This is a genomic window from Kitasatospora sp. NPDC033851 (genome assembly GCF_055576085.1).
On sequence record NZ_JBVIRL010000002.1, the window covers coordinates 223,101 to 337,547 of the forward strand.

General features: G+C 68.8%; 105 protein-coding genes, 3 tRNA genes and 3 pseudogenes (1 of these 111 cut by a window edge). 17 read left to right on the top strand and 94 right to left on the bottom strand.

From position 1 onward, the window contains the following. A pseudogene (locus ACZ51D_RS04160) lies at positions 1-2,400 on the top strand (hypothetical protein); the annotation flags it as partial. Between the two features lie 107 nt (positions 2,401-2,507). Continuing rightward, positions 2,508-3,437, top strand: coding sequence for a coiled-coil domain-containing protein (locus tag ACZ51D_RS04165; protein WP_189915750.1), 930 nt, complete (start codon positions 2,508-2,510; stop codon positions 3,435-3,437). A gap of 116 nt (positions 3,438-3,553) precedes the next feature. Here ACZ51D_RS04165 and ACZ51D_RS04170 read toward each other — a convergent pair whose 3' ends face one another. Next, on the bottom strand, positions 3,554-3,874 hold the full coding sequence (locus tag ACZ51D_RS04170) for a hypothetical protein (protein WP_360498659.1): 321 nt from the start codon (positions 3,872-3,874) through the stop codon (positions 3,554-3,556). After that, a complete protein-coding gene (locus ACZ51D_RS04175) occupies positions 3,871-4,668 on the bottom strand; it encodes an alpha/beta fold hydrolase (RefSeq protein WP_465617652.1) in 798 nt (265 codons plus the stop codon). Before ACZ51D_RS04175 ends, ACZ51D_RS04170 begins: the two co-directional genes overlap by 4 nt. A gap of 92 nt (positions 4,669-4,760) precedes the next feature. On the opposite strand from ACZ51D_RS04175, the gene ACZ51D_RS04180 reads away from it, so the two are divergent. After that, positions 4,761-5,765 carry an ABC transporter ATP-binding protein gene (locus ACZ51D_RS04180; protein ID WP_465617651.1) on the top strand — a complete coding sequence of 335 codons (1,005 nt, stop codon included), beginning with the start codon at positions 4,761-4,763 and terminating at the stop codon, positions 5,763-5,765. A gap of 1 nt (position 5,766) precedes the next feature. Then, on the top strand, positions 5,767-6,534 hold the full coding sequence (locus ACZ51D_RS04185; RefSeq protein ID WP_465661129.1) for an ABC transporter permease: 768 nt from the start codon (positions 5,767-5,769) through the stop codon (positions 6,532-6,534). 35 nt (positions 6,535-6,569) lie between these two features. On the opposite strand, the gene ACZ51D_RS04190 is transcribed toward ACZ51D_RS04185, so the two are convergent. Continuing rightward, the gene (locus ACZ51D_RS04190) at positions 6,570-6,911 is read right to left on the bottom strand and encodes an ATP/GTP-binding protein (RefSeq protein WP_360498651.1); all 342 of its coding nucleotides are present in this window, start codon (positions 6,909-6,911) and stop codon (positions 6,570-6,572) included. A 391-nt stretch (positions 6,912-7,302) separates the two neighbouring features. Between ACZ51D_RS04190 and ACZ51D_RS04195 the strand changes: the two genes are divergently transcribed. Beyond that, positions 7,303-8,451 carry an LLM class flavin-dependent oxidoreductase gene (locus ACZ51D_RS04195; protein ID WP_465617783.1) on the top strand — a complete coding sequence of 383 codons (1,149 nt, stop codon included), beginning with the start codon at positions 7,303-7,305 and terminating at the stop codon, positions 8,449-8,451. A 147-nt stretch (positions 8,452-8,598) separates the two neighbouring features. Here the strand turns inward: ACZ51D_RS04195 and ACZ51D_RS04200 are convergent, their stop codons facing one another. After that, positions 8,599-8,991 (bottom strand): SCO5389 family protein, encoded by a 393-nt coding sequence (locus ACZ51D_RS04200; protein ID WP_360498649.1) that lies wholly within the window; start codon positions 8,989-8,991, stop codon positions 8,599-8,601. 481 nt (positions 8,992-9,472) lie between these two features. On the opposite strand from ACZ51D_RS04200, the gene nucS reads away from it, so the two are divergent. After that, entirely contained in the window at positions 9,473-10,132 is a 660-nt protein-coding gene (nucS, locus tag ACZ51D_RS04205) for an endonuclease NucS (RefSeq protein ID WP_360498647.1), read from the top strand. Between the two features lie 4 nt (positions 10,133-10,136). On the opposite strand, the gene ACZ51D_RS04210 is transcribed toward nucS, so the two are convergent. From ACZ51D_RS04210 to ACZ51D_RS04230, 5 genes are all read right to left on the bottom strand, one after another. Next, positions 10,137-12,386 (bottom strand): ATP-binding protein, encoded by a 2,250-nt coding sequence (locus ACZ51D_RS04210; RefSeq protein WP_465661131.1) that lies wholly within the window; start codon positions 12,384-12,386, stop codon positions 10,137-10,139. A 205-nt stretch (positions 12,387-12,591) separates the two neighbouring features. After that, positions 12,592-12,915, bottom strand: coding sequence for an STAS domain-containing protein (locus tag ACZ51D_RS04215; RefSeq protein WP_360498643.1), 324 nt, complete (start codon positions 12,913-12,915; stop codon positions 12,592-12,594). 354 nt (positions 12,916-13,269) lie between these two features. Beyond that, on the bottom strand, positions 13,270-14,139 hold the full coding sequence (locus ACZ51D_RS04220) for a 3-hydroxyacyl-CoA dehydrogenase family protein (protein WP_360498641.1): 870 nt from the start codon (positions 14,137-14,139) through the stop codon (positions 13,270-13,272). A 229-nt stretch (positions 14,140-14,368) separates the two neighbouring features. Further along, on the bottom strand, positions 14,369-15,019 hold the full coding sequence (locus tag ACZ51D_RS04225) for a response regulator transcription factor (protein ID WP_360498639.1): 651 nt from the start codon (positions 15,017-15,019) through the stop codon (positions 14,369-14,371). Next, positions 15,016-16,218 (bottom strand): sensor histidine kinase, encoded by a 1,203-nt coding sequence (locus ACZ51D_RS04230; RefSeq protein WP_360498637.1) that lies wholly within the window; start codon positions 16,216-16,218, stop codon positions 15,016-15,018. Before ACZ51D_RS04230 ends, ACZ51D_RS04225 begins: the two co-directional genes overlap by 4 nt. Before the next feature lie 156 nt (positions 16,219-16,374). On the opposite strand from ACZ51D_RS04230, the gene ACZ51D_RS04235 reads away from it, so the two are divergent. Further along, positions 16,375-17,013: a hypothetical protein gene (locus ACZ51D_RS04235; protein ID WP_465617640.1), complete on the top strand. Its 639-nt coding sequence runs from the start codon at positions 16,375-16,377 to the stop codon at positions 17,011-17,013. On the opposite strand, the gene ACZ51D_RS04240 is transcribed toward ACZ51D_RS04235, so the two are convergent. From ACZ51D_RS04240 to ACZ51D_RS04365, 26 genes are all read right to left on the bottom strand, one after another. Then, positions 17,010-17,582: a cob(I)yrinic acid a,c-diamide adenosyltransferase gene (locus tag ACZ51D_RS04240; RefSeq protein WP_121174231.1), complete on the bottom strand. Its 573-nt coding sequence runs from the start codon at positions 17,580-17,582 to the stop codon at positions 17,010-17,012. The genes ACZ51D_RS04235 and ACZ51D_RS04240 overlap by 4 nt on opposite strands. Before the next feature lie 50 nt (positions 17,583-17,632). Further along, positions 17,633-18,133 carry a DUF2550 domain-containing protein gene (locus ACZ51D_RS04245; protein ID WP_360498633.1) on the bottom strand — a complete coding sequence of 167 codons (501 nt, stop codon included), beginning with the start codon at positions 18,131-18,133 and terminating at the stop codon, positions 17,633-17,635. 148 nt (positions 18,134-18,281) lie between these two features. Further along, the gene (locus ACZ51D_RS04250) at positions 18,282-18,665 is read right to left on the bottom strand and encodes a F0F1 ATP synthase subunit epsilon (protein WP_360498631.1); all 384 of its coding nucleotides are present in this window, start codon (positions 18,663-18,665) and stop codon (positions 18,282-18,284) included. Positions 18,666-18,849: 184 nt separating this feature from the next. Next, a complete protein-coding gene (gene atpD / locus ACZ51D_RS04255) occupies positions 18,850-20,295 on the bottom strand; it encodes a F0F1 ATP synthase subunit beta (RefSeq protein WP_360498629.1) in 1,446 nt (481 codons plus the stop codon). A gap of 2 nt (positions 20,296-20,297) precedes the next feature. Next, positions 20,298-21,212, bottom strand: a complete 915-nt coding sequence (locus tag ACZ51D_RS04260) for a F0F1 ATP synthase subunit gamma (RefSeq protein ID WP_360498627.1) — start codon at positions 21,210-21,212, stop codon at positions 20,298-20,300. A 32-nt stretch (positions 21,213-21,244) separates the two neighbouring features. Further along, positions 21,245-22,819, bottom strand: coding sequence for a F0F1 ATP synthase subunit alpha (atpA, locus tag ACZ51D_RS04265; RefSeq protein WP_030235796.1), 1,575 nt, complete (start codon positions 22,817-22,819; stop codon positions 21,245-21,247). Between the two features lie 156 nt (positions 22,820-22,975). Beyond that, positions 22,976-23,791, bottom strand: coding sequence for a F0F1 ATP synthase subunit delta (locus ACZ51D_RS04270; protein ID WP_360498625.1), 816 nt, complete (start codon positions 23,789-23,791; stop codon positions 22,976-22,978). Continuing rightward, complete coding sequence (locus tag ACZ51D_RS04275) at positions 23,788-24,345, bottom strand: F0F1 ATP synthase subunit B (protein ID WP_360498623.1); 558 nt, start codon at positions 24,343-24,345, stop codon at positions 23,788-23,790. The genes ACZ51D_RS04270 and ACZ51D_RS04275 overlap by 4 nt, the downstream gene beginning before the upstream one ends. Positions 24,346-24,379: 34 nt before the next feature. Then, entirely contained in the window at positions 24,380-24,616 is a 237-nt protein-coding gene (gene atpE, locus ACZ51D_RS04280; RefSeq protein ID WP_030282059.1) for an ATP synthase F0 subunit C, read from the bottom strand. A gap of 90 nt (positions 24,617-24,706) precedes the next feature. Continuing rightward, positions 24,707-25,522, bottom strand: coding sequence for a F0F1 ATP synthase subunit A (gene atpB, locus ACZ51D_RS04285; RefSeq protein WP_360498621.1), 816 nt, complete (start codon positions 25,520-25,522; stop codon positions 24,707-24,709). A gap of 285 nt (positions 25,523-25,807) precedes the next feature. Then, complete coding sequence (locus ACZ51D_RS04290) at positions 25,808-26,251, bottom strand: hypothetical protein (protein WP_360498619.1); 444 nt, start codon at positions 26,249-26,251, stop codon at positions 25,808-25,810. Positions 26,252-26,549: 298 nt separating this feature from the next. Further along, a complete protein-coding gene (locus ACZ51D_RS04295) occupies positions 26,550-27,827 on the bottom strand; it encodes an MraY family glycosyltransferase (RefSeq protein WP_360498617.1) in 1,278 nt (425 codons plus the stop codon). Positions 27,828-28,000: 173 nt separating this feature from the next. Then, positions 28,001-29,281 (bottom strand): serine hydroxymethyltransferase, encoded by a 1,281-nt coding sequence (locus ACZ51D_RS04300; protein ID WP_465661134.1) that lies wholly within the window; start codon positions 29,279-29,281, stop codon positions 28,001-28,003. Positions 29,282-29,551: 270 nt separating this feature from the next. Further along, positions 29,552-30,193: an arsenate reductase/protein-tyrosine-phosphatase family protein gene (locus tag ACZ51D_RS04305; RefSeq protein ID WP_360498809.1), complete on the bottom strand. Its 642-nt coding sequence runs from the start codon at positions 30,191-30,193 to the stop codon at positions 29,552-29,554. A 32-nt stretch (positions 30,194-30,225) separates the two neighbouring features. Beyond that, positions 30,226-30,873 (bottom strand): L-threonylcarbamoyladenylate synthase, encoded by a 648-nt coding sequence (locus tag ACZ51D_RS04310; protein ID WP_360498613.1) that lies wholly within the window; start codon positions 30,871-30,873, stop codon positions 30,226-30,228. Positions 30,874-31,030: 157 nt separating this feature from the next. Further along, positions 31,031-31,897 (bottom strand): peptide chain release factor N(5)-glutamine methyltransferase, encoded by an 867-nt coding sequence (gene prmC / locus ACZ51D_RS04315; protein WP_360498611.1) that lies wholly within the window; start codon positions 31,895-31,897, stop codon positions 31,031-31,033. Between the two features lie 64 nt (positions 31,898-31,961). Next, positions 31,962-33,038, bottom strand: a complete 1,077-nt coding sequence (prfA, locus tag ACZ51D_RS04320; protein ID WP_360498609.1) for a peptide chain release factor 1 — start codon at positions 33,036-33,038, stop codon at positions 31,962-31,964. A gap of 156 nt (positions 33,039-33,194) precedes the next feature. Next, entirely contained in the window at positions 33,195-33,416 is a 222-nt protein-coding gene (gene rpmE, locus ACZ51D_RS04325) for a 50S ribosomal protein L31 (protein ID WP_030057539.1), read from the bottom strand. Between the two features lie 137 nt (positions 33,417-33,553). Next, positions 33,554-34,690, bottom strand: a complete 1,137-nt coding sequence (locus ACZ51D_RS04330) for an LCP family protein (protein WP_465617630.1) — start codon at positions 34,688-34,690, stop codon at positions 33,554-33,556. Positions 34,691-34,830: 140 nt separating this feature from the next. After that, on the bottom strand, positions 34,831-36,939 hold the full coding sequence (gene rho, locus ACZ51D_RS04335; protein WP_465617628.1) for a transcription termination factor Rho: 2,109 nt from the start codon (positions 36,937-36,939) through the stop codon (positions 34,831-34,833). A gap of 599 nt (positions 36,940-37,538) precedes the next feature. After that, the gene (thrB, locus tag ACZ51D_RS04340; protein WP_465617626.1) at positions 37,539-38,477 is read right to left on the bottom strand and encodes a homoserine kinase; all 939 of its coding nucleotides are present in this window, start codon (positions 38,475-38,477) and stop codon (positions 37,539-37,541) included. A gap of 366 nt (positions 38,478-38,843) precedes the next feature. Continuing rightward, a complete protein-coding gene (thrC, locus tag ACZ51D_RS04345; protein WP_465617624.1) occupies positions 38,844-39,944 on the bottom strand; it encodes a threonine synthase in 1,101 nt (366 codons plus the stop codon). 9 nt (positions 39,945-39,953) lie between these two features. Next, positions 39,954-41,246, bottom strand: coding sequence for a homoserine dehydrogenase (locus ACZ51D_RS04350; protein ID WP_360498600.1), 1,293 nt, complete (start codon positions 41,244-41,246; stop codon positions 39,954-39,956). Positions 41,247-41,383: 137 nt separating this feature from the next. Beyond that, on the bottom strand, positions 41,384-42,775 hold the full coding sequence (gene lysA / locus ACZ51D_RS04355; RefSeq protein WP_465661136.1) for a diaminopimelate decarboxylase: 1,392 nt from the start codon (positions 42,773-42,775) through the stop codon (positions 41,384-41,386). 88 nt (positions 42,776-42,863) lie between these two features. Continuing rightward, positions 42,864-44,519 (bottom strand): arginine--tRNA ligase, encoded by a 1,656-nt coding sequence (argS, locus tag ACZ51D_RS04360; RefSeq protein WP_360498596.1) that lies wholly within the window; start codon positions 44,517-44,519, stop codon positions 42,864-42,866. 94 nt (positions 44,520-44,613) lie between these two features. Beyond that, positions 44,614-45,033 carry a response regulator gene (locus ACZ51D_RS04365; RefSeq protein WP_360498807.1) on the bottom strand — a complete coding sequence of 140 codons (420 nt, stop codon included), beginning with the start codon at positions 45,031-45,033 and terminating at the stop codon, positions 44,614-44,616. A 180-nt stretch (positions 45,034-45,213) separates the two neighbouring features. Between ACZ51D_RS04365 and ACZ51D_RS04370 the strand changes: the two genes are divergently transcribed. Next, positions 45,214-45,285: transfer RNA gene (locus ACZ51D_RS04370), tRNA-Arg, on the top strand. Positions 45,286-45,399: 114 nt separating this feature from the next. Here the strand turns inward: ACZ51D_RS04370 and ACZ51D_RS04375 are convergent. From ACZ51D_RS04375 to ACZ51D_RS04390, 4 genes are all read right to left on the bottom strand, one after another. Continuing rightward, positions 45,400-46,407 carry a trypsin-like serine peptidase gene (locus tag ACZ51D_RS04375; protein ID WP_465661138.1) on the bottom strand — a complete coding sequence of 336 codons (1,008 nt, stop codon included), beginning with the start codon at positions 46,405-46,407 and terminating at the stop codon, positions 45,400-45,402. Between the two features lie 104 nt (positions 46,408-46,511). Beyond that, a complete protein-coding gene (locus ACZ51D_RS04380; protein WP_465661140.1) occupies positions 46,512-47,426 on the bottom strand; it encodes a carbohydrate kinase family protein in 915 nt (304 codons plus the stop codon). A 171-nt stretch (positions 47,427-47,597) separates the two neighbouring features. Beyond that, positions 47,598-49,268, bottom strand: a complete 1,671-nt coding sequence (locus tag ACZ51D_RS04385; protein WP_465617616.1) for an MFS transporter — start codon at positions 49,266-49,268, stop codon at positions 47,598-47,600. A gap of 185 nt (positions 49,269-49,453) precedes the next feature. Next, positions 49,454-51,160, bottom strand: coding sequence for a DUF885 domain-containing protein (locus ACZ51D_RS04390; protein ID WP_465617615.1), 1,707 nt, complete (start codon positions 51,158-51,160; stop codon positions 49,454-49,456). Between the two features lie 241 nt (positions 51,161-51,401). Between ACZ51D_RS04390 and ACZ51D_RS04395 the strand changes: the two genes are divergently transcribed. Further along, on the top strand, positions 51,402-52,157 hold the full coding sequence (locus tag ACZ51D_RS04395; protein WP_465617613.1) for a TetR/AcrR family transcriptional regulator: 756 nt from the start codon (positions 51,402-51,404) through the stop codon (positions 52,155-52,157). A gap of 38 nt (positions 52,158-52,195) precedes the next feature. Here the strand turns inward: ACZ51D_RS04395 and ACZ51D_RS04400 are convergent, their stop codons facing one another. Further along, positions 52,196-53,047, bottom strand: coding sequence for a fumarylacetoacetate hydrolase family protein (locus ACZ51D_RS04400; protein ID WP_465661142.1), 852 nt, complete (start codon positions 53,045-53,047; stop codon positions 52,196-52,198). A gap of 313 nt (positions 53,048-53,360) precedes the next feature. Here ACZ51D_RS04400 and ACZ51D_RS04405 point away from each other — a divergent pair, with 313 nt between their 5' ends. Beyond that, the gene (locus ACZ51D_RS04405; RefSeq protein ID WP_465617609.1) at positions 53,361-54,059 is read left to right on the top strand and encodes an MBL fold metallo-hydrolase; all 699 of its coding nucleotides are present in this window, start codon (positions 53,361-53,363) and stop codon (positions 54,057-54,059) included. Here the strand turns inward: ACZ51D_RS04405 and ACZ51D_RS04410 are convergent. Then, positions 54,015-55,226, bottom strand: coding sequence for a serine/threonine-protein kinase (locus tag ACZ51D_RS04410; protein ID WP_465661144.1), 1,212 nt, complete (start codon positions 55,224-55,226; stop codon positions 54,015-54,017). The genes ACZ51D_RS04405 and ACZ51D_RS04410 overlap by 45 nt on opposite strands. 283 nt (positions 55,227-55,509) lie before the next feature. Further along, positions 55,510-57,435, bottom strand: coding sequence for a serine/threonine-protein kinase (locus tag ACZ51D_RS04415; protein WP_465661146.1), 1,926 nt, complete (start codon positions 57,433-57,435; stop codon positions 55,510-55,512). A 160-nt stretch (positions 57,436-57,595) separates the two neighbouring features. Between ACZ51D_RS04415 and ACZ51D_RS04420 the strand changes: the two genes are divergently transcribed. Continuing rightward, positions 57,596-59,875: an FdhF/YdeP family oxidoreductase gene (locus ACZ51D_RS04420; protein ID WP_465661148.1), complete on the top strand. Its 2,280-nt coding sequence runs from the start codon at positions 57,596-57,598 to the stop codon at positions 59,873-59,875. Positions 59,876-59,963: 88 nt separating this feature from the next. On the opposite strand, the gene ACZ51D_RS04425 is transcribed toward ACZ51D_RS04420, so the two are convergent. Then, positions 59,964-61,499, bottom strand: a complete 1,536-nt coding sequence (locus ACZ51D_RS04425) for a C40 family peptidase (RefSeq protein ID WP_465661149.1) — start codon at positions 61,497-61,499, stop codon at positions 59,964-59,966. 334 nt (positions 61,500-61,833) lie between these two features. Between ACZ51D_RS04425 and ACZ51D_RS04430 the strand changes: the two genes are divergently transcribed. Next, complete coding sequence (locus ACZ51D_RS04430) at positions 61,834-63,006, top strand: inorganic phosphate transporter (protein ID WP_360498574.1); 1,173 nt, start codon at positions 61,834-61,836, stop codon at positions 63,004-63,006. A 26-nt stretch (positions 63,007-63,032) separates the two neighbouring features. Then, positions 63,033-63,281, top strand: a complete 249-nt coding sequence (locus tag ACZ51D_RS04435; protein WP_360498572.1) for a hypothetical protein — start codon at positions 63,033-63,035, stop codon at positions 63,279-63,281. A 110-nt stretch (positions 63,282-63,391) separates the two neighbouring features. On the opposite strand, the gene ACZ51D_RS04440 is transcribed toward ACZ51D_RS04435, so the two are convergent. Both ACZ51D_RS04440 and ACZ51D_RS04445 read right to left on the bottom strand, forming a co-directional pair. Beyond that, positions 63,392-64,888 carry an MDR family MFS transporter gene (locus ACZ51D_RS04440; protein WP_465617780.1) on the bottom strand — a complete coding sequence of 499 codons (1,497 nt, stop codon included), beginning with the start codon at positions 64,886-64,888 and terminating at the stop codon, positions 63,392-63,394. 245 nt (positions 64,889-65,133) lie between these two features. After that, on the bottom strand, positions 65,134-65,583 hold the full coding sequence (locus ACZ51D_RS04445; protein ID WP_465617599.1) for a MarR family winged helix-turn-helix transcriptional regulator: 450 nt from the start codon (positions 65,581-65,583) through the stop codon (positions 65,134-65,136). A gap of 126 nt (positions 65,584-65,709) precedes the next feature. On the opposite strand from ACZ51D_RS04445, the gene ACZ51D_RS04450 reads away from it, so the two are divergent. Beyond that, the gene (locus ACZ51D_RS04450) at positions 65,710-66,750 is read left to right on the top strand and encodes an ABC transporter permease (protein WP_465617598.1); all 1,041 of its coding nucleotides are present in this window, start codon (positions 65,710-65,712) and stop codon (positions 66,748-66,750) included. Between the two features lie 155 nt (positions 66,751-66,905). On the opposite strand, the gene ACZ51D_RS04455 is transcribed toward ACZ51D_RS04450, so the two are convergent. The 22 genes and pseudogenes from ACZ51D_RS04455 to ACZ51D_RS04560 form a co-directional block, all read right to left on the bottom strand. Continuing rightward, positions 66,906-68,120 carry an ROK family protein gene (locus tag ACZ51D_RS04455; protein WP_465661151.1) on the bottom strand — a complete coding sequence of 405 codons (1,215 nt, stop codon included), beginning with the start codon at positions 68,118-68,120 and terminating at the stop codon, positions 66,906-66,908. A gap of 17 nt (positions 68,121-68,137) precedes the next feature. Further along, positions 68,138-68,716, bottom strand: a complete 579-nt coding sequence (locus ACZ51D_RS04460; RefSeq protein WP_465617594.1) for a GtrA family protein — start codon at positions 68,714-68,716, stop codon at positions 68,138-68,140. Between the two features lie 56 nt (positions 68,717-68,772). Then, positions 68,773-70,059: pseudogene (locus ACZ51D_RS04465) on the bottom strand (S16 family serine protease); the annotation flags it as partial. A 65-nt stretch (positions 70,060-70,124) separates the two neighbouring features. Further along, complete coding sequence (locus ACZ51D_RS04470; RefSeq protein WP_465661153.1) at positions 70,125-70,451, bottom strand: hypothetical protein; 327 nt, start codon at positions 70,449-70,451, stop codon at positions 70,125-70,127. A gap of 81 nt (positions 70,452-70,532) precedes the next feature. Beyond that, positions 70,533-70,784 (bottom strand): hypothetical protein, encoded by a 252-nt coding sequence (locus ACZ51D_RS04475; RefSeq protein WP_465661155.1) that lies wholly within the window; start codon positions 70,782-70,784, stop codon positions 70,533-70,535. Positions 70,785-71,234: 450 nt separating this feature from the next. Continuing rightward, positions 71,235-71,360: a hypothetical protein gene (locus ACZ51D_RS04480; RefSeq protein ID WP_465661157.1), complete on the bottom strand. Its 126-nt coding sequence runs from the start codon at positions 71,358-71,360 to the stop codon at positions 71,235-71,237. A gap of 1,175 nt (positions 71,361-72,535) precedes the next feature. Continuing rightward, on the bottom strand, positions 72,536-73,018 hold the full coding sequence (locus ACZ51D_RS04485) for a hypothetical protein (protein WP_465661158.1): 483 nt from the start codon (positions 73,016-73,018) through the stop codon (positions 72,536-72,538). 45 nt (positions 73,019-73,063) lie between these two features. After that, positions 73,064-73,417 carry a hypothetical protein gene (locus ACZ51D_RS04490; protein ID WP_465661160.1) on the bottom strand — a complete coding sequence of 118 codons (354 nt, stop codon included), beginning with the start codon at positions 73,415-73,417 and terminating at the stop codon, positions 73,064-73,066. Between the two features lie 143 nt (positions 73,418-73,560). Continuing rightward, on the bottom strand, positions 73,561-73,800 hold the full coding sequence (locus tag ACZ51D_RS04495) for a hypothetical protein (RefSeq protein WP_465661162.1): 240 nt from the start codon (positions 73,798-73,800) through the stop codon (positions 73,561-73,563). Positions 73,801-73,915: 115 nt separating this feature from the next. Next, a complete protein-coding gene (locus ACZ51D_RS04500; protein WP_465661164.1) occupies positions 73,916-74,110 on the bottom strand; it encodes a hypothetical protein in 195 nt (64 codons plus the stop codon). A 36-nt stretch (positions 74,111-74,146) separates the two neighbouring features. Further along, positions 74,147-74,974 (bottom strand): sigma-70 family RNA polymerase sigma factor, encoded by an 828-nt coding sequence (locus ACZ51D_RS04505; RefSeq protein WP_465661165.1) that lies wholly within the window; start codon positions 74,972-74,974, stop codon positions 74,147-74,149. Positions 74,975-75,451: 477 nt separating this feature from the next. Further along, positions 75,452-77,305, bottom strand: coding sequence for a DNA polymerase (locus tag ACZ51D_RS04510; RefSeq protein ID WP_465661167.1), 1,854 nt, complete (start codon positions 77,303-77,305; stop codon positions 75,452-75,454). 61 nt (positions 77,306-77,366) lie between these two features. Then, positions 77,367-79,796, bottom strand: coding sequence for a phage/plasmid primase, P4 family (locus ACZ51D_RS04515; RefSeq protein ID WP_465661168.1), 2,430 nt, complete (start codon positions 79,794-79,796; stop codon positions 77,367-77,369). 293 nt (positions 79,797-80,089) lie between these two features. Next, positions 80,090-80,551, bottom strand: a complete 462-nt coding sequence (locus ACZ51D_RS04520) for an HNH endonuclease (RefSeq protein ID WP_465661170.1) — start codon at positions 80,549-80,551, stop codon at positions 80,090-80,092. A gap of 110 nt (positions 80,552-80,661) precedes the next feature. Next, a complete protein-coding gene (locus ACZ51D_RS04525) occupies positions 80,662-80,943 on the bottom strand; it encodes a hypothetical protein (protein WP_465661172.1) in 282 nt (93 codons plus the stop codon). Further along, positions 80,936-81,268 carry a hypothetical protein gene (locus ACZ51D_RS04530; RefSeq protein WP_465661173.1) on the bottom strand — a complete coding sequence of 111 codons (333 nt, stop codon included), beginning with the start codon at positions 81,266-81,268 and terminating at the stop codon, positions 80,936-80,938. Before ACZ51D_RS04530 ends, ACZ51D_RS04525 begins: the two co-directional genes overlap by 8 nt. A 114-nt stretch (positions 81,269-81,382) precedes the next feature. Continuing rightward, positions 81,383-81,613 (bottom strand): hypothetical protein, encoded by a 231-nt coding sequence (locus ACZ51D_RS04535; protein WP_465661174.1) that lies wholly within the window; start codon positions 81,611-81,613, stop codon positions 81,383-81,385. A gap of 29 nt (positions 81,614-81,642) precedes the next feature. After that, positions 81,643-82,323, bottom strand: a complete 681-nt coding sequence (locus ACZ51D_RS04540; protein ID WP_465661409.1) for a recombination directionality factor — start codon at positions 82,321-82,323, stop codon at positions 81,643-81,645. A gap of 165 nt (positions 82,324-82,488) precedes the next feature. After that, complete coding sequence (locus ACZ51D_RS04545) at positions 82,489-82,878, bottom strand: hypothetical protein (protein WP_465661175.1); 390 nt, start codon at positions 82,876-82,878, stop codon at positions 82,489-82,491. Positions 82,879-83,033: 155 nt separating this feature from the next. Further along, entirely contained in the window at positions 83,034-83,615 is a 582-nt protein-coding gene (locus ACZ51D_RS04550) for an RNA ligase family protein (protein WP_465661177.1), read from the bottom strand. After that, positions 83,612-84,046, bottom strand: a complete 435-nt coding sequence (locus tag ACZ51D_RS04555) for a DUF7448 domain-containing protein (RefSeq protein WP_465661178.1) — start codon at positions 84,044-84,046, stop codon at positions 83,612-83,614. The genes ACZ51D_RS04550 and ACZ51D_RS04555 overlap by 4 nt, the downstream gene beginning before the upstream one ends. Beyond that, a complete protein-coding gene (locus ACZ51D_RS04560) occupies positions 84,043-84,192 on the bottom strand; it encodes a hypothetical protein (protein ID WP_465661179.1) in 150 nt (49 codons plus the stop codon). The genes ACZ51D_RS04555 and ACZ51D_RS04560 overlap by 4 nt, the downstream gene beginning before the upstream one ends. Positions 84,193-84,456: 264 nt before the next feature. Between ACZ51D_RS04560 and ACZ51D_RS04565 the strand changes: the two genes are divergently transcribed. Continuing rightward, positions 84,457-84,948, top strand: coding sequence for a hypothetical protein (locus ACZ51D_RS04565; protein WP_465661181.1), 492 nt, complete (start codon positions 84,457-84,459; stop codon positions 84,946-84,948). A gap of 681 nt (positions 84,949-85,629) precedes the next feature. On the opposite strand, the gene ACZ51D_RS04570 is transcribed toward ACZ51D_RS04565, so the two are convergent. The 27 genes and pseudogenes from ACZ51D_RS04570 to ACZ51D_RS04700 all read right to left on the bottom strand — a co-directional run bounded on the left by ACZ51D_RS04570 (position 85,630) and on the right by ACZ51D_RS04700 (position 112,416). Beyond that, entirely contained in the window at positions 85,630-86,316 is a 687-nt protein-coding gene (locus ACZ51D_RS04570) for a hypothetical protein (protein ID WP_465661182.1), read from the bottom strand. 101 nt (positions 86,317-86,417) lie between these two features. Beyond that, the gene (locus tag ACZ51D_RS04575) at positions 86,418-86,621 is read right to left on the bottom strand and encodes a hypothetical protein (protein WP_465661184.1); all 204 of its coding nucleotides are present in this window, start codon (positions 86,619-86,621) and stop codon (positions 86,418-86,420) included. Between the two features lie 65 nt (positions 86,622-86,686). Next, positions 86,687-87,739: a hypothetical protein gene (locus ACZ51D_RS04580; protein ID WP_465661186.1), complete on the bottom strand. Its 1,053-nt coding sequence runs from the start codon at positions 87,737-87,739 to the stop codon at positions 86,687-86,689. A gap of 395 nt (positions 87,740-88,134) precedes the next feature. Further along, entirely contained in the window at positions 88,135-88,713 is a 579-nt protein-coding gene (locus ACZ51D_RS04585) for a deoxynucleotide monophosphate kinase family protein (protein WP_465661187.1), read from the bottom strand. A 45-nt stretch (positions 88,714-88,758) separates the two neighbouring features. Beyond that, the gene (locus ACZ51D_RS04590) at positions 88,759-89,076 is read right to left on the bottom strand and encodes a hypothetical protein (protein ID WP_465661189.1); all 318 of its coding nucleotides are present in this window, start codon (positions 89,074-89,076) and stop codon (positions 88,759-88,761) included. A 167-nt stretch (positions 89,077-89,243) separates the two neighbouring features. Beyond that, entirely contained in the window at positions 89,244-89,471 is a 228-nt protein-coding gene (locus ACZ51D_RS04595; protein ID WP_465661190.1) for a hypothetical protein, read from the bottom strand. Next, complete coding sequence (locus ACZ51D_RS04600; protein ID WP_465661192.1) at positions 89,471-90,616, bottom strand: peptidoglycan-binding protein; 1,146 nt, start codon at positions 90,614-90,616, stop codon at positions 89,471-89,473. The genes ACZ51D_RS04595 and ACZ51D_RS04600 overlap by 1 nt, the downstream gene beginning before the upstream one ends. A 16-nt stretch (positions 90,617-90,632) precedes the next feature. Continuing rightward, a complete protein-coding gene (locus ACZ51D_RS04605) occupies positions 90,633-91,160 on the bottom strand; it encodes a hypothetical protein (protein WP_465661194.1) in 528 nt (175 codons plus the stop codon). Between the two features lie 54 nt (positions 91,161-91,214). Beyond that, positions 91,215-93,953, bottom strand: a complete 2,739-nt coding sequence (locus ACZ51D_RS04610; RefSeq protein WP_465661196.1) for a hypothetical protein — start codon at positions 93,951-93,953, stop codon at positions 91,215-91,217. 169 nt (positions 93,954-94,122) lie between these two features. Further along, positions 94,123-97,020 carry a phage tail tape measure protein gene (locus ACZ51D_RS04615; protein ID WP_465661198.1) on the bottom strand — a complete coding sequence of 966 codons (2,898 nt, stop codon included), beginning with the start codon at positions 97,018-97,020 and terminating at the stop codon, positions 94,123-94,125. A gap of 44 nt (positions 97,021-97,064) precedes the next feature. After that, a complete protein-coding gene (locus ACZ51D_RS04620; RefSeq protein WP_465661200.1) occupies positions 97,065-97,544 on the bottom strand; it encodes a hypothetical protein in 480 nt (159 codons plus the stop codon). Positions 97,545-97,742: 198 nt separating this feature from the next. Then, positions 97,743-98,129, bottom strand: a complete 387-nt coding sequence (locus ACZ51D_RS04625; RefSeq protein WP_465661202.1) for a hypothetical protein — start codon at positions 98,127-98,129, stop codon at positions 97,743-97,745. Positions 98,130-98,182: 53 nt separating this feature from the next. Continuing rightward, positions 98,183-99,151 carry a phage tail tube protein gene (locus tag ACZ51D_RS04630; protein ID WP_465661203.1) on the bottom strand — a complete coding sequence of 323 codons (969 nt, stop codon included), beginning with the start codon at positions 99,149-99,151 and terminating at the stop codon, positions 98,183-98,185. Between the two features lie 211 nt (positions 99,152-99,362). Then, positions 99,363-99,830 (bottom strand): hypothetical protein, encoded by a 468-nt coding sequence (locus ACZ51D_RS04635; RefSeq protein ID WP_465661205.1) that lies wholly within the window; start codon positions 99,828-99,830, stop codon positions 99,363-99,365. Beyond that, positions 99,830-100,720 carry a hypothetical protein gene (locus ACZ51D_RS04640; RefSeq protein WP_465661207.1) on the bottom strand — a complete coding sequence of 297 codons (891 nt, stop codon included), beginning with the start codon at positions 100,718-100,720 and terminating at the stop codon, positions 99,830-99,832. The genes ACZ51D_RS04635 and ACZ51D_RS04640 overlap by 1 nt, the downstream gene beginning before the upstream one ends. Before the next feature lie 66 nt (positions 100,721-100,786). After that, the gene (locus ACZ51D_RS04645; protein ID WP_465661209.1) at positions 100,787-102,130 is read right to left on the bottom strand and encodes a phage major capsid protein; all 1,344 of its coding nucleotides are present in this window, start codon (positions 102,128-102,130) and stop codon (positions 100,787-100,789) included. Positions 102,131-102,271: 141 nt separating this feature from the next. Further along, entirely contained in the window at positions 102,272-102,967 is a 696-nt protein-coding gene (locus ACZ51D_RS04650) for an HK97 family phage prohead protease (protein WP_465661210.1), read from the bottom strand. Further along, positions 102,964-104,112 carry a phage portal protein gene (locus ACZ51D_RS04655; protein WP_465661212.1) on the bottom strand — a complete coding sequence of 383 codons (1,149 nt, stop codon included), beginning with the start codon at positions 104,110-104,112 and terminating at the stop codon, positions 102,964-102,966. Before ACZ51D_RS04655 ends, ACZ51D_RS04650 begins: the two co-directional genes overlap by 4 nt. Before the next feature lie 299 nt (positions 104,113-104,411). Then, entirely contained in the window at positions 104,412-105,923 is a 1,512-nt protein-coding gene (locus ACZ51D_RS04660; protein WP_465661213.1) for a terminase TerL endonuclease subunit, read from the bottom strand. Continuing rightward, on the bottom strand, positions 105,923-106,396 hold the full coding sequence (locus ACZ51D_RS04665; RefSeq protein ID WP_465661215.1) for a P27 family phage terminase small subunit: 474 nt from the start codon (positions 106,394-106,396) through the stop codon (positions 105,923-105,925). The genes ACZ51D_RS04660 and ACZ51D_RS04665 overlap by 1 nt, the downstream gene beginning before the upstream one ends. Before the next feature lie 177 nt (positions 106,397-106,573). Beyond that, a complete protein-coding gene (locus ACZ51D_RS04670) occupies positions 106,574-106,906 on the bottom strand; it encodes an HNH endonuclease (protein WP_465661216.1) in 333 nt (110 codons plus the stop codon). A gap of 370 nt (positions 106,907-107,276) precedes the next feature. After that, positions 107,277-107,600, bottom strand: a complete 324-nt coding sequence (locus ACZ51D_RS04675; protein ID WP_465661218.1) for an HNH endonuclease signature motif containing protein — start codon at positions 107,598-107,600, stop codon at positions 107,277-107,279. Between the two features lie 165 nt (positions 107,601-107,765). After that, positions 107,766-107,839 (bottom strand) — tRNA-Leu (locus ACZ51D_RS04680). Between the two features lie 128 nt (positions 107,840-107,967). Then, a tRNA-Val gene (locus ACZ51D_RS04685) sits at positions 107,968-108,040 on the bottom strand. 382 nt (positions 108,041-108,422) lie between these two features. Next, positions 108,423-110,162: a recombinase family protein gene (locus ACZ51D_RS04690; RefSeq protein WP_465661219.1), complete on the bottom strand. Its 1,740-nt coding sequence runs from the start codon at positions 110,160-110,162 to the stop codon at positions 108,423-108,425. 49 nt (positions 110,163-110,211) lie between these two features. Beyond that, positions 110,212-111,345: pseudogene (locus ACZ51D_RS04695) on the bottom strand (LON peptidase substrate-binding domain-containing protein); the annotation flags it as partial. A 285-nt stretch (positions 111,346-111,630) separates the two neighbouring features. Continuing rightward, positions 111,631-112,416: a rhomboid-like protein gene (locus ACZ51D_RS04700; RefSeq protein WP_465617590.1), complete on the bottom strand. Its 786-nt coding sequence runs from the start codon at positions 112,414-112,416 to the stop codon at positions 111,631-111,633. Between the two features lie 563 nt (positions 112,417-112,979). Between ACZ51D_RS04700 and ACZ51D_RS04705 the strand changes: the two genes are divergently transcribed. Together ACZ51D_RS04705 and ACZ51D_RS04710 are read left to right on the top strand one after the other, a co-directional pair. Next, entirely contained in the window at positions 112,980-113,714 is a 735-nt protein-coding gene (locus tag ACZ51D_RS04705; RefSeq protein ID WP_360498557.1) for a response regulator transcription factor, read from the top strand. A 93-nt stretch (positions 113,715-113,807) separates the two neighbouring features. After that, positions 113,808-114,447: the 5' portion of a sensor histidine kinase gene (locus ACZ51D_RS04710; protein ID WP_360498556.1), read on the top strand. It continues 548 nt past the right edge of the window; 640 of the gene's 1,188 nt are visible here — the first part of the coding sequence; the start codon lies at positions 113,808-113,810; the stop codon falls past the right edge of the window.

Genomic DNA, 114,447 nt, shown 5'->3' on the forward strand with positions numbered 1-114,447 from the left:
CACGAGACCACCCAGCAGCGCGAGAGCGCCGAGGCCTACGCCGACCGCGTCCGCACCGAGGCCGAACAGCACGCCACCGACCTCACCGAACGCACCGCCACCGAGACCGCCGAGATCCGCACGGCCGCCGACACCTACGCCGCGCAGGTGCGGGCGGAGGCCGAGCAGGCCGCCGGCGAACTGCGCGCCCTCGCCCGGCACGAGACCACCCAGCAGCGCGAGAGCGCCGAGGCCTACGCCGACCGCGTCCGCACCGAGGCCGAACAGCACGCCACCGACCTCACCGAACGCACCACCGCCGAGACCGCCGAGATCCGCACGGCCGCCGAGGCGTACGCCACCGACGTCCGCGAGGCCGCCGACGAGCTGCTGGCGCGCGCCGAGGCCACCGCCGAGCAGCGCCGGGCGGATGCCGCCAAGGACGCCAAGGCCGTCCGCGAGAAGGCCGCCGCCGAACTGGCGCTGGCCAACGAGCAGGCCGGGACCGTCCGGGCCGAGGCCGGCCGCGAGCTGTCCGAGGCCCGCGCCACCGCCGACGGCATCCGCGCCGAGGCCTCGGCCGAGCTGGAGCAGGCCAAGGCCGACCGTGCGGAGCTGATCGCCGCCGCGAAGGCCGAGGGCGCCGAACTGGTCGCCGTCGCCGAGGAGGAGGCCGCCGAGGTCCGCCAGTCGGTGGCCGGCATGCACGAGGCCGCCGCCGAGCAGATCGCCGCGCTCAAGGCCGCCGCCGGGCAGGAGGCCGCCGAGGTCCGCGAGGCCGCCGAGCAGTACGCCACCGAGCTGCGCGAGACCGCCGAGCGCGAAACCGCCGAGCAGCGCGAACTGGCCGACCGGGAGACCGCCGAGCAGCGCGCGGACGCCGAGCAGTACGCCACCGAGGTCCGCGAGCTCGCCGAGCGCGAGACCGCCGAGCAGCGCGAGCTCGCCGACCGGGAGACCAGCGAGCAGCGCGCGGACGCCGAGCAGTACGCCACCGCGCTGCGCGAGCGGACCGAGCTGGAGCTGGCCGCCGAACGCGAGGCCGTCGAGGCCGAGCTCGGCCGGCAGCGCGCCGAGGCCCAGGCCTACGACGAGCACCTGCGCGCGGACGCCGAGGCCGAGCTGCGCGCCGCCCGGGAGGCCGCCGAGCAGCTGCGCGCCGACGCCGAGGCGCAGGCCGCCCGGACCGTGGCCGAGGCCGAGGCCCAGGGCGCCCGGACGGTCGCCGACGCCGAGGAGCTGGCAGCCGGGCTGCGCGCCGAGGCCGAGGAGTACGCCCTCGCCACCCGCACGCTGGCCGACGAGTACGACAGCGCCGCCCACGCCCGGGCCGACGCGTACGACGCGGAGACCCGGGAGGCCGCCGAGCAGTTCGACAAGGCCACCCGCGAGCACGCCAAGTCGGTCCTGGAGAAGGCCTTCGCCGACGCCGAGGCGCTCGGCGAGGACGCCCAGACCACCGCGCTGGCCACCACCGCCGCCGCCGAGGAGCAGGCGGACGCGATGGTCGCCGCCGCCCGCAAGGAGGCCGACCGGCTGGTCCTCGCCGGCGAGGCGGCCGGCCAGGCCGAGGTCGAGAAGGGCCGCTCCGACGCGGACACGCTGCTCGCCGAGGCCCGCCGGGACGCCACCGCGATCCGCGAGCGCGCCGAGGAGCTGCGCGAGCGAACCGACGCCGAGGTGGAGGCGCTGCACGAGCGTGCCCGCAAGGAGAACGCGGCGGCCATGAAGTCGGCCGGCGAGCGGGTGGACGCGCTGGTGACGGCCGCGCAGGAGCAGCTGACCGAGGCCGAGGAGCAGGCGGTGGCCACCGTCGCCGAGGCCGAGGACCGCGCCGCGGCGCTGGTCGCGGCCGCCGAGGACCGCGCGGGCGAGCTCACCTCGGAGGCCTCTGCCGAGGCCAGCAAGGTCCGTCTGTCGGCGGTCCGCAAGGCCGAGGGCCTGCTCAAGGAGGCGGAGACCAAGCTCGCCAACTCCACCGACCGCGCCGAGGCGCTCATCGAGAAGGCGGAGGCGAAGCTGCGGTCGGCCGAGGCCGAGGCCGAGGAGCAGCTGGACCGGGCGGCGGCCGAGGCGGAGAAGCGTCTGCGGGAGGCCGACGAGGCCGCGGACGAGCAGGTCGAGCTGGCGAGGGCGGAGGCGGAGCGGATGCTCGCCGAGGCGAAGGCGGAGGCGAAGCGGGTCACCGACGAGGGCCGGCGCGAGCTGGACGAGCTGGTGCGCCGCCGCAAGGACATCAACACCGAGATCTCCAGGGTGCAGGACGTGCTGTCCGCGCTGGAGGCTTTCGAGGCACCGTCACCGGTCGCCCAGGCCAACGGGGGAAGCAACACCAAGAAGGACGGGGGTGCCAAGGCCGGTGCCGGAGTCGGCTCCCCCCGTTCGGGTGGCAATCGTTCCAAGAACGCGCCACCCGATTGAGCGGACATTGTCCGCGAGAGAACGGCATTTCGCCGTCGACACTCCGGTACCGTGTCAGGATTCCCTCAACCACCTCAGCGGTTTGACGACAGGAAGCCCAGAACCCCATGAGCGACAGTCACTCCCCTCACGGCTTCGACCTGGTGCGCCGTGGGTACGAGCGTGCCCAGGTCGACGAGCGGATCACCAAGCTGGTGGCCGACCGTGACAGTGCCTTGACCCGGATCAGTGCGCTGGAGAAGCGCATCGAGGAGCTCCACCTGGAGACGCAGACCGCCCAGGCGGCGGTCGTCGAGCAGGAGCCCTCGTACGCCGGTCTCGGCGCCCGCGTCGAGAAGATCCTGCGGCTCGCCGAGGAGGAGGCCAAGGACCTGCGCGACGAGGCGCACCGCGCCGCCGAGCAGCACCGCGAGCTCGCCGAGGCCGCCGCCCAGCAGGTCCGCACCGAGGCCGAGAACTACGCCAAGGACCGCAAGGCCAAGGCCGAGGACGAGGGTCTGCGGATCGTCGACAAGGCCAAGAGCGACTCCGCCCAGCTGCGCGCCGAGGCCAACAAGGACGCCCAGAACAAGCGCGAGGAGGCGGACGCCCTCTTCGAGGAGACCCGCACCAAGGCCGCCCAGGCCGCGCTGGAGTTCGAGACCAACCTGGCCAAGCGCCGCGAGCAGTCCGAGCGCGACCTGGCCGCCCGTCAGGCCAAGGCCGAGAAGCGTCTGGCCGAGATCGAGCACCGGGCCGAGCAGCTGCGCCTGGAGGCCGAGAAGCTGCGCACCGACGCCGAGCGCCGGGCCCGCCAGACCGTCGAGACGGCCCAGCGCCAGTCCGAGGACATCGTGGCGGACGCCAACGCCAAGGCCGACCGCATCCGCAGCGAATCCGAGCGCGAGCTGGCGGCGCTCACCAACCGCCGCGACAGCATCAACGCCCAGCTGACCAACGTCCGCGAGATGCTGGCGACGCTGACCGGCGCGGCCGTGGCCGCCGCCTCGCTGCCGAACGACGACACCATGGGCGTGCCCGCCCAGCAGTCGCGCTGACGCCGGCTCCCCCGCCGCACCCCGCCGCACCCCGCCGTACCCCGCCGTACCGCAGGCCCTCACCCGCCCGGGTGAGGGCCTGTCGGCTGTCGCCCCGTCATCATCTCGGGGGTCTTCTACCGGGGGTAGGCGCCGTCCGGCCGCTGGTACCCGCTGCTGAGCTGGTTGCCCTCGTCGTCGGAGACGGTGCCGAACCAGGAGGTGCACCAGACCGACACCGAGTCGGGCCAGTACTGCACCTCGAAGGGGTGGCCGGACCCGTAGTCGCCGTAGGAGGTGACGATGAAGGTCTCCCCCGGGCGCATCCAGTAGTCCTCGCCGAGCGGTTCCAGGGTCAGCTCGACCAGCCCCTCGCTCCGGTTGGTCACGGGCATCCGACCGCTGACCTCCAGCGCCGAGAAGTCCCAGGCCGCCGCGTCCCGGCTCTCCTGGCTCATCCGGCGGCCACCCGGGCGAGCAGGGCGCGGACGGCGGTGTCGAAGGCGTCGGGCGCCTCCAGGGCGCTCAGGTGGCCCACCCCGGGGATGACGGTCAGCTCGGCGTCCGGGCGGGCCCGGACCATCAGTTCGGCCTCCTCCGGCGCCACCAGGGGGTCCTGGGCGCCCGCCACGACCGCCACCGGCACCCGCAGCCCGGCCAGCACGTCCCGGGCGTCCGTACGGGCCGCCATGGCCCGCTGGGCCCAGGCCACGGCGGCCGGCGAGGCGGCGGCGACCATCGTCTCCACCCGCTCCACGAGGTGCTGCGAGTCGGGCCCGAGCTGCCCGGCCGCGACCTGCTCGTCCAGCAGCAGCCGCACGCTGTCCCGCGCGGTGACGGCGGCGGCGATCCGCTCCCGGTTGGCCCGTACCGCGTCGGTGTCGGCGGTGGCGCGGGTGTTGGCCAGCAGCAGGCCGGACAGCCGCCCGGGGTGGCGGCGGGCGAAGGCCAGCGCCACGTAGCCGCCCATGGAGAGCCCGCCGACCACCGCGCGCTCGATCCCGGCGGCGTCCAGCAGCAGTGCGAGGTCGTCCGCGACCCGGTCCAGCGAGGGCTCGTCGACGCCCAGCTCGGTGCCGCCGAACCCTCTCTGGTCGGGGGCGAGCACCCGGGCTCCGTCCCCGGTCAGGCCGGGCAGCGCGTCCAGCTGGGACGACCACATCGAGGCGTTCAACGGAAAGGCGTGCAGCAGCACGAGGGGTGTTCCGGTACCGCTCTCGCGGACGGACACTGCGGAGGGGAGCTCGGTCATGGGCCCACCGTATTCCGGTGCGCCCGGCGGGCCCACTCAGCGGGCCGCGATATCCGCTTTGTCCTAGCCTGACAGAGAGTAAGGGAGCGCGAATGATCGAGTTGCACGACCTGACGAAACGTTACGGCAAGACGCTCGCGGTGGACCGGCTCAGCTTCACGGTCCCCCAGGGCGTGGTGACCGGCTTCCTCGGCCCGAACGGCGCGGGCAAGTCCACCACCATGCGCATGATCCTCGACCTCGACCGCCCGACCGGCGGCCGGGTCACCATCGACGGCAAGCGCTACGGACAGCTCAGCGAGCCGCTCAAGTACATCGGCGCACTGCTGGAGGCCAAGGCCGTCCACCCCGGCCGCACCGCCCGCGACCACCTGCTCTGGCTCGCCCAGAGCAACCGGATCCCGGAGCGACGGGTGGACGAGGTGCTCGCCCTGGTCGGCCTCACCCCGGTCGCCCGCAAGCGGGCCCGCGGCTTCTCCCTCGGCATGGGCCAGCGCCTGGGCATCGCCTCCGCGCTGCTCGGCGACCCGGAGATCGTCATGTTCGACGAGCCGGTCAACGGCCTGGACCCGGAGGGCATCCTCTGGATCCGCAACCTGATGAAGCGCCTCGCCACCGAGGGCCGGACGGTCTTCGTCTCCTCCCACCTGATGAGCGAGATGGCCGTCACCGCCGACCACCTGGTGGTCATCGGCAAGGGCCGGCTGCTCGCCGACATGCCGATGCCGGAGTTCATCCGGCACAACTCCCGCTCCGCCGTACGGCTGCGCAGCCCCGAACCCGAGCGGCTGCTCGACGTGCTGGCCGACGCCGGCCTGCGGCACGAACCGGGCCCGGACGGCTCCTACGAGGTGGTCGACGGCGACCTCGCCCGGCTCGGCGAACTGGCCGCGGCACACGGCGTCGTGCTGCACGAACTCAGCCCGCAGCAGGCCTCGTTGGAGGAGGCGTTCATGCAGATGACGGCCGACTCGGTGGAGTACCACGCGGGCGACGGACCGGGCCGGGACGCGGCCGGCGCACCCGGCGCCTGGGGCGCCGGCTGGAAGGCGGACGGCGCCCGGCAGACCGCCGCGGCACGGCAGGAGGAGAACTGAGATGACGTCCTTCCCGGCGATCCTGCGCTCCGAGTGGACGAAGATCCGCAGCGTCCGCTCGACGGTCTGGACGCTCGCGCTGGCCTTCGTCGTCACCGTCGGCATCGGCGCGCTGCTGTCCCTGCTCACCAACAACAACTTCACCGAGTTCCGCCGCAACGAGCAGTCCCCGTTCGACGCCACCGGGACGGCCTTCGCCGGCATCATGCTCGGCGAGCTGGCCATCATCGTCTTCGGCGTGCTGGCGATCGGCAACGAGTACAGCAGCGGCATGATCCGGGTCACCCTGGCCGCCGTCCCGCAGCGCGCCACCCTGCTCGGCGGCAAGGCGGCGGTGCTCGGCGCGCTCGCCCTGGCGGTCTCCCTGGTGACGGCCTTCGTCACTTTCTTCGTCGGCCAGGCACTGCTCGGCTCGCACTCCACCACGCTCGGCGAACCGCACGTGCTGCGCGCGGTGTTCGGCGCCGCGCTGTACCTGACGATGCTCTGCCTGTTCTCGGCGGGCGTCACCACGATGCTGCACAACCAGACGCTCGCACTGGGCGTGCTGGTCCCGTTCTTCTTCCTGCTCTCGCCGATCCTCTCGGCAGTGCCGAAGGTCAAGACCCTGGCCCACTACTTCCCCGACTACGCGGGCTCGCGGATGCTGCTGGTGTACGAGCAGCACGGCCAGCCGTACGGGCCGTGGGCCGGCTTCGCCATCTGCCTCGCCTGGACCGCCGCGGCCCTGGTCGGCGGCATGCTGGTGCTCAAGAAGCGCGACGCGTAAGGCGGTTCGGCCCGCCCGGCCCCCGCGAAGGACCCTCAGTACCGCGGAGCGCCGCGGCCTCGCAGGATGTTGGAGGCCCGGCGCTCCCGCGCTCCCCAGCACGCGCGGTGCCAGTGCCGCCGGTCGTCCACCCCGGCGCCGTGCATCGGCCAGGCCACCACGTGGCCCACCCCCGCCGGGATCTCCTGGTCGCAGCCCGGGCAGCGGTAGGGCCGCCCCGCCGTGCCCGCGACCGTCTGGACCACCCAGTCGTCGCCCTGGTAGCTCTCGGTACGGCGCAGCGATCCACCGAGCGGGGCGGTCGGCCCGGCACTCTCGCGCGGGGCGGCGCTCTCGCGGGGGGCGGCGCTCTTGATCCGGTTGCGGCGCGGCGACACGGTGGACTGCCTCTCTTCCGGGGGCTCTGGGCCGTTCAAGCCTACGGCCGGCCGACCTTCTGAACGGCCTCTATCACGGGCCCGCCCGACGCTCCGGTGTTTTTGCCGAGATCCACCCGATCATCGGGGAAATTCGGGGTTCAGCGTGCCATTGGCACATGACATCGGATACCCACAAGGGGAACAGGCGGGGCCCGCAGACCCTGCGCGCACCCGAGGAGGCCCAAGGATGACCAAGACCGATGCCCGTGCCGAGACCCGCCGACCCGTCGGGGCCCGGCCGCCCGCCCCCAGCCCGACGCTGACCGCCGTCCCCCCGGTGACGGCCGTCGCGGGCGAGCCGCTGCCCACCGCGCAGCGCGCGGGGGCGCTGCCGGCGAACACCGCGCCGGTGCGGGTCGGGCTGTTCATGCTGTCCGCGCAGTTCCCCGGGCAGAGCCACGGCGAGGCGCTGGAGCGCACCGTCCGGTCCGCCGTCGAGGCCGAGCGGGCGGGCCTGGACAGCGTCTGGCTGGCCGAGCACCACTTCGTCCCGTACGGGGTCTGCCCGGACGCCGCGACGCTGGCCGCCCTACTGCTCGGCCGCACCCGCCGGATCGGCGTCGGCACGGCGGTCAGCGTGCTGTCCACCCGCCACCCGGTGGCGCTCGGCGAGCAGACCGCGCTGCTGCACCTCACCTCCGGCGGGCGCTTCACGCTCGGGGTCGGCCGCGGCGGGCCGTGGATCGACCTGGACATCTTCGGCGACGGCGTGGGCGCCTTCGAGAACGGCTTCCCGGAGCGGCTGGACCTGCTGCTGCGCTGGCTGCGCGGCTCCCGGGTGGGCGCGGACGGCCCGCAGTTCGCCTTCCCGGAGGTGGCGGTGGTGCCGCGGGCCACCGAACCGCTGCGGCGGCCCGGTCTGAGCAGCTGGCTCGGCTTCGACGAGCAGTCCGGCCCGGTGCGCTTCCCGCGCCAGCGCCAGGACGCCGAGGGCCTCGGCGAGGAACTCACCGCCACCGGGCGGCCGGTGGCCGGACCGCCGGTGGTGGTCGCCTGCACCTCGCCGGGCGGGGTGAAGCTGGCCGCCGAGCGCGGCCTGCCGATGCTGCTCGGCATGCACTCCGGGGACGACGACAAGCTGCGGATGCTGGAGCTGTACCGCACCGCCTGGCTGGCCGCCGGGCGCAGCGAGGAGCAGCTGCGCCGGGTCGGCCGCGCGCACGTGGCGGCCGGGGTGGCCCAGGTCGACGACCGCGCCGCGGCGGCCCGGTCCACCCTGCTGGGCTCGATGCCCGGCTGGTTCGAGTACGGGCTCGGCGCCCACCGCACGGTGGACGGCCGCGAGCGCAAGATGCGCGACCCGCGCGAGTACACCGAACTCCTCTGCGACCTGCACGCGGTGGGCACCCCGCGGCAGTGCGCCGACCGGCTGCTGGCCACCGCCGAGCGGACCGGCATCCGCCGGTTCGCCCTGCTCGCCGAGGGCAGCGGCGACCACGAGGCGACCCTGCACAACATCGCCCGGCTCGGCTCCGAGGTGCTGCCGCAGCTGGGCTGAGGACCCGCCGAAAGCGGGCCCGCCGAAAAGGGGCCCGTCGAAAAGGGGCCCGTCACCGACCGGCCCCGCGCCGCCGCGGCGCCGACCGCCTCCGCCCTCCGATGCGGAGGACGGGGGCGGCCGGCGCCGCGGCGGCGGTACCGCCACTCAGCAGTCCCGCAGTTCCTCGGACTGGTTGAGCAGCTGCTCCCGGACGGAGGTGAAGCGCGTGAACCGCGCCTCGTTGGCATCCGAGGGCAGGAACACGGCCACCCGGTGACAGTTCTGGAAGCCCAGCCGTACACCGAAGTGGCGCTGCAGGGCGCCCCGGATGGCGTCGCTGGCCAAGGCGCGCAGCAGCTGGCCACGGGCCTGCTCGCTGGGCGGCGGTACGTGGTTGTCGGCGAAGTCGGTGCCGTCGACCTTCGCCTGGGCGACCAGCGAGCTGATCAGGTCCCAGGCGTACGGCAGGGAGACGCGGACGCAGTCGACGAATTCCCGCTCGTCGACCTCGCCCCGCTCGGCCTTCTCCAGCAGGGCCGGTGAGACGTCGAGCGACATGGATTCTCCTCTCGCGGTCCACCCGCGCGGCGCCCGGGTGGTCGTGCGTAGTCCAAGCTCAGGTGAGGGTGAGCGAAATCGCGTGTGGTGTCCGGAACACCGTGGGACGGGGGTTGCCGGCACCTTCGCGACCAGCGGTGGCGGCACGGGACGTGACGCCCCGAACACCGACCGCGCTCAGAACAGCGTGGCAGTCAACGACGGGGCAGGCCGGTCATTCCTGCGGATTGCTTCGGAAATACGCTGCGGTGCACCAGATTGGCCGGATCCTGTCGGATCGTTCATCTGAAGTCTCCATCCCCGTTGACAGCGATCCCGCGAGCGTGCCGTCACACACCGTAGCGACCAGATGGGATGGGCGCCAGACCGCGACGAGCGGGAGCGGAATTGCCGAACCTCAATGTTCGCGGGGTTCGCGCTTTCTTCACCCCGTCGTCGCGGAATCGCATCAACTGGCCCCGGTGGGCTAGCGTGGTCGACCGTGCGTCTCGTAATTGCCCGCTGCTCAGTCGACTATGCCGGTCGGCTCTCCGCCCATCTGCCCTCCGCCACCAGGCTCATCCTGGTCAAGGCCGACGGCAGCGTCAGCATCCACGCCGACGACCGCGCCTACAAGCCGCTCAACTGGATGTCCCCGCCGTGCGCCCTCAAGGAGGCCGACGGGGTCTGGACGGTGGAGAACAAGGCCGGCGAGAAGCTCATCATCACGCTGGAGGAGGTGCTGCACGACTCGTCCCACGAGCTGGGGGTGGACCCCGGCCTGATCAAGGACGGCGTCGAAGCACACCTCCAGGAGCTGCTCGCGGACCGGATGGAGGTGCTCGGTGCCGGCTGGTCGCTGATCCGCCGCGAGTACCCGACCGCGATCGGCCCGGTCGACATCCTCTGCCGCGACGCCGACGGCGCCACGGTGGCCGTCGAGATCAAGCGCCGCGGCGAGATCGACGGCGTCGAGCAACTCACCCGCTACCTCGAACTCCTCAACCGGGACCCGCTGTTGTCCCCGGTCAAGGGCGTCTTCGCCGCGCAGGAGATCAAGCCGCAGGCCCGCGTGCTGGCCACCGACCGCGGCATCGGCTGCGTGGTGCTGGACTACGACGAACTGCGCGGCATCGACGACGACAAGCTCAAGCTGTTCTGACCGGTCAGCCCGACGACGTCGAAGCCGACGGGCTGGGCACCCCGGTGGGGGTGGCCGTCGCGGTCGGCGTGGCGCTCGGGGTCGGCGTGGGCGTGCTGCCGGTCGGCTTGGGCGACGTCGGCTGAGGCGTGGGCGGCTGGGGCTGCGGCGTCGGCGGCTGCGGCTGTCCCGGTACGGGCGGCTGCGGCGGCTGCGGGGCCTGCGACCCGGTCGCCCCCGGCGAGGAGCTCGGCTTCTTCGTCGGCGAGGCGCTCGCCGAGCGCGAGGCGCTGCCGCTCGCCGTCGGCTCCGGGCTGCCGCTCTGCGTCGCCGGGCCGCCCGGCGCGGTTGCGACCGCACTCGGGGAGGCGCTGCCGGAGGGCTGCGGGAACGGCGCGTCCTGGGCGCCGCCGCCCTCGTCCAGCCGACCGCTGTGCGGGTCCTTCGACGTGTGCTCGTCCGGCCCGGTGAGGCTCATCGCCACCGCCGTCCCGAGCACTCCCAGGGTCAGCACGACCGTGGTGACCACGGCCACCCGCCGCCGCTTGCTGGACTTCAACCGGGCCGGCACCCGGGCGGCGATCTTGCGGATGACCGGCGCGCGACCGGGCCCCGTGGGCGTGGCGGCCGGCAGCTGCCGCCCGTCGGCGCGCAGCAGGTCGAGCATCCGGCGCGCGGAGGCCACCCCGCGCTGCTCCCCCGCGGACACCCGCAGGGTGAGCGCGGTCTCCAGCTCCGCTACGGCCCGGGACGGCTGCTGGACGCAGATCGCGTGCACACCCGACTCGTGGTGGAACCAGGCCTGGTCGCTCGCCGAGCCGGCCCGGCGGGCCGCCTCCAGGCCGAGCTGCAGCACCCGTTCCCAGGCCCCCCAGCGCAGCGCCAGCGCCAGCGCGGGCGCCGCCGCCCGGGCGAGCCGGACCACCGCGTCGTGGCGTCCGGCGGCCCGGTCGGCGAGCAGGACGCCGATCAGCACCTCGGCCTCGGCGGCGATCTGGTCCAGCGTCACCGAGCTGTGCCCGACCCACCAGGCGAAGTGCTGGGCGGCGCCGTCCACGCAGCCGAGCGCCGGCCAGTGCGGGAGGAGCAGGTCGAGCGCGCCGGCGGTCAGTCGGTGGTGCCCGCCGATGGACACCGCCAATCCGGCGTCGGCGAGTTCGGCGAGGGCGGCCTCGCCCAGGCCGACGTCGATCAGCGCGGGCAGGTGCGGCGCGGTGGGGCATTCCCCGCCGAGGGCGACGGCGAGCCGCAGCACGGCCTGCGCGGGCTCGCTCAGCCCCTCGGCGAGCCGGACGGCGGGCGAGGCGGTCTCGGCGACCGAGGGCAGCGGGACGGTGCGGCGCAGGGCGTTCTCGCGGATCGCCGGGTCGGGGTCGCGGACGGGCCCCTCGACGGCGCCGAAGACGTCCATCCGGTCGTCCTCGGCGGCGACCAGCGCGTCCACCGAGACGTCCCGCTGGCGCAGCAGCGCGGCGGCCTGGACGAAGCGCAGCGGCAGGCCCTCGGACTCGAACCAGAGGTCCACCGCCCAGGCCTTCTCGGCGACGTCCAGCGGCCGCCCGGCGAGCCGGGCGGTGAGGGCGAGGCAGGCGGCGCGGGAGAGCCCGGCGACGAGGTGGTCCTGCATCCGGGAGCCGGCCGACAGCGGCGGGCTGTCCGGGGCGACCGAGACCAGGAAGGCGCAGCCGGGGGCGACGGCGAGCAGGTGCTCCAGCTCGTCGCCGGAGAGCTCGGCGGTGTCGATCACCACGACGGCGCCGACCTCGGCGAGGTGGGCGGCCAGCCCGCCGGGATCGGGCCGGTAGCCGGGGGCCTGGTGGGTGGCCGCGAAGAGGTCCTGGAGCAGGTCGGCGACGGTACGGCGGTGGCCGCAGAGCTGGACGACACCGCCGGGGGCGAGGTCGGCGGCGGCCTCGGCGACGGCCGACAGCAGTGCGCTGCGACCGGAGCCGGCCTGGCCGACCAGGCGTATCGAGCGGCCCTCGGCGAGCAGGCCGAGCAGCTCGGCGATGTCCGCCTCGCGGTCCAGCAGCGGCAGGTCGGCGGGTCCGGCGCCGAGTGCGAGCGGGCCGACCGCGCGGCCGACGCCGCCGACCGGGCCGCGGGCGGGCTCGCTGCGCTCGATCCGGCGCGGGCGGGGCCGCCACTCCTCGGGGCAGGGCCGGGCCTCGGAGCCGTCCGGGGCGCCGACTCCCACCAGCAGGGCGCCGGAGACCAGTTCGCCGCCGCGGGTGCGGGCGGCCTCCTGCCGGATCTCCCCGGATGGCTGTGCCACGTTCTGCTCCGCATCGTGCTCGGCCGCCGGCGCCCCGCGCCGACCGGCTGACGTCCCGGTCGCGGCCGCGGGCGGTCTGGGGGCAGCCCCGGCGGCCGTCTTCTGACGGGCAGACTCTCGCACATCCGGGCCCGCCCGTGCAGGGCGGTCCGGGGCCGGGGGCCGTCCCGGAGCGCTGACCAGGCGTGTTGGCTGACCGGGCGCGTTACAGGACGATGCCGTGCGCCTCGGCGATGCCGCCGTCGACGGCCAGGATGCGGTGCAGCTTGGTGGCCACCAGGAGCCGCTGGAGCTGGGCCGGGACGGAACGCAGCACCAGGCGGCGGCCGATCCGGCCGGCCCGTCGGTGGGTGCCCATGATCACGCCGAGGCCGGTGGCGTCCCAGAACTCCAGTCGGGCGAGGTCGAGCACGAGGTCGCCGTAGCCGCCGTCCACGGCATGGTGCAGCCGGGCCCGCGCGTCGGCGGCGGTGCGCACGTCGAGGCGGCCTTCGATGGCCAGCGCCGTGTGGTCGCCGGTGATGCGCACGCTCTCCTCCTTCGCCTGGACGGCCTGGTGCGGGGTGGGGCCGCCCCGGGCGTACCGGGTGCGGGAGCGGGGTGTGCGTCCGGGCGGGCCGCAGCCCCACGCCCGGACCCGGTCGGACTGCCGGGTTCCCTCATCTGACGGCGTAGCTGCTCCGCAGGTTGCTGCTTCCGGCCGGATCTGAAGCAACTTCACTCGTCCGAGGGAATATACGCAGGAAGTCTCCACACCTACGCTCGATTACCGCCCAAATCACCCGTCTGCGGCACCCGGCGTGAGGAAACTCACCAGACCCGGCGGAGCGGGCCGTACGATGCTCCGATCGCACGGCCCGCGGGGTCGTTCAGCCCGGTCGGCTCACTTGCCTTCGTACGGGTAGAAGCCGCGGCCGCTCTTGCGGCCCAGGTCGCCGGCGGTGACCATGCGGGCCATGATCTCCGGGGCGGCGAACTTCTCGTCCTGGGTCTCGGTGTAGATGTTGCGGGCGGCGTGCAGCAGGATGTCCACGCCGGTCAGGTCGGCGGTCTGCAGCGGGCCCATCGCGTGGCCGAAGCCGAGGCGGCAGGCGGTGTCGATGTCCTCGGCGGTGGCGACGCCCGACTCGTACAGCCTGGCGGCCTCGACGACCAGCGCGGTGATCAGTCGGGTGGTGACGAAGCCGGCCACGTCGCGGTTGACCACCACGACCTCCTTGCCGACGCCCTCGGCGTAGGCGCGGGCGGTGGCCAGCGCCTCGTCGCTGGTCTTGTAGCCGCGGACCAGCTCGACCAGCTTCATCATCGGGACCGGCGAGAAGAAGTGGACGCCGACGACCGACTCCGGGCGCTGGGTGGCGGCGGCGATCCGGGTGATCGGGATGGCGGAGGTGTTGGAGGCCAGCACGGCGCCGTCCTTGGCGAGCTTGTCCAACTCGCGGAAGACGGCCTCCTTGACCTCCAGCTTCTCGAACACGGCCTCGACCACGATGTCGGCCTCGGCGACCGCGCCCAGGTCGGTGGTGGTGGTGATCCGGCCCAGCGCGGCCTCGGCGTCCTCGGCGCTCAGCTTGCCCTTGGCGACGAACTTCTCGTACGAGGCGCGGATGCCCGCGAGGCCGCGCTGCAGCGCCTCCTCGGTGACGTCCCGCAGCACCACCGGGTGGCCGGCCTGCGCGGACACCTGGGCGATGCCGGCGCCCATCAGGCCGGCACCGATGACGGCGATCTGCTTGCTGGACGCGTTGCTCATGGCTGGGTCTCCCGATGCCGTCGCCGCCCCGCGGGCGGGCCCTGAAGGCGGCTCAGGGCAGGGGTGACCGCCGTGTGGAGCCGCATCGCTCGTTTCCGGGACTCTAGTGCCCAAATCGCTCACGCAGTAGCAATCGAGAGTGTGATCTGCAACCGACCCGGTCAGCTGCCCAAGCAGCTCGTCAGACGGTCAGCCGGGCCGACGCTCAGATGGTCAGACGCTCGGATGGTCAGACGGTCAGACCGAGGTCCTGGGCCAGGATCGCCGCCTGCACCCGGCTGCGCAGCCGCAGCTTCGCCAGGATCCGGCTGACGTGCGTCTTCGTGGTCGCCTCCGCCATCGTCAGCCGGGCCGCGATCTCCCCGTTCGACAGCCCCGCCCCGATGCAGGCCAGCACCTCCCGCTCACGGACGGTCAGCCCGGCCACCGCCTCCCGGGCCTCGGGCAGGACCAGCCGGTCCGGGCGGGCGAACGCGCCGATCAGCCGCCTGGTCACCGAGGGTGCCAGCATGCCGTCCCCGCGCGCCACCGTCCGGATGCCCTCGATCAGGGTGTCCGCCTCCAGGTCCTTGAGCAGGAACCCGGCCGCGCCGGCCCGCAGCGCGCCGTAGACGTACTCGTCCAGGTCGAAGGTGGTCAGCACGAGCACCTGGGCGGCCCCGGCGGCGACCACCTCGCGGGTCGCCGAGACGCCGTCCAGCCGGGGCATCTGCACGTCCATCAGCACCACGTCCGGCCGCAGTTCCAGCGCCAGCCGGACCGCCTCCTCACCGTCGGCGGCCTGCCCCACCACCGTGAACTCCGGCTCGGCGCGCAGGATCATCACCAGCGCCGCCCGTACCGCCGCCTGGTCCTCCGCCACCAGAACCCGGATCGTCATGCCCGCCCCTCACTCCCCTGGGCGCGCGGCAGCACCGCGCGCACGCTCCAGCTTCCGTCCTTCGGCCCGGCCTGGAAGCTGCCGCCGAGCAGTCCGGCCCGCTCCGCCATGCCCACCAGCCCGGCCCGGGCGCCGGGCAGTCCGCGGCCCGCCTCACCCCGGTAGGGGCTGTCGACCGCGATCCGAAGGTCCTCCGCCCCGAACTCCAGCCGCAGCCGGACCAGTCCGGGCCCGGCGTGCTTGAGCGCGTTGGTCAGCGACTCCTGGACGATCCGGTACGCGGCCAGCCCGACCGGCACCGGCACCTCCCCGCGCTCGCCGTGCTCGGCCAGCTCGAAGTCCAGCCCGACGTCCTGGCCGGCCGCCCGGGCCTTGGCCACCAGGGCGTCCACCGCGGCCAGGTCGGGCGCCGCGTACGACTCGTCGACCTCTCCGCCGCCGCTGTCCCGGAGCAGTCCGATCATGCGACGCATTTCGGCCAATCCCTGGACGCTGTTCTCCCGGATCACCGCCAGCACCTCCACCAGCGGGTCGTCCGCGGGCAGGCTCCGGCGCTTGGCGACGGACTGCGCACCGGTGGCGTGGATCGCGATCGCCGACAGGTGGTTGGCCACCACGTCGTGCAACTCCCGTGCCATCCGGGCCCGTTCGGCACCGACCGCCTCGCGCCGGTCCATCTCCGAGAGCAGCGCGGTCTGTTCGGCCCGCAGCCGCTCGGTCTCCGCCTCCCGCCGGTGTTTGCGCACCACGTCGCCGGTCCACACCGGGGCCAGGAAGACCAGCGCGCTGATCACCGCGATCAGCAGCCCGGCCGGGGTGCCGCCGGCGTACCAGGCCAGGCTGGAGAGCACCAGCACGGTGGCCCCACCGGCCAGGTGCAGCACCCGCGACATCTGGCGGCTGCCGTAGGTCACCGCCGCGTACAGCAGATCGGTGTACATGATCAGGGTCGCCAGCAGGCTGCCGGTGAACAGGCTGGCCGCGAAGGCCAGCCCGCCGAGCGACACCGCGAGCACCGGTCTGGTGCGTCGGCACAACTCCAGCCCGGCCATCACCAGCATCGGCAGCACCACGGCCCACAGCGGCACGCGGTCGACGTTCTCGTACACCCGGAAGACGATGAGCACGGTGCCGCCGAGCAGCCCGCACAGGGCGATCAGCCGGTCGAGCCGGCGCGGGGAGAGGGACGGAACGGGCACACCCCCATCTCACCATCCCCGGCGGCCCGTCCGGCTCCGGTCCGCGGAGGAGCCCGCTACATCGAAAGATGCAGACCCGGACGGCACCGCGCGACGACGACACCGGCGCACCCCCGCGCCAGGCTGGACACACCGCCGAATGTCCGGGAGCAGAACGTGATCGTCACCCTCATCGTCGCGGCCGAGATCTCCTGGTGGATCGTGCTCGGCCTGGCCCTCTCCGCCCGCTACCTGCTGCGTTGGCGCCGCACCAGCACCGTGCTGCTGCTCGGCCTCCCGGCCGTCGACCTCGCCCTGTACGCGCTCACCGTGCTCGACCTGCGCGGCGGCACCGAGGCGAGCTGGACGCACGCGCTCGCCGCGAGCTACGCCGGATTCTCCGTCGGGTACGGCCCCTCGCTGGTCGGCTGGGCCGACCGGCACTTCCAGCACCGCTTCGCCGGCGGCCCCAAGCCGCTGCCCTCGCCGAAGTACGGCCCGGAGCGGACCAGGTACGAGTGGCAGATCGCCGGGCGCACCACCGTCTCGGCGGCGATCACGCTCACCCTGATCACCCTGCTCGTCCCGCTCTCCGGGGGCTCCGCCCACTACGGCACCTTCGCCCAGTGGTACTGGCGGCTGGGCATCACGGCCGTCGTGAACGTCATCGTGGCCGGCTGCTTCTCGCGCTGGCCCAAGGAGCCGCCGGCCGGTGTCCGGGTCGAGAACGGCCGCGTGGTGAAGGAGCAGACCCCGGCCGAGCACGCCCCGGCCGGACACGCCCCGACTGGGGACGCCCCGGCCAAGCAGCTCTAGCGGTTCTCGCCCGGCACCCAGAGCACGTCGCCGCGTTCCTTGTTGGCCACCCGGGCCAGGATGAACAGCAGGTCGGAGAGCCGGTTGAGGTACTTCGCGGTCAGCGGGTTGACGGTGTCCCCGTGCTCCGCGATCGCCGCCCAGGTGGAGCGCTCGGCCCGCCGCACCACCGTGCAGGCCAGGTGCAGGTGGGCCGCGCCGGCCGTGCCGCCGGGCAGGATGAAGCTGCGCAGCTTCTCCACCTGCTCCAGGTAGTGGTCGCAGTCGCCCTCCAGCCGGTCGACGTAGGACTGCAGCACCCGCAGCGGCGGGTACTTCGGGTCCTCGACCACCGGGGTGGACAGGTCGGCGCCGACGTCGAACAGATCGTTCTGGACCCGGACGAGCACCGCCGCCACGTCCTCGGGCAGCGCCCCGACCGCGAGCGCCACCCCGATCGCCGCGTTCGCCTCGTTGGCGTCCGCGTACGCGATCAGCCGCGGGTCGGTCTTGGTGGTGCGGCTCATGTCGCCGAGCGCGGTGGTGCCGTCATCGCCGGTACGGGTGTAGATGCGCGTCAGATTGACCATGCGGCCACCCTAGCCGGGCAGGTTAGGCCGCGTTAACCCCGGAAACGACCCTAGGCGACGTTGACCCTCTGCCCGGGCGGGGCCGCTTCCAGCCAGGCCAGGAAGCCGGTCAGCGCGTCGTCGCTCATCGCCAGCTCCAGCGGCGCCCCGTTGTGCAGACAGCGCAGCACCACCGAGCCGGAGAGCAGTGCCAGTTCCTCCTGGCCCTCCGGGTAGCGCCGGCCGAGGACCTCGATCTCCCGGCGCGGCAGCACCTTGCGCGGACGCGGGGCGTAGGAGAAGACCCGGAACCACTCGATCGAGTCGCCGCTGTACCGGCCGATACCAAAAACCCACCCCTTGCCGTCGGTCGGGGGGACCGGGGCGGAGGTGGGTTTGCCGTTCTCGTCGAGGTCGGGCTGCGTCGAGGCGTCGGCGGGCATTTTGAGCCGGTAACTGCAGTCGAACGTACCGCCTACCCGCTGGATCAAGCGGCGGCGGACGGCGAAGGCCATCAGGCCGATCACACCCAGCGCCACGACCGCCGCACACACCACAAGCGCGAGGACCATGCTCACCTACCTCCTCGCTACCCGCGTTCCCCGTAGCGGTCGTATCAAGCGACCGCGCTGACCTACCAACTACGACGACAGTCCCGGGGTCACGCTCGCGCGTCCCCGGGACCGTCGGTCGACCCCGCCAAGCCGGGGTCCGGCACACTCAGGCGTGGACCTTGAGGCCGCGCGCCGCGAACAGACGGACCTCCGCACGCCGCTCGGCGTGCTCGTCCAGGTCCGACTGGGCCTTCTCCAGTGCGCGCTCGGCACGCGCGACGTCGATCTCGTCCGCCAGCTCGGCGATCTCCGCGAGCAGAGACAGCTTGTTGTCGGCGAAGGAGATGAAGCCGCCGTGCACCGCGGCGATCACGGTGCCGCCGTCCACCGTGCGGATGGTGACCGGGCCGGTCTCCAGCACGCTCAGCACCGGGGTGTGACCCGGCATGATGCCGGTGTCACCGGAGGCCGTACGGGCGACGACGATGGTGGCCGCACCGGACCACACCTTGCGGTCGGCTGCGACCAGCTCGACGTGCAGCTCAGCCAACGTGGGCTCCTAGGCTCATGCAACGCCCGATTACTCGGGAGTTTCGGTAAGAATAACGGCCCCGTGCCTCCGGCATGAAACCGGCGGCACGGATTTGACCGGAATCACAGCCGATGCGACGCGAGGGGTGGCTCCCAGGCTCGGGGGCCACCCCTCACGGTCACTCAGCTGCTACCGGCCGCGATTACTTCTTCGCCAGCTCGGCGGCGTTCTTCTCGAGGTCCTCGATGCCACCGCACATGAAGAAGGCCTGCTCCGGGACGGAGTCGTACTTGCCGTCCGCGATCGCGTTGAAGGCCTCGATGGTCTCCGACAGCGGCACGGTCGAACCCTCGACACCGGTGAACTGCTTCGCCACGTAGGTGTTCTGCGAGAGGAAGCGCTCGATGCGACGGGCACGGTGCACCGTGATCTTGTCCTCTTCGGACAGCTCGTCGATACCGAGGATCGCGATGATGTCCTGGAGGTCCTTGTACTTCTGCAGGATCCCCTTGATACGGAGGGCCGTGTCGTAGTGGGTCTGCGCGATGTACCGCGGGTCGAGGATGCGGGACGTGGAGTCCAGCGGGTCGACGGCCGGGTAGATGCCCTTCTCCGAGATCGGACGCGACAGAACGGTCGTCGCGTCCAGGTGGGCGAAGGTGGTGGCCGGCGCCGGGTCGGTCAGGTCGTCCGCGGGGACGTAGATCGCCTGCATCGAGGTGATCGAGTGACCGCGGGTCGAGGTGATGCGCTCCTGCAGGAGGCCCATCTCGTCGGCCAGGTTCGGCTGGTAGCCCACCGCGGAGGGCATGCGGCCGAGCAGGGTCGACACCTCGGAACCGGCCTGGGTGAACCGGAAGATGTTGTCGATGAAGAGGAGCACGTCCTGCTTCTCGACGTCACGGAAGTACTCCGCCATGGTCAGCGCGGAGAGCGCGACGCGCAGACGGGTGCCCGGCGGCTCGTCCATCTGGCCGAAGACCAGCGCGGTCTTGTCCAGAACGCCCGAGTCGACCATCTCGTCGATGAGGTCGTTGCCCTCACGGGTGCGCTCGCCGACGCCGGCGAACACCGACACACCACCGAAGTTCTCGGCGACGCGGTAGATCATCTCCTGGATCAGAACGGTCTTGCCGACACCGGCACCACCGAACAGACCGATCTTGCCACCCGTGACGTACGGGGTGAGCAGGTCGATGACCTTGATGCCGGTCTCGAACATCTCGGTCTTGGACTCGAGGTCCTTGAACTCGGGCGCCTTGCGGTGGATCGGCCAGCGGACCTCGACCTGCTGGTCGAACTCCTCCTGGTCGACGTTCAGCACGTCACCGAGGGCGTTGAAGACCTTGCCCTTGGTGATCTGGCCGACGGGCACCGAGATGGCCGAGCCGGTGTCGGTGACCTGCGCGCCACGGACCAGGCCGTCGGTCGGCTGCATCGAGATGCCGCGGACCATGCCGTCGCCGAGGTGCTGGGCAACCTCGAGGGTAAGGATCTTCTTGCCCGAACCGTCGGGGTTCTCCACCTCGACGTGCAGGGCGTTGAACATCTCCGGAATCGCGTCGACGGGGAACTCCACGTCGACGACCGGGCCGATGACCCGCGCGACGCGGCCCGTCGCCGTGGTCGGCTCAACAGTGGTGGTCATACTCATTCGCTCCCGCGGCTAGCGTCGGCCAGCGCGTTGGCGCCACCGACGATCTCGCTGATTTCCTGGGTGATCTCGGCCTGACGGGCCGAGTTGGCAAGCCGCGTGAGCGACTTGATGAGCTCGCCGGCGTTGTCCGTCGCGCTCTTCATCGCGCGACGACGAGCGGCGTGCTCGGAGGCAGCCGACTGCAGCATCGCGTTGTAGATCCGGCTCTCGACGTACCGCGGCAGCAGCGCGTCCAGGACGCCCTCCGCCGACGGCTCGAAGTCGTACAGCGGGAAGATCTCCGACTTGGCCGGCGTCTGGTCGCTGAGCTGGACCTCGTCCAGCTTCAGCGGCAGCAGCCGGGCTTCCACCGCGTTCTGCGTCAGCATCGACACGAACTCGGTCGAGACCAGGTGGAGCTCGTCCACGCCGCCCGTCTCGGCCGTGAAGGCCTCGATCAGGTCGGCGGCCACGGTCTTCGCGTCACCGTAGGTCGGCTTGTCGGAGAATCCCGTCCACGAGCCCGTGATCGCGAGACCGCGGAACGTGTAGTACGAGACGCCCTTGCGGCCGACGATGTACGTCACCACGTCCTTGCCCTCGGCCTTCAGGCGCTCGGTGAGCACCTGGGCGGCCTTGATGGCGTTGGTCGAGTAGCCGCCCGCCAGACCGCGGTCCGCCGTGATCATCAGCACGGCGGCGCGCGAGGCGCTCGGGTTCTCGGTGGTGAGCGGGTGCTTGGCGTTGGACCGGGTGGCCACCGCCGTCACCGCCCGGGTGAGCTCATCGGCGTACGGAGTGGAGGCGGCCACCGCGCGCTGCGCCTTGACGATGCGCGACGCGGAGATCATCTCCATCGCCTTGGTGATCTTCTTCGTCGCGGTGACAGAGCGGATCCGGCGCTTGTAGACCCGAAGCTGTGCTCCCATGGGTCGTTACGTCCTTTCCCTCGCTACCGGACTCAGGCCTGCTCGGAGAGCAGCTTGCCGTCAGCGGTCTGGTAGCCCTGCTTGAACGCGTCGATCGCCGTGGTCAGCGCGTCGACGGTGCCGTCGGCGAGCAGACCGGTCTCGACGATGCCGGCGAGCAGGTCCTTGTGCTGCAGGCGGACGTGGTCCAGGAACTCACGCTCGAAGCGGCGGATCTCGGCGACCGGGACGTCGTCCAGCTTGCCGGTGGTGCCGGCCCAGATGGAGACGACCTGCTCCTCGACCGGGAACGGCTGGTACTGGCCCTGCTTCAGCAGCTCGACCATGCGCGCACCGCGCTCCAGCTGGGCCTTGGAGGCCGCGTCCAGGTCGGAACCGAAGGCGGCGAAGGCCTCCAGCTCGCGGTACTGGGCGAGGTCCAGACGCAGACGGCCGGCGACCGAGCGCATGGCCTTGATCTGGGCGGAGCCACCGACGCGGGAGACCGAGATACCGACGTTCACGGCCGGGCGGATGCCGGCGTTGAACAGGTCGGACTCCAGGAAGCACTGGCCGTCGGTGATGGAGATGACGTTGGTCGGGATGTACGCCGAGACGTCGTTGGCCTTGGTCTCGATGATCGGCAGACCGGTCATCGAGCCGCCGCCCAGGGCGTCGTTCAGCTTGGCGCAGCGCTCCAGCAGGCGGGAGTGCAGGTAGAACACGTCACCCGGGTAGGCCTCGCGGCCCGGCGGGCGGCGCAGCAGCAGGGAGACGGAGCGGTAGGCCTCGGCCTGCTTCGACAGGTCGTCGAAGATGATCAGGACGTGCTTGCCGTCGTACATCCACTCCTGGCCGATGGCCGAACCGGTGTACGGGGCGAGGTACTTGAAGCCGGCCGGGTCGGAGGCGGGAGCAGCCACGATGGTGGTGTACTCCAGCGCGCCGGCCTCCTCCAGGGCGCCGCGGACGGACGCGATGGTGGAGCCCTTCTGGCCCACGGCGACGTAGATGCAGCGGACCTGCTTCTCCGGGTCGCCCGAGCGCCAGTTGTCACGCTGGTTGATGATCGTGTCGACGGCCACCGCGGTCTTGCCGGTCTGGCGGTCACCGATGATCAGCTGACGCTGGCCACGGCCGATCGGGGTCATCGCGTCGATGGCCTTGATGCCGGTCTGCAGCGGCTGCTTGACCGACTTGCGGGCCATGACGCCGGGGGCCTGCAGCTCCAGGGCACGACGGCCGGTGGAGGCGATGTCGCCCAGGCCGTCGATCGGGTTGCCCAGCGGGTCCACGACGCGGCCGAGGTAGCCGTCGCCGACCGGAACCGAGAGGACCTCGCCGGTGCGGCGCACGGTCTGGCCCTCTTCGATGCCGCCGAACTCACCGAGGACGACGACACCGATCTCGCGGGTGTCGAGGTTCAGCGCGAGGCCGAGCGTGCCGTCCTCGAACTTCAGCAGCTCGTTCGCCATGACCGAGGGCAGGCCCTCGACATGCGCGATGCCGTCCGCTGCGTCAGTGACCGTACCGACCTCTTCCACAGAAGCGGCGTCCGGCTGGTACGACTGGACAAAGTCGGCCAGCGCGTCCCGGATCTCCTCCGGACGGATCGTAAGCTCCGCCATCAGGCTTCCCTGCTCTCCTAGTTTGCGATCCTCGGCCCGCCATTGAGGGCCGCAAGTATTCGACTCTCGGCCGGGTCTTTCGAACCGGCCGTACGATGTGCCGGCTCCTTGGGGAGCCGGTTTCCCGACCGAGGGTCGGATGTGCTGCTTCGGTGCTCAGCCTTCGAGCGACTGGCGAGCGCCCTCAAGGCGGCTCGACACGGTGCCGTTGATGATCTCGTCGCCGATCTGCACCCGGACACCGCCGACGACCTCGGGGTCGACGTCGATGTTCAGGTGGACCTGGCGGCCGTACATCCGGCCCAGAGCGCCGGACAGGCGCTCCTTCTGGGTGTCCGACAGCGGCACCGCGGTGGTGACCAGGGCCACCATGCGGTCGCGGCGTGCGGCGGCGAGCTTGGAGTAGGACTCCAGGCCCTGCTCCAGGCTACGGCCACGCGGCGCGTTGACGACGGCGGTGACCAGCCGGACGGTGCCGGCGTTGGCGCGGCCGCCGAGCAGCTTCTTGATCAGCTCGGCCTTCGCGACGGCACCGGCCTTCGGCTCGGTCAGCGCGGCGCGCAGCTCGTGCGAGCCGCTCACCACCCGACCGAAGCGGAACAGCTCGTCCTCGACGTCGTCCAGGGCGCCGGCCCTGTCCGCGGCGATGATCTCGGCGTACGCGGCGAGCTCCTCGGTCGCGTCCACCAGGTCGCGCGAGCCCGACCAGCGGGAGCGGACCAGACCGGAGACCAGGTCGACGGCCTCGCCGGAGACCTGGCCGGTCAGCAGCGAGCTGACCAGCTGGGCCTTGTCCTGGCCCGACCGCGAGGGGTCGGTCAGGACTCGGCGCAGCGACACCTCGCGGTCCAGCACGGCCGTGACGGCGGTGAGCTCCTCGGCGAGCTTGGCCGCGTCCACCGAGGTGGAGTCGGTCAGGCTCTCCAGGTTCCGCCGGCCGGCGACGAGGGCCTCACGACTGGCGCCGATCACTTGGCCGCGCCCTGAGCAACGGCGGCCTTGGCCTCCAGCTCGTCCAGGAAACGGTCGATGACGCCGCTCTGCCGGGTGTGGTCCTCGAGGGACTCACCCACGATGCGGGACGCCAGCTGGGTGGCCAGCGAGCCCACGTCCTGGCGCAGGGCGGTGGTCGCCTGCTTCTTGTCCGCCTCGATCTGGGCGTGACCGGCCGCGACGATGGCCTCGCGCTGACGCTGGCCCTCCTCGCGCATCTCGGCGAGCTGGGCAGCGCCCTGCTCACGAGCCTGCTCGACGATGCGGGCAGCCTCGTGACGTGCCTCGGCAAGCTCGGCGCGGTACTGCTCGAGCACGACCTGGGCCTCGGCCTGAGCGGCCTCGGCGCGCTCCATGCCGCCCTCGATGGCGTCCCGGCGCTCCGACAGCACCTTCTCGATGCTGGGAAGAAGCTTCTTGCCGAGCAGACCGAAGACGATGAAGAAGCAGAGCAGGCCGATGATGATCTCGGGCCAGTTGGGGAGGAGAGGGTTCATCTTCTCCTCGGCCGCGAGCTGAGCCAACATGCTCATATCTGGACCTTCCTCGAAAGGGTCTGCGGCAGGATTACTTGTTGCCGAAGACGAACGGCATGACGATGCCGATGAGGGCCAGCGCCTCGGTCAGCGCGAAGCCGATGAACATGTTGGAACGGATGAGACCGGCAGCCTCGGGCTGACGGGCCATCGCCTGGACACCGTTGCCGAAGATCAGACCGACGCCGATGCCGGGGCCGATGGCGGCGAGGCCGTAGCCGATGGAGGCGACGGAACCGTAGACAGTGCCCTCAGCGAGGATGCTCATTGACGTTGTCCTTTGCAGGGTGGTGAACCGGTGGTGATTGGCCACCGGGCGATCCGGGAGGTGGTTCTGGGGAGGGGCTGAGCCCCTGGCTCAGTGCGACTCTTCGAGGGCACCGGCGATGTAGCTGCTGGCCAGCATCACGAAGATGTAGGCCTGCAGGAACTGGACCAGCAGCTCGAAGGCGGTCAGCGCGACGGCGACGACGAACGAGGCCGAGCCGTACAGCGCGCCCAGGGTCGGGCTGAGCAGGTACCAGGAGGCGATGGAGAACATCACGATCAGCAGGTGGCCGGCGAACATGTTCGCGAAGGCTCGGACCGCGAGCGTGAACGGGCGCACGAAGATGTTCGAGAAGAACTCGATCGGCACCAGGATGAACATGACCCAGCCGGGGATGCCCGAGGGCCAGCAGAGGTTCTTGAAACCGCCGACGAAGCCGTGCTTCTTGAAGGTCAGCGTCATGTAGGTGACCCACACGACCGCCGCGAGGCCGGCCGGGAACGCGATCGCCGCCGTCACCGGGAACTGTGCGAACGGGATGACCGACATGATGTTCATCAGCCAGATGAAGAAGAACATCGAGACCAGCATCGGGACGTACTTCTCGCCCTTTTTGCCGATCGTCTCGAGCACGATGGAGCGCTTGACGAAGTCGTAGCCGATCTCGGCGACCAGCTGCAGCTTGCCGGGGACCAGGCGCGGCTTGGCGAAGGCGGCCCAGAAGAAGACGACCACCAACACTGCGACGATCATCGACAGCAGCATCGGCTTGTTGAAGTAAAAGCTGCCGATGGTGAAGATCGGCTTGAAGTCGAATTCGTTCAGACCCGGGGCCGGGAAGCCGCAGCCAGCGTCCCCGAAGTGGCAACTGCCTGAGGCGAGGGACGACGTGAGTTCAGCACTCACCACGGACTCCTTCGTCGTGACGCATGGATACGGCAACCTCGGTGTGTCGGCGTGGCCTACGGCCACGGAGCGGCACTGGAACTTGATGGGTTTCTCGCCGACCCCGCTCGACGGCGCGCTGCGCGACTGCGGGATCATCGAAGACTGCGCGGGTCCGGGGGGCGATCAGTCCGCTGTCCGGACAGACCAGGCCTCTTCCCGTACTCCGTTGTTGCGACGGACGATAGCAGGCCGTCAGTGCGGCATAAACACCGCCCCCCTCGTTGGGGGGACAGCCGGGCCTCGTCACTGTTGACGTCCGGAGTCGGAGGGCTTGTCGCCCTTCTTTTCCGAGGCGTCGGGGTCGACGTAGAAGGTCTTGGCCTTGAGTGCGCCGCGCACCTGGAAGCCCGTCCAGATCAGCGCGCAGCCGAGCAGGGTGAAGGCGAAGGCCTGCCGGTTGAACAGCGTGGTGTCCTTGAAGACGGCCAGGACGATGCCGACCAGCAGGATCTGCGTGGTGTACACCAGGAGCGCCGCGGCCATCATGATCTGCGGGTTCGACCGGGTCAGCCGGTCGAGCGCGACCTGGCCGAAGCTGAAGAAGGCCATCACGAGCAGAGCGCCGAAGAGGGCGCCGAGCAGGCCCTTCCCGCCGGCGACGGCGAACGAGATCGCCATGGCGATGATCCCGGCGACCGCAGTGGGAATCGCGGCGCCTCGGAGGATCCGGGCGTCGGTGGACGGCATGTCGGCAGCTCCGGCGGCATGTCGATGTGGCGGGGGACGGGCACAGACGGTGGTGAAGTGACACCGACCGAGGCATCGCCGTCGGGCCGCCCGCTGGAACGGCGGGCCCGTCAAGGGAGACCGACAGGGACGGAAGTCATCCACCTGTCAGGACTTTCGGCGTGTTCTCGGTACTCGTGAACGGTATCACAAACTATTTGATGAGAGCTTTACCATGATTGTGTGGCACCTGTCACACCAACGGCTCAGCGAATCCGCCGTATGGGTGAAGCCATTTGACGGATCGCCAACTCCCTTGTCAGTGACGGCCGCTGGCCGGTCCGTGGTCGGCCCGCTCGGACGAGTCCCGGCTGGCTTCACCCAGAAGTTGCTTGTCCTTCGCCGACAGTTCGGCCATCGGACCCGAGGACTGCCGGCGGTACCGCGGCGGGACGAAGGACTGCACCGCCCGCGGGGCGCGCGGCCGGAACCGCGGGGTGAGCAGCACCACCAGGCCGAGCAGGCAGAGCCCGGCGAGTGTCAGGACCACGGTGCGGCCGGTGTTGCTGACCGAGAAGGCCACCGTGCCGAAGGCGATCAGCGCGGCCCAGAAGTACATGATCAGCACGGCCCGGCTGTGCGAGTGACCGACCTGCAGCAGGCGGTGGTGCAGGTGGCGCTTGTCCGCGGCGAACGGCGACTGGCCGGCCCAGGTGCGACGCACCACCGCGAGCAGCAGGTCGGCCAGCGGCAGCGCGATGACCGTCAGCGGCAGCAGCAGCGGGATGTAGATCGGCACCAACGCGTGCACGGTGGCGGTCTGCGAACCGGTCTCGTTGTTGATCAGGTCGGGGTCGACCCGGCCGGTGATGGAGATCGCGGCGACGGCCAGCATCAGGCCCAGCATCATCGAGCCGGAGTCGCCCATGAAGATCCGCGCGGGGTGCATGTTGTGCGCCAGGAAGCCCAGGCACATGCCGATCAGCAGCACGCTGAACAGCACCGCGGGGGCCGCGTCGGTGATCGCGTAGCCGTACCAGAGCCGGTAGCTGTACAGGAAGAACGCCATCGCGGCGATGCAGACCATGCCGCCGGCCAGGCCGTCCAGACCGTCGATGAAGTTCACCGCGTTGACCATGACGACGACCAGGGTGACCGAGATGACCATGCCCTGGGTCGGGCTCACCGCGACCGCGCCGACACCGGGCACCGGGAGGGTGATGACCGTGACACCCTGCCAGACCATCACACCGGCGGCGATCATCTGGCCGCCGAGTTTCACCAGCGCGTCCACGCCCCACTTGTCGTCGAGCACGCCGAGCAGCCACATGATCCCGGCGCCGGACAGCAGCGCGCGGATGTCGGTGCCCTGGGTGAACACCTTGCTCAGGTTGTCGAGTTGCGAGGCGACGAGGATGCCCGCGCACAGCCCGCCGAACATCGCGATGCCGCCGAGCCGCGGCGTGGGCTCGCGGTGGACGTCACGGGCGCGCACCGGCGGCATGGCGCCGGCCGCAATGGCGAACTTCCGGACCGGGCCGGTCAGCAGGTAGGTGACGGCGGCGGTGCAGAACAGCACCAGCAGATACTCACGCACCACTGGCCTCCTGCATCACTGTCGAACGGGGAAGTACCGAAGGTACTCCCCTGCCTTCCCGGGGTTCGAGGTGCGTCGCCACGGCACCCACCTTATTGAGTCGGACGCCCGGGACGTGCATCGCGGTTCGCTCTCCCGGGTAGGAGATCCGGATGCCCGTGGACGGACCGCCGTCAGGACCGGTCGGCGAACGCCAGCGCGAGCTCCCGGACCCGCACCGCGGCCGGGGCGACGGCTCCCCCGGCGAGCACCCGCACGATCAGCCCGGCGATCTCGGACAGCTCCGCCCCGCCCATCCCCTGGCTGGTCACGGTGCCCGTCCCCAGCCGGATCCCGGAGGCCTCGGCGGGCGGCGCCTGGTCGAACGGCAGTGCGCACTTGCCGAGCAGCAGCCCGGCGGCCGCGCAGCGCCGCTCGGCCTCCGCGCCGGTCACGCCGAGCGGGCTCACGTCCGCCGTCACCAGATGGGTGTCGGTCCCGCCCGTCAGAGGGCGCGCTCCGGCCTCCGCGAGCCCCTCGGCCAGCACCCGCGCCCCGGACACCGTCCGCTCCGCGTACGCCCGGTAGGCGGGCGTCGAGGCCTCCGCGAGGGCGACCGCCTTGCCGGCCACCTCGTTCATCGCCGCGCCGCCCTGGCTGAACGGGAACACCGCCCGGTCGATCCGCTCGGCCAGCTCCGCGGTGCACAGCAGCAGGCCGCCGCGCGGACCGCGCAGCAGCTTGTGGGTGGCCGCCACCGTGACGTCCGCGTACGGCACCGGGGAGGGCGCCACCCCCGCCGCGACCAGACCGGTGGTCTGCGCCGCGGAGGCGATCAGGTAGGCGTCCACCTCGTCGGCGATCTCCCGGAAGGCCGCCCAGTCCGGATGCCGGGGGTAGGAGATCGAGCCCGCCACGATCGCCTTGGGGCGGTGCAGCCGGGCCAGTTCGCGCACCTGGTCGAGGTCGATCAGCCCGTCGCTCTCGCGCACGCCGTAGCCGGTGAAGGCGAACCAGCGGCCGGAGAAGTTGGCGCGCGAGCCGCAGCTGAGGTGACCGCCGTGCTCCAGCGACATCGCGAGCACCCCGTCACCGGGCTTCAGCAGCGCCGCGTACGCCGCCAGCATCGCCGAAGTCACCGACCGGGGCTGGACGTTGGCGTGCGGGGCGGCGAACAGCTCGCGGGCCCGGTCGATCGCCAGCAGCTCGGCGGCGTCCGCCAGCGTGCAACCGGTGTGGTGCCGGCGCCCCGGGTAGCCCTCGGCGTACTTGTCGATCAGCGGGCCGGTGAGGGCCGCCAGGACGGCCGGGGTGGTGAGGTTCTCCCCCGCCAGCAGCTGGATCGTCTCGGCGCGCCGCTCGGCCTCCGCGGCCAGCAGGTCGGCCAGCTGCGGATCCGCCCGGTGCAGGGCCTCGGACGCCCACGGGCGCCCCCTCGTCGCGGTCGAACCGGTCGCGGCATCGGTGACGGTCATGGCGGGGCTCCCGGGCGCTGCGGGTGGGGGCACCTCCCAGCCGGAGGCTGGGGGCCGGTCAGACCAGCGTAGGACGGCCGCCGCCGCCCGGCCCGTCGGGACGCGGCCGTTCGGGCCCTCTGTATTGCCGCTCGGCTCGCCTCCGGGCCGCTCCTGACCCGGCGCCGACGGTCGGCGGGCACTGCGCCACCTCCTTCGTCGGCGGCTTGGCCCTTCTCCCTTTCGGCACCGGCGCGGCCCTTCGGCTCGCTCGCGGGGCGGGGCGGGGCGTCAGCGCGGCGCGGACACGCCGGTGAGCGCGGTGACCACCGGGTCGACCGCGTGGAATATCTCCTCGCCGCAGTTGCGGAACATGCCGATCGGCGCCCCGTACGGGTCGTCCACCTCGTCCGACTCCGGGGTGGCCGCCAGCAGCCAGCCGCGCAGCGCGGCGGCCGCCCGGACCAGCGCGCGGGCCCGCTCGGTGACGTCGGCACCGCGCCGGGGGTCGGGCAGCGTGCCCGGGTCGATCGTCCGCACCAGGCGGGTGAACTCCTTCAGCGTGAAGGTGCGCAGCCCCGCCTCGTGGCCCATCGAGATCACCTGGGCGCGGTGGTCCAGGGTCGCGGTGAGCACCAGGTCGGCCTCCACCACGTGCTCGTCCAGCAGCTCACGGCCGGTGAAGCCGCCACTGTCGGCACCGTACTCGTCGAGCACGGTCGCCGCGTGGTCCTCCATCGGCGCACCCTCGTGGCCCCAGGTACCGGCGCTCTCCACCAGGATCCGCCCGGCCACCCGGGGGCTCAGCCGGGTGTCCAGCTCACGCCGGGTGAGCCGCTCGGCGATCGGCGAGCGGCAGATGTTCCCCGTGCAGACGAACAGGATCCGGAAGTGGTCCAGCGGCCTGGGGCCCACGCTCAGGTACGGCGCTATGCCGGGCCCGGCATGGAGCGAGGCGGTGGGCGTCAACTGCCGGCCTCCAGGTCGGGGACGACCTCCCTCAGCTGCTCGACGCTGATCGCGCCGGCCCGCAGCAGAACCGGGACCTTGCCGGTGACGTCGACGATGGACGAGGCGGCGGAGTGGTCGGCCGACCCGCCGTCCAGGTAGACCGAGACGGCGTCGCCGAGCTGCGCCTGCGCCTCGTCACAGGTCAGCGGGGACTCCCCGCCGATCCGGTTGGCGCTGGAGACGGCCATCGGGCCGGTCACGTTCAGCAGCTCGATGGCGACCGGGTGCAGCGGCATCCGGACCGCGACGGTGCCGCGGGTCTCGCCGAGGTCCCAGCGCAGCGAGGGCTGGTGCCGGGCGACCAGGGTGAGCCCGCCCGGCCAGAAGGCGTCGACCAGTTCCCACGCCTGCTCGGAGAAGTCGGTGACCAGGCCGTGCAGCGTCGTCGGCGAGCCGACCAGCACCGGCGACGGCGTGTTGCGGCCGCGGCCCCTGGTGGTCATCAGCTCGCCGACGGCCTCCGGGGAGAAGGCGTCCGCGCCGACCCCGTACAGGGTGTCGGTGGGCAGCACGACGAGTTCGCCGCGGCGGACGGCCGAAGCGGCCTCGCGCAGACCGGTGGCGCGGTCCCCGGCATCGGCACAGTCGTAGCGGCGGCTCATCGGTGCGGTCCCCTTCCGAAGTGGCTCATGGCGGTTACAAGGCGGCCTTGCGAGCGGTCGTACGGCGCTTGATGTTCACGACCCGACCCTCCGGGCGGTCGTACGGCGCTTGATGTTCACGACCCGACCCTCCGGGCGGTCGTACGGCGCTTGATGTTCACGACCCGACCCTCCGGGCGGTCGTGAAGCGCGGCCGGTTGTTCAGGTCGCGGTGGTCGGCGGTGTCCGTCCAGCCGCGTTCCTCGTTGAAGATCCACGGCACCTGGCCGCCCTGCTGGTCGGCGTGCTCGATCACCACCGCGCCGCCCGGGCGCAGCAGCCGCGCGGCCACCCGCTCGATGCCGCGGATGGTGTCCAGGCCGTCCTCGCCGGAGAACAGCGACATCTGCGGGTCGTGGTCGCGGGCCTCCGGCGCGACGTACTCCCACTCGGTGAGGGGGATGTACGGCGGGTTGGAGATGACCAGGTCGAAGCGGCCGTCCCAGGAGTGGTCGCCCTCGAAGGCCCGGGTGGCGTCCCCGGCGTGCAGGGTGACCCGGGCGCGGTCCGGGCTGGACTCGATGTTGCGCCGGGTGTACTCCAGCGCTCCCTCGTCCAGTTCGAAGGCGTGCACGGTCGAGCGCGGCAGTTCCTGGGCCAGGGCGAGGGCGATCGCGCCGGAGCCGGAGCACAGGTCCACCACCAGCGGCTCGGCCACGTCCATGTCGCGCACCGCGTCTATGGCCCACTCGACGACCGTCTCGGTCTCCGGCCGGGGCACGAACACGCCGGGGCCGACCGCCAGTTCGAGGTAGCGGAAGAACGCCCGCCCGGTGATGTGCTGGAGCGGCTCGCGCGCCTCGCGGCGCGAGACGGCCTCCCAGTAGCGGGCGTCGAAGTCGGCGTCCTTCACCGTGTGCAGCTGGCTGCGCTTGACGTGGTGGACGTAGGCGGCGAGCTCCTCCGCGTCGAAACGCGGCGACGGCACGCCGGCCGCGGCCAACCGCTGGGTGGCCTGGGCCACCTCGGCGAGCAGCAGGTTCATCCGTACGACCTCATGTTTTCTGCGCTCCGGCTTCGGACTGCGCGTGGGCTGGGGCGCGCCGGTCTCAGTTCTCTTGGGCCGCGGCGAGCTTGGCCGCCGCGTCCTTGTCCACGCAGGACTGGATCACCGCGTTCAGGTCACCGTCCAGGACCTGGTCCAGGTTGTACGACTTGAACCCCGTGCGGTGGTCCGAGATGCGGTTCTCGGGGTAGTTGTACGTCCGGATCCGCTCGGAGCGGTCCACCGTGCGGACCTGGCTGCGGCGCGCGTCCGAGGCCTCGCGCTCGGCCTCCTCCTGCGCGGCGGCCAGCAGCCGCGAACGCAGGATGCGCATCGCCTGCTCCTTGTTCTGCAGCTGGCTCTTCTCGTTCTGGCAGGACGCCACGATACCGGTCGGCAGGTGGGTGATCCGGACCGCGGAGTCGGTGGTGTTGACCGACTGGCCGCCGGGGCCGGAGGAGCGGTAGACGTCGATCCGCAGGTCGTTGGCGAGGATCTCGACCTCGACCTCCTCCGCCTCGGGGGTGACCAGCACGCCCGCCGCGGAGGTGTGGATGCGGCCCTGGGACTCGGTGGCGGGGACGCGCTGCACGCGGTGCACGCCGCCCTCGTACTTCAGCCGCGCCCAGACGCCCTGGCCGGGCTCGGTGCTGCCCTTGGTCTTCACGGCCACCGAGACGTCCTTGTAGCCGCCGAGGTCGGACTCGTTGGAGTCGATGAGCTCGGTCTTCCAGCCGACCCGCTCCGCGTAGCGCAGGTACATCCGGAGCAGGTCACCGGCGAACAGCGCGGACTCCTCGCCGCCCTCGCCCGCCTTGATCTCCAGGATGACGTCCTTGTCGTCGCTCGGGTCGCGCGGCACCAGCAGGACCCGCAGCTCCTCGGTGAGCTCGTCGCGGCGCGCCTCGGAGTCCTTCACCTCGGAGATGAACTCCGGGTCCTCGGCAGCGAGTTCGCGCGCGGCCTCGATGTCCTCGCCGGCCTGCCGCCACTGCCGGTAGACCCGGGTGATCGGGGTCAGCTCGGCGTACCGCTTGGCCAGCTTGCGGGCGTTGTTCTGGTCGGCGTGGACGGACGGGTCGGCCAGCCTCGTCTCGAGGTCGGCGTGCTCGACGAGGAGCTCTTCGACTGCCTCGAACATGGGGTGGCCTTCTTCCCGGGGGCTCGGATCGGGTGGAGATCTGCTGGGGAGATCTGCTGGGGAGGGGGGAACGTGCGGGGGGACGCGAACGGCGCCGGCCCCCTGCGCCCCCGACAACGAAGTACGGGGGCGCCGGGAACCGGCGCCGAGGGAGCGCTAGGCCTTCGCGCTGTGCTGCTTGCCGAAGCGGGCCTCGAAGCGGGCCACGCGGCCACCGGTGTCGAGGATCTTCTGCTTGCCGGTGTAGAACGGGTGGCACTGCGAGCAGACCTCGGCGCGGATCTCGCCACTGGTCTCGGTCGAGCGGGTGGTGAACTCGGCACCGCAGGTGCAGGTCACACGGGTGACCACGTACTCGGGGTGAACGTTGGGCTTCAAGGGGTTCTCCTAGGTTTCGGGAGGGCACCGGGTCGGCGGCTGGAGCGCCGCACGTGAACCGGGACCGACGGACCAGTCTGCCAGGACCGGCCGCATCTTCCCAAACCGGGTCGCGTTCCGGGATATTCCGGGCCCGCTCAGCGCGCGGTGGTGGCCTTGGCGCCGGCCTTCGCGGTCTGCTTCCCCGCGGTCCGCGCGGGGGCCGACGCAGTGGCCGTGGGGGCCGCCTGGGCGGGGTTCTCCGGCTGCGCGGAGACGACCTCCGGGGGGAACTCCCGGTCGGCCTTGAGTGCCGCCCAGACCTGGTCGGCCTGCGGCTGCTGCTCGACCACCCGGTTCGGGTCGCCGGGGGCGGTCTCCACCGGCAGGGTGACCATGCCGAGCTGGTCCGGCCCGATCCCCTTGAGCTCCTGGACGAGCCCCACCAGGGAGTTCACCGAGCCGAGCGCGGAGTCGGTGGTGATGCTCTTGGTCACGGTGTCGCCGAGGGACCACAGCTTGACCGGGTTGGTGAACAGGCCGGCCCCGCCGGCCTGCTGGAGCAGCGACTTCACCATCTGCTTCTGCAGCTCGATCCGGCCGAGGTCGCTGCCGTCGCCGACGCCGTGCCGGGTCCGGACGAAGGCCAGTGCCTGCTTTCCGTCCAGGTGGTGCTGCCCGGGCGGCAGGTCGAGCCCGCTGTCCTTGTCGTGGATGGCCACCGTGGTGGTCACGGTGGCCCCGCCTATCGCGTCCACGACCCGGGCGAAGCCGGCGAAGTCGATCTGCAGGTAGTGGTCCATCCGCAGCCCGGTGAGCTGCTCGGTGGTCTTGACGGCGCAGGCCGCGCCGCCGCTCTCGAAGGCGCTGTTGTACATCGCGCGCTTCACGCCGGGGACGGTCCTGCCGTTGGCGTCGGTGCAGTCGGGGCGGGCGACCAGGGTGTCGCGCGGTATCGAGACGATCTGCGCGCGCGAGTGGTCCTGGTTGACGTGCACCACCATCGCGGTGTCCGAGCGGGCGGTGTCGCCGGTGTTGCCGCCGGCCAGGTCGCCGTTCTCGCCGTTCCGCGAGTCGGAGCCCAGCACCAGGATGTTGAAGGAGCCGTCGGTGGCGGCCGGCGGGCGGGCGCCACCGAGGCGGCCGTCGATGTCGACGCTCTTGATGTTGTCGTTGAGCTTCACGTACGCGTAGACGGCCGCTCCGGTGCCGAGGACGACGAGCGCGACGAACGCGCATGCGGCCGTCCGCAGGACCTTGCGGCGGCGACTCGGGATCCTCTTGTGCTCGGCCATACGGTCCAGAGTAAATCGGACAACATGATCCAAAGGCCCCAAGTTGTCCCAACTCTGGAACAACCCGGCGGCGAACGCACGGAACCCCGGACCGCTCGCGCGATCCGGGGTTCCGTGCTTCGACAGCCGTCCGGCTACGGTCAGTCGCCCGAGCCGGGGGTGGTCTTGGCGATCTGCATCAGGAACTCGGCGTTGCTCTTGGTCTGCTTCATCTTGTCCAGGAGCAGCTCGATCGCCTGCTGCGAGTCGAGCGCGTGCAGCACCCGGCGCAGCTTCCAGACGATGGCCAACTCCTCGCTGCCGAGCAGGATCTCCTCCTTGCGGGTGCTGGAGGCGTCCACGTCGACGGCCGGGAAGATGCGCTTGTCCGAGAGCTTCCGGTCGAGCTTGAGCTCCATGTTGCCGGTGCCCTTGAACTCCTCGAAGATCACCTCGTCCATGCGCGAACCGGTCTCGACCAGCGCGGTGGCCAGGATGGTCAGCGAGCCGCCGTTCTCGATGTTGCGCGCGGCACCGAAGAACTTCTTCGGCGGGTAGAGCGCGGTCGAGTCGACACCACCGGACAGGATGCGGCCGGAGGCCGGCGCCGCCAGGTTGTAGGCACGGCCCAGGCGGGTGATCGAGTCCAGCAGGATGACCACGTCGTGGCCCAGCTCCACCAGGCGCTTGGCGCGCTCGATGGCCAGCTCGGCGACGGTGGTGTGGTCCTCCGCCGGGCGGTCGAAGGTCGAGGAGATGACCTCGCCCTTCACCGACCGCTGCATGTCGGTGACCTCTTCCGGACGCTCGTCGACCAGGACGACCATCAGGTGGCACTCGGGGTTGTTGTGGGTGATCGCGTTGGCGACCGCCTGCAGCACCATCGTCTTGCCGGTCTTCGGCGGCGCGACGATCAGACCGCGCTGGCCCTTGCCGATCGGCGACACGAGGTCGATGATCCGGGTGGTCAGCACGCCCGGGTCGGTCTCCAGGCGCAGCCGCTCCTGCGGGTAGAGCGGGGTGAGCTTGTTGAACTCGGGGCGGCCCCGGCCGCTCTCCGGGTCCATGCCGTTGACGGAGTCCAGCCGCACCATGGCGTTGAACTTCTCGCGGCGCTCGCCGTCGCGCGGCTGGCGCACCGCACCGGTGATGGCGTCACCCTTGCGCAGGCCGTTCTTGCGGACCTGGGCGAGCGAGACGTAGACGTCGTTCTGGCCCGGCAGGTAGCCGGAGGTGCGCACGAACGCGTAGTTGTCGAGGATGTCGAGGATGCCCGCGACCGGGATCAGGACGTCGTCCTCGCCGATCTGCGTCTCGACGGGGCCGGCCTCGAAGCCGTCGCGGCCACGACGGCCCCGGCGGTCGCGGTAACGGCCGCGACGGCCGCGACGGCCCTCGCCGAACTCGTCGTCGTCGTAGCCGCCCTGCTGGACCTGCGGCTGCTGGGCCGGCTGGGCCTGGCGGCCCTGCGGCTGGTCGCCCTGGCCACTGCCCTGCGGCTGGCCCTGCTGGGGCTGGCGGTCGGTGCGCTCGCGGCGGTTGCGGCGGTCGCGACGCGACTCGCGCGAGTCGCCGTCCTGGGCCTCGCCGCCCTCCTGGCGGTCGGTGCGCTCGGTGCGCTCCGTGCGCTCGCCGGTGTCGCGGCGGTCGCGGCGCTCACGGCGGTCGCGGCGGCTCTCGCGGCCGTCCTCACGGCCCTCGAAGCCGCGGGTCTCGGCCGGGCGGGCCTCGGCCTGCTTCGGCTCGGCGACCGCGACGGTGGCGGCCTCGGCCGAAGCCTCGCCGGACGGGGCGGTGGGCGCGCCGGCGGCCGAGGTGGCACGGCGGCGGGTGCGCTCGGTACGGGCCGGCGCGGCGGTCTCGGCGGCGGCCTGGACCGGGATCTCGATCTGGGCCTGCGCCTCGGCGGCGGCCGGGGTCTCGGCCTCCGCCGCCTTGGCGGCGGCCTTGGTGCGGCGGGCGGGCTTCTCGGCCGGGGCCTCGGCGTCCGCCTTGGCGGCGGTGCGCTTGGCGGCCGGGGCGCCACCGGCGGCGAGCAGCGGGTCCCCGCCGCTCTTCTCCTTGATGGTCTCGATCAGCTGGCTCTTGCGCATGCGTCCGGTACCGGTGATGCCAAGGTCCGCGGCGAGCTTCTGCAGCTCGGCCAGGACCATGCCGTCCAGGCCCGCGGCGGCGCTGCGGCGGCGCCGTGCCGGGGCGGCGGGGGCGGCGGCTGCGTCCGACGCGTCGGCGTCCGGGCGCGCGCCCATCAGATCGGTGGAGTCGCTCACTAAGGGTCCTTCCCTGGAGCGGACGTCGGCCTGTCTGGCTCGGCGACCGGTTGTGCTGTCCTGACCAACGCTCGACTGCGTCGGTCCGAGGCGGTGATCCCTCGAACGGCGGGAGCCTGTCGAGGGAGGGCTGCGAGGTGCGGTGCGTGAAGCACGGTGGTGCTGAGTGGCGCGTGGGCCGGTCGTGTGTCGACCTCCCCTGAGGGCGTAACCCCCACGCTGCCTGCGAATCCCGGGCCCCCGTCGCGTGACGGTGGCCCGCGCTCCGCCCGTCCTGGCCTCGAGGTGGGAGGCCGCGGGTGGGAGTCAGGTGCCGTCACGGCTTCGGGATGCGGCCGCATGTCGCGCAGGCAGGCTGCGTACGCGCTGCGGTGGGCTCCCGGAGAATCGTCGCCCCGTGCATCGCCGCGACTCCACGGCAGTGGAGTGCTGGGATCGGGACGCGGCGCACCGAGCCCCGGAGGGCACCTGGTGCAGCAATGAGGTTAACACTACCGACCCCCTCAGACATTCCCCAGCCTGGTGCTTGCCAATCGTGTCCGGCGGCCCCGGCTCGGCGCGGGGCCGGTGCCGGGCCCGGGCGGGCACGTCCGTGCTGCTCAGGCGTCCAGTGGGAGCACGACGGCCCCGGTCCGGTCGACGTCCAGCCGGTGCGCGGCGAACGCCGGATCGCCGCCGTGGCCGTGGTGCCCGGCGAAGGCGAGCACCTTGTCGGCGTTCGCCTCGTCGGTGAGCGCCAGGACGGTCGGGCCGGCCCCGGAGATGACCGCGGGGACGCCCTCCGCACGCAGTACGCCGACCAGTGCGGCGCTGTCCGGCATGGCGGAGGCGCGGTAGTCCTGGTGCAGGCGGTCCTCGGTGGCGGCGAGGAGCAGTTCGGGGCGCCTGGTCAGCGCCTCCACCAGCAGCGCGGAGCGGCCGGCGTTGACCGCGGCGTCGGCCAGCGGGACGGTCTTCGGCAGCAGGCCGCGGGCGGTCTCGGTGAGCACCTCGCCGGCCGGGACGAACACCACCGGGACGACCTGCGCGGCGGGCTCCAGGGCGACCGCCTTGGCGGACTCCTCGTCGGTCCAGGCGATGGTGAAGTTGCCGCGCAGGCAGGCCGCGACGTTGTCCGGGTGGCCCTCCAGCTCGGAGGCGAGGGCCAGCAGCGCGTCGTCGTCCAGCGCGGACGGGCCCCCGATGGTGACCGCGCGGGCGGCCACGATGCCGGCGCAGATGGCGGCGGAGGAGGAGCCGAGGCCCCGGCCGTGCGGTATCCGGTTGGCACAGACCACTTCGAGGCCGCGCGGCTGGCCGCCGAGCCGGTCGAAGGCGGCGCGCATCGAGCGGACCAGCAGGTGGCGCTCGTCGCGCGGCAGCGTCTCGGCGCCCTCGCCGGCGATGTCGACGGAGAGACCGGAATCAGCGACCCGGACGACCACGTCGTCGTACAGACCCAGTGCGAGTCCGAAGGCGTCGAAGCCCGGGCCGAGGTTGGCGCTGGTCGCGGGAACCCTGACCCGGACGGCGGCGGCACGGAACGCAGGACCGGCCATGCGGTGGACTCTCCTGGGGAAATCGGGCGGCGCGGAGCGCGTCGTCGTATACGAGGGTGGGGGAAAGGGCCGCAGGCCCCTCGGGGCGGGCGGTCACAGTCGTCGGCGCGGCCCGGACGGCGCCGAGCCCGGGGCATGTGCCACACGGCCGAAGCCAGAGTATCGAAGAGAGGTTCCCGAGCGGTACACCCCGTGGGCCTTCGATCTGGTGTGTTGCCGGTTCTGGCCGGAATGCGCACCCCTCTCTGTCAAAGAGCGGGGCGAAATCGGAGCGGAATGCGAAGCAGAATTGACACAAAAGTGTCAGGGGAGAACTTTGACGGGCCGACCCCCGAAAGGGTCGGCCCGTCGCAGTGTCAGACCCCGTTACCGGTCGAGCAGACCGAGGCTACGGGCCGCGGCCTCCGGGTCGACCGGGACGATCTGCGGCTGCGGCGCGCCGGCCACCGCCCAGTCCGGGTCCTTGAGGCCGTTGCCGGTCACGGTGCAGACGATCCGCTGGCCCGGGTCGACCAGGCCGGCCTCCGCCTTGGCCAGCAGGCCGGCCACCGAGGCGGCCGAGGCGGGCTCCACGAAGACGCCCTCCTGCGAGGCCAACAGCCGGTAGGCGGACAGGATCTGACGGTCAGTCACCTTGTCGATGAGGCCGCCGGACTCGTCCCGCGCGGCGAGCGCGAAGTCCCAGGAGGCCGGGTTGCCGATCCGGATCGCGGTGGCGATGGTCTGCGGCTTGAGCACCGGGGCGCCGTCCACGATCGGGGCCGAGCCGGAGGCCTGGAAGCCCCACATCCGCGGGGTGCGCGAGGCCAGGCCGTCCGCCGCGTATTCGCGGTAGCCCTTCCAGTACGCGGTGATGTTGCCCGCGTTGCCGACCGGCAGGACGTGGATGTCCGGGGCGTCGCCGAGCATGTCGACGATCTCGAAGGCCGCGGTCTTCTGGCCCTCGATCCGCACCGGGTTCACGGAGTTGACCAGGGCCACCGGATACTTCTCGGACAGTTCACGCGCAAGGGTGAGACAGTCGTCGAAGTTCCCGTCGACCTGCAGGATCCTGGCGCCGTGCACCAGCGCCTGACCCATCTTGCCGAGGGCGATCTTGCCCTGCGGGACGAGCACCGCGGAGACCATCCCGGCCCGCACCGCGTAGGCGGCGGCGGAGGCCGAGGTGTTGCCGGTGGACGCGCAGATGACCGCCTGCGCGCCCTCCTCCTTGGCCTTGGAGATGGCCATCGTCATCCCGCGGTCCTTGAAGGAACCGGTCGGGTTCGCGCCCTCGACCTTGAGGTAGACCTCGCAGCCGGTGCGCTCGGAGAGCACCTGGGCGGGGACCAGGGGCGTACCGCCCTCCAGCAGGGTGACCACCGGGGTGGCCGCGGTGACCGGCAGGCGGTCCCGGTACTCCTCGATCAGGCCGCGCCACTGGTGGGTGTGCGCGCCTCGGACGACGTTCTCGGCAACGGCGTTCATGGCTGTTCCTTATTCCCCTTCGACCCGCATGATGCTGGCCACGTCCCGCACGCTGTCCAGCGCGCGGAGCTTGTCGACCGTCGCCGACAGCGCGGCGTCGGTGGCACGGTGGGTGACCACGACGAGCGAGGCGTCGCCGTCGCGGCCCTGCTGGCGCACGGTGTCGATGGAGACGCCGTGCTCGGCGAAGACGGACGCCACCTGGGCGAGCACACCCGCACGGTCGTCCACGTCCAGGCTGACGTGGTAGCGGGTGACCACCTGGTCCATCGGCTTGGCGGGCAGCCGGGTGTACACCGAGTCCCCGGGGCCGGTGGCGCCGGCCAGCTTGTTGCGGCAGACCGCGACCAGGTCGCCGAGCACCGCGGAGGCGGTCGGCGAGCCGCCCGCGCCCGGGCCGTAGAACATCAGTCGGCCGGCCGCCTCGGCCTCGACGAACACCGCGTTGTACGCCTCGCGGACGGAGGCCAGCGGGTGCGAGAGCGGGATCATCGCCGGGTGGACGCGCGCGGTGACGGACTCGCCGTCGGACGCCCGCTCGCAGATCGCGAGCAGCTTGACCACGCAGCCCATCTCCTTCGCGGAGGCGATGTCGGCGGCGGTCACCTCGGTGATGCCCTCGCGGTAGACGTCCGCCGCGGTGACCTTGGTGTGGAAGGCGATGCCGGCCAGGATCGCGGCCTTGGCGGCGGCGTCGAAGCCCTCGACGTCGGCGGTCGGGTCGGCCTCGGCGTAGCCCAGCGCGGTGGCCTCCTCCAGCGCCTCCGAGTAGCCGGCGCCGGTGGTGTCCATCTTGTCGAGGATGAAGTTGGTGGTGCCGTTGACGATGCCCAGCACCCGGTCGACCTTGTCGCCCGCGAGGGACTCGCGCAGCGGGCGCAGCAGCGGGATGGCGCCCGCCACCGCGGCCTCGTAGTACAGGTCCACCCCGGCCTCGGCGGCCGCGGCGTGCAGCTCGGTGCCGTCCTGGGCGAGCAGCGCCTTGTTGGCGCTGACCACCGAGGCACCCTGCTTGAACGCGGACAGGAGCAGGGATTTGGAGGGCTCGATGCCGCCCACGACCTCGACCACCACGTCGATGTCGCCCCGGTTGACCAGCGCCTCGGCGTCGGTGGTGATCAGGTGCTCGGGCACGCCCGGGCGCACCCGCCCGGCCCGGCGGACCGCGATCCCGACCAGCTCCACCGGGGCACCGATGCGAGCGGCGAGGTCGTCGGCCGTCGTCGTCATGATGCGCGCCACCTCGGAGCCCACCACACCACAACCCAGCAACGCCACCTTCAGCGGTCGCGTACGCATCATCCGACTCCGCTCTGCATTCATCGTGCTTCGGTATTTCCGGCGGTTTTCCGGGGCCGCCGGGAACTTCGGTCCGTACCAGTCTCCGGGACTTTCCGTACGGATCTACGGTCGTTCCATGATCTGAGACAAGAATTTCGTCATCCGATATCGAGACGCAGGAGATCCTCCTCCGTCTCGCGCCGGACGATCACCCGCGCCGCGCCGTCCTTGACGGCCACCACGGGAGGCTTCAGGGCGTGGTTGTAGTTGCTCGCCATCGAGCGGCAGTAGGCGCCGGTGGCGGGCACCGCGATCAGGTCGCCCGCGGCCAGGTCGGCCGGCAGGAAGGCGTCCCGGACGACGATGTCGCCGGACTCGCAGTGCTTGCCGACCACCCTGACCAGCATCGGCTCGGCGTCGCTGGTGCGCGACACCAGGGCCACCGAGTACTCGGCGTCGTACAGCGCGGTGCGGATGTTGTCGGACATCCCGCCGTCCACGCTGACGTAGGTGCGCAGGCCCTCCAGCGGCTTGACGGTGCCGACCTCGTACAGCGTGAACGCCGTCGGGCCGACGATCGCCCGGCCCGGCTCCACGCTCAGCCGGGGGGCGTCCAGGTTCGCGGCGGCGCACTCGCGGCGGACGATGTCGGCCAGCGCGGCCGCGATCTCGGCCGGCTCACGCGGGTCGTCCTCGCTGGTGTACGCGATGCCGAGGCCCCCGCCGAGGTCGATCTCGGGCAGCTGGACGCCGTGCTCGTCGCGGATCTGCGCCAGCAGGCCGACCACCCGGCGGGCGGCCACCTCGAAGCCGGCCGTGTCGAAGATCTGCGAGCCGATGTGCGAGTGGATGCCACGCAGCTCCAGGCTGTCGTGGCGGAGCACCCGGCGCACCGCCTCGGCGGCCGCGCCGCCGTTCAGGGAGAGGCCGAACTTCTGGTCCTCGTGCGCGGTGGCGATGAACTCGTGGGTGTGCGCCTCGACGCCGACGGTGACCCGGATCAGCACCTGCTGGCGCACGCCCTGGCGGGCGGCGATCGCGGCGAGCCGCTCGATCTCCTCGTAGGAGTCGACCACGATGTGCCCGACGCCGGTCTTCACCGCGTGCTCGAGCTCGTCCACCGACTTGTTGTTGCCGTGCAGCGCGATCCGCGCCGGCGGCATCCCGGCGGCCAGCGCCACGGCCAACTCGCCCACGCTGCACACGTCGAGGTTGAGGCCCTCCTCGTGCAGCCAGCGCACGACCGCCTTGGAGAGGAACGCCTTGCCGGCGTAGTAGACGTCCGCCTCGGTGCCGAAGGCGTCCCGCCAGGCGCGCGCCCGGGACCGGAAGTCCTCCTCGTCCAGCACGTACGCCGGGGTGCCGAACTCGGCTGCCAGCCGCCTGACGTCGATCCCGCCGACGGTGGCCACGCCCTCGGCGTCGCGGGCGACGGTGCGCGACCAGACCTTGGGGTCGAGCGCGTTCAGGTCGGCGGGCGGGGCCTGGTAGTGGCCCTCGGGCAGGACATCGCCGTGACGGGGGCCTGCGGGGTGTGCGGAACGGCTCATCGATCCTGTCCTTCGGGGCCTATGGCGAGGGGCGGCGACGGTCTCCGTTGACCGTCAGCCGCCCCCGCCGCGCGCTTGGGGGTGGTGCCTACATCCGCTCGGGCGCCGAGACGCCCAGGAGCGTCAGGCCGTTGGCGAGCACGGTGCGCGTCGCCTCGACCAGCCAGAGGCGGGCGTGCGTGAGGTCCGTGGCCTCGTCGTCGCCCTTGGGCAGGACCGGGCAGTTGTCCCAGAAGCGGTGGTACGCGCCGGCCAGGTCCTCCAGGTAGCGGGCGACCCGGTGCGGCTCGCGCAGCTCGCCGGCAGCGGCGATGACGCGCGGGAACTCGCCGAGCTGACCGAGCAGGTCGGTCTCCCACTCCGTGCTCAGCAGCTCCGGTTTGAAGTCCGCCGAGCGCGTGATGCCCAGGTCCGCCGCCTTGCGCTGCAGCGAGGACATCCGGGCGTGCGCGTACTGGACGTAGAAGACGCGGTTCTCGTTGGTCTGGCTGGTGAGGACGTTGATGTCCAGCGTGATCGTCGAGTCCGTGGAGGAGCGCGCCAGGGTGTAGCGGGCGGCGTCCACGCCGATCCACTCGACCACGTCGTCGATCGTGATGATGTTGCCCGCACGCTTGGACATGCGGACCTCTTCGCCGTCGCGAAGCATCTTCACGAACTGGCCGATCTTCACCTCGATGTTGTGGTTCATGTCGTCGCCCGCGCAGGCCGAGATGGCCTTGAGGCGGTTGACGTAGCCGTGGTGGTCGGCGCCCAGCATGTAGAGCGCGACCTCGGCGCCGCGGTCCCGCTTGGACAGGTAGTACGCGGCGTCGGCGGCGAAGTAGGTCTTGTCACCGTCGGCCTTGATCAGGACACGGTCCTTGTCGTCACCGAAGTCGGTGGTGCGCAGGAAGATCGCACCGTCCTGCTCGAAGACGTGGCCCTGCTCGCGCAGCCGGTCGAGGGCCTTCTCGACGGCGCCGGACTCGTGCAGCGTGTTCTCCGAGAACCACACGTCGAAGTGGGTGCCGAACTCGTCCATCGAGCGCTTGATCTCGGCCACCATGAGCTTGAGGCCCTCGGTGCGGAAGACCCGCAGCTGCTCGTCCTCGGGCAGGTCGAGCACGCCCGGGATCGCGTCGGTGAGCGCCTTGGCGATGTCGACGATGTACTCGCCGACGTACCCGCCCTCGGGCACCTCGCGGCCGTTCGCGGCGGCCTGCAGCGAGGCGGCGAACTTGGTGATCTGCACACCGGCGTCGTTGAGGTAGTACTCGGTGGTGACGTCGGCGCCGGAGGCCCGCAGCACGCGCGCCAGCGAGTCGCCGACGGCGGCCCAGCGGACGCCGCCGATGTGGATCGGGCCGGTCGGGTTGGCGGAGACGAACTCCAGGTTGATCTTGAGGCCGTTGAGCGCCTCGTTGCGGCCGTAGGCCTCGCCCGCCTCGACGACGGTGCGCGCCAGCGCGCCCGCGGTGGCGGTGTCCAGGGTGATGTTCAGAAAGCCCGGACCGGCGATGTCGACCTTGGCGACGCCGGTGATCCCGCGCAGGCGCTCGGCCAGGACCTCCGCAACGGCTCGCGGCGGCTTGCCGGCCGCCTTGGCGAGCTGAAGGGCCACGTTGGTCGCGTAGTCGCCGTGGTCCCTGTTCTTGGGCCGCTCGACCGTCACGTGCTCGGGCACGGCGACGGCCAGCTCGCCCGCCTCGACGGCGGTGCTCACTGCGGCCTGGATTGCCTGGGAAAGGTCTGCGGGGGTCACGACGCCAAGCGTAGGCGAGACGGGGTACCCGCCCGCCACCCGGTTTACCGGTTGAGACGCCCGGAGGCGCCGACGCGCCGTCCGCCCCGGGGTGTCAGCCGCGTTCCGTACGCTCTGTTCGCTCAGGGCGAAACCCGTCGGGCCGGCCGGTGAGCCGCATCAGGCGCCGGACCAGCGCCACCAGGTCGGCCGGGTCGAAGGGCTTGCCGAGGTAGCCGTCCACACCGACGGTGTCCCCCAGGTCCAGATCCGCCGGGGTGCAGGCGCTCACGATCGCGATCGGCAGCCGGCTGGTGTCCGGCGTCGCGCGCAGCCGGGCCGCCGTCCGCAGGCCGTCCAGTCGCGGCATCATCACGTCCAGGGTCACCACGTCGGGCTCCACCCGGCGGATGACCTCCAGGCACTCGGCGCCGTCGGCGGCGGTCACCACCTCGAAGCCCTCGAGCTCCAGGTTGACCCTGATCAGCTGGCGGATCACCTCGCTGTCGTCCACCACGAGGACCCGCCCGGACACTCCCGACACCTCACCGAGGTTATCCGCGGCCCCACCGCCCCGTCCGGCCTTTGGACACTTCCGCTCCCCCGCCGCCCGTCGCCGCCCCGACGATCTTCCGGGAAACCCGTGCACGGACCGCTGCCGAAGCCTGGTAGTGTTCATTCCGTCGGAACGCGGAAGCGTCCGACAGGCCGACAGGCCCCCGTAGCTCAGGGGATAGAGCACCGCCCTCCGGAGGCGGGTGCGTAGGTTCGAATCCTACCGGGGGCACTCTTCGCGAGAGTGTAACCAGGGCCCAGATCAGTGGAGTTGATCCACGGATCTGGGCCTTCGTCATGTTCCGGGCCTGCCGCTCCGGCCCGGGGGCCGGACGGGCGGGCCGGGTCAGGACGCGGTGGCCTCGGCCTGGATGTAGAGGGCCGCGATGGTGTGGTCGAAGTAGGCGCTGTAGGAGACGTCGTCGGAGTCGCCGCCCTGCTGGTAGCCGCCGATGGCGCCGACCACGTCGCCGGTGGCGGTGTTGATCCAGGGGCCGCCGCTGGTGCCGGCCGGGTAGGCCGGGCACTGGATGACCCGCTGGTAGGTGCTCTGCCGGCCGGTGGAGTTGGTGCAGAGGTCGGGCGTCTCGGAGTCGGCGGGGTAGCCGTACAGGCGGACGGGGGCGTCGACGGGCTCGTCGGCGCCCAGGTGGTTGCCGCCGACCACGTCCTCGACCTTGCGGCCGTTGCTGGGGGCGGTCTCCAGGATCGCGAAGTCCTCGTCCACGTCGCCCTTCTGGGACCAGCCGCTGGTGGTGTGGATCGCCGTCACCCGCCAAGTGCCGTACGGGGCGGAGCCGTCGCGGTAGCCGGGGGCGAAGGTGACGCCGTCGGTGCCGGTGAGGCAGTGCGCGGCGGTCAGCAGCAGGTTGCCGGTGGCGCTGTGCAGCACGCTGGCGGTGCAGAAGTGGTTGCCGGCCGCGACCGATCCGCTGAACAGCGCGCCGACGGTGGCGGTTTCGCGGGCGTCGGCGGGGGCGGGGGCGGTGGCGCCGAGGGCGGCGCCGGAGGTGGCGGGGGTGGCGGTCGCCGCGGCCGTCGGGGTGTCGGTGTTCGTGGGGGCGGGCGCGGGGGTGGGCGAGGCCGTGGGCGCGGGCGGGTCGCTCGGGGTCGGGCTGTCGGTCGGCGCGGGCGCCGCGACCGGGGCGGCCGCCGCCTCCGTGCCGGTCGGGTCGGGCGCGACAACGGCGGTGCGGGTGCTGCGGGCGGCCTTTCCGGCGGCCGTCGCGTCGGACAGGTCCAGCATGTGCGTCCCGGTCACCACGGCGGCCACCACGACCGCGGACAGCGCGGCGAACAGGGAGGGGGCCAGCAGGCGTCGGCGGCGGGACCTCGGGAGGCGGTGCTGACCCATGCCTGGCTCTCCTGCCGGGTTCGGTGGCGGCGTTCGGTCAACGACTATGCCGCCTCCGCCTGGAAAGGTCGTTATCGAAGGCTGGGATCCTGATGAGAAAAAGCTCACCCGGCGTCGAGTAAGCGGTTCAGCTCCCCCGCCGCGATGAAGGCGGTGTGCGTCCCGGCGGCGGTGCAGGCGAAGGCCCCGGCCAGCGAGCCGGCCCGGGCGCAGTCCAGCGCCGGGCGCCCCTGGAACCAGGCGTACAGGAAGCCCGAGACGAAGGCGTCCCCGGCGCCGTTGGTGTCCACCACCGGGTGGCCCGGGTCGACGGCCGGCAGGTGGCGGAGCACGCCGTCCTCCCGGGCGAGCAGGTGGCAGCCCTCGGCGCCCGCGGTGGCGACGACCACCCGTGCGCGGCCCTCGGCGAGGATCGCGCGCATCACCTCCTCGTGCCGGCCGCGGCAGCCGGCCACCGAGAGGAAGACCAGGTCGGAGCCGAGCGCGTAGTCCCGGTGGTGCGGGTTCGCGCCGTCCCAGTCGTGCAGGTCGGTGGAGGTGGTGCGGCCGAGCCGGCGCAGGTCGCCGTACATGTCCCGGTTGACGCCGGTGATGGAGAGGTGGACGTGCCGGCTGCGCTCGGCGTACGGCAGGTAGAAGTCGCGCGGCAGCCGCAGGTCGGCGGGGTGGCGGCCGTCGAAGAAGGAGAACCGGCGGCCGGCGGCGTCGACCAGGTTGACCCCGCGCGGGGTGCCGTGCGGGCTCACCAGGTGCGCGAAGTGCAGGCCGTAGCGCGCGTAGGCGGCGCGGATCAGGGCGCCCTGCGGGTCGTCGCCGAGGAAGTCGAGGAAGGCGGTGCGCAGGCCGAGGTGGTGGGCGCCGAGGGCGACGCCGTTGCCGGTGTGGCCGACGTAGTCGCGCACCGGTCCGACGAACTGCGAGTCGCCGGGCGGGATCTCCAGCCGCTCGACCCGGACGATGGTGTCCACGCCGGCGCCGCCGACGACGAGCAGGTCGAATTCGGGCGGCGAGGACTCCATGGTCGTGGGCGGCACGGTCGCGGACGGCTCGGATCCGGATGGCTCGGATCCGGACGGCTCGGATTCGGATGGCTCAGACTCGGGCAGCACGGCGGCGCCTCCTTGATCCCCGGACGGTGGCCAGGAGTCAAGCAGGCGCCGAAGGCTGACTGCAAGACCTTGCTGCAACTTTCAATCGGTCGGTGGCCGCTCCACCCCCGCTTCCGTCCGGACCTCGCCACCCGCCCGGACGTTGGCCTTGACGTCGGCCATGGCGGCCTCCCGCGGGCTCGGCCGCCCGTCGACGGGCTGCCCGTCCACCGGTCGTCCGTCCACCGGTCGTCCGTCCACGGCCCGCACGGCGGTGGCTGCCGCGGCCTCCGCTTCCGCGCCGCCCACGACGGCGGTGGCCTCACCGGGCTCCGGCCGGTGGTCGATCATCAGGAAGGCGACCAGCGCGGCCAGCAGCAGGACGCCCATCGCCACCCAGGTCGCGGTCACGTAGCCGTGCACCGCGCCCTGCGCCCGTACCGCCGGGTCGGAGGCGATCCGGGTGGCCAGGAAGCTCGCGGTGGCACTGGCCGCGATGGTGTTCAGCAGCGCCGTGCCGAACGAACCGCCCACCTGCTGGGCCGAGTTGATGGTGGCGGAGGCCGCGCCGGTCTCGTTCGGGGCGACCCCGAGGGTGGCCAGGCTCATCGACGGCATGAACACCAGGCCCATGCCGAAGCCGAGCAGCAGCTCGGCGGGCAGCACCATGCCGGCCCACGGGCTGTCCACCTTCATCTGGGTCAGCCAGGCCATGCCGGCCCCGGCGAGCAGCAGCCCCGGTGCGATCAGGTTCCGGGACGGCACCCTGGTCATCAGCCGGGCCGCGATGCCCGTCGACGCCAGCACGATGGCGGCCGTCATGGGCAGGAAGGACAGCCCGGACACCACCGGCGAGAAGTGCTTGATGGCCTGCAGGTAGTAGGTGAGGAACAGGAACAGGCCGAACATGCCGACCATGGCCAGGCCGACCGAGAGCGCGCCGCCACCGCGGTTGCGGTCGGCGACGATGTGCACCGGCAGCAGCGGGTGCGCGCTGCGCCGCTCGACCAGCACGAACACCGCGAGCAGCGCCACACCCAGGAACAGCGCGCCGAGCACCAGGCCGTCGGCCCAGCCCCGGGTCACGGCCTCGGAGGTGCCGAAGACGATCGCCAGCAGGCCGCCGCAGCCGAGCAGCGCCCCGGGCAGGTCCAGCCTGACCCGGCGCCCCTTGGCGACGTGGTCGCGCTGGAGCACGGAGAAGGCCGCGAAGGCGGTGCCGACGGCGATCGGGGTGTTGACGAACAGGCACCAGCGCCAGTTCAGGTACTCGGTCAGCAGGCCGCCGGCGATGAAGCCGATCGCGGCGCCGCCGCCGGCGATCGCGCCGAAGATGCCGAAGGCCGTACTGCGTTCCTTCGGGTCGGAGAAGGTGGTGGAGAGCAGCCCCAGCGCGGAGGGGGCGAGCAGGGCGCCGAACGCGCCCTGGAGGGCACGGGCGCCGAAGAGCATGGCCGAGTCGGTCGCCGCGCCACCGAGGGCGGAGGCGAGGGCGAAGCCCAGCAGGCCGATGGTGAAGACGCGCTTGCGGCCGAAGAGGTCGCCCAACCGTCCGCCGAGCAGCAGTAGGCCGCCGAAGGCGAGCGTGTAGGCGGTGATCACCCATTGCCGGTCGGCGTCGGAGATGCCCAGGTCGCGCTGGGCGGACGGCAGTGCGATGTTCACGATGGTGATGTCGAGGACGATCATGAGCTGGGCGACGGCGATGACGGCCAGCGCCCACCAGCGTCGGCTGTCCGCGTGCTCATGACCGGTGGCGGGTTGCGCAGTCACTGGTCGAACCTTCCGGAGTCGGGCGGAGAGGTCACGCAGTCGCCTTCCAGCCAATACCCCGGCCCGACGCCATGGCAAGGAAAAATCTTGCCAAATCAGACATTTGGGACAAAAGAACCAGGGCCCTGGGACTTCGGGACGAGCCCCCCAGGACCCCGGCGCGAACCCCGGTCCGGTACCGCCGACTAGAGCGCCGAGAGCTCCTCGACCAGGTCGTCCAGACCCAGCGAGCCCTGCGAGAGCGCCGCCATGTGCCAGGCCTTGAGGTCGAACTCCTCGCCGCGCGCCTCGTGCGCCGCCCGCGCCGCCGCCCGGCCGCGCAGCCAGGCGCGCTCGCCGAGCTTGTAGCCGATCGCCTGGCCGGGCATGCCCAGGTAGCGGACCAGCTCGCTGTCCAGGAAGTCGTCGGACAGGCCGCAGTACTGCCCGAAGAACTCGCGGGCGTGCTCCGGGCTCACCGGCTCGCCCGGCTTGTACGGGGAGTCCGCCGGGAAGGCCAGGCCCGCGTGCATGCCGATGTCGACGATGACCCGCAGCGCCCGCATCATCTGCGCGTTGAGGTAGCCGAGGCGCTGGCCCGGGTCGGTGAGGTAGCCGAGCTCGTCCATCAGGCGCTCGGCGTACAGCGCCCAGCCCTCCAGGTTGGCGCTGACCCCGCCGAGGCTCACCTGGTAGGTGGAGAGCCGGTCGGCGACGTAGTTCCACTGCGCGAGCTGCAGGTGGTGGCCCGGCACGCCCTCGTGGTACCAGGTCGACACCAGGTCCCAGAGCGGGAAGCGCTCCCGGCCGAGCAGCGGCAGCCAGGTCCGCCCGGGGCGGTTGAAGTCCAGCGACGGCGGGGTGTAGTACGGCGCGGCGGCGCTGCCGGCCGGGGCGATCTTCGACTCGACCCGGGTGACCGGCTCGGCCAGGTCGAAGTGGATGCCCTGGAGGTCCCGGATCGCCTGGTCCATCAGGCCCTGCAGGTGCTCCCGGATGCCCTCGGCGCCCTCGACGGCCCGGCCGTGGGTGCCCAGCCAGGCCATCGCCGCCATCGGGTCGGCGCCCGGGCGGACCTTCTCGGCCTCGGCGCGCATCTGGGCCAGCAGGTCGTGGAACTCGGTCCAGGCCCAGGCGTAGGCCTCGTCCAGGTCCAGGTCGGCGCCGGCCCAGTAGCGGACCCACCGGCGGTAGCGCTCGCGGCCCACCGCGTCCGGGGTGCCGGCGGCGGCCGGGCCGTACACGTCGCGCAGCCAGTCGCGCAGCGCGGCCAGCCCCTCGGCAGCGGCCACCGCGTGCCCGGACAGCTCGGCGCGCAGGCCCTCCGGCGCGTCCTGGACGAACTGGCCGAACCAGCCGCCGGGCACGTCCCCCTCCAGCCACTCACCGATCTGCCCGACCACCGTGGTCACCTGGCGCGGGCCGGACAGCAGGCCGCGCTCGACGCCCTCGGCCAGGGTCTGCCGGTACTGCTCCAGCGCGACCGGGACCTTCGCCAGCCGGCGGCCGACCACCTGCCACTCACCCTCGGTGCCGGTGGCCATCAGCGTGAAGGACTCCCGCAGGTCGTGCACCGGGGAGGCCAGGTTGCGCACCGCGCGGAAGTTCTCCCCCGCGTCGTGGACGGCGAGTTCGGCGCTCAGCCGCTCGCGCAGCAGCCGGGCGCAGCGGCGCTCGGCCTCGTCCTCGGCGGCGCCGGCCCGTTCGGCCTCGTCGAGCTGCGCCAGGGTGCGGCGGGCGAGGTCGGCGATCGCCTCGCGACCAGCCGGGGAGAGGTCGGGCAGCCGCTCGTCCTCGGGGTTGACGCCGAGGTAGACCGCGGTCAGCGGGTCGAGCTCGGCGAGGGCGCGGACGTAGCCGTCCGCGATGCGGCGCGGGGTGCTGCCGTCGGCGGTGATCAGTTTTTCAACCATCCGGACATCATTTCGTGGTGCGGCCCGTTTGCAACCCCTTTGCCACCGGCATCCGTCGGCCCGTACTCGGGGACAGCCCGTACTCGGGGACAGCCCGTGCTCGGGGACGACCGACGCTCGGGGACGGCCCGCGCTCGGCGACGGGCCGCGCTCGGCGACGACCGATGTCCGGGGACGACCCGCGAAAATCCGTTCGGCCGGACAGGATCCGATCGGTCGGACGCCCATTACGCTGACGGCCATGGAAGCCCGCCCCACCTCGGCATCCGACCAGGTGCCCGCCCCGGCCGTCCCCGACGCGCGCCCGCGCCGCACCGGCTACCGGCGGCTGCCGGTCCAGCAGCGGCGCGAGCAGCTGATCGCGGTCGCCCTGGAGCTGTTCGCCCGCCGACCGCCCGAGGAGGTGAGCCTGGACGACGTCGCCGAAGCCGCCGGAGCCTCCCGGCCGCTGGTCTACCGCTACTTCGCGGGCGGCAAGCAGCAGTTGTACGAGGCCGCGCTGCGCACCGCGGCCGACGAACTGACCAGCCGCTTCGCCGTCCCGCTGGCCGGAACGCCGTCCGAGCAGCTGGCGGCCGTGCTGGACGGCTACTTCGCCTTCGTCGCCGAGCACGACGCGGGCTACTCGGCGCTGCTGCGCGGCGGCTCGGTGGTGGAGACGGCCCGCACCTCGGCGATCGTGGACGACGTCCGGCGGGCCGCGCTGCGGCGGACGCTGCGCCACCTGGGCGTGCGGGAGGCCGGTCCGCGGCTGACGCTGCTGGTGCGCTCGTGGATCGCGGTGGTCGAGGGCGCGTCGCTGAGCTGGCTGGACGAGGGGCGCGCGCTGCCGGTGGCCGGGCTGCGCGACTGGCTGGTGGACCAGTTCACCGCGATGGCGGCGGCGACGGCGCTGCACGATCCGCAGACGGCGCAGGTGCTGGCGGGGCTGCTCGCGCTGGAGGGCCCGCAGGCGCCGCGGGCGGAGCGGCTGCGCGAGGTGCTGGCGGCGCGGTAGGGCCCGACCCCCGTGCCAAGGGTCGGGGCTGCGCGGGGCTACGCCTTGCCGAGGACCTGGCGCTGGCGGCCGAGGCCGTCGATCTCGATCTCGACGACGTCGCCCGGGGCGAGGAACGGTGTGCCGGGGCGGCCCAGGGTGACCCCGGCCGGGGTGCCGGTGACGATCACGTCGCCGGGCTCCAGCACCATGAACCGGCTGGCGTAGCGGACCAGTTCGAGCACCGGGAAGATCATTTCGGCGGTGCTGCCGTGCTGCCGCTGCTCGCCGTTGACCCAGAGCCTCAGCGACAGGTCCTGCGGGTCCGCCACCTCGTCGGCGGTGACCAGCCAGGGCCCGAGCGGCGTGAAGGTCTCCGCCGACTTGCCCTTGTCCCACTGGCCGCCGCGCTCGAACTGGAAGGCCCGCTCGGTGACGTCGTTGGCGATCGTGTAGCCGGCGATCACCGCGGCCGCCTCGGCGTGCGAGTCCAGGTAGCGGGCGGTACGGCCGATCACCACGGCCAGCTCGGCCTCGTAGTCGGTCTTCTCGCCGCCGCGCGGCACCAGCACCTCGTCGTACGGGCCGACCACCGTGGAGCTCGGCTTGAGGAAGATCACCGGCTCGTCCGGGATCGCGGCCCCGGCCTCGGCCGCGTGGTCGCGGTAGTTGAGCCCGATGCCGACCACCTTGCCCGGCCGGGCCACCGGCGCGCCCACGCGCTGCCCGGCCAGGTCCACCACCGGCAGGACGCCGGCGGCCACGTCCCGGGCCAGCGCGGCCGGGTCCAGCCCGGCCAGGAAGGCCCCGTCGAGGTCACGGGCCCGCCCGGAGAGGTCGTACGCGGTGCCGTCCTCACCCAGCACGACCGGGCGCTCGGCGCCCGGGGGTCCGACGCGAAGGAGCTTCATCGATCCGTCACCAGCCTTTCGTCGCAGCTCACCGGGGCGGTACGGACACCGCTCCCGAGTCTGGCAACGAGGTATACCAACGCGCGGGGTGGGGGGACCAGACCGTCCCGATGGGCGAAATCCTCCCGATTCCCGTCGCGGCCCGGGCCCCGGCTCGGGTGCACGCACGGTTGACGCCGGACCGCCGCCGAAGACGGTCGCCACCCCACGGTCCCCACCCGGCGGCCACGAACGGCTTCGCCTGTGGCGAACACCCGCACGCCCAGGGCGAACGCGGGCGTGCCGCGGCGGCGCGGCGCGCAGGATCCGGACCATGGAGATCACCCGGGTACGCGACGAGTTGCACATGATCACCCTGGAGTTCGGCACCGCCTACCTGTGGCGGGACGAACACGGCCTGACCCTGGTCGACACCGGCATCGCCGACTCGGCCGACGCCATCGAGAAGGCCGTCCGCGCCGTCGGGCCGGACCCGGCCGCGCTGCGCCGGATCGTGCTCACCCACCACCACGAGGACCACACCGGCTCGGCCGCCGAACTCGCCCGCCGCTGGGGCGCCGAAGTGGTGGCGCACCGGATCGAGGCGCCGGTGATCCGGCGCGAGCAGCCGGCCGCGCCGCCGGTGCTGAGTCCGTTCGAGCAGCAGTTGTGGGACGGCCTGCCGCCGATCCCGCCCGCCGAGCCCTGCCCGGTGCACCGCGAGGTCGAGGACGGGGACGTGCTGGACACCGGCGGCGGCGCGGTGGTCCTGCACGTGCCGGGCCACACCGACGGCAGCATCGCCCTCCACCTACCCGGGCCCGGCGTGCTGTTCACCGGGGACCTGGTGTCCAACGTCCAGGGCAATCTGCGGCCCGGCGTGTTCCACACCGACCCGGCCCGGGCGCTGGCCTCCTTCCACCGGCTGGCCGCACTGCCGGTGGAGACGGTCGTGTTCGGGCACGGCGACCCGATCGCCGAGGGCGCCTCAGCCGCCCTGCGCGTCGCCGCCGAGCAGCACCCCCAGGCTTAGCGCGCGCGGCAGGCCCGGGCCGAGCCGGGTGACCTCCCGCTGCCAGTGCGCGAGGTCGCGCAGCGCGTCGGCCCGGGCCTGCGGGGCGGCGCCCGGCACCTGCGTCAGCTCGTCCAGCAGGGCGACGGCCGCGCCCGGGCTGCCGTCCCGGCCCAGCCAGAGGGCCAGGTCGTGGCAGGTGCGCAGGGTGCGCGGGTCGGTCGGGCCGCAGATCCGGGCGAAGTCCGGGACGAGACCGGTGAGGATTTCCACCGCCTCGGCCGGCTCGCCCGCCGCGCCGTGCTGCCAGGCCCGGTCGGCCCGCCGGCGCAGCTGCTCCGGGCTGGGGTCGTCCGGGCGCAGCACCCCCGGCCGGACCGCGCGCAGCCGCTCCAGCACCTCGGCGGCGCCGGAGGGCCGGTCCTCGGGCCGCTTGGCGAGCAGTTGGGCGACCAGTTCGGCCACCGCCGGGTCCTTGCTGCGCACCCGGGGCGGGACCTCCTCCAGGTGCTTGTACATGTACTCGGCGGCGGAGGTGGCGCGGAACGGCCGCCCGCCGGTGCAGATCTCGTACAGCATGACGCCGAGTGCGTAGAGGTCGGCCCGGCCGTCCACGGTGCCGCCGGACCAGCACTCGGGCGCGAGGTACGGGACGGTGCCGATCACGTTGCCGGTGGAGGTGAGCCGGACGGTCTGGGTGACCAGTCGGGCGATGCCGAAGTCCAGGACCTTGGCCCGCTCCCCCTCCGTCACGATCATCACGTTCTCGGGCTTGATGTCCCGGTGGACGATGCCCGAGCGGTGCGCGGCGTCCAGCGCCTTGCAGACGTGCCGCATCCAGCGCAGCGCCTTCGCGTGGTCCGGCAGGCCGTCCTTGAGCACCTCGGACAGTGCCCGGCCGCGGACCAGCTCCATCACCAGGTACGGGATCTTCCCGGAGCCGGCCGCGGTCCACCCGTAGTCGTACACGGTGACGATGTGCGGGTTGTTGAGGCCGCCCGCCGTCTTGGCCTCGCGGACGAACCGGCTGACCGCCTCCCGGTCGGCGGCGTGCTCGGCGAGCAGCACCTTGACCGCGACCTGCCGGTTGATGGTCGTGTCGGTCGCCCGCCAGACCACGCCGAAGCCGCCCCGGCCCAGCCGCTCCTCCAGTCGGAAGCGACCGCCGAGCACCTCGCCCTTGTCCATGTCCTCCCCCAACTCGACCGCGCCCGCTCGGCGTTCACCGTCGGAGGGGTCACCATAGCGGCGGGCGGGGACGAACGGGTGAACGAGCCCGGGCCGGATCTTCCGGATCTCGCTACGGCTCGGGCCCGGGCGGGCCGGGCGAGGTGATCCCGGAGGACCGCACGGCCTCGTTGTCCGGGCTCCGGCGCCTGAGCAGCTGCCCGTACGCTCACCGTCGCCCCGCCGACGGCCGGCTGCTCGACCCGGCCCCAGGCGGCGGCGTGAGCGAGCGTGCGCCGACGGGTCACGGCCCGAAGATCTCCTCCACCAGGTCCTCGTCCGAGACGTGGTCCGGCGCGTCGAACACCACGTCCGCGACGCCCTTCAGGCCGATCCCGCGGTCCAGCGCGTCCATGCAGGCCCGGGCCTCCTCGTCGGTGGCGAAGTCCCAGACCCGCAGCCGCCGCACCAGGGCCAGCGCCTCCATCGGGCTGATCCTCGGCGCCCGGCGCCGGTGCGGGCTGCCCGCGGCCCTGCGGCCCGCACCGGCGAGCCGCTGCTGGTAGCCGGCCAGGTCCTGCCAGGCCTGGACGGTGCTCGGGTGGTGCTCGCCCAGCACCCGGGCGAGGTCGGGCAGCAGCCCGTGCAGCTCGAGCACGGCGCCCTGCAGGTCGTCCCGGTTGGCCCGGTGCACCGCGAGGTCGTGCCGGGCCTTCAGGACGCGGGTGTCGTGCGGGCCCCAGACGGCGTGCAAATCGGGCAGCAGCCCGCTCAGCAGCCGGATCGCGGTGACCGCCGCGCCGCTCTCGCCGACGCACCACACCAAGTGGTAGCGGGCGCCGAGGGTGTCGGGGTCGAGCGGGCCGAGCGCCGAGCGCATGTCGTCCACCACGCTGGTCAGCAGCCGGATCGCGCCGTCCAGGTCCCCGGCCCGGCTGAGGTACCAGGTGAAGTCCCGCCAGGTGCACAGGGTGTCCCGGTCGCTCGCGCCGAGCGCGGTCACGCACTCCTGGGCGACCGCCTGCAGCTGCATCGCCGACTCCCCGGCCGTCGCCGCCCGGTACGCGGCCGACCGCCGCTCGCGCAGCGCGGCCCGTACGGCGTCGGGCGGCGGCGCGGCGAGCACCGGCGGCGTGGTCAGCGGCGACAGCACCGACGGGGCCGCGCCCGGCACGACGGGCGGTGCGGCGGGCGGGGCGGACGGGGGTGCGGCGGGCGGCGCAACCGGAGGCACGACGGGCGGAGCGGTCGGCACGGGCGGCACCACCGGCCCCACCGCGACCGGCACGGGCGGCACCACGGCGACCGGCCCAACCGGCTCAGCCACAGGCGCAGCCGCGGCCACGGCCCGGTCCACCACCGTCGGCACCGCCACCACCGCGCCCGCCCCGCCACCCGGCGCCGCGGCCAGTTCCGCCAGCCGCCGCTCGACGGTCCGGGCATCCGCCGGCCGGTCCGCCGGGTCCTTCGCCAGCAGCTCCGCGACCAGCCCGGCCACCTGCGGCGGCAGCCCGAACTGCGCCGGGTCCAGCGCCGGGGGCGCCTCGTTGAGGTGCTGGTACATCAGCACCGGCGTCGAGTCCCCGCCGAACGGCCGTGCCCCGGTGAAGAGTTCGACCAGTACGCAGCCGAGCGCGTACAGGTCCGCCCGGCCGTCCACCCGGCCGCCGGTCCACCGCTCGGGCGCCATGTACGCCGGGCTGCCGACGATCGTCCCGGTGGTGGTCAGCCCGCCGGCGCCGGCGTCCAGCTGGGCGATGCCGAAGTCCAGCACCTTGAGGTGCCCGGCGTCGGTGATCATCACGTTGTCCGGCTTGATGTCCCGGTGCACCATGCCCGCGTCGTGCGCGGCCGCCAGCGCGCCGCTGATCTGCCGCCCCCAACGCAGGCTGAGCGCGGGTTCGGGCAGCCCCTCGCGCAGCACCTCGGTCAGGGTGCGGCCGGTGAGCAGCTCCATCACCAGGAAGGTGACCTCCCGGTCGCCGACCTCGCACTGGCCGAGGTCGTGCACGGTGACGATGTGCGGGTGCGACAGGTTGCCGGCCGCGCAGGCCTCCCGCACGAACCGCAGGGCCGCCTTCGCCTGGTCCCCGCCGTGGTGCCCGATGACCTTGACCGCCACCGGCCGCCGCATCCGGGTGTCCTGGGCCCGCCACACCACTCCGAACCCGCCCTGACCGAGCTTCTCCACCAGCTCGTACCGGCCGTCCAGGACGTCACCCACGCGCACGCGCCCCTCCCCCATCCGCCATGACGGACAGGACTCTACCGACGCCGTCCACCGCCCCTCCCCCCGCCCACGGCCAGGTGGAAGGATGGACACCGAGCCCCGCGACGGAGCGGCGGCCCCGGCGGTACGGCCGGATCCAGCAGAGCCGAGGAGACCGGTCATGGCCAAGCAGGCCCCGCAGAGCGACCCGGCGCAGGACGCCCCCGAGGTGTCCGCGCCCCAGCACGCGGCCGCCGGGCTGCCCGCCGTCGGCCACAGCCTGCGGATGGCCGCCGAGCAGATGGGCGCCCGCCGCACCCTCGCCACCCTGCTCAAGGTCAACCAGCCGAACGGCTTCGACTGCCCGGGCTGCGCCTGGCCGGAGCCGGACAAGACGCACACCGCCGAGTTCTGCGAGAACGGCGCCAAGGCCGTCGCCGAGGAGGCCACCGAGCGCCGGATCCGCGCCGAGTTCTTCGCCGCCCACCCGGTCGCCGACCTAGCCGAGCGCTCCGGCTACTGGCTCGGCCAGCAGGGCCGGCTCACCCAGCCGATGCTGCTCGACGAGGGCGCCACCCACTACACGCCGGTCTCCTGGGACGACGCCTTCGCGCTGATCGCCGAGGAGCTGCGCGCCCTGGACACCCCGGACGGCGCCGCCTTCTACACCTCCGGCCGCACCAGCAACGAGGCCGCGTTCGCGTACCAGCTGTTCGCCCGCCGGCTCGGCACCAACAACCTGCCGGACTGCTCCAACATGTGCCACGAGTCCTCCGGCTCGGCGCTCACCGAGACGCTCGGCGTCGGCAAGGGCAGCGTCAGCCTCAAGGACCTCTACCAGGCCGACCTGATCATCGTGGCCGGCCAGAATCCGGGCACCAACCACCCCCGGATGCTCTCCGCCCTGGAGCGCGCCAAGCGGGCCGGCGCCACCATCGTCAGCGTGAACCCGCTGCCGGAGGCGGGCCTGGAGCGGTTCAAGAACCCGCAGAACGCCCGGGGCCTGGTCGGCCACGGCACCAAGCTGACCGACCTCTTCCTGCAGATCCGCCTCGGCGGCGACCTCGCGCTGTTCCGCGCGCTCAACCGGATCGTCGTGGAGCAGGACGGCGTCGACGAGGCCTTCGTCGCCGAACACTGCCACGGCTTCGAGGAGGTCGAGGCCCAGGCCCGGAAGACCGACCGGGACGAGGTGCTCGCCGCGACCGGCCTGCCCTGGGAGCAGATCGAGGAGCTCGGCCGCCTGGTGCTGAGCTCGAAGAAGATCATCGTCTGCTGGGCGATGGGCCTCACCCAGCACAAGCACGCCGTCCCCACCATCCGCGAGGTGGTCAACTTCCTGCTGCTGCGCGGCAACGTCGGCCGTCCCGGCGCCGGGGTCTGCCCGGTGCGCGGGCACAGCAACGTCCAGGGCGACCGGACGATGGGCATCTTCGAGCGCCCGAGCAAGGCCTTCCTCGACGCGCTGGAGAACGAGTTCGGCTTCGAGCCGCCGCGCGAGCACGGTCTCGACTCGGTGGACACCATCCGCGCGATGCGCGACGGCAAGGTCAAGGTCTTCTTCGCGATGGGGGGCAACTTCGTCGCGGCCACCCCGGACACCGAGGTCACCGAGGCCGCGATGCGCCGCTGCCGGCTGACCGTCCACGTCTCCACCAAGCTCAACCGCTCGCACGTGGTCACCGGCGCCCGCGCCCTGATCCTGCCCACCCTCGGACGCACCGACCGGGACGTCACCGGCGCCGGCGCCCAGTTCGTCAGCGTCGAGGACTCGATGGGCCAGGTCCACGCCTCCCGCGGCGGCCTGCGCCCGCCCGCGCCCGGCCTGCTCTCCGAGACCGCGATCGTCTGCCGCCTCGCCCGCACCGTCCTCGGCCCGCGGGACACCGTGCCGTGGGAGGACTTCGCCACCGACTACGACACCCTGCGCGCCCGGATCGCCCGCGTCGTCCCGGGCTTCACGGACTACAACGAGAAGGTCCGCCGCCCCGGCGGCTTCACCCTCCCGCACGGCCCCCGCGACTCGCGCACCTTCCCCACCGCGACCGGCAAGGCCAACTTCACCGTCAACCCGCTGACCGCCCCCGAGGTCCCGCCGGGCCGTCTCCTCCTGCAGACCCTGCGCTCCCACGACCAGTACAACACCACCATCTACGGCCTCGACGACCGCTACCGCGGCATCAAGGGCGGTCGCCGCGTGGTCCTGGTCAACCCCGCCGACGCCGCCGAACTGGGCCTCACCGAAGGTCGATACGTCGACCTGGTCAGCGAGTGGAAGGACGGCGTCGAACGCCGCGCCCCGCACTTCCGTGTCGTCCACTACCCCGTCGCCCGTGGCGGAGCGGCGGCCTACTACCCGGAGACCAACGTCCTGGTCCCGCTGGACTCCACCGCCGACATCAGCAACACCCCGACCTCCAAGGCCGTCGTCATCCGCTTCGCCCCCGACACCGGCGAGTAACCCCGACGAACGACAGGAAGGCCGCCCCACGTCATCGGACGTCGGGCGGCCTTCCTGTCGGGCCTGTCGGGCCTGTCGGGCAGCCGGGTCAGTGCGTCGGCGTGCCGAGCGGCAGCGTCGCGGTGGCGCTGCCCGGGGCGGAGGCGGTGGCCGAGCCCGTCTTGCTCGGGGTGCCCGTTCCGGTCGGGGTGGGCGTGGCCGGGGTGCCGGTCGGCGTCCCGGTCGGGGTGCCGGTGGGGGTCTGCGTCGGAGTCGGCGTGCCGGTGCCCGACGGTGTCCCCGGGTCGGTCGGGGCGCCGGTCCCGCCCGGGGTGGTCGGTGTGGTCGGTGTGGTGGGCGTGCCGGTGGGCTCGCCCGGGGTGACCGGCGGCGGGGTCGGGCCGCCGGTCGGCGGCGGAGTCGGCGCGGGCTTGGCCGGGCTCGGCGCGATCGGCGTCACGGAGTCCCAGCCGGCCGGCAGGTCGGGCACCTTCCAGACGCCGCCCGCGTCGTCCGCGGCACCGGACGGGTCCGGCCGGACGGCCCCGAGGATCGCCATCGAGCCGATCGGCGACACCTTGATGAACGCCCCCGGCCGCGGCGCCTGCACGATCAGCCCGCCGCCGATGTACATCCCGACGTGCGAGGCGTCCTGGAAGTAGACCACCAGGTCACCGGGCCGCAGCTGGTTCAGCGGCACGTGCGGCAGCTGCGCCCACTGCTCCTGGCTGGTGCGCGGGATCGGCTTCCCGGCGTGCAGCCAGGCCTGCGAGGTGAGGCCGGAGCAGTCGAAGGAGTCCGGTCCGATGCCGCCCCACAGGTACGGCTTGCCGACCTGCGCCAGCGCGAAGGCCACCGCTGCGCGCCCTTGCTGCGAGGGGGTGCGCTCTCCCTTGCCGAGGGCTCCGGAGGCGAGGAAGGCGAGCTGCGCTTCGTCGGCCTTCGCCTTCTCCAGCTGCTCCAGCTCGGTCCGCTGCGCGCCGGTCAGCGAGGAGACCACCTGCTCGACCGAGGCGAGGTCGGCGGCCACCTTGGCCTTGGCGGCGTCCTGCTGGGCGACCAGGGTCTGGGAGGTCTTGAGCGCTTCCTCGGTCTGCTTCTTCAGCCCGTCGAGCGCGTCCCGGTCGCTCTTGAGCCGGTCCAGGAACTCCGACTGCGAGCGGCTGGCGGTGGCGAGCAACTCGGCGATGGTGACGGCCTCGTACGGGTCCTTGGCGAGCAGCAGTTCGGCGTACGCGGAGCTGGCGCCGTTGCGGTACTGCGCGGCGGCGAGCTGGGAGGCGAGGTCGGTGCCGGCGTCGACCTGGGTCTGCTGGCGGTCCAGCCGGCCCTGCAGGTCGGTGAGCGCGGCCTGCTGTTCGGCGATCTTGGCCACCGTGCCGTTGTACTGCTCGGTGGCGGCCTCGGCGCTCTGGTAGAGCGTGTGCAGCTGGTCGAGCAGCGGGCCGAGGGTGGCCTTGGCGGCGGCGAGCGGGTCGGAGCCGGCGACGACCGTGCCGCTCCCCGGGTCGGGTGCCGCCCAGGCGGCGCCGGCGGCGGCGGGCAGGGCGAGTGCGGCTGCCGCGAGGACGGCTCCGCAGCGCAGGGCCGCCCGCACCCAGGGGCGTACGCCTGCCGTCTCCGTTCGCTGTACAGCCCCGCCCATGGGTTGGTCCTCCCCGCCCCGCGCCCTGTCCCGGCCTCCCGGATCCCGCAGATCCTCCCACGGGTTACTCGTCGGAAACAGGGCGCACGCGGACTGGGAGGTTAATTCTCGATTGATGTGTGAGACAGCTCTCAGCAAACCCGGTCGAACCGGGGTGTTCTTCGCCAATGCCCAGTTCAGCGGGGCCGAAGTCACCCTGCAGAAAGCTTCTGATCACCATCAGTCAACCATCGGAACCACGAGTCCCGGCTCAGTTAACCTTCCGTTTACCAAGTAGACCTACGGTCGCGAACGTCACCAACGTCCGTGCGACAACTACGACGATTGTTTGGGTATGGAACACATCTCGTTCCTGGTAGCCGTTGTGATCATCACGGCGCTCGCCTTCGACTTCACCAACGGGTTCCACGACACCGCCAACGCGGCCGCCACCGCGATCGCGACCGGGGCCCTTCGTCCGAAGGTCGCGGTCACCATCGCGGCCGTGCTCAACTTCGCGGGCGCGTTCCTGTCCGTGAAGGTCGCCACCACCATCTCCGGCGGCATCGTCAACGAGAAGGCCGGGGTCCACCCCGAGATCATCTTCGCCGCACTGGCCGGAGCGATCCTGTGGAACCTGCTGACCTGGCTGCGCGGCCTGCCGTCCAGTTCATCGCACGCGTTGTACGGCGGCCTGATCGGCGCCACGATCGTCGGCGTCGGCATGAACGGCGTCAACTTCGACACCGTGGTCACCAAGATCATCATCCCGGCGGTCGCCTCCCCGTTCGTCGCCGGCCTGGCCTCCTGGGGCGCCACCAAGCTGGCCTACGCGATCACCCGCAAGGGCAACGCCGCGGCCACCGAGAAGGGCTTCAAGACCGGCCAGATCTTCTCGTCCTCGCTGATCTCGCTGGCGCACGGCACCAATGACGCCCAGAAGACGATGGGCATCATCACCCTGACCCTGGTCTCGGTCGGCGCCCTGCCGCACGGCGCGCTGCCCCCGACCTGGGTGATCGTCTCCGCGGGTGCCGCGATCGCGCTCGGCACCTACATGGGCGGCTGGCGGATCATCCGCTCGATGGGCAAGGGCCTGGCCGACATCCGGCCGCCGCAGGGCTTCGCCTCCGAGTCGGCCGCCGCGACCGTCATCCTGACGTCCTCGCACATGGGCTTCGGCCTCTCCACCACCCAGGTCTGCTCCGGCGGCATCATGGGCGCCGGCCTCGGCGGCCCGAAGGGCGAGCTGCGCTGGAGCATGGTCCGCCGCATGGTCTACACCTGGGGCCTGACCCTGCCGGCCGCCGGCCTGGTCTCCGGCGGCGCGGCCCTGCTGGCCCGTCAGGGCAGCTGGGGCGTCGCCGTGGTCGGCGCCGCGCTGGTGGCCGGCTCGGGCGCGATGTGGCTGCTCTCCCGCCGCCAGCCGGTCGGCGCGGACAACGTCAACGACGTCACGCCGGTCGAGGTCCCCACCGTGGCGACCACGAACGTCCCCACCCCCGCCTCGACCACGGTCGCGGCCTGAGCGCCGCCGGCTGAGGAGCACTCACCATGCACATCAAGTGGAACGCCCTGGCCCAGACCGCCGGTTTCAGCTTCGGCATCACCGTCGCCGTGGTCGCCGTCTTCGCGCTCGGCATCCTGGCGCTGTCCCGCCGCGAGGCCGCGCTGAGCACCGCCCGTGACGGCGGCGCCCCGGCCTCGGGCGGCGGCAAGCTGGCCCTGGCCGGCGCGTACGCCTGCTTCGCGGTCTGCGCCGCGGCCGTCGGCTACGGACTGATGCTGATCGCCGGCCACTAGCGGCCGTACGAAGCCCGACGCAACGGGCCGGGGAGTGCCTGCGCACTCCCCGGCCCGTTCGCGTATCCCGACTGCCGGTCGGCTGTCCCGCCGCAGGTCCTCCTGGCCGGTCAGTTCTCCTGGGTGGTCTTCAGCACGGTCTCCCGGATGAACAGCACGGTGACGAAGGCCAGTGCCGCGAAGGGGGCGGCCCACAGGAAGACGGTTCCGACGCCGTGGCCGAAGGCGTCCGTGACCAGCGGGACGATCGGGGCCGGCAGCTTGTGCAGGTCCGGGATGCCGCCACCGGCCGCCGCGTGTCCGGCAGGGATGTGCGCGGCGGCCAGGTTCTCCGCCAGGTAGTGGCCGACCTTGTTCGTCATCAGCGCGCCCAGCGCGGAGACGCCCATCGCGCCGCCCATGGTGCGGAAGAAGGTGACCACCGAGCTGGCCGCGCCGAGTTCGTGCCGGGGCACCGTGTTCTGCACCGCGAGCACCAGGTTCTGGCTGGTCAGGCCGAGGCCGACGCCGGTGATCGCCATGTAGACGGAGAGCAGCACGTAGTCGGTGTCGGCCCGGGCGGTGCCGAGCAGGCCGAAGCCGACCGCGAGCAGCGCGGTGCCGGCGACCAGGTAGGCCTTCCACTTGCCGTACTTGGTGATGAGCCGGCCGGCCACGGCGGAGGAGACGGCCAGGCCGAGGATCATCGGCAGGGTCATCAGGCCGGCCATGGTCGGGGACTTGGCGCGGGCCAGCTGGAAGTACTGGCTGAGGAAAGTGGTCGCGCCGTACATCCCGACGCCGACCAGCACGCTGGCGATGGCGGCCAGGGTGACGGTGCGGTACCTGAAGAGGTCCGGCGGGATGATCGGCTCGGCGGCGCGGCGCTCGACCACGATGGCCAGCGCGCCCAGCAGCAGGCCGCCGCCGACCATGGCCGCGGTCTGCCAGGACAGCCAGGCGTAGTTCTTGCCGGCCAGCGTGATCCAGATCATCAGGAGGCTGACCGCGGCGGTGATGACCAGCGCGCCGAGGTAGTCGATCTTCGCCTTGCGCTTGACCACCGGCAGCTTGAGGGTGCGCTGGACCACCAGGATCGCGGCCAGCGCGAACGGGATGCCGACGTAGAAGCACCAGCGCCAGCCCAGCCAGGAGGTGTCCACGATGACGCCGCCGATCAGCGGGCCGCCGATGGTGGCGAGCGCGAAGACCGCGCCGAAGTAGCCGCTGTACCGGCCGCGCTCGCGCGGCGGGACCATCGCGGCCAGGCAGATCTGGCCCAGCGCGACGACACCGCCCGCGCCGACGCCCTGCAGCGCGCGGCAGGCGATCAGTTCACCGGTGTTCTGCGAGAGCCCGGCCAGCGCGGAGGTCGCGATGTAGATCAGCAGGGCGATCTGCAGCAGCAGCTTCTTGCTGGCGAGGTCGGAGAGCTTGCCCCAGATCGGGGTGGAGGCGGTGAGGGTGAGCAGGGCCGCGGTGATCACCCAGGTGTAGGCGGACTGGCCGCCGTGCAGGTCGGCCAGGATGTGCGGCAGGGCGTTGGAGACGACGGTCGAGGAGAGCACGGCCACGAAGAGGCCGAGCAGCAGGCCGGAGAGCGCCTCCATCACCTGCCGGTGGGTCATCTGTTGGTTGTCGGCGGCGGCGGCGGTGCCGCTCGCGGCCTCGGTGGTCACGGTCATCTGGGTCCTTCGGCGCAGGCGTGCGGGATACGCGCATCATGAAACTTCGTTGCCTTAAGCAACCATAGGCCTAAATGGTTGAATTAGGCAACTTTCTTCAAGGTCGAGTAAAGGCCCGCACCGCGGGCCCCGGTCACACCCTCGCAGCCGCCCGACTCAGCGGGCACCCGGCTCAGCGGGCACCCGGCTCAATCGGCCGCCGGCTCCCCCAGGACGTCGTTGAAGCGGTGCAGCAGTTCCCCGAAGCGGACCACGTCCTCCGGCGACCAGCCGCCCATCACCTCGCGCACCCGTCGCATCCGGACGTCCCGGGCGGCCAGGAAGCGCCGTCGCCCGTCCTCGGTCAGCGACACCAGCGCGGCCCGGCGGTCCAGCGGGTCCGCCTCCCGGGCCACCAGGCCGAGTTCCTCCAACGCGCGGATCTGCCGGCTCACCGTCGCCTTGCCCACCGCGAAGTGCACGCCGACGTCGGTCACCCGGACCCGGCCGGCCTGCTCGATGTAGCCGAGCATGCTGTACGCCATGCCCTCCAGTCCGGGGTGCACCCGGCGTGAGAGTTCGGCCACTCCGGCCCGGCCCCGCCGGAACATCAGCGCGACCTCGCGCTCCACCGCCACCAGGGCTTCCTCGTCGCTCACCGCGCCAGTATCGCCCAGCGGCACCGGCCGGAATCCGACACGGGAGGTACGACAACCCAACTACTTCATGGTATGAAGTATTGGTTCTGGAAGATCCGTTTTTCCCCGATACGCAAGGAGATGTGGATGGCAGCCCCAGGGCAGGGTTTCGTCGCCGAACTGAAGAGCGCGGTCACCCCGCGCGCGGCACTGCTCGTGATCGGAGTGCTGCTGCTCCAGCTCGGCTTCATCACCTCCTACATCGGGGCGCTGCACAAGCCCGCCCCGCACAACCTCTCCATCGCGGTGGTCGCCCCGCCGCAGGTCGCCCCCAAGTTGATCGGGGCACTGGAGGGGGTCCCGAACGACGCCGTCAAGGCCGTCACCGCGCCGGACGCCGAGACCGCGACCGCGCAGATCAAGGACCAGAAGATCTACGCCGCGTGGGTCGTGAACCCGAACGGCACCGAGGACACCCTGCTGGTCGGCGGCGCCCGCGGTCCGTCCGCGGCCAAGGCCGCCGAGAGCATCACCACCGCGATCGACCAGACCCAGGGCCGTACGGTCAAGGTCCAGGACGTCGTGCCGCTCGCCAAGGGCGACACCAACGGCCTCTCCTCCTTCTACCTGGTGATCGGCTGGTGCGTCGGCGGCTACCTGGTCGCCTCGATCCTCGGCATCAGCGCCGGCTCCAAGCCGGCCAACGCGAACCGCCTGCTGATCCGCCTGGGCGTCCTGGCGCTCTACTCGATCGCGGCCGGCATCGGCGGCACGGTCATCGCCGGACCGGTGCTGGACGCGCTGCCCGGCTCGATCCTCTCCCTGTCCGCCATCGGCGCCCTGGTGGTCTTCTCGGTCGGCGCCTTCACCATGGCGCTGCAGTGCCTGTTCGGGATCATCGGCATCGGCCTCGCGGTGCTGGTCTTCGTCGTCCTGGGCAACCCGAGCGCGGGCGGCGTCTACCCGGCACCGATGATGCCGCCGTTCTGGCGGGCCATCGGCTCGGTGATCCCGAACGGCGCCGGCACCGGCGCCACCAAGTCGATCGCCTACTTCGGCTCGACCAACCTGGGGATGCCGATCCTGGTCCTGGTGCTCTGGGCGCTGGTCGGCATCGGCATCGCCTTCCTGGCCGTCCTGCGCGGCCCCCGCGCCGAGCAGCGCGAGCCCGCCGCCGCGGAGGCCTGACGCCACCGAGGCCCGGTCCTCCCCCATCGCACCGAGCCCCCGGCCCCACCGGCCGGGGGCTCGGCCCGTTCCGGCACCGGGGCTCCGGGCACCGGGCACCGGGCACCGGGCACCGGGGCGCGGCCCGTTCCGGGCGGGGTGGTCCCAGCCGGGGGTCAGCCGCCCGCGAGCAGCCCCGGGTCGGCGACGATGGCGCGGACGACGCGCACCGCCGCGCCCAGCAGCGGGCCGCGGCGGCCCAGCCGGGAGACGGTCAGCCGGTCCTCGGCCCACGGCCGGACGGTGACCCGGGCGGCCAGTTCGGCGCGCATGGCGGGGAGCAGCCAGGGTGCCAGCCGGGCGTAGCCGCCGCCCAGCACGACCTCGGCCGGGTCCAGCAGGTTGACCGCGCCGGCGGCCGCGATGCCGAGCGCCGACCCGGCGCCGGCCAGGGCCGCGCGGACCGGTTCCTCGCCGACCTCGGCGCGGTCGGCGAGCAGCGTCACCCAGTCGCCCCGGGCGCCGGTCAGGCCGGCCGCCCGCAGCACCGCCGCCTCGCCCGCGTACTGCTCCAGGCAGCCGTGCGCCCCGCAGGCGCAGCGGCGGCCCGCGGGGTGGACCGGCACATGGCCGAACTCGCCCGCGTGGCCGCGCGCGCCGCGCAGCAGGCGCCCGCCGACGATGATCGCCGCGCCGACCCCGGCCTCGGCGGAGACGTACAGGAAGTCCTCCGCCCCGTCGCCCAGCCAGTGCTCGGCCAGTCCGCCGAGGTTGGCCTCGTTGTCGGCCTCGACCGGCAGCTCGGCCAGGCCGTCGGCGGCCGGTCGCAGCGCGGCGCGCAGTTCGGCGGCCAGCGGGACGTCCTGCCAGCCCAGGTTGGCGGCCCGCTGCAGCACCGCGCCGGATTCGCCGACCAGGCCGGGGACGGCCAGGGTGAGTCCGGCCGGGCGCAGGCCCGCCTCGGTGACGGCCGAGCGCAGCAGCCGGGCGAGGTCGGCCATGACGGCGGCGGGTGCCCGGCCGTGGTTGGAGATCTCCTGACGCCGAACGGCGCGGACCTCCCCGCGCAGGTCGACCACGCAGGCGCCCAGGTGCCGGACACCGATCTCGGCGCCGAGGCCGCCGGGCCCGAGCGGGTTGAGTCCGAGCGCGGTGCCGGGGCGGCCGACCTTGCCGCTGGGTGCGGCGGGGCCCTCCTCGACCACCAGGCCGCCGGCGATCAGCTGTTCGGCGAGCGAGGAGACCGCGGCCCTGGTCAGTCCGGTCTCGGCGGCCACTTCGGCGCGCGAGCGCGGGCCGCTCGCGATCACTCCGAGCACCAGGGCCAGGTTGGCCCGGCGCATGCCCTGCTGGCTGGCGGGCCCGGTCCGGACACCGTCCGGTTCGTGCATCAGGCTCACCTCGCCCCTTACGGCACATCCCGTGGCATCTCGGGTGCAGCGTAACCGGCTTCCGGGGGCACCGCCCTCACCAGAGCGGCCTCGGCCCCGGGGTGCTCGGCGGGGTGCTCGGCGAGCCGGGTGAAGACCCACCGCTGCATCGCCCAGAAGCGGAACAGCATCGCGACGAAGGTGCCGACGACCATGCCGCTGAGGAAGTCCGCGACCTCCTGGGCGAAGGAGCTGATGTACGGCTCGCGCAGGTCCAGGACGTAGCGGGAGATCGCCAGCGGTACGTCGTTGACGCCGATCGCCACCACGCTGACCAGGAAGAACAGCAGGGCCTCACGCTGCCGGCCGCCGGCCCGGAAGGCCCAGCTGCGGTTCAGCACGTACGAGACGACGGTGGCGATCACGGTCGCGATGGTCAGCGCGATCACCGGCTTGTGCTGCAGCACGGTGAACTTGAGCTGGAGGTTGATCGCCATGGTGAGCACGAAGCAGGAGCCCCCGACCAGCAGGAACTTCACCAGCCGGCGGTGCCGCACCAGGAAGGGGCGCAGCCGGTCCGGCACCCGGGCCAGCGCGCGCTGCGTGGGGGACGGCATCTCCGCAGTCTCGCACGCGGAGATGCCGTCGGCCCCTCGGACCAGCGGTTCGCCGATCAGACGGCGACCAGCACCTCGGCCGGCTCCAGCGCCAGCTTCAGCACCTCGCGGACGTCCGCCACCGGGTGGACGGTGAGCCGCTCCAGCACCTCGGCCGGGACGTCGTCCAGGTCGGCCTCGTTGCGCTTGGGGATGATCACCGTGGTGACCCCGGCTCGGTCGGCGGCGAGCAGCTTCTGCTTCACCCCGCCGATCGGCAGCACCCGCCCGGTCAGCGACACCTCGCCGGTCATCGCCACGTCGGTGCGCACCTTGCGGCCGGAGAGCAGCGAGGCCAGCGCCGTGGTCATGGTGATGCCGGCGCTCGGCCCGTCCTTGGGGACGGCTCCGGCCGGGACGTGCAGGTGCACGCCGCGGTCGCGCAGCGAGGTGACCGGCAGTTCCAGCTCGGCGCCGCGCGAGCGCAGGAAGGAGAGCGCGATGTGCGCGGACTCCTTCATCACGTCGCCCAGCTGCCCGGTGAGGGTCAGCCCGGTGCCGCCGGTCTCGGCGTCGGCCAGCGAGGCCTCGATATAGAGGACGTCGCCGCCGGCGCCGGTCACCGCGAGGCCGGTGGCCACGCCGGGGACGGCGGTGCGGCGCTCGGCCGGTTCCTGGGCGGACTCCGGCACGTGGTGCGGGCGTCCGATCAGGGCGCGCAGGTCCGCCGCGCCGACCGTGGCGGGCAGCTCGCGCTCGCCCAGCTCGGCCTGTGCGGCGATCTTGCGCAGCACCCGGGCGATCGAGCGCTCCAGGGTCCGGACGCCGGCCTCGCGGGTGTACTCCCCGGCGAGCTTGCGCAGCGCGGTCTCGTCCACGCTGACCTGCTCGCCGCCGAGGCCGGCCTTCTCCAGCTGGCGCGGGAGCAGGTGGTCGCGGGCGATGACGACCTTCTCGTCCTCGGTGTAGCCGTCCAGCCGGACCAGCTCCATCCGGTCGAGCAGCGGCTCGGGGATGGCTTCCAGCACGTTGGCGGTGGCGAGGAAGACGACGTCGGAGAGGTCGAGCTCGACCTCCAGGTAGTGGTCCCGGAAGGTGTGGTTCTGCGCCGGGTCCAGCACCTCCAGCAGGGCGGCGGCCGGGTCGCCGCGGTAGTCGGAGCCGACCTTGTCGATCTCGTCGAGCAGGACGACCGGGTTCATCGAGCCGGCCTCCTTGATCGCCCGCACCACCCGGCCGGGCAGCGCGCCGACGTAGGTGCGCCGGTGGCCGCGGATCTCGGCCTCGTCCCGGACGCCGCCGAGCGCGACCCGGACGAACGAGCGGCCCATGGCGCGGGCCACCGACTCGCCGAGCGAGGTCTTGCATTCTTTCAGTTGGGTGAGTCCACTGCAACCCTGCCCTGACCTGCGGAAACGGCTCCTTAGTGCTACTTCGGAACGTCGGCGGCTGCCGCCGTCACTGCCGCCTCACGGTCAAGCCCCGCCGCCCGGTGCCGGTCGTACGCCTCTGCGAATTCCAGCAGCATGGCGAGTCGCGCCGCTTCCTTTTCCCGGTCGCGGCGCGCCTTTGAGTCCAGCCTCTTGGCTTCCCTGAACGCGTCCGGGTCCTGCGCCCGCTGTGCCGCGCGCTTCTGCTGCATGCCGTCCGCTTTGCATGGCTTGCACTGGTAGGCGAGCTTCCCGCCGCCCTTGGACGGAAACTCTGACAGCGGCTTTTCCTGCCTGCATGTGGCGCAGACCCTCATGACTGACATGCGCCCATGCTAGGACCGCCGAAAGCCCCGCCCATGCGCCACGGGGGCAACGCATGGACGGGGCCGTTTAGGGGGCTGGAACTACTCGCCGTCCCACTTGCCGGGTTCCACCGTCACGGCGTCCGTCACGGTCCGCAGAAAGGCCGTGTGGCCCGACTCTGCGGTGTGCTCACCAATGGCCTTAGTGAGCGCCGCCATGTCGGCCGGAGTGCTGTCGGTGGCCCACATGCACAGTCCCTCACCGTCGGCACAGCGCGCGATTCCCACCGGGGCCGTTTTCGGGTTGTGCGTGACCGCGTATTCCCGGAAACGCTTCCGCGACTTGACGACCATTACTCGGCCACCTCCTCAACCGGCGCGGGGAGGTCATCGGCGGACTGCTCCACCGGCACGGCGGGCTCACACTCACTGTGCGCGGGCAAGTACGCCTCACGCGGCGGGTGGGCGTCCAAGTAGCCAACACGGGGGCGCTCGGGCATGGGGGTCCTTCCGTTCAATGCTCGGTAGGCCAGGAACGCGCTCCGGGCCCTCAGCCGGTTCACGTCCGGCGCGTCTGCGGGGGCCAACTCCGGCCCGTCGTCGGTGGGTTCGGCGGTCACTGGCCCCCCTCGTTCGCCAAGCACTCCTCATCTCGGAGGTGCCGGACCCGCTGACGCGCGAGGTGGCGGGCGATAGTCGGAAAGATGTCCGCCGGGAACTGTGCCTCTGCGCTGTCGAGCCACCCGCACGACGGGCAGCCGTTATCCGTTTCCGGCTCTACACGCGGGGGCGCGATTTCGATGCTCACGCGGCACCTCCGACCAGCTCACGGCACTTCTCCCGCTTGTGCTTGTCCCAGAGGACCTGAATATCGGCCTCAGCGTTGGCATCACGGGCCGTCGGCAGGCAGTCCGCGAACAGCTTCGCCATGCGCCGAAACGAGCGGCACACGGGGCACTCAGGGGCTTCCTGGGGGGCCTCAAGCACTTCGGGTCACCTCGCCCCCGGTCTGGCCGTGCTCGGGGTGCGTACAGCCCGGACAGACGTACCGGAAGTTCGTACTGCGCCGCTCTGCCTCACCTTCAAGGTAGGCGGCACGCATGGCGGCGAAGTCCGCTGCCGTTGCTCGCTTGCTCTTGGGCCGCCCAACAGAAGCGGCGGCCGGTCGATGGGGGTTCTGACTGTTCGGAGAACCCACTTGACCAACCGCCGAAGCGCTCGGATCAAGTGGCCTTCTCCGAAACGTCGCTGGCTGCGACATACGGTCACCTTGGGGTCTATGGATTTGGTCCCTCAGAGCTGACGGGCAATCAAGATCACCCAGCGCACTGATAGGAGAACCCACAGTAGACCCGTTCAAGCCATTGGTCCACGCTGTAAGGAAGTTGATCACCCGTCAGTGCGGGTGCACGTGCCCGCCCGCGCGCCCCCCGGCGCACACCCCAACGGCAAAGCCCCCACAAGGCCCGTAGGGGGCCTCACAGGGGCTTAGTGGGGGCCTGGCCCAACCGGCGCCAAAACGGACCGCAGAGGGGCGCTCAGGGCGTTCTCTCGGGGCAGCTGCCGCAATATCCGCCGCGCGTCTTGCCTTGCAGCACTGCCCATGCCCGGATCGCTTCGCCTGACCACATGTGCATGGGCGTCAGCGTGATGGTTGGGTCGCCTTGCGGTTTGTAGCACTCCCCCTCGGGGTTCCAAAGCCATTCGTAGGTACCAATGGTTAGCTTGGAGCACAGCCCGTACATGCGAAGCCTCAGGCGTGGGTAGCCCCGACTGCCCGGGGCCTTAGCGATCAGCTCGCCTAGCATCCGCAGAACCCGGCAGGCGTCCCATTGCGTGTAGACGAAATCCTGTACGGGCGGGGTGCGTTCACACGGCGCCCACTCCCAATTACCCGGGCCACGCTCCCGAGGCACCTCTAGCGCCACCTCTACGGTTGGGCGCTCCCAGCAGTGCATGACCTATCACTCCTCATTGCGGGTTATTCGTATGACAAGCGCACGGTACAGCACGAAAGTGACCAGATCGGACTTGTTAGTTAAGGTAATCAACCTTTAGGGCAAACAAAAAAACCACCCCCGAAATTTCGGGGGTGGCTAGTCGTTCTACTCGGAGTCGTCCCGCAGCCACGGCCGCAGCGAGTCTTCCATGTTGGCCCTAAGCCAGCGCGCCGCACTCTCGGGAATCCGGTAAAGCTTGTCCAGTCCCCCGGCGGTCTTGCCCTGAATGTTCAGCCACCGGCCGTCCTCATCCTCGCTGACCCAACAAAGCTCAACATCCGCAATGGTTTCCGTGATCTGCATCTTGGATTTCCTTTCCATTTCGGGCGACTTGACGATACTTCCGCCGTGCCGCCGAGCGAAGAACTGCGCCGTAGTTTCATCCCACGCGCCGCGTTCTGTCCCATCCTCGTAAACGACCCTATAGGGCGTCAGTCCGCGCTGCGCCGCAAGCTTTATGGCTTTGGCTTCCAGCTCATAGGTTTCGCACGTTCTCGACCGACACGCAGCGCACCCGCCGTGCATGCGAAACGCCTTGAACGCTTGCAGCGCTTCGGCTTCGGTAGTCGGGTCGTACATGTCAGTCATGCCCACCCCTTAGGTAGGCCCCCGCCGGAGCGGGGGCCATTTAGCCTAGTAAGCGACATCCAGCGCGTCCGCGCACGCCCGGGGAATCCGGCGGTAGTGCTTTCGCTCCAACCCAATGGAGTCAGCCACCCCCATGAGGTACTGCTGGCGGATGCGACGGTTGCCGTTCCCCCAGAAGCGGACCGCGTGGGCAAGATCCCAAGCAATCTTCCCCTCAACCCGGTACTCGGTGCCCTCAATCTCGACGGTGACCATGTCCTTTCCCTCCTCGGCGACCGCAGCGGCACGCTCGCCCTGGTAGCGGGCACCCCACGGGGTCAGGGTGCTGACGCCCCCACGGACACCGTCAAGCTTGTAGTCGTAGGTGCCATCCGCCTTGCGAACCGTGGTGACCTTCACTGTCCCGCTCCCCTGTCTCGTCGTCTTGCTGCTGAGAAGACTTAAGCACAGTCGCGCTGCGCTGCACAACCCCACCACCCCCGAAATTTCGGGGGTGCCTGAACATGCGAAAGCCCCCGCCGAAGCAGGGGCAGACGCTTGGCTCAGTCCAGACAGGTGGTCGAGAAGACCGGTTGGTACGCCACGCCCTTGCCGTTCGGCACCAACATCCATGTTGTAGTGGTCGCCTCATGCTTGCACGGCTTACCCAAGTCACAGGCAGTCAGCCCCAGCGCGAGCAGTACCAGCAGCACCATGGTTGCCAAGAACCGGCGCATGCGCGGCAGTTGGCGCCGCTCGCCCCCGTCGCCGCCGGTGCCCCATTCGATCGGCTCAATAACCATTGATCACCTTCCCATAACGAAAACAACCACCCCCGAAATTTCGGGGGTGGTTGCTACATTTCAGCGGCCTACTTGGCGGTATAGACCTGTGACATGATCTTGTCGTCTACGCGTGTCACGCGGCTTGGAGTGCGTCACTCTCCCAGAGTTCCGGGGTCACCATGAAATCGTTCTCGTGCGGCTTGCGGGACTTCCGGCCACAGGCAGGGGCACAGTAGAGCGTGGTGGTTCGGTTCTGGAACGAAACCGTGTACTCCTCCCCACAGGCAAAGCAGCGCTTATAGGTGGTGGTGTAGGCGTTGACAGTCACGGCGGGTCCCCTCAAGTTCCGTTCAGCGGTGGGCAGTTACGCGGCGAATGCGTCTGTCGGGTAGAGCGCCGCGAAGCGCTGGTATCCCTTGGTGCGCGCCTGCTGCACCTGATAGGAAGTCAGCCCCATGTCGGTGGCAAGCTCAGCATCGTTCTCCCCCACGCCGTAGTAGGCAGCCGGAGTGATTCCGAAGCTTGCCCGGAGCACGTGCGCCATGCGCTCACTCAGCTTGTCCAGCGTGAGGTGAACGATTCGGCGCGTCTCTTGCCGCTTTGCTGACTCAATGTCGGCGGGGGTCAGCAGATCGTCCGGGATGCCGAGCGTGCTGTGGATCTGCATCGTGATCGTGGTCATGCCCGTGTTGTTCGGGTCGCCCTTCTCTGACCCTGCCGGAGCATCGGCCCAGAGAGCGCCCTGCCACGCCAGGCGGGCCGCATAGGCGTGCTCCGGGGACATCTTTCGCTTGCCCATAGCTTCGGCGCTGCAAGCAAGCTTCTCGGCTTTGTGGGGGTCGCCCTCAGCCAGCGACAGTGCCCGCTCAAAATCCTTGGCCGCTTGCGGGGAGACGCCCGTACGGGTCAGTGCCCGCCGTTCGTCGCTGAGTACGCCGTTCAGCGTCCGGTCAATGAACACGAAGAACTGTGCCACGTCAGTCCCGTCGAACCGAGCGATTGCCTGCCAGACGGCCATCCGGCCTACCTGCGCCAGGTCTTCCGAAAGGTCCTCATCCAGCCCGTTGACCCCCCGGGCGTACCGGCGCGCAAGCTGTACAACTCTCTCGTCAGTAGCGGCCACCACGGCAGAGACGGCCTCAAGGTCATTCGCCTTGGCGTCGGCAATCTGCTGCTCGGTCAACTCGATCATGTGACGTGCCACCTTCCAAGCTGTGGGGATTCTCTGTTTTTAGGGAGAGAGCAAGGAATTCCTCGGGCTGATCTGACCGGTGCGCATGCCAAATTCGTGGGGGCAGCACAGGTCAGCCCAGCACAAGGCAGGGCTAGACGCTGGCGGTGTGAGGGCCGGACGCTGTCGCTACACAGAACATACGCCCGACCACTGACAGCCGACCAGTGCGTTTCTATCTGACGGAACGTCAGGTTATGCTCCGTTACCCATTCGATTCAAAGGCGGGGGGCCGCGTCATCCTTAGGTAGTACGGTTCGGCCCCCGTTGATCAGCTTGCAACACCTTAGATTGCTCGGATTGCGCCTCTAACCTCAAATCTGACGCAGTGCCAGGTTACCTAGCGGTTGTGATCCAGATGTCACCCCCGAAATTTCGGGGGTGACTGGCCACATCCCAGGCCACTCCGGAGCGTGACCAATAATTGTGACCTATGTCTCAGTAGTCGGCCCCGTATAGCGACCCCCACGACCGGCGCCCAATCTCCGCCTCGGCAACGATCGGCACGCCGAACAGATCGAACGTCATGCACTGCTCAATTGAGCGGGCGATCTCGGCAGCGTCGGCAGCCGGGACGGACGCCAACACCTCGTCATGGATCGGTAGCCGCATGTAGTCGAGCAACCCGGCTGCTTCCATGTTCAGCATGGCTTGCCCCAACACGTCACGCGCTGCCGACTGACAGGCGTAGTTGACCACTGCGTACGTACGATGCCGGTCGAGCGGAAGTCGCCGCCCGGTCGCAGAGACGAACACCATGCCAGTCTGGAAAGCTTCGCGCTGCCAGCGATTAGACGCGCGCTTGATTTCCGGGAACTCCCGGTCGTACGCGCTGATTGCCTGCTGAATCTCCGAAACTGGCGCGCCCGTCTGGCGGGCAATTGTGGTGGCTCCGCCTCCATAAACTTTTCCAAACCCCGCCCCCTTGAAAATCTTGCGGTGCCGCTTTGTGGCGTCCGGGCCCTTGATCAGCTGCGCCGTGTACATGTGAATGTCGAAGTCCGCGCCACCGTTGCAGAATCCATCCCGCATCTTGCGGACATCGGCAAGCGCTGCCAGTACGCGCATCTCGATCGCCTGAAAGTCGGTCGAGATCATCACGTGATCGGGCTCAGCGAGGATCGCACGCCGGATGACGTGGTCGGACGACGGAAGCTGATGCAGTCCGTCAGTCACAGACATACGTCCTGTGCGGGCAGCCAAAGGCGATATCGACGGGTGCAGACGCCCATTCTTCGACAGCTTGCCCATGAAACCCTCCGCGTAGGTCACGCCCCACTTGGACGCTCGCTTGCCCCTAAGTACTGCATCCGCCAGGGGGTTTGGCGTCCGCGCGCCGATGCGCTGCCAGTCCCGGTCAAGGTCCGCCAGCGGCAGCAGTACAGCTTTGTCTACCTTGAGGGCACCTTTCTCGGTGCGCTCCGTCAGCGTCTCCCCCATGCCTATGAGCGCTTGGGCCACCTGGGGCGCACTGCCGATGGAGGCGACCCCATAGCGGGCGGCCGTGGCCACGAACCTTTCCGCCTCAACTGCCAATCGGTCCGCCAGGCTTCGCGTGTATTCCTGGTCAACCAGCAGGCCGGTCCGCTGCATTACCGCGCAGATGCGGGCAATCTCGTGTTCGTACTTTCGAAGCGCGGGACGCACCCCAAGGCGGTCAAGCTCGGCAACTAGCACGAGCGCGATGCGGCTGCCAAGAATGACATCAAGTCCCGCGTAAAGGTTGTACGTTGGGTGGTCCAGCGGGATGCCCGCCCATCCGGTTGCCTTGGTCAGCCCAAGGGACCGAAAAACCGCCGTAAGGTCCCCCTGAGTGTCCGGCGCCGCCGGGTCAAGGTAGTGCGCGGAAAGCGCCTTGAGACCGGTCCCAATGCCGCCCTCCGAAGGCTGGCGGGGATCAACCAGCGCGGCAAGAATCTTCGTGTCCATGGTCCGTGGCGCAAGTGATTCCAGCGGGATACCGGCATGCTCGCCCAACACCAGCCAGTCGAACGCAGCGTTATGAATCAGGAACCGGTGAGCATTCCGCAGTACCGTGAGGGCGGCGCGCTGGAACTCTCCGCCACGTTCCCAGTGAATGACGTAGGCCGTGTCGCGGGTGCCAAATTGGATGGTGCGCAACCGGTAGTGGGCGGCAAATATGTCCAGGCCCGTGGTTTCGGTATCCAGCGCCAACGGGCCCATGCGGGCAGAGCTTTCGGCCCATTCAAGGAACGCGGAAAGGTCGGCACCGTCTTCCGGAACGTAGACGTTGACCCGGTCGCCAGCAATGGTGTGCAAGTGCGCGCGCATGTCTCTCCCATGCAAAGCCAGTCACCCCCGAAATTTCGGGGGTGGCCGGTAGGTTGGTCGGCTACTTAGCAAAGATGCCGGGGCCCGTGGTGGCCGACTCGGCGCCAGCGATGCGCACGCCCACTAGGGCCATGCCCGCCGGTACGCGCTTGCGGTGAATCCCTCGTTCTTCCATGGCGTCGTAGAACGCGCGTCGGGTCCACCGTTCCTTCGCTGGCAGGTTTTCTGCCTCGCACCACTCCAGATAGCGGTTAAACGCCTCGGTGCCGTTGAGGCTACATCCGTCGTCGCAGCGCTCAAGTACGCCCGGGAAAAAGCCCGCTAGGGCGTCGCTGGTCTCCCGGTATTCCTTGCTCGCCTCGGTGATCACGAGCGGGTCGTTGAGCCCGGCGCGGAACCACTCGACAGCCCCCTTGACCGCCCACGCGGCAATGCCTTCGGCTTCCGCCAGAAGCTTCGCGTCAAGGCCGTAGTCGCGCTCATGCGGGGCAAACACTCGCCGGAACGGGATCATCTTCACGCGGCGCCAAAGCCCCTCATCCTGCCCCCGAAACTTGGGCTTGTGATTGGTGGCCAGCAGCAGCAAAAAGCTGGGCTTGAACTCAAAGAATTCTTGGCGCAAGAACCTCGCTGCGATCATGTCCTTGCCGGTCACCCGCTTGAGAACAGCTTCGGACATCGGCTTGCCGGACTCACCCTCACTGGCCATGACCAGACGCGAAGCCCTCAGCGCGGCAACGTCGTTGGGGATTCCGCCGCTGGACTTCTCCTCAAAAGTCGCAAAGGGTGTGGTCTTTGAGATGGATCGGAAGACGGCCGTCAGCGTGTCGCATAGAACGCTCTTACCGTTCGCCCCCTTACCCCATAGCACGGCGAAACACTGCTCACTCACGTGGCCCGTGATGCCGTATCCGATCAACCGGCGCATGTAGTCCGGCAGTTCGGGAAGCTTGGGGAAGATTTCCGACAGGAACGATTCCCACCTAGGGCACTCGGCATCCGGCCGGTAGTTCAGCGTCAGGCAGTACGTCAGCATGTCGCGCTGGTCGTGTGGCTTGAGCTTGCCGGTGCGCAAGTTCACAGTGCCGTTGCGAAAGCTGAGCAAGTCCGGCCGGGCGTCGAATGCGGATGCGTCCACGTGCACCGACGGAACCGAGCGAAGCTCAGTCATCAGCGCGTCAATGCGCGTGGTCATGGTAAAGCCGCGCGCTTTCTGGTGTTCGCCAGCAAGCACAAGCGCCGCGCCCATGCGGTGAATTTCCTGTCGGACCTGAACCTCTGAGCGCTCCCATACGGCGCCGTTCCACACGTAGTAGCCGAGACCCTGGGCGAACTTGATCCGGCCGCCACACCAGGACACCAGCGCGTGAGCGTTCATCGCGTCAGACTCGCCGTACCGGGTGATGAGATCGGCCAACACCCGTGCCGCTTCCAGCCCTTGAGCCTTGGTGACCGTGTTGACGCCGGTCCGTTCTTCCAGCTCAGCGCGGAATGCCTCGGCTTCTTCCTCCGCTGTGTCACGCACCGGGCGGGCAGCCTTGACGGCTGCGTGCAGCTTCGCCGGAAACCCCGGCCGGTCCCGGTCCCGCCAATCCGTAAGATCGTCGCCCAGGTTGGGGATCGTCAGCGCGTAGACATCTACGCCGTGCTCGGCCAGACCATCGGACAACCGGCGCGTAAAGCTCTGCCCCGCCGTGTCGTTGTCCCCGCAGACGATTACCTGAGTTCCCTTGAGACCGGCGGCAAGCTCGGCCACAAGCTCAGGGCTGCCCGCCAATGCGGCGCCCCGGACGGCCACGGCGTCATAGCCCACAGAAACGGCTGTGAGGGCGTCTCCCGGGCCTTCCGTGACCAGGGTGGCACTGTGTCCCCCTTGGCCCCTGAAAACGCCGTACGGGGCCCACCTCGCCCCTTCCGGGTTGGACAGCCCGACCCACCGACTAGAGCAGTACCCAGAGAGGTCCCGTCCCTGCATGCCACGCGGGATGCCCGAGAAGTCCCGGAATGGCACCGTAAGGCGGGGGTACGACGTGAACGCTCGGGACGTGTACTGAAACCCGAACCCCGGTGCGCTGTAGCCAAGTTCGAGCTCTGCCGCCGCATCGTCGTCAAGGCCGAAGCGGTCCGCGTAGTACGAACGGGCAGCCACGCTACCGGGGTTGCCGTAGTCGAACAGGGCGGACGTGGTGGCGTCGATGTACACGGCCAGTGCGGCAGTTTGGCCAGCACCAACCAGGGACGGCCGTTCCTTGGGCACGGTCAGCCCCTCCCCCGTCGCGTTGAACAGCGCTGCCCACTCGAACCCAACGGCCTTGAGCACGTTCTCAGTTGCGCAACTAGCGCGGCAAGTGAGCCTCACCTTGAGGTCGTCACCGCGCCAGATGCGGAGGGACGGGCGGCTGTCAGCGTGTGCCGGGCACAGCGCCAGATAGCCCCCGTCTGCTTCCTCCGAGACGTCGGTGAAGCGGGCAAGCACGTCAGCGAATTTCACGGGCATTCCTTCCTCTCATTAAACCCTTGAGAGCAGGGAATTCCTCACGCTGCGTGAACAAGAATGTCCGCTTTAACCCGGAACACCCGACGCCAGCATGCCCCGCGGAATATACGGAGAGTTACGATCCCCGATGGCCTCTTGTGCTTCCTTGCGCCACTGTCGAGCTTCACGGCGCCGGACACGTCGGTGTTCACGCGCCTTGCCGCCGTCATGGTGGATTTCGTCCGCGTACCGGTGGAACCCCTGTGAGCGTCCCCGGAGAATCACACCTGGGCTGCGTCGCGTATTCCTCATGACACCGCCCATTCCGCCAGAGTCTTTGCACCCTTGGACAGGTTGCACTTCTGGCACGCCGGAACAATGTTGGATTCAACGTCAGCGCCACCCCGAGACAGCGGCTCCACGTGGTCCAAGTGGCTTGCTCGCGCGTCGCAGTAGGCACAGCGGTTACGCCAGCGTCGGAAGATTTCCGTACGGCTGTACTCCACATGCTCGACCCCGTACGCGACCGCCCGCCGCTTGTGTGTCAGCGTGTGGCGCTTGTCTGGCGACAACTGCCGGTAATAGCTCTTAATATGGGCCGCACGGCGCTTGTTGCGGCAGGTTTGGCACGCCCGACTAGGCTTGCGCGCCTTGCCTGCCAGGAACGCGTCAGCAGGCTTCTCGCGCCCGCACAGTTCACACCTCACCAGCGCTCCCCGATGTACCGGCCAATGAGCCAACCCGCTACGGCTCCAACGACGTTGAGCCACACGAGCACAGCAAAGAAACTCACATCGAAACCCTTCCCACCCCCGAAATTTCGGGGGTGATATGCGAAAGGGCCGGACTGCACCACGTGGGTACGGTCCGGCCCTTGCTACTACTCGTCTCGGTAGGCCACCTGCGACGCGACTAGCCGCACGTGTTCAGCGCTGATCCACTCGGTTCGGAGAGACCGGCGCTTGGTAAATCCGGACTCTGTGCCGGTGGGCTGCACGTGCAGCATCGGCCGTAGGCGCCCGCCTTCCAGAACTGCCGTGACCTTGAGGACGATTGCGTCACTCATGCGGACCCGGTTTCCCTGCCGCACGGCGTACGCCACCATGTCGCCCCGGTACAGTTCCTCACCCGCATAGTCGGTGACGGTGCCGCGCTTAGCCACGGGCATTCTCATCCCAGTCAGCCGGGAAATCATCGACCATCAGAGTCCCCCGAATCAGGCTGTAAGCATGACGCGTACCAGCGTAGAATCCGCCGCTGATCGTAGCCCGTGCCAGCGCATCGGAAATGCTTCGCTGGTGCTTGCGCGGGCTGTTGGTCTCCGATCCGCCGACCTTGGAGAGCACAGCGCGCAGAAACTCGGCTTCCCTAACAGACAGGGTCAGCACCACTACCGGCTCAGTCTTCACGACCGGCCAATCAACCTTTGCAGCCTCAGCCATTGCCCATCCCCTCATCATCCCAACCGAACCGGCGGCGGCGCTCATGAATCACAGCTAGCCGCCACTCCGGGGCCCACTCCCACAGCGGACCCCGGATTGCGTCATCTTCTGTGCCGCGCAACACAGTTCGCATGTGCTCGCGCTTCTCGCTGTCAGTCATTAGCCAGCGATGTAAGAGGCCAGCAGCACCGTGTTGCCGTGGTCGCGGCCATCGGTCAGCTTCTCAACGGACGCATTCGCGCCGTTCTTCTGGAAGCCCTCAAACGGGGTGCCGTCAACACCGCCGGTCACAAGGTCGAGTGCCTGCTTGCGACCCTTGGCGCGGACAATCAGCGCGTCGTACTGGTCAGCGTCGACAGCGTCCTTGCGGGTAACAAGGTAGAAAGCCATTGGTTACTCTCCTAACGAAGTTGGGGAATTCAGCGGGGGTCGGTGATGGCGTCTGCGTACGCCTTGAGAACCTTGATCACGGGCTTGCGGTACGAGACGTTCCGGCCCGCCTTGGTGGTGTACTCGACCAGCTCAAGGGACAGCTCGGCCAACGCCTCCCCGTCGATGCGAGCAAGGGCGTTCTCGGTCTCGTGCAGAACCTCGGCAAGGGTCCACGCTGCCGACTGGAAGCGGAACATTCCCAGCTCGGGATCGTCGGCAAGACGGAAGCGGACGTGAATCGACGGGGACGGGCCCCGGAAAGCCTTGGCAGCCGCCTTGCGCTCAGCAAACAGGGCTGGGCAGCCACACGGGCGCCCCATGTCCGCCTCGGGGCTCAGGAACTCGACTCCGTCACAGTGGTGGACAAGCTGCGAGCGATTCCACAACTTCATATCCGCCGTAATGGCGTCCGGACCGTCAAGGATGACCAGCACCTTGTCCGCGTCCGTGACGAAATCGTGGTCCGGCTCATCCGGGGTCTCACCCGGCCGTACGCCAAAAAGCTGCGCCAGTGCCTGGCCAACCTCCGGATCGTCGGTCGAGACGCGCCACTCGCTCAGCGATTCCGGGACGTTGTTCACGGAGCGGCCGGAATGGAAACGGCCTACCGTGTCATCCGAGAATCGGGGCTTCGGCTTGCTCTCCGGATCGGTCTCGAAAATACGCATCGCCACCGGCGCTCTCCTCTTCTTCTTTGTTGAAACGACCCGGGGGTTACCGTCACCGGCCCGGGTCGTTTCACTGTCTCTTTCTGTTTTTCCTAGAGCGCATGGAATTCCGGCGGCAGAAATGGCAAAAGCCCCCGGTAACCGAAGTCACCAGGGGCTTTCCCGTTAGATCAGCACACCCTCAGGCATGCCAGCCTCAGCAGCGGCAAGGGCTTCCGCCCACGTGGCGCCGTTGTCCTGCCGATCCTGCGCCCGCGAAAGCGCATTGGCCACGTCGGCAGTCGTCTCAATCAGACTGGAAGCCACAATGTACGCGCCGGAACCTTCGCGGGTGGCCAGCACATCCAGCGGCACGCCAAGGCGGTAGAGCACAGCGCCCACCAGACAGCCGGGCCGCTCGTTGCCGCCATCGTCGTCAACGTGCACGTAGAAGCACGACAGGTTCTCGGGGTCAACCATGTAATCCGGTGCCGCGTATACATACTCCGGACGGTCCGCCACCACCTCACGCATGGTGGCCATGACCAGGGACTCAGACAGCTTGATTCGCTCCACTTACTCTCTCCTTCAACTGGCGGGAACTTCCTGTCATTTGAAGGAGAGAGCAACGAATTCCCGCCGCGCATTGCGCCGTTCGGACATGGCAAGGACCCGCCCCGGACAGTCCCGGGGCGGGTGTTGGCACCCCCGAAATTTCGGGGGTGGTAGGTCTAGTTAGGCGTCTCCCACTTACCGGCGTCGTTCGCGTCAAGGGTCACCTTGAACACCTGCCGAGTAGGGGTGTGCCAGACACACACTCCCTCCGGGTTCATGAACCCCGGTGCGGCGACTGAGCCGTACTGTGCCAGCCTGCCCAGCGCAGAACGGATGCGGGACTCACTGAACGTGCCTTGGTAGAGCACCGGCACGCGCTGAATCTCGACCCCGCCAACGAACGCATACGTGTACTGGTGTCGGTCCGTGTTGAACAGCGAGAAACGGCGCTCAGTGAGCCCGTAGCGCCGCTGTATGCCACTCCCCCACCACTCGCCAAAGTGGAGCCCCGGGCCCAGTAGTTCGGCCAGTGCAGACGCGTTCTGGTGAACCCATGCAGCAAAGCCGTAGTTGTCCGCGCCCGGGTAGATCAGTCGGGTACGGGACTGAGCCGTAATGGCGTATGTGCCGGGGCACTCCGCATTCTCGACGATGTGCACGGCAGCGTTGGCGCCGTCGATCTTCTCGGTAACAACGATGTCCCGGAACAGTCGGGGTGTCTTGGGCCACGGGGTGAACTTCGGCGCGGTCGTAGTCACTTGCTCTCTCCCTGGTCCAGTTCCTTGACGCTGATGTCAAACCCGTAGGCGTAGTAGAACGGGTTGCCGCTGCTCCACCCGACCGAGAGTTCAAGCACGTCGCCCATGTCCGCATAGACGTGCCATGTCTGGTACCCGTCGGTTGTACCCACTCCGGTGATGATGTGGTCAACGCGTTCCGGGTGGAGCAGGAATGACGTCAATTCGGTGTAGGCACAACAGTCGTCGGTGTCGACTAGCTGCACCTGCCGTCCGTTGTCAAGCGTGATGATCATCGCGCTCTCAGTACCGCCCCACCACCGGGGAACCGTCGTCTTGACAGCGCCGACGATTCGGTGACCGACCACCGCGCCACTGAGAGCGGCCACGTTATCCGGCATCGTGCCGTTGTCCTCGTCAGGGTCCAACTCCTCAGTCACGTAAAGGCTCACTTGCCCCGCCTCTGCGTGCCGGTCACGAGCTTGCCGGAAGACTTGGCAATTGCCCTGCCAATGACGGTCTTTGAAACCTCCCGGTCCCAATCAAAGACCTTGCGGAGCGTCAGGAAGAACTCAAACACTTCGCGGTCGATGCGCACGGGCTTGAACGCCCAACCCTCCGGCGTGATGTGGAGTACCGCAGCGCCGTCAAACTCCGGCATGGGCCGCGAAGTGCCGTCGGGGCTGATGATGCGGTCAGCGTGGGCATACGCGCTCATCTGTAGGGCAACGTCCGGGTAAGTGTCCTTGCTGGTCTTCCAGTCGCAGATCAGTAGGACCGGTTCGCCGGAGCGGTCCGGGGTCGGGTTGCCGTCCGCGTCGAGCCACACGCGCAGAATCGCGTCAAAGCTACCGGCGAACCGGTGAGCGTCCGACCACGCCACATCCTCCGCGCCGACAAGCTCAGGGTTCACGGTCGCCAGGAAGTCAGCGAACAGCACCTTGTACGGCTCAAGGTCCGGGTGCACGCTGCCGACCTCTTCGCCCCTGATCATGCGCTCGAAGAGATCGTGCGCCTTACTGCCGACGTCGGCCCGGATCTTCGTGTAGCGGCGGCTTGCGCCCTTCAGATAGTCAATGGCGCCTTGCCGGTCGCGCTCTGCCATCTGCGCGACGAACGGCAAACTGTCGACCGCAAGCTCAGCGGTCAGCTTCGCCGCCCAGTACATGAGGAAAGGCTTCGGAAGCATCGAAATCACGGAGGTGACTCCGGGGAGCTTGACGGCCGGACGGTCCGGGTCGAGATAGAAGCGACTACCGCCGCGCTGGATTGTGCGAACGCCTGCCATGTGCTCTCCCCTGCGGGGTTGGTGATCCTGTCATTACAGGGAGAGCGCAAGGGATTCCTGATGTAGTTATGTAGTTTCGGGACCACTTCCAGGATTAGCTATAGGTTTCTCTTTGGATTCCAGAAACAGCCCTCAGAACTACATAACTACATCCGGGCCCGGTGACCTGCGCTGATTACGCAGAGATACGCCGCCATCGACGGATCGTGACAAGGCCCTGTACGGCAGTCTCCGGGCACGAAAAAGCCCCTGCCGGGCCGGTGGGCCAGACAGGGGTTGAACGGGCGCCTGAGGGGCGCTTAGGGACGTCTACTTGGCAATCTTGCCTGCGCTCACTTGTTCTCTCCCTGCTGTCGGGTCATAGCGTCCGTGGGTAGCTCACACGGGGCCTTACAGCGCCATCCGTAGGCGCCGAGCGAATCCAGCGCCCACGGTGGCGACTCGACGTGACACCGGATGCACACCTTGCGGTCTTCCATGGGGTATCTCCTAGGCGCTGAGGGACCCCGGCCGACCAACCGGCCGACCGGGGGATGAACGGGCCGCTACGGGGCGGCTAGCGGGCTTCTCGGGGGTCCAGAGTGACAGTCACGTCCGTCACGCTGTCCGGGTGCAGCCCCCACGTGACGTAGGAGACGGTCCACTCTGTTCCGTCCGTCCACATCAGGTGCTCACCCTGCCGTGGCACGGCGGGCATGGTTCGCTTTGCATCCCACTCCGGGAAAGCAAACGTCACCTCAAGCATGATTACGCCTTCCCGCTCAGTCGGGCGTACAGCGCCGCGCACTCGTCACAGGCAAGCACGTAGCCAACCGCTTTACCGCAGTGAATGACCTGCGTGGCAGGAACCTCGGCTGCCGCATGCTTAGGGCTGTAGGCACACACAGCGCCTTCACCAGGCTGCAACAGACCCTTAAGCAGGTTTTCCTTCCGCTCCGCGTTCACGTCGCGCGGCAGTACCTCAAGGGTGCTTTCGTCCGCCTCTACTGGGGTGCCCTTGGGCTCAGTGCGGACCAACCAGCGGTCAGCGCCGATCTTCCGCTCAACGGTCCCCGTGTACTTGTAGCGGTTGCTCCGAACGCGCGCTCCGGCTTCCATGGGGCCGGTTACGTGGTCGGGCCGCTTCCGTCCGTGCTGACAGTCGGTGCACTCGCTGTCTCCGGCTACTACTGGGTTCCCACACGCGCACAGCGGGCACCCGTCACAGTCGCCGTAATAGTGAGCGTCCCACCAGCCGCACAGGTACAGTTCGGCTTCCTGGAGAGAAGCGACCCAGCGGCCCGGCTTCTTTTCGTGCCCGTAGGGGAACACCCACAGTTCCCCATCCTCCGTGCGGACGGTTCCCCGCTCGCCTGCCGATCCGGCGGACAGCCGCCACTTATCGGGCTCAGTCCGGACGATAAGAAGATCCCGGCCGGTGAACTCGAACTCCATTGACTCTCCCCTGTCTACGAGAAAGCCCCGTCCGCCCTGATTCCCGGACGGGGGCTGACTGCCTGTCAGACCACCCCCGAAATTTCGGGGGTGGGTACCGACTATGGGACCTCTTCCACCTTGTATTCGGCGCCCCGGTGCATTAGCGGTTCCCCCGCGCTCAGAGACGCTACCGCCGCTTCCTGGTCGCCGGTCCAGCCGTTGGCTTTGAGGACCGCCAGTAGCTGCCGCGCCGCCATATCTGCAGAGGCGTACTTGACGGCGAACACCTGCCCGCCTTTGCTGACCGCGATTGCCTTGAACACTTTCCCTCCTAGGGGAAAGCCCCCGTCCTAACTCTCGGCGGTGCGGGGGCGGTTCCGGCTAGCTATTACAGCTCGGCCTTGAAGATGGCCGTGCCAAAGGCCGTGAGGCGCGCCTTCGCCCTTTCCTTGCGCTCACCCTCGAAGCGATTTGCCAGCTTGATCATCTCGGCAAGCAGCTTCTCCATCTTCTCAGCGTCGCTCTCGAACTTGGCTTCCGGCGTGGTTTCGGGCGCCGCGCTACCGCCGCTCTCGCCGTCACCCTCCCCACCGTTGCCACCGTCGCCACCGCTTTCCGTCTTGGCAGCCTCAAGGGCCGCCAAACCAGCCTCAGCGAGAATCTTCTTTTCTGCCTGCCGCTCACGCGACTTCTCAAGGCTCGACTTGGTGTCGATCTTGTAGTACGCCTGAATTGCCGCAGAAAGCTCAAGGCCGGGGTGCTTCTCAAGAACCTTGGCGAACGTGGCGCGGTTTTCTTCGGTGTCCGCAATCTCGCGGACCGTGGTCACCAAAAGGTGGTTCATCTGGTATTCCTTGGCCCGCGCAAAGGCTGCAACGGAATCCCGAATTTCCTGGTCGGTGCCGTCAAGCTGGTCACCGGCCCCCCGCAGAACCGCGCTGTTCATCTTCTTCGTGCGGTCACGGGTGCACTTGAGGTCCGGCGCGCCGTTCTTGTCCAACACCATCATGCGACCCTGAAGGTCAACCTCGGCTGCCTCACGCGCCGCCGCACTGGCCTTGAGTTGACTCTTGACTCCGAGAAGGGTCTTCTCGATTCCGGCGTTGACCAGCTCGACCAGCGCGGGGTCTTCGGTGTAGTCCTGCTCCGCCGGATCGGCAGACGGAGCGGCCTCAACCTCAGCCGCAGGCTTGGTGGCCATGGCGGCCCGCAGCGCGTCACGGTACTTCTTGCGCGCCGGGGTGTCCGTCTTGCCGTCCGCCTTGTTCACCGTGCTGATGAGCGCGAGAGTCGCCGTTTCCAGCGCCTTGGCGTCTTCATCCTTGCCTTCGGCCATCCAAGCCGTGATCTTCTCAACGTTGGCCTCAATCTGCCAACGCACGTCCACCGGGGCGGCGGGCGTCTCGGGGGTCTCGGCGGTCTCGGCGGTCTTCTCGGCCATGGTGGTTCCCTCTCCCGTTTCAATGCTCCCGCTGTCAGCGGTTGCAGCTCGATCAATGTACGAAAGGCACGTACGGCACGTAACGTCAGCGTCGGTCTTGCGGTACTTGGTGCCACTATTGGTCATGTCGCCCGTACGGCAGAGCGGGAACGCGTGGTCGTCAGGCATCCCGGGCATACTGCTGTGCACCTTGCCACCCCGGACACTGATTACGTTCTCGACCACAATTTCGCCTCTCCCCTGCCCGGCCCGTTGCCGTGCTGCTGGGCACAACTGTAGGGCATCCGGCACCCCCAACCAAACCTGCTGGTCAGCGGCGTGTCGCACCCCCGAAATTTCGGGGGTGGGTACGCAAAAGCCCCCTACTGCCGGTTAGGGCAGTAGGGGGCTCAGTGTCAGACGAGTGAATCGGCTTGCGCCGCAAGGTTGTTGAGTGTGCCAGCGTTCAGCAGGACTGCATCCGGCATGTAGTCGTCTAGGGCTACCTCGCTGGCGTGTCGCCGGTTGGCCATCTCTTCCGAAGTGACCGTTTCCGCCGTGTAGTTGGGGCGGATGACCCGCACCATGTGAAACCCGCGCTCTCTCAGTGCTGCGTACTCGTTGGGGTATCGAACGTCCGTCACAACTACGGGAGTTGTGCACTGGTCTACCGTGTCCAGCGCAAGCCGTAGCCAGAAGTCCGGGTCACGGTCGCGGATGCCCTGCCCAAGACACTGCAAGGTGCGGCGAACTTCCGGCAGTTGATCCTTAGCGCGCCCCCACCCGTAGCGCCGGACAGCATCGCTGAGCCGTGTAGGCAGGTAGCCACCGCCCGCATGTTCGTGCGAAACGATGGGATCTAGCGACAGCGCCACGTCCTTGAGCGGGTCGGCGAACGCTACACGCGTGTAGTAGTGGGAACCCACGAGACGGGCGGCAACAGTGTCCTTACCGCTGCGCGCCCGCCCCATGAGTGCGATGCTTCGGCGTTCCAACGTCTCTCCCCTGTCCGCCAGTCACCCCCGAAATTTCGGGGGTGGTCAGCCACCGATCGGCGGAACCTGCGCCACGGCCGAAGAGGGCACCGACAGCGCCGAAGCGGCAGCCTGTTCGGCAGCCTTGACCATCGGAGCGGGGATCACGCGCTCTGCCTCACGCTCAACCACGGTTGCGATGCCGTGTCGGGCGATGTAGCCGGACGCGAAGGTAACCACGGCAGTGATGACCGTCTCCGCAAGACCCTGAATGTCAGACGGTACGCCACCCGGGAAGATGTGCGGCGCGAGGATGGAACAGACCAGCGTGGTACCAGAAGCGGCCACGGTGGAGGCGGTTACCTTGCCAGAAATGGGGGTCATTCGTTGATCCGTTCTGAGATTGCGTGAAACTCACGCGCTATGGTTCGCTGAATGCGCCGGTGATGCCATGCCCAGGAAGGTACGGACCACATCACCGACGCAACCAGGTTGGGCCACACCTGCGCCCATGACTGCGTTAGCCATTCCATCTAGAGCGCAATCCGTTCCTATTTCACGGCGCTGTATACCGCCGTCCCGGTGGCTATGAGACCAACCAGCGCGGAAGCACCGTACGCCACCCGCTCAACCGTCCGGATTCGCCTTTCGTGGTCGTCTAGCACCTCATCTACGTTCTGGCGGGTTTCCATGAGCGATCGGATATCGGCGCGCGTATCCCGAATTTCATCGTAGATTTCACGCGCCGAAATCGTCACGGACAGGGGGTCATCTGTCATTAGCCAACCACCACGAACCCGTACTTGGCACCCAGGCGGGATAGGGAGTCGCGCCCCGGAATACCGTTCGCACTGGCACCGCTGTAGCCGCATCGACGCTGCCACTCGGCGTACGCGGCAACGCTGGTCGAGCCAAACGAACCGTCGTAGCCGTACTGCGCCGCTAGCAGACCCTCCGCAACTAGGGCAGCCTCAACCGGCCGCACGTCGTCCGGGTGGGAAGTCGCCCCCTGTGCGGCACCCGGGTCGGTGCGGGAAGCGTCAATGATGTTGGACAGGCTGACATTCGGCAGCGCTGGAATGTCGTTGCCCTGCCCGTTGACCAGGAGGTTCCAGGTAGCCGGACCCGGGATGCCGTCAGCGTCGCCACCAGACCACCCCTGCGCCTCCTGAAACGCCCTGGTAGCTGCCTGGTCTGCCGCGCCGAAGTTGGGGCCCGCGCCGACGCTGTAGAAGCGCCCAGCGCCGCGCGCAATGAGCATCTGCCCAAGGCGAGTCACGTAGCCGTTGGACTGACCGGCACCGAAGTATCCAGCGCCCGGGAAGGCGTTCGCATCCGGCGCCGGAGTAGGGTCCGGAGCAGGGGCCGGGGCGCCGACGTTTGCCCAATCGCGTAGTTCGCCGATGCTGCCGAAGCTAGCAACGTTGCGGTCAATGCCGCCTGCCCAAGAATACTGGTGGAAGACCCAAGCGTGACTGATGTTCGGCCGCCCTGCCGGGCTGTTCGGGTCTGCGATCCACAGACCGTCGCCCGCAAAATTCTCAGTGTCTACGTTGACCCAAAAGTACCGGTTGCAGTAGAGCACCACCTTGTTGTTGGGTAGTCGGCCCTTGACGGCGTTAATCCACGCGTCTCGGTCCGCCTGAGTGACGCCGGACGCCTCCCAGTCATAGGCGACGATTTCGCCAGGCTGGATATCAGCGGTGACTAGGAAGTGGTTCACCTGCGCGGCAACGTTGCCCGGGTGCGCGAAGTGGTAGTGGCCGACAACTAGGCCAGCGTTGCGGGCGGTGGAAAGCTGCGCCGCGTACTTGGGGTTTACATAGCCGGTGCTCTCGGTCGCCTTGACAAAGGCGAACGACAGGCCCGAAACGTCGAAATCCGACGCCTGGTAGCTGGAAACATCTACGCCAAACAGAGACATGTGTTACTCGCTTTCTTTACGCGTGCACATAGAGGACAGATAGCGCCGTAGAAGCAGCAATGGTAGGCAGCGTGCCGCCGGTCGCCTGATATCCAGCCATCTCGATATAGTCGCCGACATTGCACCGAACGAGCCCTACAGCTTGAAAGTCGGCGTTGATATCGGAGTGAGTGCAGTCAAGTCCCGACTGCCACGGGTTGATGACTGACCCATTCTTCCAAATCTGGATTACACGGGCGCTCGTTGAGTTGACCGCAAAGGATAGGTTTGCGATTACCAGATACCACCCCGCAACCTGCGCGGTGTACCGGGAGTTGTTTACCGTGTTGCTGTGCCCGGCGTAGGTGTCGACAACCGTCGTGTCTAGCGAAATCGGGGTAACGGTGGTGGTTGGGATTGACTGGGCAGACGACTGCACAGCGGTGAACATCGGCGGGTTGAGCAAAAATGTAAGGCCGTTGTAGACGTTTGCGTTCCACAGCGCGCCGGTAGCGAAGTTGCCCGGCACCACAGACGCCGGAATGGGTACGGGTAGGTTGGTCATTGCGCCTCGCGAGTCGTCAGGGAACCACCCCCGAAATTTCGGGGGTGGTCACCTCTAGTAGGAGAATGCAGCGCTGTCGAACTTGGCGCTTGCGTCGTAGGCGGTCGGGTCGGTCACGCCGGACGGGAGCGGCTCACAGACAACGGCGTTGGCCGCGTGCGTCTTGGTGAGATTGGCGGTCAGCGTGACGGTTGCGGTCGACCAGCCGGAGGAAGATGCGCCAACCGCTTGGACAGTGACCGTTTCGGCGTTCGCTGATCCTGGCTCCAACACAAGCTGTTGGCCAACACCGAGCTGTGCGGCGAGCGGATTCGTGTTGTCCGCGCCCGCCTTGAGCGTGAGCGTGCTGGTTCCGCTGTTGGCCTGAACATTCAGGGTCGTGTGGAAGGAAGCAATCAGGCCGTAGGGCGTCGCGTCCACCGGGCTGCATTGCAGCGTTACAACCGCTTCGTTCTGGTCGTCCAAATCCCACTGGATATGCTCAACGAACGCGTCAATCTGGATAGCCGGGGCGCCAAACGGTCGCCGCATGATGCGAATGCGCGTGTTGAGTTCCAGCGAGAGGCAGACCGGCCAGAGTCCAGGATTTGCCGACGGGTGTAGCTTGAGCGTCGTCACCCGAGTGAGCGGATTCTTGTAGCGGCTCAGCAGGTAGTTTGCGGCGTCCTGGCACTCAAGTCCGTTGGTGCTGTTGATCGTTCGGGACATGCTGCGGGGGAAATAGTTGCTCTGCGACGTGGCGTCAGTCGCCGTAAACACCTGCGATGTGGGGCCCTGTGTAACCCGCACCAGGTTTGCAAGGTGGGTTGAATCGTAATCCAGCTCAACCTCTTCGTAGGGCCACTCCCCCGCGCTGGCATTCTCGCCGAACGTGTACGCCGGAACCGTATTGTTGTACCGGGTTCCTCGGCCAGCAAAACAGACGGTACCGTTGCGGTCTACATAGTGGACGCCGTTTTCAGTCTCTGCCACGCTGGCCAGAGCGGAAAGGGTGTCCTGTCCTGCGACGACAGCCGGGCCCATGCTTCGGGTCTGTCCGGCCTGAATCGAAGCTTTGCCGGTGTATCCAGCCCACTTGAGGATTCGGGCGTATCGCACGTCGGTGCTGTCGCCAGAGAATGCGTTCTTCCATGCTCCGTAGAGCGCGGAAACATCCGAAGCAAAAAAGAACCCGGTGAACTCGGCGGCAAAGGCAATGTCACCCTGGTAGTTGTACGTGGTGCCGTTGCCCGTAGTCGGATCTACCCACCCGCCAACACAGTCCGAAATGATTCCGGTCGGGTTGGTGGCTGCGGAAAAGCCTGCCCAGTAGTCAATACTTCCGCCGTCGCAAGCTACGCCGAAACCAACGGTGTACGAGTAAGAGATGATGCCAAGATGCCAGTTCCCGTCACACACGTTGACGTGCGAGTTGTACCCGTAAGCGTACGTTCCGCCGGGGCCCTGCACCTTTGCGTACAGGAGGGAATTGCTGTCAATCCCGATTTCAACTCGCGAGCCAGACGGGTAGTCGTTCGCGCGCTGCCCGTCCATGGCCGTCCAGAGAACAGCGGTCGCGTTGGAAGCGGGGACGGGGCCGGTGTACCGAAAGGCAATTACCCGTGTCCAGTTGCCCGGGTCCTTAGGGCCGCGCACACCACCCGTGGCTAGGTTGATAAAGCTTGCCGCGCCAGTCAGGTTGGTTCCGGGATTGCTGTTGGAGATCGTGACAACGGTGTTGCTGCTAAGGAATGCCCCGCCTGCCGACACGGAAGTAATCGCATTTCCGGCCGTCAGCGAGCCAGCACCGAAGCTTGAATTGCCGACCTGCGCGGGCCCATGCTGGCCGGTCGAATCGGCAAAGGTAGTCGTTCCCTGGGGGTCGTTGAGCGGGTAGATAAAGTTCGCGCTGCGGGTCGAGAGTTCCTGAGTGAGCGGGTCGCTGAGCGTGCGCTGAGACAGTAGGGCAAAGGTGTCCACTGCCGTAGGTGTGACGACACCATAAGTGCCATCCTTTTCCCACTTTGAAGGCCAACGTTCGACGTACCCGGCGTAAAGCGGGTAGGTGATCCCCGGCACCGTGAATGTGGTGGGCGCCGATGCCTTTTCAAGCTGCCAGCCATCTACTTGAACCGTGCACGCGGCAGACGGGACAGCGGCCAGCACGATTCCGTAAACTATGCCGTACGGGTTGGCCGGAGCGGTTGCCGTGACGAATTGCCGAGTCCATGGCGCCGTGGTCGAGCCGGTCAGGGTGGAGGTGCCGCCGGTCACCCATGTGGCATTCGCTGGATTTAGGGTCGAGTCGTACCACGCGATAAACGGCATCACCTGAATTGACGTTGACGCAGTAACGTTCCGGACCTGCATTTGCATGGTGTACTGGCAACCAGGGCTTACAGCAGTCTGCATGCTGTAAAGAGGGCGCGCGTTGCCAAGCGGAATGTTGGGGGCGTTCGCCGCCACGTTAACCTGAATTACGTTCGACCCCTGGAATGCGCTTGCGCTGGGGACAAACATGTGATTGCTGTCAAGGTTTGAGAAAATGTTCAGGTCTTGACCAATGGACGAAATCCCGGTGTTCAGCGGGACTCCGCCAAGATCGCCCCCGGTCGCCTGAACCTGCGTCAAAACGTTCTGAGTTGGCGGGTACTGCGCGCGCACCCGGAAGGGCTGATAGGGGCGAATGTGGCCGGACCATGGCCCGACGGTGTTTATGGGGTCTAGCGCCCCATCGGTGTTGATCAGGGTTGCGCTTGCCGTGCCCGCCTGAACCTGGTCTAGTTCATACTGCCGACCGCGCGAAGCGGACACCGTTCCGGTTGCTCGGCCGGTCACCTCTACGAACCTGTCTTGCGGCATAAGGCCACCACCCGCAGACCAGCCGGGGCCCCAAGCATGCTCAAACGTAGGCCAGTTGGGGTTTAGAGCCATAGTGTCTCCCATGGGGACCACCCCCGAAATTTCGGGGGTGGTCACCCTGTTAGCGCCGGAAGGGCGTGTAGGTGGTCGAGTTGCGCGCGCCGTTCTGCGCCATGACTCGCTGAATCGTGCTGGCTAGGTCCCGATCGGCAGTGACCGAGCCGGTGACCGTGACGTTTACGACTGTGACCGGCCCGCCCGTGCTGCTCATTGCCGCGCCGGTAGAGCCGCCAGCGAAGGCGGGCTCAGCCCCCCCGACGCTTGCGAACTGACCGAGCGTTCCGCTCGCCATTTTGGCCACGGCCCGCGTTGCAACGTGCGCATGCGCGTCGACACCGTCAGCAACGCCGTGCGGAATCCATTGACCAACTTCCGCCGCAAAAACTCGACTGGGAGAGTTAATGCCTAGAAAATCCTTGGCCGCATTCAGCGCGTCATTCGCCAGATTCTTTAGCGACTTGAAGAGGTAGGAACCGGCCTTTGAAACGCCACTGATAATTCCGTTCACAATGCCTGTGCCGATACCCTCAAACCACGACCCGACATTCTCAATTTGATGCCAGGCGGCAACGAGGCCGTTCCATAGTGCTGTTCCGATGCTTGAAGCGAAATTGGCAACATAGTTCCAGGCATCTTGGATCGGCTGGACAATGTATTGCTTGACCAGCCCCCACCCTTCGGCGGCCACTTGCCCAATCCAGCGCCAGACCCCGGCAAGCCAGCTACTCGCCGACTCCCAAAGATGCTGTAGGTACGCCCACGCTTCCTCGGCCGGGTGAATGACATAGTCCGCCACAAGCTTCCAAGCCGCATCGGCCTCATTGCCGATCCACGACCAGGAGGCGGAAGCGTCGCCAGAAATCTCCTTCCAGATTGATGCCAGCCATTGAACGGCACCATTCCAAAGGCTGACAAGCCAGTCCCAGGCTTCCTCTGTTGGCGCGATTATGTAGCTAGCGATCAAAGCCCAAGCAAACAAGGCTGTGTCAGATATCGCATTCCAGGCACCCACAAAGAATGCGGAAATGGCGCCCCAAACTGCCCGCGCCGTACTTTCAATGGCCTTGTGGCAGTGGTTCCATGTGGCAATCAGTATGGCCACTACCGGAAGGAAAATGATGAGTAGCAGCGGCCACCATTTAGCAAAGAAGGCGGAGATTCCGCCCCAAATGGTTGAGGTTACGGACGCCACCCACCGCCAGGCCGCAACGATCGGATCAGCAACCGCGTGCCAGGCTGCGGAAAAGAACCGCTCAATTGCCCGCCAAGCGCCAAGCACCGGCGAGACAATGTCGTTGTTCCAGATCGAAGACGACTCGCGCCCAACCCACCGCCAGGCACCCGTAACGCTGTCAGCGGCAGCATGCCAAGAAGAAGAAAAGAAGCGTTCGACGGCGTGCCATGCGCCTAGAACCGGCTGCACAATGTCGTTGTTCCAGACGCTAGACGTTTCGTCGGCTACCCAGTGCCAGGCACTTACAACCCGACCCCCAACGTCGTTGGCGATATCTGTGACCCATTTCCAAGCCTCACGCCAGTGCATCACTAGCAGCACTACAGCCGCGATTAGCGCCATGATCCCGACCACGATCCACACCATGGGGTTGGCCAGCAGTGCGGCTGTGAAGTTCCACACTGCCACGGTGGCGGCGGCAATGCCGATTACCAGGATTCCGCCGATAGCGGCACCAAGCGCCATGGCAACGGTCTTGTGCTTCGTTAGCCATGTGACACCCTGAGCGAAAATGCCGATCATCTTTGTCGCGACCGGCAGGAGCTTTTGCCCAATCTCGATGCCTACGGCTTCAAGACTTCCCTTGGCTTCGGCCAACTTCTGGTTGAAAGTCGCCTGAACTTCCTTCCAACCCTCAACCTGGTTGCCGCCGTCCTTGACGTGCTCGGCAATGCCCTTGACGTTGTCTTGGAAGGTCTGCACATGCGGGCCGGTTAGCTGCAAAGCGCCCATCATGCTTTTGGTGCCACCCACCATGGTGGCCAGCGCGCCAATGTAGCTTTGCTCACTCGGCTTGAGGTTCGCTAGCGCCTTTTCGTATTCATTCGTGTTCGCGGATGCCTTGCGCAGAGTCTCGATTACGACCGTTCCGGCCGGACCCATTTTGTTCTGAATGGCGTCAGTTAGCTCTGTCAGGGTCGACGCAAGACCGTTCTTACCCAGGTTCATTGCAACCTGCGTGGCGTCGAGACCAAGCCCGCGCATCTCCGAAGCGGCCTTTGCTGAAGGATTAGACAGCTGCCCAATGGTCTGCCGTAGGTAGGTGGCTGCAACGTCCGCGCTGGTGCCCTGAGCGGTCATGGTGGCCATTGCGCCCAAAACCTCATTTAGGCCCACGTGGGCGGCGCTGGCAACCGGAAGAATTGATGCCATGGAACCTGCAAGGGCTTCCATGTTCGTCTTTCCGGCCGCTTCTGTGGCAACTAGCGCGTTCATTACACCGGTTGCGTCGCTCGCTTTCAGCGAGTAGGCGTTCAGCGCGGTGGTAACGGCGTCCGTAACGGGGGCTAGATCGGCCGCACCAACCTTGGCGCCCTGAGCGGCCACCTTGAGCACGTTTAGCGCGTCTGCGCCGTGATATCCGGCGCTCTCGACGGTGTAGAGCCCGCTGGTTAGCTGTTCGGTGGACTGCCCCACCTGCCCAGCCATGGCTAGCACGCCGTCGCCGACCATCCGCATATTTCCGGCGGCCTCACCGGCACCGGTCTGCACGCGGGTCATTTGCGTTTGAAAATCCGCCGCCATGTGTACGGTCTTTACCGCAGCAGCGGCGGCGGCAACGCCAATACCCAATAGGGCAGCCTGGCTAACAGCGCCAAGTCTGGCCACGTTGCCGCCACCCACGGACTCGACTTCGGCAAGCTGAGTCTTGACGCCCGCAACGGTCTGCTTGAGGCTCGAATAGTTGCCGATGAACTCGATAAACACGGGAGGCAGATTTCCCAACGCGCTACCCCCCTCTGCCTACCACCCCCGAAATTTCGGGGGTGCTACTTGTTGATTGCCTTGCCCCAAGCGACTTCCCATACGGCGGGCAACTTCGGCGTGGCCTTGTCGACGCCGGGCTTGAAGTACGGCGCGATCTTTTCCACCTTGGCCTTGTACAGATTCGTTGGTGTGCCGACACCGCCGGACCACACAACACCGCTGTAGCCGTCTACCAGCTTGCGCGGCCTTTTGCTCTGCTTAATCGACTTGTACAGTTCGCCGGTCAGCTTGCCGGGGCCGCCCGAACGGGGGCTATTGCGCGGCAGTTCCGGCAGCGTGACGCCCGGTCCGGTGCGCGCTGACTTTCCCCGGTGATTCCAGCGGGGGCGCCCGCGCATCTGACCCTTGACTGATGTCTTGGTCATAGTCTGCACGCGCTTCACGGCGGCAATGGTCGCTCTATCGACCCGCTTTTGCATGGCAGTCAGTTCGGTGCGCGCAAGCTCCGTGCTATGCGCAACTCCGCCTAGGAAGTCAGCCATTCTGCGCCGCCTCTTCCTTGTTCTTCCGCGCCAATGCGACCGCATCATCTACGGCCAGTAGCCAATCCAGCTCGATGGCCGATTGGTCGTCAAGATCGGACGGGCGACAGTGCAACAGGGTGCAGAGTCGCCACGTCCGGTATTCCTCAACGGGCAGCCGTTCGGCTGGATGATCAAATGTCCCCTCTAGTCGCTGGCTTAGGCGACGGAGGGCACGGTAGGGGAATTCGGGTCGGTGGTCGGCTCAAAGTTGGGCATCAGTTCCTTGAGGAACGGCGCGCAAGCCTCTCGCAGCGCGTCAAGGTCTCGTCCGGGAAGATCCTGCGCGGCATCCGAAGTGACCGGGAAGGGATACGACCAGCCGCGAACCACAGCGCCAATGAGATGATCGTTCAGATCCTCTAGGAGGTCGAACGCCTCACCCATGCCGCCCGCAATGGCTAGCTGCTGATCCGGGGTCAGCTCGCCACCGGCAACGTTCTGCGCTGCCTCAGCTTCCTTGACAGCCGCCACGAATGCGGGCATAGCCGCTAGCTGCGCCTGAATTCGCTTGATCGGTCGCCGCTGTCGCTCGGTCACGTCCACGACGTCTCGCAGATCAGCGGTAGCGCCCGAGGGTAGGGTTAGGTGCTGGCTCATTACTTGTAAGTCCCCGCAATCATCGCGTTCTGAAGGGTCGCCTTGATCGGGGAATACCCGGCCGAAGCGCCAATGTCGGTCGTGTTGGCAATCGCCGTGAAAGAGATGGGCAGTTCGACAAAATCCTTGCCGCGCGAGATGTCGGCATTCTGGTAGGCAACCTGCGACATGTGTAGCTTTACCTGTTGAAGTCCTGCGCCGGTTCCGGTCTGGAAATTCACGTCAAGGGAAGGCTGAGTGTTGTTCAGGTAGTTGGTCAGCTGCGTCTCGTCTTCCATGACTAGCGTGAGCTTGCCGGAAACGGTGACCGGGCCCGACCACAGCGCGTGCGGCGCCTGCGTGCCGTCCACGGTGTCAACGACAGACACCGGGCGCTTAATGGTGATATTGCCGTCAAGCACATTCATCATTGCGGTGCCACCGATGGTCACGGCACCAATCCAGCTTGCCAGGGGCTGAACGCTGGTGTAGGACGGAGTAGGGGCGGACGCCGTAACCGACGGAAGCGCAACAGTCTTGGCGGTGTAGGTCAGCAGCCCTTCCGCCGAAAACTTGATATCCACGTCACTGAACTTCGCACCCGGGTACTGTCGGGCATTGACGCTGTAGTTGTCGGTAATCGTGTAGCTCGGGGGCTGCCCATCACCAGTGTTCAGCAGCGCAACAGCGTGCGTGTACGGGGCGCTTGCGCCAGTGGTAGTCAGGTCGCCGAGAATGCCGGTCAGCAGGAAGCCGAACGTATCCGGGAAGACGTCGCCGCCGAAATCAAAGGTCGAGTGCTTGACCGTCTGAATCTCGCCGTAAGTGTCGGTCATAGAGCCGCGCAGTCCCTTGTCCTGCGACATCTTGACGACGTCCTTAGGCGTGGGAGGACTGATCGGCAGGAAGGCAGTAGCCGCCACGGGAGTACCAAAAACAGCCTCCTTGGCGATGCCCATTACGGTCTGAGCTGTAGGCCGAATACCCATGTATTACCCCTCTAGCGGTAGTGGTTCGGGAACGGTGGGGGTTGCGTTGGGCGCCTCTTCCCAACGGCCATCTGCGGGCACTTCGGCTAGCTCAATGACCAGACCCGGCAGCGCATGAATGCCAAGCGTCGGGTAGTATCGATCAGCCTTGCCCATATAGGCACAAAGGGGCACGGGGATTCTCCAAACCACCCCCGAAATTTCGGGGGTGCTAGATGCGCTGGAAACACTCGATTTCGACAAGCCCTGTCGCGCGTCTGCCTAGGTGGTTGGCGTCTTCCTCGACGTCAATAGCGACGGAGTGCGGGCGGGCTTCAATCACCCGGCCACCTAGTGACGGGTCGGTGCGAACGGCGGCAATTACGGCATCGCAGAGGGTGCTACAGCGCACGTACGCCCCTTGGGCCCCGTCACCGCCTCGGTACACGTCGACGGTGATTTCCACGGTGTACCGCTCATCTAGCCAGCCTGCGCCACCACCACCAACCAGCGCCATAACGCCAAGCTGACTGGTGGTCTTGCCGATTGAGACAATGTCGTCCGGCTGACCGGGGCCCGGCTCATCGAAGCACACCAGCAGACTTGACGTGGTGCTGTTCGGGTCGGGCGTCAGCTGGGCCGTTAGCGTGTCGTAGAACCATTGCCGCACAACCGGCGCGGAAGACGTAGGAATGGTCATTAGGCAATCCCGGGCGGACGTCGATAGGGCGCCCATAGCTCAACCACGCGGGTGGGCAGCGCAAAGCCGAGGGGGACGCCGGTGGAATCCACGTCCAGTCCCGCACCGCCAAACTTGGGGCGCCCGCCTTGCTGCGTCTGCTGCCAAAGATGCCGGACAAGCTCAAGTACGCCTAGGCGCACGGTGTAGGGAACAACTCCCGAACGGCCCGCCGTGTAGACGACTTTGATGTTTTGAGTACCGAACGCGAACGTGGCAGCCTCACCGCCAAACGCCCGCCGCGTGAGAGTGCCGGTGGAGTAGTCGACGGTGAACGCAAAAGCATCTGTCTGTGCGCCTAGCGGCTCTTCGGTCAGCGCGTACCCGGAAAGCCCGTAGTACTCCGTGCAGCTCAGCACCTTGGCAAGCGGAAGCCAATCGGGGGAAATGGTGGGCACTCCCCCGTTGAAGTACTGCGTATGAGTCTCGGGGATGAACGGTCCGCAATGGTCGCGCGCAAGATCAGCGGCAGCGAGAACGAAGCCCTGTAGCTCGTCATCCTGCCGGGAGTCGTTCAGCGAAAGGTTGAGATGCTTCTTAACTGATATCAGGTCGACTAGCTGTTCTACGCCGGTCGGGCGGACCGTGAATTGGTCTTCGTAAGCCCACGCCACGCCCGTGCCGGTAGCCGTCCATCGGTACAGCCAGATACCCGTCACAGCCACGGACGGGACGACCGCCGAGAGAGCACCCGAAGGGCCCGTAGCGGCCGTGGGATGGGTCACCACGCCGTTGGGGTCGGTGACCGTGAGAACGACCGTCAGAGACCCCGTAGCGGGATTTCCCGTGTCGTCTAGGGCGGTCGCGGTTATACCGACATCCTGACCCTGGTAATACATGATCTGTGCCACGCCAACCCCCTAAGGCTGAGCCGGGCCAGGCCGGGCCCCTAAATCGAGGCCCGGCCCAACTACGGATTAGAACGTGGGGGCAACCAGACCGGTACCGGTAATGGTCGAGATGGACGCCGGGTAGCGTCCCGCCTGGAACGACATGTAGTTGTACAGGCGAATGAACACGGACATCTGGTTGGCGTACGTCTGGGCAAATGCCTCGGCCTTGACGTTGCCCTCCCACAGCATGAGATCCGCCAGACGCGCGACAATGATGGTGTCCTGGTTGGTGCCGACGCCGCCGTTGGTCGGAATGGTCGCATCGACGTAAACCGGAAGCCCCATGATGTGGCCCACAAAACCCTGTGAAGCCTGCTCGCCCATGTTGCCAACTGCGTTCATGGGGTTGGCAGCCGCCGGAACAACTAGCGGTCGGTTCTGGCTGTCAAGCTGAGCCACGCACCACGCCCACCGCGACGGGTGCATAACGATGGTGTCCGGCGGAAGGTATCGCTTGGTGTGGATCTGCTGAATCGCACCCGCTAGCTTGCTGTACAGCAGCGCGAGAGTCGGCGAACCGGAAGTGAACGTAACCGCGTTGGTACCAGCCAGCGTCAGCACGCCAGTCGGCTGACCCGCTGCACCGGAACCCGACAGAACAAGGGTGTTGAGCTGCACAGCGTACGCGGCGGCCAGGTCACCTAGGACAATGTCGTCAACGTTTAGCGGAGACTGCTCAATAAGCTGTAGCGAAACCGTCTGGCCACCGGCAATGGTGGTGATGCCGCTAGAAATGCTGTTGGTCGTTAGGTCAGTCTGCTGGACAGCGGTGTTCTGCGTCCCCTGCACACCAACGGCCGTACCGGTATTGATCTTCGGAACGTTCAGCGAGTCGGTACCGGGCGGAAGCGGGAACGACGGGGTGAGGTTTGCGGTAATGCGGCCCGGTCGAGCAAGGCGGACGAAATTCTCTTCCAGCCACTTCGGAGGAACAAACTCACCACCAGCCCCATTTACGGTGCTGATCGCTCGGAACTCAGGGTCGGCAGCGCGGCCCCGGTCATTGCGGGCAAGACGGTCAATGGCCGCATGGTCGCCCTTGTTCCGGGCTAGGTGAAGGTCGCGGAAGTAGGATCGGCCATTAAGACCGGATCGGTAAATCTCCGGCTCGCTGGAAACCTTTACGCCGGTCGGCGCATAGCGCTTCTGCATCTCGGCGGCAGCCGCATCGGCCCGAATCTGCTCGTCAAGCTCAGCAACCCGCGCGTCAATGGCGCGAATCTCAGCCTCGGCAGCGTCGAATGCGCCGGACTCAGTGTCGGTCAGCGAGCGGGACTCAGCCTTAGCGCCGTCAATAAGCTTGGTCAGCTCGGCGTTCTTCTCGGCCCGCTTGGCGATTAGATCAGAAATCATGTCACGCTTGGACACGCATACTCCTAGGTATCTGGAATGGTCACAGATGCCCACCACGTCAGGTGGTGGCCTAGGTGGTGCCCCGTGTTGCTAAGGGTCCGGCGTAGGCTCCGGCGTGATGCCGGGCGGGCAGCACCGCCTAAATTTGGGCGGTGGTCACACGTTGAGCGCTCGAAGTCGAGCACTGTACAGCGATAGGTCCGCAGCACGGGCCGCGTGGTCTTCAGCGGGCTGCTCAAGGCTGGCAATCAGCTCACGAAGACGGTCCGGCGGGATACCCCGAAGCTGGTCAAGGTCGAGCCCGCGAAGGCTCGTCAGACCGCCCGTAGCGGGATTAGCGCCGTAGTTCACAACCGAAACGTCACCCTTGCTCAGGTTGACTTCGGTAATGTCGCGCTGCGTGTAGTCCGGGGACCACTCCTGACGGACCACACGGAAACCAAAACTCATCTCGTCAAGGTCGCCGCGTTCCATGGCGCTACGGAGCGTCTGAACGGCCGGAGAGCGCGGGTCTAGGTCCGCCTCAACGTGGAGCCCTACGGAGTCCTCAGCGAGCCGCATAGTGCCGCTCTTGGTCCGCGCAAGGGTGATGCCGTCGTGGTTCACCTTGAACGGCACATCGGCACCCTCGGCGAGCGTCTTCGTGAACGCCCCGCGCCGGACTACCTCGGTGTAGTCACCTAGGAAGTCGTACATCTCGTACGGCGACTCAGTGACGGACGCGTAACCGCGAAACGTCAGCGTCTCACCGCCGGTACCGTCGGGGGTCGAGCGTAGGTCAACGTCCCTGAAAGCGGTCTGTCGATTCTCGACAACTCCCCGACGCTGCGCCCTACTTGCTAGATCTGTCACAGCACCGCCCCCAGAGCGTCAGCCTTGGGCGCGCTTGGAGACGCGCCGGTATCCTTCATTTGTTTCACATTCGAGTTGAGCGGCGCAGAAATGTCGTCGCCGCCGTCAACGGGCCCGTAGTTCTCAAGCGCGCGAATCTCATTGGTCGTGAGAATGGCAGCGGAGCGGGCAGCGCCGTACACGGCATACCGACCAGCGGCGTCCGTCCTTAGCAGCGCATCACAGTTGAATCTGGCCGTATGCGGCTTGGGCAGCATGGCGGACCACGCATCCTCAATCCGGCCAAGCCACGGGCTTAGCGTGTAGGCGAGAAATGCAAGTCCCTGCTGCTCAATTCCGGTTCCCCAGCTCGTGGTTTTATCCACTTGGCCGAGCATGTGCGGCGGAATTCCAAAGAGCGTGGCTATGTCGAGATTCTGCGCCGCCCTAGTGCCGAGAAATTGGGCATCATCAGGCGTGACGGAAATGGGCTTCCACTCGGCCCCGCCGCTCAAAATTCCGACCGTGTGCGCGTTTTGCAGCCCAGCGTGAGACGCAGTAAAGGTTTCCTTGAGCTGCCTTGCGCGTTCCTTGTCCAGGTCACCAGGGACGTGAACAATGCCGGTCATGTGGGCGCCGGAACCGAAGAACTTGGCGCCGAATTCCTCAGCAGCAAGGCCAAGGCCGATCGCCTGCCGGGCGTGAGAAATCACGCTAATGCCGGTCGGACTCTCCGGAAAGCACATGCCTAGCAGGTGGATAATGTCGTCCGAATCCACGGGCTTGCGGTCAATCTTGTAGACCCGCTCCCCTGCGTCGTTGAACTCACAGTCAACGCGGTCAGGATGAAGCACCCGTAGGCGGAACGGCCGCCCTACCGAATCCCGAGCAACCACCAGCAGGTACGCATTGCCCCGCAGCAGCAGCGACACCATTACCTGCGACAGCCCGGAACGGCGCGTCGGGTAGCTCGTGTTATTCGCGCCGCCGAACGGGTCCGCAATGATGGCGGGCGGAGGCTCAATCACCTGACGCACCACGCCGTTTGCCCGCACCGCATCAAACGGCAGGCCGGACACGGCGTCAGAGAGGATGCGCACGCACGCAGCAACGGCAATGAGCTGCATTGCCGTGTCATCCGTAACCGGCACGCCGGAAGCGGTCACAGCGGCAAGGCTGCCATTGGTGGGGATTGCCCACGGATCACCAGCGCCCGAGGGGGCGTAAACGCGCTTCTCTAGCGCGCGTCGAAACAGGCTCACCGGTCAATCACCCACCCAACCACCAGCAGCGCCACGCCAAGCAGCGCAACACCAGCGGCCACATGCCATGACCACGCGGCGCCAACTAGGCAGCCAATACCTGCCACGTCGGCGACTTCGGATATCACACGGCGGACGACGTGCGGCGAACTAGTGCGCTTCACGCGCCACCCCCCACCACCCCCGAAATTTCGGGGGTGCTTCTAAAGGTCGGCCCAAGACCAGAATTGAGGCTCAGGGTCCCTCTCGGGTTCCTGGCAAGCGCGATCAAGCGCCATTACTGCGGAAACTGCAAGGTCGATCTTCCGGGGGCTCCCCTTGGAATCCTTGGAGATGCGGGAACCGCGCGCGTCGGTTCGGATTACGCAGTTGGCAACATGCCGCGCTAGGCGGGGATCACCAGAATGCGTAATCGTGCGGTTCATGACCGCTTCAAAGAACCGTTGCGTGGCAGGAACCATGCGGGTGGGAGACTGTGGGAATTCCACGATCGGCAAACCCTCATTCTCAAGAATGTGGTAGGTGCGCGACCAGCGGTAGGGGTCGCAAGCGATCTCCCGAACCTGCCAACGTCGGCACGCCTTGCGGATTTCCTCTTCTACGTCGATTACCGGGACGGTCCAGTCATTGCCGGTGCCTGCGGGCTTTTCCCATGCGGCCACGACGTCAACGTGTGGAGCCTGATTCTCAGACGGAACGCTAACGACCACCATTGCTGTACTGTCGTTGTTGAAACTGCCGTCAAAACCGATGATCACCTCTGCGCCGTCCGGAATGGACACGGATTCGTCAGCGCAGGATTCCCACGCACCGCCGGGGAACCACGCTTGCGCGGTGGAAACCCACTGGTTTAGCCGCTTGGTGCGGTACTCCCCTTCCGGGGTGCGGAGAACTGCCGAATGGAAGTCATCCGCCGAAACAATGTCGCCGTACCCGGGGTTAGCGGCGCTCCACACGCTTTCGTCGCGGTGGTCGGATTGCTCCGGAGCGCCCCACCATTCAAAGTAGAACGTCGGGTCTTCAATCTCGCCGGTAGCGATGCGACAGCCGTACTGGTACATGCCGTAGCACAGCGAATCACCGCCGCTGCTGTCGCTCTTAACACCAGCGGTCGTAATGCCGACTAGAAGCGGCTCACGACGGGCGCCGGTAGCAAGGGCCATGACGTCCCATAGCTCACGCGAAGGCTGCGCATGGACCTCATCGAATAGGACGAGATGCGGGTTGAGACCTTCCTTGGTGAATGCCTCGGCCGACAGCACGCGGTATACCGAACCCGTTGACGGGAACTCGATTGCGTCGCGGTAAAGCTTGAATAGGCCGCCAAAACGGGGCTCAAGCTCAATCATTTTCTTGGCTACGCCGAAAACAATTCGCGCCTGTTCCTTGTCGGCAGCGCAGGAAAAGACCTCGCCACCCTTGGGGCCGAAAGCAAGCCCGTACAGCGCGATTCCGGCGCCTAGCGCACTCTTGCCGTTCTTTCGGGGAATGCCAATGAGCGCCTGTCGATGCTTGAGAAGTCCGTCAGCGCGCCGAGCAAACAGGCGGTCGGTCATCTCCGTTTGCCACGGGCGCATAACCATAGGCTCACCGGCGCTGCCACCTACGGAATCCTTGGTGACCCGAAGAAATTGGGTGAACTGGTCAAAGTCGGCACCGTCGCCACGGGCAATTTCCTCGGCCGTAACCGGCGTCAGCCACAAGGGGGCGATCATTAGCCCTCCCGGGTTGCGCGCTTGGCTAGCATCTCCTCAAACGCGTTTTTCGCCTTTACTTCGGCCAACCCCATACGGGTTCGGTCGGAAGGCGTATAGCCGAGTGACGCTAGGACGGAATGAAGTTGCTTTCGGTTGGTGGACAGCGCGCCGACGATCGGGTTAATGACCGGGTAGCCCTTTTCTGTAATGAATACGCGGCCATTCTCGTCAATTTCGCGCTGCATTTCTGCGCACTCGTCAACGAGCCGGGCGGCAAGTTCCACGGTCGGGCGATCAGTACCGGCAAGCCATGGGGTGGAAGCAACCACACCCCGGATAAACTCGACACCAGCCGCGCCTAGGTCGGCAGGCGGATCAAACGGCAGCTCAGGAAGGGCTGTGACAGCCCCTACAGGGGCCAACGGACGCTGTCCGGGGTTCCCGAGCTTCCTCTTGCGCTCCGCCGGTAGAGGCGGCCGTCCAGCAACCACCTATACCCCCCGGTCATAATTTCGCAGCCGTGTTTGTTTCCTGGGGGCCGGGTCCCTGAAGCGTTACGACGTAGACTTACGACCGCCCCCCATGCCCCCTAATGTCCGTTTTGGCAGTCACACTAAGTAAGCTGCGCAGGTGGCAGGGGGTAAGCGGCTGAACAGCGCTGCCGAGCTTCACCGGGCAGGCCGGTCACGCTTCCTGGCATTGCACTGTCGGCAGAGCACTTGGAGATTATCCCTAGTACTAGCTCCACCATTGGCCTTAGGGATGATGTGGTCTACCGTGAGATCATTGCTGAAATGCGACGCTACCCGATATCCCTTACACCAATCTCCATACACAGAGCGGTGTTGCTCTAGCACTGTCTTAGCTATTGCTCGCCACTGTGCACCATATCCACGGGCAGTGCTACTGCCACGCCTAGCAAGGAATTGCGCATGGTGCGCATCACAGCGTGAGGGATTACTGGTAAGCCTGCCGCAATCCAGGCAGGGCCTTTTCGGCACGCCTACCAACTAGAGGGCATAGTAGGGCCGGGATTGCTAACCAGCGGAGTAGGAGGCGGCAAAGACTCCGGCGTACAAGTGCACTTCGGCGGAGCTGCACACGCCGAAGCATGTACGTGCTGCGCCACATCCTTGGAAATCGCATGGGTGGCACACGACAGCACAGACACCAGCGTATCGGCAGCCGTAGGCATGGGGCCGAATACAGGCGCAGGTCCCGCCGGATCGGCAAGCTGAATAGCCAGATCACGGCGCGTCCGTTCCGCATGGACGGCTTCCGCTAGTTCGGAGTCCGTAGGACGGCGCGACCACTGCACAACAGGCGCATTGGCGCAGCCACTAACAGCGCAAGCGGTACTCAAGCGGCCCCCTAAAACGGCGTGGTCTGAAAGTCAAAATCAACCCGCGTCTTGGCCTTGTGACATGGGCGGCAGAGAACTTGAACGTTCCCGTCTACGTCTTCGCCACCAAGGGCAAGCGGGGTGATGTGGTCGATATCAGCGGCAGAGGGAAACACGCGGCACGGGCAATTCGCGCATTGGACCATCCCAGACTTACGGATGGTCGAGCGGAGTCTTGCGGCAGCGTTGTTTCCGCGCGCTATGGCCTCACGGCGCTTCCGGCGCGTCCGGATGGTCGGGAGGGCCAGGAAGGCCGCATGATGGGCCGCACAGCGTCCCCGGTGGGTCGCCATGGCCAGACAGTCAAGGCAGGGTGTTGGCACTGCTGACCGTCCCTCACATGCCGTACCACCCCCGAAATTTCGGGGGTGGTCAAGTTGTTGATAGACCCGGGCAGTTCGCCGGATGGGGAGTGCATGCCACCCGTAGCCCCCGTGCGGGGGTCGCTATCAACTCCGTAGCCACTTCCGGACTCGAACCGGAATCATCACGCTCCTAAGGCGCGCGCCTCTACCAATTGGGCTAAGCGGCCATGCAGTCTCGGCCGGATTTGAACCGGCATTGCCCCGTCTCCCGGAGAGTCCTTTTCATTGAACGACGAGACCGACAGGAAACGTAACGGCGGCCACCGCACGTACCTGCCAAGGGTGCGACCCTTTGTCGGCACGGAGGGACTTGAACCCCCAACATCCGGTTTGTAGGACCGGCGCTCTTCCCATTGAGCTACGTGCCGTGAATACCCGCTTGCGCTCAGAACCATGGACGGGAGAGAGCGTCAACGTGGGATCGCAAGCGGGAACTTAGAAAGCAGGCACTCAGACCGCCTGCCATGTCGGGGGTGCGCGGTAGCCCGCTCTCTCATTGGTAACTAGAGGGCAACGCATTCCTAGCGCGCAGGGCGTTCCGGCCGATGTAGATATGTAGGTTGGAAGTGCGTTTCAGGTTTCCTTATAGAGTTCTATATGCATTACCAGAATCACTATCCAAACTACATATCTACATGGCCAAGGGGGTTAATTCGGAATTCCTTGCCCGCGCACCCCGCGCTGTAGCCCAGAAATGCCAAAAGGCGGCCACCGAAGTGACCGCCCATGACTCAGTAAGGCTACCCTTACTTACTCCTCGTCTTCCTCCGTCTCGTCCGCACGTCGGACGAAATCGACCGTCACCCGGTCTTCTGGCCGGTTGGTCTTGCCGTGGATGCTGGCCTTGTGGATCGTTACCCGGGCTACGAATAGCTTCACGAAGTCTCGCCGCTCAGCGATAGTTGCGCCGTGCCACCAGGAACCCGGGCCGATCGGGTCCACATCTGGGAAGTCTTCCGGCAGCCACTCCCAGATGGGCAGGGAAGGCGAGTCAAGCTCTTCCAGTTGGCCTAGCCGGTGTTCGACGCCTTCCAGCCGCGTAGTGAGCGTTTGCTGAGCCTTGAGGAACGCCTTGCGCCCAATGGTGCCGTTGTAGCCACCGGCCGCACGATCCTCGTAGAGCTCTTCCAGCGTCCGCACCATGTCCGCCCTCTCGGCGACCAGCGAACGGCGCTCTCCAGCCCGCTCAGGGGCTTCCACGGACCGTGCGAACCGGCGCGTGGCTTCCGCGATGATCTCCGCCGCCGTATCGTCGTCTTCCGCTGTGCTGATCACGGCGAAGATGCGGCGGGCTACGAACTGGTCTACACCAGCCATTTGGATGGTGCACGCGCCTGCGTGGCTGCCGGGAATGACCTTGATGCCGCGCTTGCAGTGGTACGCGCTTTTCTGGGGCTCAGCCGACTTCTGGTGGCCAACCATCACGGTGCCGCACTCGCAGTAAAGGCGGTCCATTGCGGTGAGCAGCGCTTGACCCTGGTACTGGCCTTTGCCACGGCCACGGCCGTCTAGCCAGTCTTGCAGCTCTTCCCACTCGGACCGGGTAAGAATCCCGCCGCATTCCAGCATGAGCGGCTGCATGGTCTCCGGGTTGCGGAGAATGCGGTAGCCCTGAACATTGCGGGTCTTCTTTCCGTTCTTGTCCTCGCGGAAAATGGTCTCCGCCTGCATGCCTGCAATGCGGGGGTCGCGCAGAATGCGCTTGAGGGTAGCGGGATCCCACGTGCTTCCGGTGGTGCGCTTGTTAGTGGTCTTGCCACGGGTTGGCACGTTGTTCGCCACAAGTTCGCGGCAGATGTTCGTAAGGGACCCGGGGAACGGCTTGCCCCGCACAGGAGTAACCGGCTTGTCCTTGTGGTCTCGGATGGTTTCCCAGACATGCCGGACTACCCGCGCTTCGGTGCGCACAATCTTGAGCCGCTGAATGACTACCGGGCGGTCGCGGTCGGCAGGGTTTGGGACGGTAACCGGCGTCATGACGAATCCGTAAGGCGCCTTGCCGACAATTCCGCCGAGACTACGCGCGAGATCATGCGCGCCACGAACGGCGGTGCTCTTGTTCTTGCTTTCGTTGTGCGCTTGGTCGAGCCGCATAATCAGATGGATAAGGTCCATCAGATTGCCCCGGCGGAATTCGCCTTCCGTCACGCTCACGATAGTGACGCCAAGGTTCAGCAATTCCGTGACTACCGGAATGGCGTCGAGGGGGTCCAATCGCGAAAAGCGCGAGACGTAGAGAACAACAATCATATTCACTCGACCAGCGCGGCAGTCGGCCAGCAGGCGATCGAATTCGGGTCGCTCTACTTCCGAGAATGCGGAAGTTCCGGGCTTCTCAGAATAGTGCCCCACCCATACAATGTCCTCGCCCCTTTGTGCCCGCTTGCTGACCTCGTCCCGGTTGGACGCGCGCTGTGTGGCCGGTGACGCCGTACTCCGGTTGCCGCGCTCTTCAGACTGCCGGTCGTAGCCTGCTGCGTGAATGGTCATGCCCGTTACCACCCCTGGTGTCATGGTCAAAAGTGTAGCTCACCCAACTGAGCGAGGTCTTGCCGACGCCGGGCGGGCCGACCAGGGCCAGCACCGCGCCTCCTCGGCGGCCGCCGATCAGGCCGAGCCCCTGGTCTGCCCGGCGCTTGCGGACGGCGAGGTACTCGACGATGCGCTCCTTCACGTCGGCCAGGCCGGCGTGGTCGGCGTCCAGCACCGCGCGGGCGCCGGCGATGTCGTAGGCGTCCTCGCTCCGCTCGTTCCAGGGCAGTTCCAGGACGGTGTCCAGCCAGGTGCGGATCCAGGAGCCCTCGGGGGACTGGTCGGACGCGCGCTCCAGCTTGTCGACCTCCTTGAGCGCGGCCTCGCGGACCTTCTCGGGCAGGTCGGCGGCCTCGACCCGGGCGCGGTAGTCGCCCTCCTCGTCGGCCGCTTCGCCGTTCAGCTCGGCCAGCTCCTTGCGGACGGCGTCCAGCTGGCGGCGGAGCAGGAACTCCTTCTGCTGCTTGGCCACGCCCTCCTCGACGTCCTTGCGGATGGTGTCGTTGACCTCCTCCTCGGCGAGGTGGTCGCGCAGCAGGGTCAGCGCGTACTCCAGGCGGGCGACCTGGTCGGCCTCCAGCAGCACCTTGAGCTTCTGCTCGGCGGTGGCGAAGGACGCGTAGCCGATGTTGTCGGCGAGTTCGCCGACGCCCTCGATCTGCGCCACCCGGTCCACGATCTGCCAGGCGCCGCGCTTGCGCAGCCACTGGGTGGACAGCGCCTTGTACTCCTTGACCAGCTCGGCGGCCCGGCCGGCCACCGGGGTGCCCACCGAGGACTCCCGGAACGGCGTGGTCTCCACCCAGAGGGCGGCGCCGGGGCCGGTGGTGCCGACGCCGATCCGGACCCGGCGCACGGCGCGCACCAGCGCGGCAGGCTGCCCGATCGTGCCCGGGCCATCGGCCAGCCGGCCGACCTGTTCCACGGTGGCCAGCGTGCCGACCGCCGCGTACGAGCCGTCCACCCGCGGGACCAGCAGGACCTGTGGCTTGGTGCCGCCGGCGGCCGCGGCCCGGGCGGCCTCGACCGCTGCGCGGACCTCGGTGTCCTTCAGGTCCAGCGGGACGACCATGCCCGGCAGGACGACCTCGTCGTCCAGCGGCAGCACGGGCAGGGTGAGCGGAGTGGACGTCGATGCCATGATCTCTCCCCAGTCAGTGAAGTTGAGTCGACCTGACTAAGGCCTGGCGGGCGCCGGATGTTCCCCGGACTTCGTTCGCCGTGAGCGAACACGATCCGGCCGGGAAGGCCCGCGGACGGGGCCGCGGGCGGGCCGTCAAAAGAACGTGAAAAGAGCGCTGAGTGATTCCTGGGAAACCCTCGGCACGCGAAGGGAGCGTCAAGCACGGAGAGCCCGGAGAAACCCGCGGAGCCCGCGGAGCCCGCGGAGCCCGCGGAGCCCGGAGCGGACTTCGGCGCGCGGACCTCAGCGCACGGCCCGCACGGGGGCCCCGCCGCGCGCGGGCGCGGGCACGGCGCCGCCGACCGTCGCCGCGGCCGGACGGAGCCGGGGCGGGCGCCGCTCGGTGCGGCGCAGCCAGCGCCACAGCGCCACCCCGGTGAGTACCGCCGCCGGGTGCCCCACCGCGGTGACGACGTCCTTGTCGGAGGCGATCTGCTCGGCGATCATCAGCCCGGCGCCGCCCAGCGCGAGCAGCCGCCCGCGCCAGGAGAGCAGCCCGGCCACCGCGCCCAGGCAGGCGAGCACGCCGTAGCTGACCCCGATGTCCAGGTGGTCCATCACCTCGGGCGCCATCCGCCCGGTCTCCACCGCGATGATCACCACGCCCTGGGAGAGCAGGGTGGCCGCGACGTGGCCGACCGCGAAGACCGCCGCCGCCCGGGCGGACCCGACCTTGCGCTCCAGTGGCGCGAGGGTGAACGCGAATCCCCAGAGATAGGGCATCCACACCTCGCCGGCCACCCAGAAACCACTCAGGACCAGGGCACGCAAAGGGTGCTGCAGCAGGTTGTGGCCGTCCGAGCTGGAAGCTTCCTGCAGTCGCTGCACGAGTTCCGGATCGGCGAATTTCGCGAAGGTCGTGGTGGCGCCCACGACCGCGAGGTATCCGAGCGTGAAGGGGTTGCGCCGGGGCGTGGGAACGCGGTCCAGCAGCCATTGGACGGCGCCGGCGCGCAGGCCGTGCCGGAGCATTCCGTACGGCGCTCCCGCGGGCACGCGCCCGTCGGCACCCTGCCGCAGTCCCGCCATGCCGCCTCCGCTCCACACCCGCAGCCACCGGCTCCCGCCCGGTGCCCAACGTACCGGCGCGCACCACGGATTCCGCCCGGTCGGGTGTTGTCGTGCCCACGGTACGTCGAGGTTCTGGGAGGCACCTGGGAAAAGCCGGTGAAGACCGTCGCCGCAGCGGAGTGCCGGATTCCAGGCATTGGTCCAGACCTTCTCCCGATTAACGCGTCAGTAGGGCCTCTGACCGGCGACTTGATGTCAACTCGACTGCATACGTACCGTTACGCAGTGAAAAATCGCCGGGTAAGGTATCGGCCCGTGCCCACTCGTGCAGTGGGTCCGCGGGCGGCCGGAACGGCCGGCCCACGGGCCGGAAACGTCCGGTCCACCTGCCGGAAAGCATCCGCTGTCCGTACGCTGCGAAGTGCGCGGGAGAAGTGGGCGGCCGACAAATCCGTCCTCGCCTCCCGATCACGCAACGGGACGGCGGACCCGGCACAGTCCACGACGGAACAAGACTACGAGCGGAGCCCCGCCATCCCCACAGGTGGCCGGCCCGCAGCCCTGGGGGCGGTGGCGTGACCGTGACAGAAATTCAGCAGGACAACCACACCGGCGGCACGGTGAGCAGCCAACGCAGAGTGCTGGTGGTGGAGGACGAGCCGACGATCGCCGAGTCGATCGCGGCCCGACTGGGTGCGGAGGGCTTCAAGGTCGCCGTGGCCCACGACGGCCCCGGCGCGGTCGACGGCTTCCACACCTGGCAGCCGGACCTTGTCGTCCTCGACATCATGCTGCCCGGCTTCGACGGCCTGGAGGTGTGCCGCCGGATCCAGGCCCAACGCCCGGTCCCGGTACTGATGCTGACCGCGCGCGACGACGAGACGGACCTGCTGGTCGGCCTCGGCGTCGGTGCGGACGACTACATGACCAAGCCGTTCTCGATGCGCGAACTGGCCGCCCGGGTCAACGTGCTGCTGCGCCGCGTCGAGCGCGCCCAGCAGGCCGCCCGGACACCCGCGCTCGGCAGCCTGCGCTTCGGTGAACTGGAGATCGACCACGTGCAGCGCCGGGTCCGGCTGGCCTCGGGCGACGTCCACCTGACGCCGACCGAGTTCGACCTGCTCGCCTGCCTGGCCGCCCAGCCGCGCGCGGTGCTCACCCGCGAGCAGCTGCTGGCCGAGGTCTGGGACTGGACCGACGCGTCCGGCACCCGCACCGTGGACAGCCACGTCAAGGCACTGCGCCGGAAGATCGGCGCCAGCTGGATCCGCACCGTGCACGGTGTCGGGTACGCACTGGAGGCCCCGCTCTCCTGACGGCGAGCCTCGGGCGACGGGCCACCGGGGGGCCCGTGTCCCGATCGACGCCGTGCCACCACGCGGGGGACACACGCGGGACCACAGGGACCAATGACCTTTCCACAGCAACGCAACGGGGAATCCGACGGCGCGCGGCCGCAGCCGCTGGCCGTCCGTGCCGCCCGCCGGGTCTGGGCCGACATCCGGCCGCTCGACCCGGTCCGCTCGATCAAGGGCAAACTCGCCCTGCTCGTGATCGTCTCCGTGTTCCTGGCCACCGGGATGGTGGTCGTGGCGATCAGGTCCGAGACCCAGATCCGGATCATCATGGTCTTCTCCATGATCGCCTCGCTGCTCTTCATGCAGTTCCTCGCGCACGGGCTGACCGCCCCCCTGCGCGAGATGACGGACGCCGCCCGCGCGATGGCCTCCGGCGACTACAGCCGCCGGGTCGAGGTGAGCTCGCGCGACGAGATCGGCGAACTGGCGGCCGCCTTCAACGGGATGGCCGCCGACCTGGAGGCCGCCGACCAGCACCGCCGCGAGCTGGTCGCCAACGTCTCGCACGAGCTGCGCACGCCGATCGCCGCGCTGCGCGCCGTCCTGGAGAACGTGGTCGACGGCGTCGTCCAGCCCAATCCGGCGACCCTGGGGGCCGCGCTGGAGCAGACCGAGCGGCTCGGCCGCCTGGTCACCCACCTGCTCGACCTCTCCAAGATCGACGGCGGCGTGGTCGACCTGGACGCCCGCC

What these genes read in the sequence shown, in the direction of transcription:
- ACZ51D_RS04510 (WP_465661167.1), bottom strand. Translation starts at nt 77,305, where the DNA reads ATGCGCGCGCACTTGCACACCATTGCTGGCGACCGGGTCAACGTCTAC.
- ACZ51D_RS04240 (WP_121174231.1), bottom strand. Translation starts at nt 17,582, where the DNA reads ATGGTCAATCTGACGCGCATCTACACCCGTACCGGCGATGACGGCACC.
- ACZ51D_RS04220 (WP_360498641.1), bottom strand. Translation starts at nt 14,139, where the DNA reads ATGAGCAACGCGTCCAGCAAGCAGATCGCCGTCATCGGTGCCGGCCTG.
- ACZ51D_RS04535 (WP_465661174.1), bottom strand. Translation starts at nt 81,613, where the DNA reads ATGGCTTTCTACCTTGTTACCCGCAAGGACGCTGTCGACGCTGACCAG.
- ACZ51D_RS04170 (WP_360498659.1), bottom strand. Translation starts at nt 3,874, where the DNA reads ATGAGCCAGGAGAGCCGGGACGCGGCGGCCTGGGACTTCTCGGCGCTG.
- ACZ51D_RS04430 (WP_360498574.1), top strand. Translation starts at nt 61,834, where the DNA reads ATGGAACACATCTCGTTCCTGGTAGCCGTTGTGATCATCACGGCGCTC.
- ACZ51D_RS04460 (WP_465617594.1), bottom strand. Translation starts at nt 68,716, where the DNA reads ATGCCGTCCCCCACGCAGCGCGCGCTGGCCCGGGTGCCGGACCGGCTG.
- ACZ51D_RS04470 (WP_465661153.1), bottom strand. Translation starts at nt 70,451, where the DNA reads ATGTCAGTCATGAGGGTCTGCGCCACATGCAGGCAGGAAAAGCCGCTG.
- ACZ51D_RS04420 (WP_465661148.1), top strand. Translation starts at nt 57,596, where the DNA reads ATGGCCAAGCAGGCCCCGCAGAGCGACCCGGCGCAGGACGCCCCCGAG.
- ACZ51D_RS04245 (WP_360498633.1), bottom strand. Translation starts at nt 18,133, where the DNA reads ATGGTCCTCGCGCTTGTGGTGTGTGCGGCGGTCGTGGCGCTGGGTGTG.
- ACZ51D_RS04310 (WP_360498613.1), bottom strand. Translation starts at nt 30,873, where the DNA reads ATGAGCCGCCGCTACGACTGTGCCGATGCCGGGGACCGCGCCACCGGT.
- ACZ51D_RS04425 (WP_465661149.1), bottom strand. Translation starts at nt 61,499, where the DNA reads ATGGGCGGGGCTGTACAGCGAACGGAGACGGCAGGCGTACGCCCCTGG.
- ACZ51D_RS04275 (WP_360498623.1), bottom strand. Translation starts at nt 24,345, where the DNA reads ATGAGCATGTTGGCTCAGCTCGCGGCCGAGGAGAAGATGAACCCTCTC.
- ACZ51D_RS04600 (WP_465661192.1), bottom strand. Translation starts at nt 90,616, where the DNA reads ATGTCTCTGTTTGGCGTAGATGTTTCCAGCTACCAGGCGTCGGATTTC.
- ACZ51D_RS04180 (WP_465617651.1), top strand. Translation starts at nt 4,761, where the DNA reads ATGATCGAGTTGCACGACCTGACGAAACGTTACGGCAAGACGCTCGCG.
- ACZ51D_RS04635 (WP_465661205.1), bottom strand. Translation starts at nt 99,830, where the DNA reads ATGACCATTCCTACGTCTTCCGCGCCGGTTGTGCGGCAATGGTTCTAC.
- ACZ51D_RS04620 (WP_465661200.1), bottom strand. Translation starts at nt 97,544, where the DNA reads ATGGCTGACTTCCTAGGCGGAGTTGCGCATAGCACGGAGCTTGCGCGC.
- ACZ51D_RS04455 (WP_465661151.1), bottom strand. Translation starts at nt 68,120, where the DNA reads ATGCACGAACCGGACGGTGTCCGGACCGGGCCCGCCAGCCAGCAGGGC.
- ACZ51D_RS04505 (WP_465661165.1), bottom strand. Translation starts at nt 74,974, where the DNA reads ATGATCGAGTTGACCGAGCAGCAGATTGCCGACGCCAAGGCGAATGAC.
- ACZ51D_RS04495 (WP_465661162.1), bottom strand. Translation starts at nt 73,800, where the DNA reads ATGGTTATTGAGCCGATCGAATGGGGCACCGGCGGCGACGGGGGCGAG.
- ACZ51D_RS04165 (WP_189915750.1), top strand. Translation starts at nt 2,508, where the DNA reads ATGAGCGACAGTCACTCCCCTCACGGCTTCGACCTGGTGCGCCGTGGG.
- atpA (WP_030235796.1), bottom strand. Translation starts at nt 22,819, where the DNA reads ATGGCGGAGCTTACGATCCGTCCGGAGGAGATCCGGGACGCGCTGGCC.
- ACZ51D_RS04260 (WP_360498627.1), bottom strand. Translation starts at nt 21,212, where the DNA reads ATGGGAGCACAGCTTCGGGTCTACAAGCGCCGGATCCGCTCTGTCACC.
- ACZ51D_RS04450 (WP_465617598.1), top strand. Translation starts at nt 65,710, where the DNA reads ATGGCAGCCCCAGGGCAGGGTTTCGTCGCCGAACTGAAGAGCGCGGTC.
- ACZ51D_RS04480 (WP_465661157.1), bottom strand. Translation starts at nt 71,360, where the DNA reads ATGGCGAAGCTGTTCGCGGACTGCCTGCCGACGGCCCGTGATGCCAAC.
- ACZ51D_RS04570 (WP_465661182.1), bottom strand. Translation starts at nt 86,316, where the DNA reads ATGGAGTTCGAGTTCACCGGCCGGGATCTTCTTATCGTCCGGACTGAG.
- prmC (WP_360498611.1), bottom strand. Translation starts at nt 31,897, where the DNA reads ATGAACCTGCTGCTCGCCGAGGTGGCCCAGGCCACCCAGCGGTTGGCC.
- ACZ51D_RS04290 (WP_360498619.1), bottom strand. Translation starts at nt 26,251, where the DNA reads ATGCCGTCCACCGACGCCCGGATCCTCCGAGGCGCCGCGATTCCCACT.
- ACZ51D_RS04540 (WP_465661409.1), bottom strand. Translation starts at nt 82,323, where the DNA reads ATGCGTATTTTCGAGACCGATCCGGAGAGCAAGCCGAAGCCCCGATTC.
- ACZ51D_RS04660 (WP_465661213.1), bottom strand. Translation starts at nt 105,923, where the DNA reads ATGATCGCCCCCTTGTGGCTGACGCCGGTTACGGCCGAGGAAATTGCC.
- ACZ51D_RS04175 (WP_465617652.1), bottom strand. Translation starts at nt 4,668, where the DNA reads ATGACCGAGCTCCCCTCCGCAGTGTCCGTCCGCGAGAGCGGTACCGGA.
- ACZ51D_RS04405 (WP_465617609.1), top strand. Translation starts at nt 53,361, where the DNA reads ATGGAGATCACCCGGGTACGCGACGAGTTGCACATGATCACCCTGGAG.
- ACZ51D_RS04690 (WP_465661219.1), bottom strand. Translation starts at nt 110,162, where the DNA reads ATGACCATTCACGCAGCAGGCTACGACCGGCAGTCTGAAGAGCGCGGC.
- ACZ51D_RS04225 (WP_360498639.1), bottom strand. Translation starts at nt 15,019, where the DNA reads ATGACGATCCGGGTTCTGGTGGCGGAGGACCAGGCGGCGGTACGGGCG.
- ACZ51D_RS04580 (WP_465661186.1), bottom strand. Translation starts at nt 87,739, where the DNA reads ATGGCCGAGAAGACCGCCGAGACCGCCGAGACCCCCGAGACGCCCGCC.
- ACZ51D_RS04330 (WP_465617630.1), bottom strand. Translation starts at nt 34,690, where the DNA reads ATGGCCGAGCACAAGAGGATCCCGAGTCGCCGCCGCAAGGTCCTGCGG.
- atpE (WP_030282059.1), bottom strand. Translation starts at nt 24,616, where the DNA reads ATGAGCATCCTCGCTGAGGGCACTGTCTACGGTTCCGTCGCCTCCATC.
- ACZ51D_RS04410 (WP_465661144.1), bottom strand. Translation starts at nt 55,226, where the DNA reads ATGGACAAGGGCGAGGTGCTCGGCGGTCGCTTCCGACTGGAGGAGCGG.
- ACZ51D_RS04530 (WP_465661173.1), bottom strand. Translation starts at nt 81,268, where the DNA reads ATGAGCGCCGCCGCCGGTTCGGTTGGGATGATGAGGGGATGGGCAATG.
- ACZ51D_RS04375 (WP_465661138.1), bottom strand. Translation starts at nt 46,407, where the DNA reads ATGGGTCAGCACCGCCTCCCGAGGTCCCGCCGCCGACGCCTGCTGGCC.
- atpD (WP_360498629.1), bottom strand. Translation starts at nt 20,295, where the DNA reads ATGACCACCACTGTTGAGCCGACCACGGCGACGGGCCGCGTCGCGCGG.
- lysA (WP_465661136.1), bottom strand. Translation starts at nt 42,775, where the DNA reads ATGAGCCGTTCCGCACACCCCGCAGGCCCCCGTCACGGCGATGTCCTG.
- ACZ51D_RS04700 (WP_465617590.1), bottom strand. Translation starts at nt 112,416, where the DNA reads ATGGCGGGACTGCGGCAGGGTGCCGACGGGCGCGTGCCCGCGGGAGCG.
- ACZ51D_RS04200 (WP_360498649.1), bottom strand. Translation starts at nt 8,991, where the DNA reads ATGTCGCTCGACGTCTCACCGGCCCTGCTGGAGAAGGCCGAGCGGGGC.
- ACZ51D_RS04485 (WP_465661158.1), bottom strand. Translation starts at nt 73,018, where the DNA reads ATGACTGACATGTACGACCCGACTACCGAAGCCGAAGCGCTGCAAGCG.
- ACZ51D_RS04400 (WP_465661142.1), bottom strand. Translation starts at nt 53,047, where the DNA reads ATGAAGCTCCTTCGCGTCGGACCCCCGGGCGCCGAGCGCCCGGTCGTG.
- ACZ51D_RS04350 (WP_360498600.1), bottom strand. Translation starts at nt 41,246, where the DNA reads ATGATGCGTACGCGACCGCTGAAGGTGGCGTTGCTGGGTTGTGGTGTG.
- ACZ51D_RS04605 (WP_465661194.1), bottom strand. Translation starts at nt 91,160, where the DNA reads ATGACCAACCTACCCGTACCCATTCCGGCGTCTGTGGTGCCGGGCAAC.
- ACZ51D_RS04380 (WP_465661140.1), bottom strand. Translation starts at nt 47,426, where the DNA reads ATGGAGTCCTCGCCGCCCGAATTCGACCTGCTCGTCGTCGGCGGCGCC.
- ACZ51D_RS04435 (WP_360498572.1), top strand. Translation starts at nt 63,033, where the DNA reads ATGCACATCAAGTGGAACGCCCTGGCCCAGACCGCCGGTTTCAGCTTC.
- ACZ51D_RS04590 (WP_465661189.1), bottom strand. Translation starts at nt 89,076, where the DNA reads ATGACCCCCATTTCTGGCAAGGTAACCGCCTCCACCGTGGCCGCTTCT.
- ACZ51D_RS04440 (WP_465617780.1), bottom strand. Translation starts at nt 64,888, where the DNA reads ATGACCCACCGGCAGGTGATGGAGGCGCTCTCCGGCCTGCTGCTCGGC.
- ACZ51D_RS04390 (WP_465617615.1), bottom strand. Translation starts at nt 51,160, where the DNA reads ATGGTTGAAAAACTGATCACCGCCGACGGCAGCACCCCGCGCCGCATC.
- ACZ51D_RS04475 (WP_465661155.1), bottom strand. Translation starts at nt 70,784, where the DNA reads ATGGTCGTCAAGTCGCGGAAGCGTTTCCGGGAATACGCGGTCACGCAC.
- prfA (WP_360498609.1), bottom strand. Translation starts at nt 33,038, where the DNA reads ATGTTCGAGGCAGTCGAAGAGCTCCTCGTCGAGCACGCCGACCTCGAG.
- ACZ51D_RS04595 (WP_465661190.1), bottom strand. Translation starts at nt 89,471, where the DNA reads ATGACAGATGACCCCCTGTCCGTGACGATTTCGGCGCGTGAAATCTAC.
- ACZ51D_RS04300 (WP_465661134.1), bottom strand. Translation starts at nt 29,281, where the DNA reads ATGACCGTCACCGATGCCGCGACCGGTTCGACCGCGACGAGGGGGCGC.
- ACZ51D_RS04185 (WP_465661129.1), top strand. Translation starts at nt 5,767, where the DNA reads ATGACGTCCTTCCCGGCGATCCTGCGCTCCGAGTGGACGAAGATCCGC.
- thrB (WP_465617626.1), bottom strand. Translation starts at nt 38,477, where the DNA reads ATGGCCGGTCCTGCGTTCCGTGCCGCCGCCGTCCGGGTCAGGGTTCCC.
- thrC (WP_465617624.1), bottom strand. Translation starts at nt 39,944, where the DNA reads ATGAACGCCGTTGCCGAGAACGTCGTCCGAGGCGCGCACACCCACCAG.
- ACZ51D_RS04630 (WP_465661203.1), bottom strand. Translation starts at nt 99,151, where the DNA reads ATGGGTATTCGGCCTACAGCTCAGACCGTAATGGGCATCGCCAAGGAG.
- ACZ51D_RS04675 (WP_465661218.1), bottom strand. Translation starts at nt 107,600, where the DNA reads ATGGCGACCCACCGGGGACGCTGTGCGGCCCATCATGCGGCCTTCCTG.
- ACZ51D_RS04395 (WP_465617613.1), top strand. Translation starts at nt 51,402, where the DNA reads ATGGAAGCCCGCCCCACCTCGGCATCCGACCAGGTGCCCGCCCCGGCC.